This window comes from Larkinella knui (genome assembly GCF_003858645.1).
Lineage (GTDB): Bacteria > Bacteroidota > Bacteroidia > Cytophagales > Spirosomataceae > Larkinella > Larkinella knui.
The window spans coordinates 230,687-346,029 of the sequence record NZ_RQJP01000006.1 but is presented as its reverse complement, the minus strand read 5'-3'; the positions used below and the strand labels follow the sequence as shown (position 1 = coordinate 346,029).

Here is a 115,343-nt window from a genome sequence, read left to right as displayed (position 1 = left end):
AACTGCGCAACCAGCAGGCGCCGTCGATGGTGCAAATTAATGATTTTGGGATTGAAGTCGTGTTTTGAACGTTATTTCACGCGCTCCGGAGCCGGTTTTTAGCGGTGTCTCCTCAGGAAGTTGCCCGTTTTCAGGGCGAAGTCAATTCATAGGTGTTGATAGAACCACCGGTTTTAAGGCTGGTGGTGGTGCGTACCAGAGTCAGCTGACTCTCGGTCAGGGTGCCGATGGTGAATTCGATGGTGCCGTTCGTGCCACTCGGCGGGGGCGTCAATCCTTTCAGAATGAGTCGTTTCTCATCCGATGAAACCTCCCACTGACCCGTAACGCTGCTTCCGTCCACGTCTTTCAGCGTCACACCAGCCGCGCTGCTGAGGTCCAGAACGAAGCCGACATAGCCCGGACGGATATTGGCCGCCCCGCCTTTCGTATAGACCATCGTGCCGCCTTCCCGAACCACATTTGCCGTCCAGATTCGTTGGAGCCGTTCCGACAGCGGGGCTACTTTTTTCTTGCTGCAACCTGCCGACACCAGCAGGAGCATGAGGTATATACTCAATCGTTTCATACTAGCCATGATTATTGCTTCAAAACACGTCGTACGGCTTTCAGACCGCTGGATTCTACGCGCAGGAAATACACGCCCGCAGCTTGCGACCGCATTGGCATTGTAAAGTCGTGTGCCGTGCGGGGTTGATTAAATTCCCATTCCCGGATGGTTCTGCCGGTGGCATCGACCAGCGTAAACGTCGCCCGGGCCGGTTTTACCATGCGTAATCGAACCTCGGCGTTCTGCGAAACCGGGTTGGGCGCTATCTCGAATCCCAAGGCGGTTGGTGTTGGCTCCGTTGCCAGAATCAGATCGATCCGGGTTGGCGCAGAGGTTGCAGAACAGCCATCGCGCGTGACTGTAACCGTATATTGACCGGCGTCCTTAGCGGTATACGTGTTGTTGGTAGCGCCTGCAATGGGCTGGCCGTCTTTGAACCATTGGTAAGTCTGACCGGATGCCGCCGGTGTGGTCAGAACGGTTGATCCGCCGATGGTCAGGCTGCTGGTGGCGGTTGTGATGCTGGCGGTGGGAGCTGGTTTTATGGTGACGGCAAAACCCGCCGATGTTCCGCTACAGCCTTTGCTATCCGTAGCAGAAACACTGTAAACTCCGGTTGTGGTGACGGCCAGCGTGGACGACGTGGCCCCGGAAACGTTGCTGCCTCCCTGTTTCCATTGGTAGCTATACGGAGCGGCTCCTCCGGAGACCGTTGCCGAAAGGGGGGCTGAAGTGCCGGCACACTGGGCATTACTGCCAACAATAGAAACCGGCAGGTTCGTGGTTTCCTTGATTTCGACGGAAGCCGAAACCGTACAACCCTGGCTGTTACTGACTTCAATGGTGTAGATACCGGCTTTGGTAACCGACAAACTGGTATTGGTGCCGACATCGCCGGAGCCGGATTTCCATTTGTAGGTAAACGGCCCGGTACCAGTTCCTTCGGCGGTAATGCCGACCGATCCGCCGGGGCAATACGACGTGCCGTTGGGCGTGTTGATTTTGGCAGAATGTGGACAGAGCGCCACTTTGTGCAGTTCATACGAACCGATCTTCCCAAACAGCAGACTAGTATTGACCAGGGCATAGGCCGGCGGAATCGGTGCGAAACCAAATGGAATAACGCCCATTTTTTGCAACGCATTCGTTTTGCTATCAAGTTTGATAATGTCCTGATCCAAACTGTTTTGTACGACAAAGTAAAAATTGCCGTCGGCATCTTTCGAAAGTTCGGGCATGAGGGGCATGAAAAGCAGGTTTCCCAGCGCTGAATTGGGCAATAAGGAAATACCGGCATCGGTGCCGTCGAACAGGTGGATTCCCAACCAGTCGAACAGATAGAGCTTCGTTCCCACTTTGACGGTCCCGTAAACGGCCCCGGTAAAACTATCCGGCAGTTGACTGTTCTTTACCGCTGCGGTCCCGGTTTCGGTGCCGTCGCTGCGCCAGAGGCTGATTTTCTGCCCATCATTGGCCGTAAAATAGACCGTATTGCCAAGGGTGAAGAAGTTTTCGGGATTGGAATTCGTAGCCTTTTCGGCGATATTTTTGACCAGCACCGTTCCGGCCTCCGTGCCGTTGCTTTTCCAGAGCTCAAGACCGTACGTCCGATCGTCAGCCGCAAAATAGACGGTACCATTATCCGTGGCTACGATGGCCGTATTGATGCGCCCAAATGCTTTCAGTTCAACGGTGCCGGTCGTTGTTCCGTCACTACGCCAGAGTCGTTGCGAATTGGTTGCATCGGAGAAAGGCGCCGTTGCGGTCAGGTAGATATAGTCCGATGTGGTCGTAAAATTGATGATCCCGTTAAAAGCCGGAATCGTTTTCACGAGTTTGGTGCCGGCCGCCGAGCCGTCCGTTTCCCAGATTTCATTGCGGCTGGTCAGAAAGTACAGTTTATTTTTAAACTCGAAAAGCGTCGTAATACCGTTGATGTCGGGATGAACCAGCACCGTTCCGGCTTCGGTGCCGTCGCTTTTCCAGAGCCGGTTGCAGGACGTTTCGCCACACTGCCGCGCTATGAAATACAGGGTGCCTTTGAAGTTATAAAACAGCCGGGGCAAAGACGTGACACCGCCAGCTCCCGTGCGGATGTCTTTTACCAGACGCGTGCCTTCCGGTGTTCCGTCGGTGCGCCAAAGTTCACGGCCCTTCAGGCCGTCGTCGGCCGAAAAATAAAGCACATTGTTAATCAGGGCATACCCGTCGTTAAAATACGGATAAACGTCCTTTACCAATGTCGAGGGTTGTGCCCGGGCCACCGTGATCAGGATAAGCCCGAAGAGAGCTACCAGGTAGAGTTTCTTCATACTGAAAACAGGATTAAAAAACCGGGACGCGTGTCCCGGTTGAATGCACGAAGTATCGGATTTAGACCATCAATTCATCGCCAGATTGGCCTTCCCTTCTTCCACGCCGGTTACTTCAAACTTCACCGCCGGGTTTTTACTCAGCATGTCGATGAGGTCGTCGGTACTACCCGTGTGTTCGATCAGCAGGGTGCCTTCGGTCGTACCGCTTTTCAGGTTCTTTTTGACACCTTTTACCTTCGGGTTTTTCGTGAGCGCCGTAGCCAGGGCTTGCAATTTGGCGTAATTGACGTTCGCCACACTGATCTCGGTGGAGTTCATGGAAGCATCCGGCGAACTGCTGACGCGGGCGGCCGATGCGGTGACTTTGGCCTTACCGGCCTCAACGCCGGCAAATTGCAGATTCATCGTGCACAGACGTTCCATCAGGTACTGGGCCATATTGTCGGACGCATTCCGGATGGCAATTTTGTTGGCAATGGCTTCCGAGACGTCAATACCGCCACCCGCTACGGCATTGGTCGCTAAAATGGAGCCATCTTCGGTGGCAATGGCCCGAATTTCCAACCGGGCCCGGCTGGAAACCATACCGCCCTGCGAATTGGTGCGCTCCGAAACGGTTTGCCCCGTAATAATCATATTGGCGCCCATCTTCAGCCCCAGAGCTGCAATGGCACCAAGGTCGGCGGCCGAATCGGCCATTTGACGCATCTTTCCATACACTTTGGGGTCGACTACCCGAAAACCCGCTTCGACAAAGTGCCGGATCAGCTCGGTTTCGGTGGCCGACTGCTCAATTACCACCGGTTTAAAGACTGCCGACGAAGACGTCTGGCGGCTGGCCGTATTCTCCGGTTTGGTGGGTTCATCCCGCCGACGGCCGAATATTCCCTGAACGACGTCGCGGGTTAGCCCCACATTCGCTTCGCGTTCTTTTAACGCCAGTTCGCGTTCGCGCCGGTTCAGGTCGGTGGTCGTATTATCGCGGGCGGTTCCCGCCGTGGTGGCTTCCGTAACCAGAATGATGATCTTGGGTGATCCGTTGCGCAGCGTCTGGCAGTTCTGGGCCGTATACCGCTTGATTTCTTTGGGTTTCATCGGCTCCGGGATGTCCATATTGTCTTTTTCGTCGGCCAGGATTTCCACAGACTTGATAATGGCTTTCTGCGTAGCATCCTGCACAGCCCGGTTTTGGGTCGTTCCACCCACTTTGACGCCAAACATACTGGCACCGGTGAAACCGGACGAATTGCCTTTCATATTGACATCGCGGCTAAAGAGTACTTCACCGGTCTGAGGATTAAGTACTTTCAGCGTGAAACCCACCGTTGCCTGGTTGCCGCCGACACTGAAACCGGCCACGGAAGTCGAGGTTTTGCCCTCCGAGAAATCGGTGACTTCGCCCGTTATAACCAGTTGCGCACCCAGCATGGCTCCGGCCTGCGGACCAGACCCATTGGTGAACCCATCCTGCGCAAACGCTATTTCACCCGTGGCATCGCCCACATTGCGGTTCATTTCCAGTACCCGAAAGCAATTGGTTTGCTGGATGGCGGAAGTCAGCATGGTCGCCAGTTCATCCCCGAACGTGGCGTTGGCCTGGGAGGATTTCGTGGAGATGTTGAAGCGAGCCACTTTCACCGTTACCCGCTTGTCGCGGGGCAGTCCTTTGCATTTTTCAGCCACCTTTTCAAGCGTGACTTTGGGGTCTTTTTGGGCCTGGAGCGAAAAGGGAATCAGGCTCGTGCCCGTAAGCAGAATCCCACAAATGAAATAGTAAAGATACTTAGTCATAATTTTAAGAAAGAGGGTTGCACAAAGTCAATCGAATGGGGCCGGGTAGTAACTTATTTTCTACTATCTTTCTTCTTCAAATTTGCTTAATTACCGGAGAGGAATTAGTGGTAACTATACGGGCTGGGATAATCTCCTTACGAATGGGCGTTTTTTCCCAACGGCGTATTTTTTGGCCCGTACCCGTACCGGGCATGAATGGCTTCAGCCGATCTTTTCGTATGGCAGTATTTTTTAGCAGACGGTTTACGCAGCTAATTCTGAGCGTTTTTCTTGGTTTTGCCATCCTGCCGAAGCACGCTAGTGCGCAGCGGCCCCGGTATCTTAAACTGCAACCTCATAAGCTGATGTATGCCGACACGGTATACCGGGAAGCAATCGCTAAAAATGACTCGCTGCTGCTGGCCGAAGCCTATTACCTGTACGGAAAGACCTACGAAGCTTCCGGCGATAACCTGACCAGCCAACGCTGGTTTCTAAAATCACTGCGTATTCTTGAACCGCGCGGAGACTCCTTCGATTTAAGCCGTTTATACAATCGGTTATCCAGTTCACAGGAAAATTACGGGGAGATGCTCCGGTATGCCATGCTGGCCATGGCGGTGGCCCGCCGGATTCATTCGGACAAAGCCCTGATGCGGGTCTATGGCAATATGGCCCAGATCCACCGGACCGATTGGTCAGAAAGTGGAAAAAAACCAAACTTACCCAGGCCACGGCCTGATAGTACCCTGTTCTACTTCCGGGAAATTTACCGCCTGGCCTATCAACTGAAAGATCCGGTGGCCATGATCAGTATCAATTCGTCGCTGGGCCATTTTACCTGGGATACTGACCGGAATCCGAAGGCCATTCAGTACCTGAAAACGGCCCTCGACCTTGCGGCCAGAGAGAAAGAAGACGGTGCAAGAATCAACCTGCTGCTGGAAATCGCTTCGATTTATACCACCCTCAAACAACCCGAACAAACCTGGCGCTATCTGAGGCAGGCCCAGCAGCTGCTAAATGAAAACCCTTTCAATGATTATAACGTAAATACCGCTTTTGAAAGGGAATATATGGCGTATTATCGGCTGATTGGCGATTGGAAGCGTGCGTATGAACGCAGTGAGAAATTGCGCGGAATGGAAAACAGCAGCTATATGGCCGACCGCGCCGGGGCCATTGTTCGGCTGAATATGGAGTATAAAAGCGAGAAGCGGGAGGCCCTCCTCAAAACCCAGAAGCAAGAACTGGCGCTGCGAGCGGAGACGCTGGTGGTTCAGCAACGCTTCACCTGGGCGGCATCGGCACTTTTGCTGGTGACGGCGGCCATGAGTCTCATTTTTTTTCGGTTATACCGTAAAAATCGGCGAATCAGCCAGCGGAATGTCGAACTGGTAAAAGAACAGAATCACCGGGTTAAAAATAATCTTCAGGTGGTTTCGAGCCTCCTTAATCTTCAGGCTACCCAGCTTGCGGATGAAACGGCCCGGAAGGCCGTCGAAGAAAGCCAGTTGCGGGTGCGGGCCATGGCCATTCTCCACCGGCGGCTTTATGATGAAGATACGTTGGTGGTGGTTGACGTAGCACCGTTCATTTCAGAGCTGGTCGAGAGCGTTCTGCAAACTTTTGGCTATGCCAGCGTCGAGCCGGCCTACGATCTGGTCCGGCTTGAGTTATCGGCCGATGATGCGCTGCCACTGGGGTTGATTATCAATGAGTTGACTACGAATGCCTGCAAGTACGCTTTTCCGGATCATCCGAATCCCATTTTCCGGATTTCGAGCGAGTGGAAAGGCAACCGATACCGGATATTCGTTGTCGATAATGGCCCCGGTTTACCTGCCTCGCTAGATACCGTAGCTTCGACCGAACAACAGGGCGGTTTTGGGATGCGGCTGATCCAGATGCAGGTCGATCAACTGGATGGAGAGTACCGGTTTCGATCGGAGGGAGGGACCCAATTTGTGATGGAATTTAAAGTTTGAGAACCCGATGGAACCTTTGACTATTCTGATTGTAGAAGATGAAATCATCACGGCTAATGACATCCGGGCGACCGTCGAAAAAGCCGGCCATCGGGTAACGGCCATCGCCCGGAATTTTGAGCAGGCGGTTGCGGCAGTCCGGCGACAGCCGCCGGATCTGGCCCTGATCGATATTCATCTCAAAAAATCAACCGCCGACGGTATTGCCACGGCCAAAGAACTCCTGCTCATTCATTGGATGCCGATTATTTACCTGACCGCTAATTCGGAAATTTCTACCTTTCAACGCGCGAAAGACACGGCTCCGGCGGCTTACCTGCTGAAACCGTTTCATCCGAATGAACTGGTTTTTCAGATTGAATTGACGTACCATAACCGATCCCAGGAACGACAGCAATCGGCGAATCCGGCGGCTTCTGAAACCTTATTTCTGCCCATCAATAAAGGGTACGAAAAAGTCGATAAAAGCAATGTCGTTTACCTGTTGGCCGAAGGAGCCTACGTCAAGATTTTTTTGATCAACGAAGAAAAACCCCACCTTCTGACCATGAATCTGGGGTATCTCGCCCAATATTTCCCCAACCCTAATTTTTACCGGTTGTCGCGATCCCTGCTGATCAACCTAAACCATTTGGAGCGTCTGGAGCGCAATCAGCTCTTTATGCGCAATCAGCCCGCTTCTATTCCCATTCCGGAGAGCAACCGGGGCGATCTGATGAAGCAACTGGCGGTGATCCGCACCCGATAGAAGGCGGGGTAAAAGCTTACCGCCGTCTGCGCTTTTTCCTGGCCGATGAATGCTTGGCCGACGATTTTTTTCGCCTGGACGACTTTTTCCGAACCGACGATTTGCGGGAAGAACTCTTCCGCTTCACGACTTTCCTGGCCACTTTCGCCTTGGCCGGAGCGGCTTCCGTTACGGCCGCTGTTTCGCCCTGTTTGGCCGCCAGCAGGTAAATCAGCGACGCCGTGCCGTCCATCGTCGGCTCATTGGTACTGTAGTCGCCGTAATCATCGTGGTAAACCACCAGATCGCTCTGAAATCCGGCATATTCATCCGGTTCTTTAAGCTCGATGCCGATCAGATTTTTATAAATCCGGCCATACACCGGCCCGTCGACCAAACCACCGTCGATGGGGTAGTTTTTGAGGTGCGTAAAAGCCGAATGCGGATCGGCGGGCGTATCGGCTCCGGCCGGTAAACCGTACACAAAACTTGTCCCCCACGGATTGCAGCCAAACAGCCAGTCGAAACAAGCCTGCTCGAGTTGCAGATACCGGTTATCGCCGGTGAGTTTGCGGTACCAGTAACACTGAATAGCGAACGATGTCGTGAGGTTGTTGCTGCACCAGATAAACGGCACACCCCGGTAAAACGCGTTATTCTGGGCTTTTTGCCAGACTTTCTCAATACCGTCCCGGTAAAATTGGATGATATGTTGCCGGCGGGAATCGACCACGCGCTTGGCAACCTCGAAATGGCCGATATTGATGAACGGATACCATTGATAATGCCGGGCGGTATCGGTTCCCAGCCAGGGCGTTACCGGCTCGATCAAACCGTACGCATAGGCGCTATTGAGGTAGTCAGCGGCTTTGTAGCCTTGGATGCGGGCGGCATTGTATAGTTCAACGGCCGCCAGCTCCATATCATCGACGTAATTATCTTCTTCATAAAAATAGGGCGACCGGCCCGGAGCAGTCTGACAAACCCCCGGTTTTTGCAAGCCGAGCATGTAAGCACTTTGCGCCCGTTGCCATAACTTTTCGGCGTAGTCCTGGTCGCGTCGGTGCAGTACCTGGTAGCCCAGGGCAAACGCGCTGCTGAACTTGCCGGCGGTGGAGGCTACGCCCGTTGCGCGGTTCTTGTATTTGAAAAGCCCCTGCGGTTTTCCGGTTGCAAAATACACCGGCCGCTCATAGCCCTTCCCATACGCAGAATCCTGTTTGGGAATGCGCAATCCGGAATGATCCCGGTCGTCGGCCAACTGGTTGAACATCCAGTCGTCTTTGGGGTGCATTTTGAGCAGCCAGTCGAGGCCCCAGCGCGCTTCGTCCAACACATCGGCCTGGTTATTAGCGCCATCCAGCCCGTTGGCCAGGTGCTGATCGCCGAAGACTTTCGGAAAATCGCGGAAAGCCGCCAGTAAGTGATAGGTGGCATTCGCAGAAGTGGGTACATACTGCAGGTAATCTGAGGCATCGTGCCAGCCGCCCGAAACATCGATGTGCGTACTGTCGGGCATCGGCCCATACATCGTATAGCCATCGTGGGTATGGCAGGAATCTTTTAAGAAGGGATTGTAGCCGCTGCGCTGCTGGCGCATATACCGCAAGCAAAAATCAGCCGCCCCGTTATATACGTCGTCCGCAATTCGAAATTCCGGTGATTGGATGGTACCGGTTTTAAGATAGTAGTTACCCGGTTTGCGGACGGCGGAAAAATCAAGTCGGTGGGTTTGAACGAACGGACCGTAGGCCCCAAAATCTTTCCCGACGGTGTTTTCATAAACCACTTTCCCGGTTCCAGCCTCAACGACCTGGAAGGGTTGCGAAACCGCTTCTTCCGTTTTTCCGGCCCAGATCGCTACTTTCGTGCCCGCCGGTCGATACCCCAGGGAATTGATTCGTATCCAGGCTTGTTCGTCTACGGTGGATTTGAAAGCGAAAATCCAAACAATTAAACCAAGCAGCAAAAATAATTTCCTCATCGAAAGGCAAGTTACAACTTTTACCGTTTGCGGAGGAAAGTCCTGTTAAATGAAATGAACCCATTTCTGACTGTTCGTATCAAAAGTCAGAAATGGGTTCACGATGGATATAGTATAAGGCTAGCGTACGAATCGTATCAATAGCGCCGTTCGAGCATTTCCAGAATACGCAGCCAGGGCATTCCACTGCGTATAAATTGATCCAGAGGGATCTCGGAAAGAAGATTAAACCGTTTTTCCAGACTCTCCTCAATGGGTTGATTCTTTTTTGAAGAATGTTGACGATACAGTTCATCACCCATCATACTGGATAAGAGATAGTAGCTATTGTATTGCATAATATTACTTCACATTTTCGGTGGCACAAAGGTAGACTACAAAAGGCCTTTCTCCAACCCGTTCAAACAGTTTGTTCTCAGCAACCCTCTCCTAATCAGGAGAAAAGCGAGTATTTAACCGACTTGGGGAACAGACATTACCCCGCCTAAATTGGTGGGATATACTTAATAGACGCAACTTAGTTCGAAAAGTCACTTTTCGATTTTATTTTGTTAGTTTGTGGTCAGGCTCCCCCCACCCGAGTAGCTCCGCAAACTGCCGTCATACATGGCATCGGCCGACACCGGCCCCAACGCAAACCGCCCCTTGGAAACGACGCGGACGAGGTAGTAGAAGGCCTTTTCGGTCGATCCGGCCGAAGTGAAAAAATGAATCCGGTCGTCGCGCACGTCAAAATGGTCCGGCGTTGCAGCCCCTTTGATCCAGGGCATTTCACGCGGTTCGGTCAGGCGGGGATTTTCGATTTCAAAACCGGCGGGCAGCATGTCCGTCACCACCACATTGTTGACCGGAATCCCGTTGTCACTGGATAACAAAATCCGGACCACCACCAGATCATTCTGTTTGAACGACGCCATCGGTGCTCCGTCGCGGTTCAGAAATTGCCGGCGAACCCGTAATCCGGCATCTTCCTCGGTGTAACTTCCCGTGGCGCTCAGCCCTTCCGTCTGGGCAAACCAGTAAAGACTGCCGCTGCCCTGAGCCGCCAGATTCAGTTTTCGATTGGCAATACCGGTGGTCAGCGTCAATGTTTTGCCGGTAAACTGCCCCACGGGTTTGCCGTCGGCCGACAGCGTGGCGGTGGCCGTCGAGGTGGCGGCTTTTTTAGCCATCTTGCCCAGCGCCAATACCGCAAAAACCGATTCCTGCGTGTTCAGGTACGAGCTGGTATTCAAGGCCTGCGACAGTTGCCGGGCCAGCGTTGGAATCTGCAAATTGTCCGGGTCGGTTTCCAGCAGCGTGTTCAGCACCAGCGCCAGATTGCGAATGGGCGACGCATAACTGCCGCCCGATTGCCGCTGCGTGGTCGTATTGGTGAATTTTTTGGGCAACAACGCATGGTAACTGCGCGTGTCGCCGGTCAGGTAGAACGTTGCGGCCAGCAAATACCGGCTGTCGGGCGTCAGCGAGTTTTCGTTGGGGCGCAGCGCAGCGGTTTTGTAATAATTCATTGCCGGACGATTGGGCTGGCCGCCCAGCGCCAGGGCGTATAAACCGTACAGGTTCTGCCGACTGACCACTTTACGAACCGAGTTGCCGGTTTCATCACGGACAATTTCATCCTCCAGGGCGGGGCTGCTCGTGCGGACGTTCAGCCGGTCGAGGGCTTTGCTATACACCGACGGACTCACTTCAAAACCGGCGCGCCGGGCTTCGGTCAGGAAATGAACCGCGTAGGCCGACGCCCAGCCGTCTTCCGTTGGCAAACCCGGCCACATGCTGAAACCACCGTCGGCCAGCTGCATCGATTCCACCCGCCGGATGGCTTCCTGAACGGTGTAATTAGGATTCAGATCGCTTTCGCCCGAACGAACGAAATACGTCCCCGGTTTGCCCATCGTTTTGAGCACTTCGGCAAAATACAACTGCGGAAACGCCTTGGAAATGGTCTGCTCCATGCAACCGTACGGATAACCGAGCAGATACGACAATTCCCTGCTCAACTGAATCATCGGCGACCGGCTGACAATCAGCTGGCTGCGAACCGTACCGGGAATGAATTGATTGGTCAGATCGATGGTTTGCGATCGATTGGCCGCCACCGCGCCCGACGTAGCGGTTTTCAGCAACGAAGTCACCGGGCGAACCGTCAGGTCGATGCTTTCGCTAAACGTTTCGTTCAGGCCTTTCACCAAAACCGTCATGTTCCCGGCTCCGATGGCGGTTTTGGCTTTCACGGCAAACGTCGCGCGGGCTTCCTGCCCCGCCCCAATGGTGAGTTGCTGCGTGGTCGCGCCGTTGGCCAGCAAGGCCCCGGTCAGTTTGAGCGAAGCCGTTACGGTAGCCGGTTTTTTGGTGGTATTGCTGATCGTAACGGGCAGGCTCAGTTCGTCGTCCGGGCTTAGAAACCGCGAGGCCCCGGTGCTGATGACCAACGGATCGGCCACTTTCATGTTTTTCGTTGCCGAACCAAAGGCCTTGTCTTTGTAAGCGACCGCCATGACCCGTAAATCGCCCGAAAACTGCGGAATGGCAATGTCGAAACTGGCTTCTCCGCTGCCGTTGGCTTTCAGAACACCGCTCCACAACGCCACCAGTTTAACCCGCCCGTTGCTCAACGGATTGATGCGTTTGCCCAGATTGTAGCCGTCACCGCCGAACGACGAACTGCCGGAAAGGACTAATTCGGGAAACAGAAACGAATATAAATCGTGGCTGTTGACTTCCAGAGCGCGTTTTTGGTAAAAATAGCCGTGAATGTCGGGCGTCTGGAAATTTTTCAGTTGCAGGATTCCCTCATCGACGACGGCCACGGTCAATTCGGCGTTGGGGCTGGTTTTGATCGAAATACGCTGTTTTGTTTTGGAGCGGGATTGGGTCACCGCCGTAATCCCGACCGGTAATTTGGTGTCCGGATCTTCGACCTGAATCGGCGCAAAACCGTGCGCAACCAGCAGCGGCAGATTGGAGCCATCGACGGGGCGAATGAGCGTGGCCGTCACATAAACCGTGGGCAGGTGTTCATCGGTCAACGTAAACGTCAGTTCGGCGGATTTCTGATCGGTTTCCAGAACGTGCGTTTCCAGCACCTTGTTACGTTCCAGCGTCACCAGCAGTTTTCCGGCAAACGGCGTTTTGAACAGCACTTTCGCTTTGTCGCCGACCTGGTATTTCTCCTTGTCGAATTCCATCAAAACCTGCCCTTCCGTGCTGACTTCGAAGGACGAACTCTGGGTCGTACCAAAACCGTAGGCGTAGTAGGAAACCGCCGTGTAAGCCGCAGCTACCTCGCCGGATTTACCCGAACGCCGGATGCGCACCTCGTATTCGCCCGAAACCGTTGGCACGTAGCTGAATCGGGCCCGGCCATCGCTGAAATTTAGATTATTGGTATAAACGACTTTTTCCCGTTTTTTCGACACATACCGTAACTGATCATACTGTTTTTCAATTACCGTCTGGTAATCAAACCGCACCACTTCGGCCTGCGCCGTGGCACCTTTCTGCAAATTCCCGTTGCGGTCCACCGCTACGACTTCGACGGGCAGCGGAGCGTTGGTGCCCACGTACGAATCGGCCAGCCGAATCCCGTAAAACGTTTCCTGCGTAAACACATCGAGTTGCTTCAAGCGATTAACCGGGCGGCTGTTTTCGTCGAAAACCGTCACAAACAATTTGCCTTCCAGCACACCGATGTCGCGGTAACTGGTCGAGATCGGAAACCGCTCGATGGCCTGGCCGCTGGCGTCGGTAACGCCCTGCCGCAGATTTTTCTCAAACGATGTATGGCTCTCGATGGCAAAGGTATAGTCCGGAAACTGTTTGGCCGTAAACGCCCGCTGCTTCAGTTGCAGGTCCATTTCGTAGGTTCGTCCGGTGGCTGGAGGGCCAAACAGATTCGTTGCGGTGGCGGTCATCGTGATGGTTTCGCCGGTTCGGTAGGCATCACGTTCCGTGCGGGCTTCCACCCGGATGCGGTCGGGAATGAACTCCTCGATGCTGATGGTGCGCGACGCCAGCAATACGTCATTGGCGTTGTAAATCTCGGTGACGTAGGTTCCCGTTACGGCCGCCGGATCGATCGGTACGTCGGTGGCCACGGCACCCTGCTCGTTGGTCGTCTGGCGCAGAACCCGGTATTCTTTTCCGTTGGACGACAACACTTTAATCTTCAGCGGTATTTCGCCGACGCTCTCCCAAACCGGGTTTCGAATGATGGTGTTGAAATGAATCGTTTCGCCGGGGCGGTAAATGTTGCGGTCGCCGTACACAAAGGCGTCGAAACCCGTCGGGTTGTCGCGCTTGCCTTCCACCTCGAACCGCGATGTTTCCACTTTGGCATCCTGCAACAGCAGATAGTTGAAATCGTCTTCGGTTTTGGACAGCACCATGGCGATTTTGGAACCGGGATTTTTCTCGGTTATTTTTTCAAAATGCGCCACGCCTTTGCCGTTCGTCTGGACGGCGGCAATGACCTGGTTGTTGCTGCTAATCAGCGTAATGTCCACATTCGCCAGCGGCTCGGCGGTTTTGATGGAGTTGGCAAATACCCAGATTTCGTTGTTGCCCTGTTTGGTAATCAGACCAATATCCGATACCGAAATCAGCTTGGTGGCACTGATGTACGCGTCTTCTTTTGAACGAACCGTGACCAGATAAATGCCGCGGGGCGGATTCGGGGTCGAAGCAGTCTGGTCGGGAAGGGCCAGGTTCAGGGCCGACACCCCTTTGGCTTTGGGCAGATTGGCGGTTTCAACGGTTTTATGAACCAGAAGATCGCTGTAATTTTGCGGTTCGTCTTCGTAATAAACGTGCGTTCCCAGCGGTTTCCATTCGCCGTCGATTTCGCCACTTTCTTCATACCGCCCCGAACGGAGGTAATGGAGGATATTGTTCTCGTAAACCTTCGCAATTTTCACCTCCACCTTCGGCACATTGACGATGTTGACGCCCACATTTTTTGCGCCTTTCGAGGATAGATACACCGCCCGTTTGTTGACGAACGAAATACCGGCGGGCATTTTTCCGAAAAACACGTCTTTCGAAACTGCTTCTTCCAGTTTGGCACCCAAAACGCCCTTCATCTGATCGGTCAGCGTCAGCACGTAAGTTTCGGTTTCATTGAAATTACCGCGGATGATAAACCCGTTTTCGGTCGGTTCGGCGCGGGTTTCGGCTTCCGGCGCAATGGTATAATACGTACTCAGCTGGCTGGCCTGCAATTCCTGCGTTGTGAGGACCCGGATAACGCCTTCGTTATTCTCAAAACCGGTTTTGACGTCCACCACATCCAGTTGGTACTGCGACGGTAAGGCGGTTTTTTGCTCAAACGCTTCTTTGGTGCTAAATGCGGTATTGGGCACTTTCAGTCCCTGGCCGATTTCAATGGTCAGGGGCGTTTCGCTGCGGGAAGCGGGTGCGTTGGCCAGCGTTACGGGAATGGTTTCGTTCAGCGACGTTTGCAGAACCTGCGTCGTCAGCGGTTTACTGGTTTCCGCTTCTATTTTGAGCAAACCGGCCAGTTCGGATCCGCTCACCGGATAATTGAAATTCAGTTTCGCCTTTGCCACGGGCCGCCCGGTTTCGCCACGGGTCCACCAGAATTCGGTGTCGTTTAATTGAAGATACGGCGTATGAAACGCCACGGTTTCGTTATCGAGCGTCAACGACTCGTCTTTCTGCTGGCGAACGAGCGCATTGTTCAGTTCGGCTTTGTACTCCGTGGCCGGTTTGAAAGCCACCGCCGGCGAAAAGACCAGTTCATTGGGGGCCGTCCACTTGAAATTGCCGGCAACGGCGGGTTCAAAAACCACGTATTGCGTGGAGTCCCATTCGTTGAGCCGACTTTCCGGCGCCAGATCTTTACTGAAGGTAAAGACCAGATTTTGATTCCGGGCCACTTCATCTTCAAAGTTTTGATTGATCAGCCGGACCGAATTACTGAGGTGGGAGCAGGTGGTTAGTAGAAACAGGACACTAAGGGCCGTTAACGAACGCAGGTACGTCTTCATGGATTGAATTGTTACGGAGAAGAACGGCGAAAGGTCTTAAAAATAGTTGATATTTTGCAATACGAATGAATAAATGGCGGTTTCTGTCTGGTAATCAACGCCATTGGCCGGATTCCTGGAAACAGGAAGGAGACGGTTAAAACCGATCATACCAGTCAAAATGCTGGTGAATAATCCGCGCCTTGTTCTCTTCAATGTAACTCAGATAGGCCTGAGCGATGGGGGAGAGTTGCTTCTCCTTGTGCCAGATCAGCATCCAGGATGTTTTGAGGGGCAGGCCACTGATGGGAATAATTTTCAGGTCCTTATTCAGTAGCTCATTTTTCAGCCCGATCAAGGGCATGATGGAGTAGCCCAAACCGGCCAGGACGGCCTGTTTAACGGCTTCATTGGAAGTCAACTCCAGCCGTTTGAGCACTTCAAGCTGGTGGTCGGCAATGAATCGTTCCATCGTTGACCGCGTACCCGAACCCGATTCGCGGTAAATGAGCGGGAGTTTTTTTAACAGGTCGGGGTCGGTGCCCTGCTGGCCTGTTTCACTCATCCCATTGCCAACCAGATACAGTTTGTTGGGCATGAGTTCCAGCTGATTAACCTGGAGCTGGTGCGGCAAAATAGAAACCAGCGAAAAATCGACCTCGTTTCTCGTCAAACTGTCGACCACTTTCTGGCGGTTCGTCACATCCATAACCAACTCGATCCCTTCGTGTTGCGCCATAAAACCGGACAAAAAGTAAGGCATGACATATTTTCCCGTGGAGACGACCGACACCTTCAGTTTGCCATATAATAAGCCTTTGTAAGCCAATGTTTTATGATTGAGCACCTGGGCTTCATTCAGTATGTTTTCGGCGGCCTGCGCAATTTCCCGACCAAAATCCGTCAGATAAATCCGTCGGCTGATGATTTCTGTCAGTGGAATATCGAACTGATCCTGAAAATTCTTTAGCTGAATGGATACGGCTGGCTGGGATAAGTGCAATTCATTGGCCGCCCGGGTGATGCTCTGTGTTTGGGCGATTTTAAAAAAGACGTGTAACTGGTGTAAGGTATAGTTCATAAATTTTCCTTATGATTATCATCAAATATATAAACTTTTATTTATAATCTACAGCCTTCATCTTTGCGGCATAGTTTTACATACGTACCACAAATGACGAGAATCACTGTAGCAGAGGGGGACGGAATCGGCCCCGAGATTATGAAGGCCACGCTGGCTATTATTCTGGCGGCTGGAGCCAAAATTGAGCTGGATCACATCGATGTCGGCGAGCAGGTGTATCTGGCGGGAAACATGTCCGGGATTTCAACGGATTCCTGGGACGTTATCCGGCGCAACAAGGTGTTTTTGAAAGCGCCCATTACCACTCCGCAGGGGGGAGGCTACAAAAGTTTAAACGTCACGATCCGGAAAATGCTGGGCCTCTATGCCAATGTCAGACCCTGCATGAGCCTGCATCCCTTTGTCAAAACCAAACACCCGGGCATGGATGTGGTCATCATCCGCGAGAATGAAGAGGACCTGTATGCGGGCATTGAACATCAGCAAACCGACGAAGTGGTTCAGTGTCTCAAACTGATTAGTCGGCCCGGTTGCGAAAAAATCGTACAGTATGCCTTTGCTTACGCCCGGCAGTATGGTCGTCAAAAAGTCACCTGCTTCACCAAAGACAACATCATGAAGCAGACCGATGGGTTATTTCACCGGGTGTTCGACGAGATTGCACCAACCTATCCTGACATTCAGAACGAACACTGGATTGTGGATATTGGAGCCGCCAAGTTGGCCGACACGCCCGAAGCCTTCGACCTGATTGTGATGCCTAATTTATATGGCGATGTCTTATCGGATGTGGCCGCTCAAATTGCCGGGTCGGTGGGCCTGGCGGGTTCGGCCAACATCGGTGAAGAATGCGCCATGTTCGAAGCCATCCACGGTTCGGCTCCCCGCCGTGCCGGGCAGAATGTCGCCAATCCGTCGGGACTGTTGCAGGGCGCCATTATGATGCTCAATCACATCGGTCAGGCTTCGGTGGCCGAGCGGGTGCAGAATGCCTGGCTCAAGACGATCGAAGATGGCATCCATACGTATGACATTTATAAGGAGGGCGTTAGCCAGCAAAAGGTGGGGACGGAGGAATTTGCGCAGGCCGTGATCGACCGGCTTGGCCAGGAGCCCACGACGCTGAAGGCGGTCCACTACACGACTCAAAAAGCCCTGGTGTTACCGCCCTACCAGCGGAAACCCAGTGCTCAAAAAGACCTGATCGGCGTCGATCTGTTCGTACACTGGCCGGGTAGTGACCCCAACACCATTGCCGCATTGGTGGGTCAGCTTGAAACACCGGAAGTAGCGTTAAGCATGATTACGAACCGCGGGATAAAGGTCTGGCCCAATGGCTTCAAAGAAACGTTCTGCACCGATCACTGGCGTTGCCGTTTCCTGACAACGAACGGGAAATTAGGCGATAAGGCGTTGATTGGTAATTTGTTACTCAAGGCGGCAGAGCACCAGATCGACACCATCAAAACCGAAAACCTGTATGCCTTCGACGGAAAACCGGCTTTCTCGATGGTTCAGGGCCAGTAGGAATGACTACAAACCAGCAACCGATTTTGTCTTTTCTACTTTCAATTGTTTAGACCAGTACTCATGAAACTCTCCCTAATGAACGGCCATTACCATTCGGCAGATGCCCTGGATATTCTCACCCAAATGACACACATCAAAGTGTCTTACCAGGAACGCCAGATCAAAACATCCGATAATGAAGAGGATGTCAAATTCCGGGAGAAGCGCATCAAAGAATTGCAGCGCAACCTGGAGGAAGCCCGGCGGTATATTGCCCAGTATGGCCAGCCCGGTTTAAGTATAAAGGCCGAAATCGTCTTGATCGCTCACTAAAACAAATTTGAAACCAATGAAAAAAGCACTCTCATTAAATGGCACCCTGGCCTTGCTTACCTTTTGTGGGTTAGTGGCAGTACGCCTGCTGCCGGGCTTGAGTTCGTCTCGCTTCAGCTATGCAGTGGATGCGAGTATCGTGGTTGTTCTGCTGGCTTTCAGCGATCAGATTATTCAAACCGCTTTATTTTTTGCAATTCAGCTGGGAAAAACGGTACAGCTTCTTTACCAGGCAATGGCGTTCTATACAAATAGGCTCATTCGCTTGTTGCAGAAAGTCGCACATTCTAACGAAAGTACGACCAGTGACGTTTTAAATCCGCTCCTGATAGCGCTGCTGCTAATCGTTGCCGGCTTGCTCTCCCCCAGTGATGGGGTCGATTCAGGACTTCGCCTGTCACCGTATGACCTGCTGGTCAGAGCATCGATCATCTTAGCCGTTAGTGTAGGCTCCTTTTTCGTGTATGTATTTTGGGACTCGAGGAAACAGGATTACACCAGACGTTCCGGATTACAGAAGGAGAATTTATCAAAACCGGACGAAAACCGCTCATCCATTTCCGAACCGATGGAGTAGAAACAGCGGCAACAGACCATCGGCGTTCCACACAATCGGTCTTGTCGGTCCGCAAAAACATAAAGTAGTCACAAGCCGTTCTGCAAACTCACCTTAATCTCAACGGAGTTATGCAAGATCCCCGACACGACGAAGACGGCCATATTCAGAATCTCACGGGCGCCGAAGCCCTGGAAAAGTTAAAAGATCTGGCCGACGGTATTTGTATGTTTACTACGTTTACCGATAGTCGCCCAGCGCCCAGCCGCCCGATGGCTCTGCAAGGCGTAGACGACGATGGAATGCTCTATTTTTTCAGTGCGGCCTCTTCGAATAAAAATCACGAACTGGCAGCCGACCCGGCGGTGCAGCTCTTCTTCTGCAACCAGGGCGCGTCTGAGTACCTCAGTCTGTACGGAACCACCACCATTTCGCGTGACCGGGAAAAGATCGAGGAATACTGGAATCCCTTTGTAAAAACCTGGTTTCAGGGTGGCAAGGACGACCCGGATCTTACGGTAATCCGCGTGCAGCCCGAAAACTGCCGGTATTGGGATACGAAGAATAACCAGGCGGTTTCCTGGATCAAGATTGCCGCTTCGCTGGTGACCGGCAAGACGATGGACGACGGCGTGGAAGGCGAGCTGAAGGTCTGACCTGTTTGCTGCCGTTACTAAAGAGGAACCCCAACAATAAAGCCGACCGCGAATCCGCAGTCGGCTTATACCATTTGGTTTTTAGTTGTGAAGTTAATCGTTCAGTTCAGCGGTTTACATAAACCGCTGAACCTGAATTTCTTAGAAAATATATTTATTCTCCGCGATCATCGCATCGGCAATGCGACGGCGGGTGTCTTTCAGATTCAGCGGTTCGATCTTCGTAAAGCGTTTCAAACCCATCAGCATCACGCGCAGTTCGTCGCCCTCGGCAAACGACGAGATGGCCGCCCGACCGGCGTTGTTGATTTTCTCAACGGCTTCGTGCAGATACACCATCGCCAGGTCTTTCTGCAACGCCAGTGCCGATTCGCCTTTCAGACCAATCAGTTTTTCGACCCGCAGCAAAACCGACTCCGCCACGTAAATTTCGATGACCATATCGGCCAGATTCATCAGGATTTCCTGTTCGTCCGACAGTTTCATCATCAGTTTCTGAACAGCCGAACCAGCTACCATCAGGATGGCTTTTTTCAGATTGCGCAGCACTTTTTTCTCGGCCGCAAACAACACTTCTTCTTCATCGGCACTGAAATCGGGAATCGACATGATTTCTTTCGAAACCGCCATCGCCGGTCCCATCAAATCGAGTTCACCCTTCATTGTCCGTTTCAGAATCATATCGACGGTCAGCATCCGGTTGATTTCGTTCGTGCCTTCAAAAATCCGGTTGATGCGGGCGTCGCGATAGGCGCGGTCCATCGGCGCGTCGGCCGAATAGCCCATGCCGCCGTAAACCTGAACGCCTTCATCGACCACGTAATCCAGCGCTTCCGAGCCGTGCACTTTCATCATGGCGCATTCGATGGCAAACTGCTCCAGCGCTTTCAATTTGGCTTCGGAATCGCCCATGCCGTTTGCTTTCAGGGTTTCGATGAGGTCGTCGATGTTCTGTCCGGCGCGGTAACAGGCCGTTTCGCAGGCATACACCTTCACCGCCATTTCGGCCAATTTATGCTTGATGGCACCAAAGCTGGAAATCAGCGTATTGAACTGCTTGCGCTCGTTGGCATACCGGATGGCGTTGTTGATCACTTCTTTCGAACCACCGACAGCAGCCACGCCCAGTTTAATGCGGCCAATGTTGAGAATATTGACGGCAATCTTAAAACCGTTGCCCCGCGTCGACAGCAGATTTTCGACCGGTACCGGGCAGTCGTTGAAGAAAATCTGGCGCGTGTCGGAGCCTTTGATACCCATTTTATGTTCCGGCTCGTTCATTGTAATACCACCGAAATTCTTTTCGATGATGAACGCGCTCAGGTTTTTATCCTCATCAATTTTGGCAAAAACAATGAACACATCGGCAAAACCGCCGTTTGTAATCCACATTTTCTGACCATTGATGAGGTAATGTTTTCCGTCTTCCGACAATCGGGCTTTCGTCTTGCCCGAATTGGCATCCGAACCCGAATCCGGCTCAGTCAGGCAATAAGCGGCTTTCCATTCGCCGGTCGCCAGTTTAGGCAGGTAGTTCGATTTTTGATCGTCGTTGCCGTAATAGACAATCGGTAACGTTCCGATACCGGTATGGGCCGACAGCGCCACGGAGAACGAATGCCCGGCGCCGGTTACTTCCGTCACCAGCATCGAGGTATTGAAGTTCATGCCAAAACCGCCGTATTCTTCCGGCACCGACGTTCCGAGCAGGCCCAGTTCCCCGGCTTTGTCCATCAAAGAAGCAATCAGATCCGGCGATTTGGCCTGGTCGATTTCATCCAGACGAGTCCAGATTTCGCGTTCCAGAAACTCGCGGCATGTAGCGGCAATTAGTTGTTGTTCTTCCGAAAACTCCTCCGGGATGAACACTTGCGATGCAGCGGTTTCTTTAATCAGAAACTCGCCACCTTTCAGCGATGCTTTATGTTCCGTGGCAATCATGGCGTATGGTCAATAGGTTTTTAGGGCGGTATGCAGGCATACGTTTAGTATACAAATGTAAAAATTGTAAAATTAGTATGCAAGCATACGGGTTTAATTTGATAGCTGGTTTTAGAATGGGAAAGCCACCGCTGCGATGTTTACTAGTTAAACCATTTGGTATCTCAAAGGATAAACAAAATAGTGTTTTTGGTTGTACATATATCATTTAATTGTATCTTTCGTCTGCTATTGAGTACGATTATTGCGTGATTATGAATCAGGAGAATACGTTCAGACAAGCGGTGTTCAAACGCTGCCGGAATTCGTCATTAATCAGACGGCTGTTTGGATTCAGTTTAGGGATTCTGCTTCATTGGGGAGCGGTTCATGCTCAGGGTGTCCCACAAATTGGCAACCGGCTGGAATTTGCCGGTGTCACGATTCTTTTAACCCCGGCAACGCAGCATTTTATTCAACAGGAAGCCGAACTTTTGTACGTCAATCGGGCACTCGTTGCGTCCCGGTTGGAACGAATGAATTTATACTTCCCGATTATCAAGCCGCTTCTGGCCCAGAATTCATTATCCGACGATTTCCTGTTTCTGGCACTTTATGATCCTGGTTCGGTTTCCGATGCTACTTCGCCCGCGTTTTGGGCCTTGGGCGAAACCAGCCTGAATGAACTCCGGACCGATGTTTTTGTGGATGAACGTCGGCATCCCGTACGATCAACCCTGGCCGTTATCACCCGCTTAAAACAGCTTTATAGCCGAAAGCCAAACTGGGTGTCGGTAATTCACCGGTATGACCAGTTGCTGCGCGGAGACACAAACCGGCTGCTGGCGCAGGAACCGGTGGACGGAAAAATGTATGCCTTAAACGATACACATGATGCGCTTCTAATTCGGTTGCTGGCTTCTAAAATTGTCCTGGAAAGGGCTTTATCGGTTTATCATCCTCAGAACCAGCTGGTTTTGTTTCCGTTTGAAGAAACACGGACAAAGAGCCTGAAGCAAATCGCCGATTATTGCCGGGTGAGTGAGGCCAGTGTACTACAGCAGAATACGTGGCTAAAATCGTCCCGGATACCGGACCGTGAAGATTACACCGTTTACATTCCGGCGACGCCCGAACACTACGCCGAGTTGAAACGGCAAACCAGTTTTTTAGAAGAGAGCCAGGCGGTTTCACAGGATGCGGGGTTTCCGGTATTGCAGAAAAGCAAGGCTGAACCGGATGAACGGGGCGGTATTTTCTACCAGATTAACGGTAAAAAAGGCATTCAGGCGCAGTTATTCGACAACCGGATTACGCTGGCTTATGAAGGAAAAGTGAAAGTTGAGAAGTTTCAACGCTACAATGATTTGCGCGCTGACCGGCCAATTGTGGCGGGTGAAATTTATTACCTGCGGAAAAAAAGCAAGCGGGCTAACGTGCCGTTTCATATTGTCAGAAGAGGCCAGTCGCTGTGGGCGATTGCCCAGCAGTACGGAATTAAACTGCAAAAACTGATTGCCTACAATGGCGTGAATCCGGAGCAGCAACCCGCCGTCAATCGAATTTTATGGCTTCAGAAAAAGCGACCGGAAAATCTGCCGGTTGAATACTACCGCCCGCCCGTTCAACCCGTTGTAGCTCCAAAAACCGAACCAGTGCTGGCACTTACCAAACCGGATTCTACGGATAAAAAACCGACCGTGTCGAAGAAGGAACTCGTTGAGAAAGCCGAACGGTTGACCCAATCCGAAAAACCGGTGGCTACTGTTCCGAGCCGAACGACGCTGGCTACCTTAGACAGTATGATTGCGGCACTGAATGAACCCGAAATGCCGCAGCTACGGTCGGGCGCAACCAAAACCATTCAGCCCGTTCGGGTGGTGGAGAAGGCGGTTCCGGCCAGGGTCGCCGAAGACGAGCCGGAAGAGGTGAGCGGTCCGCTGATTATGCACGTCGCTGAAAAAAATGATACCTATGCGACCGTTGCCCGGAAATACAATGTCACGGTTCCGCAACTGTATCTCTGGAATAATCTGTCTGCCCAGAAACCGCTGCGACCGGGCCAGGCCCTGTTAATCGATCAATCGAAATTGCCTACCAAGAAGGGACTCGTGCCGCTTGCGGCCAAACCAACGGCGGTGTTGCCACCCATTGCAAAACCGGTAGTTCCAACAAAAGCGGCAGTTGCCCCTGCCAGTCCAACGGATGAACTCATTCACGTCGTCAAACCCGGCGAGAACATGTACCGGATTGGCTTGCGCTACAAGGTAAAACCGGAGCAGGTTCGGCAATGGAATCAGTTGCCGGATTTGACGGCGGTTGTGGGGGCTAGGCTGATCATCCGAAAAAAATAAAGGGGCCGAAGCCCCTTCCGTATAAATGTTTTTTTAAAGCCGCTCAAAAATCCCGGCGACGCCCTGACCGCCACCGACGCAGGCCGAAACCATGCCGTACTTCTGGTTCTGTCGTTCCATTTCATTCAGCAGTTGCACCGATAACCGGGCACCCGTCGACCCCAGGGCGTGCCCCAAAGCAATGGCTCCACCGTTCGGATTGATCTTGCTGCGATCCAGTCCGAGTTCCTGAATAACCGCCAGCGACTGCGCGGCAAAGGCTTCGTTCAGTTCGATTTGGTCGATGTCGTCCTGCTTCAACCCGGCTTTTTTCAACGCCAGCGGAATGGCATTCACCGGCCCGATGCCCATGATCCGGGGCTCCACACCGGCGGCTGCGTAGGAAACCATCCGGGCTTTGGGCTTCAGTCCCAGTTCGTTGACGAGTTTTTCAGACATAACGATCACAAACGCGGCCCCGTCGGAGGTCTGCGACGAGTTCCCCGCCGTCACCGAGCCACCGGCGGCAAAAACCGGTTTCAGTTTGTTCAGCGCTTCAAAACTGGTATCGGCGCGTGGCCCCTCGTCTTTACCAACGGTCCACTCGCGGGTTTTCTTCTTGCCCGAATCCGCATCGAAATACGTTTCTTTTACGGTAATCGGCACAATTTCGCCGTCGAACTTCCCGGCGGCCTGAGCGGCCAGCGCTTTCTGGTGCGATTCATACGCAAACTGATCCTGTTCTTCGCGACCAATTTTAAACTGCTCGGCCACCTGCTCGGCGGTCAGGCCCATCCCGATGTAATAATCCGGGTGTTTCTGCGCAATTTCAAAGTTCAGGGCGGTTTTCCAGCCCATCACCGGCACCAGCGACATCGACTCGGTTCCGCCGGCAATGATGCAGTCGGCCAGCCCGGCATGGATTTTGGCCGACGCGATGGCGATGGCTTCCAGGCCCGACCCGCAATACCGGTTGATGGTCATGCCCGGCACGCTGTTGGGCAACGACAGCAGGGCAATATACCGGGCAATCTGCATGCCCTGTTCGGCTTCCGGCACGGCATTGCCGACGATCAAATCTTCGACGCGCGCAGGGTCAAAATTCGGAACCTGCGCCAGCAAATGTTTAATGACTTCAGCCGCCAGGTCATCCGGGCGGGTAAGACGTAATCCTCCGCGGGGCGCTTTCCCGACGGCGGTTCTATAGCCAGCTACGATGTATGCATCCATGTTAATGTTGGGTTCGATTATTTTAAATGGAATTTCACTCTTTATATAATTGAACAAATCCGTATGTTAAAATCTTCCCATCGGCAGTTAACAATGGCAATTTTTTCACACGCGCTGTCGCCACAATCAGCTGATCTGCCGGATCATTATGGAATGTGCCAGGCAAGTTGCAGGCATCCACAATAATTGACTGTTCCAATGGTATGATCGTGATACCCGAACGATTGACGGCATTAGCAAGCCAATCGGATACAGATTCTGATAGTTCAATTTTATTTTTCTCTACCAGTTTGGCTACTTCCCAACAAGAGATGACATTAATGAAAATCTCCGACGGAGGTAAACTGTCTAAGTAGTGAAGAGTCGTTGGCTTCAAACGTTCCGGTGCTTGGATCCACCAAATCCAAATGTGAGTGTCTAACAGAATCATTGAGCGGCTTCCCAATCAGAGTTATCGGTTGCAGACCCAAAAGGATCGTCATAGCGAAGCGGTTTTCCCCGAAGCGGGAAACGGTTTTCAAGGGAAGGTACTTCTTCCTGCTCATCTTCTAAAATGATTACCTCCACTTTCTTCCCTTTTTTCAAAGGTAGATTGCGTAAAAGCAGTTCATGATTTTGAGTCAACTCTGTTCGAATCCGTATAGCATTCATTGTCCAAACTGTGTTTACGAGTTGAAAATACCGTCCGATCAAGCCGGGGCGGATTATTGATGTCAAACCGAAATTAAGTACATCGCGTTACGAAGCCGTTCCTCCGGTGTTTTCGGTTGGCATTCAGCATGGTATTGCTCCGTTTCTTCATGCGTCCCCATGTGAAAAGCCGTGCGGTCGAGTTTGGGTGTCATAAGCTAGTTTCTCGGCGGTTTTCCCCCATTCAGTAACCCCTGAATCCGCTCCAGCGTCTTCTTTTCACCGGTTAAGGAAAGAAACGCTTCCCGTTCCAGATCGATCAGGTATTGTTCGGATACGTTTTGCGGAGCACTCAGATCACCGCCACAAATGACGTAGGCCAGTTTTTCGGCGATCTTCTGGTCGTGGTCTGAAATGTAGCGACCCATCCGCATGGCGGTAATCCCGGCTTTGAACAACGCAATACCGGTTTTGCCCTGCACCTTGATGTCCTGGCGCGGTTTGGGTTGCGTATAGCCGTTTTCGGCCAGCTCAATGGCGACCTGCTTGGCTTCGGCAATCAGGCGGCTGCGGTTCAGCACAATCTGGGCCGAGGGCAGCAGGTAATTCATTTCGCGGGCGTCCTGCGCCGACGTCGAGACTTTGGCGGTGGCAATGTTCATGAAAATACTTTGCAGAATGTTCAATTCGGGATCGCCGGTTTGGTAGAGATCGCTGGCGCGGGCGGCCATTTCCTTGGTGCCGCCACCCGCCGGAATCAGGCCGACGCCCACTTCCACCAACCCCATGTACAGCTCGGAATGTGCCACCACGCGGTCGACGTGCAGGTTCAGCTCGCAACCCCCGCCGAGCGCCAGCGAATGCGGAGCACCTACTACCGGAATCGACGAATACCGCGCCCGCATCATCGTCTGCTGGAACTGCGCAATCATGAGGTTGATCTCGTCAAATTCCTGCTCGATGGCAAACATGAACAGCGTCGCCAGATTGGCCCCCGCCGAATAGGCTTCCGACGAGTCGTTGCCGATCACCAGACCGCGGAAATCCTTCTCCGCCAGACTGATGGCCTTGTGAATGCCTTCGATCACCTCGGCACCCATCGTGTTCATTTTGCTGCGGAATTCCAAGTTCAGAATACCGTCGCCGAGATCATAAATGGCCGAACCGGCGTTTTTCCAGACAATAGTATTCGAAAGACTTTCCAGCAAAATAAACTGCTCCGTTCCCGGAATGGCTTTGTAGCTCTTGGTCGGAATGTCATAATACTTCCGGACTCCGTCTTCTACTTTATAGAAACTGTCAAAACCGGCATCGAGCAGATCGTAAACCCACTGCGCCGGTTTGGCGCCCTGCGACTCGATCAGTTCGATTCCCTGGCGAACGCCGATGGCATCCCAGGTTTCGAACAGGCCCAACTGCCAGCCAAAACCGGCGGTGATGGCGGCATCGATGCGGTAGAGTTCGTCGGCGATTTCGGGAATTCGCAGACTGGCATACCGGAACTGGTCAGCGAAGGTTCTGCGGTAAAATTCACCGGCCTTGTCCTGCCCCGCCAGCAAAACCGAAAACCGCTTTTTGAGGTCGTTGATGCTTTTGGTGCCTTCCAGCGTCGCGAATTTGACTTTCTGCGACGGTTTATAGTCAAACGTTTTCGGGTCGAGGGCCAGAATGACCGACTGGCCTTTTTCGTCCTTGATTTTCTTATAAAATCCCTGCCCGGTTTTGTCGCCCAGCCATTTGTTCTCTATCAGTTTCTGCATCACCGCCGGCAACTGGAACGTGTCTTTCGACTCGTCGTTGGTCAGCACGTTCAGCAGGTTACTGGCAACATTCGCGGTGGTGTCCAAACCGACCACGTCCGAGAGCCGGAACGTTCCCGATTTCGGGCGACCGACGACCGGGCCGGTCAGTTTATCGACTTCTTCTACCGTCAGCCCCATGTCTTCGGCCACGCGAATGGTCTGAATCATGGCGTAGATGCCCAGGCGGTTGGCTATAAACGCGGGAGTATCTTTGCACAAAACCGTTGTTTTTCCCAGGTACAAATCGCCGTATTTCATCAGAAAGCGGATGATGGCGGGGTCGGTATCGGGGCCGGGAATGATTTCGAGCAGCCGCAGATACCGGGGCGGATTGAAGAAGTGCGTTCCGCAGAAATGCCGCCGGAAATCCTCGCTCCGGCCTTCGGTCAGCAGATGCATCGGAATCCCGGAGGTGTTGGACGTGATCAGCGTGCCCGGTTTGCGGTATTGCTCGACGCGTTCGTACAGCGATTTTTTGATGTCCAGCCGTTCGACAACGACTTCAATAATCCAGTCGTATTTGCCGATTTTCGACAGGTTATCATCGAAGTTGCCCAGCGTAATCCGTTGGGCGAATTTGGGACTATACAAAGCCGCCGGGCTGGCTTTCAGCAGGTTCTGAAACGCGTCGTTCACAATCCGGTTGCGAACGGCGGGTTTATCGAGCGTCAGGCCTTTGGCTTCTTCGGCGGGCGTCAGGGCATTGGGGGCCATGTCGAGCAGCAGCACCTCCACGCCGATGTTGGCGAAGTGGGCGGCAATGCGGGAGCCCATGATACCGGAGCCGAAAACGGCCACCCGGCGAATGCTGCGGTTTTTAGTAGTCGGGGTTTTACCTTCCGATTGTGGTTTTGCAAGGGTTGCTTCCATAGTTTTTAAATAGGGTCGGGATCTTTACTCTCCTTCACTTCATCAGCAATTCGGCTAATCCGCTTGCTTTCATTTTGGCGTTTTCATCGTCCACCAGGCGGTTGATATCCTTCATCACATCGAAAAAAACCACCAGTTTTTCCAGTGGAATATTCTCCCGGATCAGGTTATTGAACTGGATAACGCCTTCGCGGGCAATCTCGCGTTTATCTTTGCCGATATCCGTCAGCAGAATGCGCACAAACCGTTTGTCGTTCTCGTCGACGACCCGCCGAATCCAGCCGCGTTCTTCCAGACTTTTTAGCATCCTGACGAGGCTGCGTGGTTCCATGCCCAGCAGCGGCCCGATTTTGGTGGCGGGTGTTCCCTGGTCAATGTCGATGTTTAGCAATACATAGCCAATGGCCATCGTCATATCGTAGCGGGCTGCGTAGGCATTGTACATGCGCGAAATGGCGTGCCAACCCGTTTTGATGTGATAATCGACGGTTTTCTCCTTTTTCATCTCAGTTCTCGTTGCTCGTTTGGCCCATGAACTGTAAAGCTACTATATAGCACAGGTATTATGCAAGCATACTATTGAAGAAATAAAGATAAAATAGGGTTAAAGTGGGAAGAGCGATCAGGCGAACAGGCGCTAGTTCACCGTCTTGATCACGGCAATGGTTCCTTTGGCACCGACCGCCCAGCATTGGCCACCCGCGCAGGCGATGGAGTGAAAAGCCGAATCGTCAATTTTGGTCCAGCTTTTTCCGAAATCATCGGTATAGGCTGTTCCCGACGGACCAACGGCAATGAGCCGCTTGCCCGACAATCGACCGACTCCTTCCTTTAAGCCCGGCGGGTCGGTTGGCGCTCCGGCGGTCCAGGTTTTGCCGCCATCGGTGGTTACGGCTACATTCTGCCAGGCACCTTTCTCATTTTTATAGTCGCCACCGACGGCCATTCCGTTTTCGCCCCGATCATCGAACCATAACCCGAAAATTCCGGCCGTTGGCCCGGCCGGAATGGGTGTTTCCGTCACTTCCCACGTTGAAGCCGGTGTTTGTGAGGAATATAGCCGCCCGTTGCCCGTTCCGCCCGAAGCAATCCAGGCCCGCTGGTAATTATACGTTTTCCATTTGTATCCCCGCGTAATCAGGCTGGTTCCGCTGGCGGCAAAAGCGGCCTCGCCCTTAGGCAGGGGCGGCAACTTTTCGGCCGGAACGCGCTTCCAGTTTCGGCCGCCGTTGGTCGTGGTCATCACATACCAGGTTCCGTTGACCGGATCACTGAAAACCATACCTTCCCAGCGGTTCCAGAAGTCCATCGAGTCGAAAAAGACGCCGGGCTGGCTGGTTTGGAAGATCAGTTGCCACTTTTTGCCGCCGTCGCTGGTTCGGTAGAGTCGGGCCTGGCCTTTCTCGGCAGGTCCGGCAGCCATCAGAATGGCTTCTTTGGCACTGAACGCGTGAACATCGCGAAAATCGCAGGTTTCTGCGCCCGGCACCGTTCCGGCGGTCCAGGTTTTGCCGCCGTTGGTCGTGCGGACAAACGTGCCTTTGCTGCCTCCTACCCAGACCACTTTCCGGCTCACGGCACTGACGGCCCGGAAATTGGCGTCGGTGCCGCTGGTCTGGGGTTGCCATTGCGCAACCAAAATCGAGGGAAACAAGAGAAGCAAAAGCAGTTTCATACGGCAAAAGAGCGGTTTGAACAAGGTTAAAATGCAATACAGAATGGTTCTACAAACCAGGGGCGGTAAGGTACTCTATTTTTGTGAACGGCTTTTCGTGAATGGTAACCGGATTGGTGCCGTTTCGCGTATGTTTGTTCTGAATTACTGCTAACAACAACTGATAGAATCACTTATGAAAAAGATTTTCGCCCTTATCGTAACCTTCGGCTGGAGCGTACTGACGTACGGACAAGCGCCGGAAAATGTGGTTTCCGCCAAAATTAACGGGAAAGAGTGGCAAGCCAAAGCCCAGCGGCTTAATCTGCCCTTTACCGGTGTCAAATACCTGGCCATTGCCGGCATGAACGTGAGCCCGGATGTCCAGACCTGGATTCGCTTTCTGTACGTCGATCAGCTAAAACCGGGTACGTATCCAATCATTGCCGAAAATGATAAGGAGATGGAAAAGAAATACAAAGATTCAAACGGCAACGTGGTGTGGGCTTTGGTCGATTATACGGAAGAATCCAAAGGTCTGGGCCATGCTTTTCACGATGGGGAGTCGTGGAAAGGTACGGTGACGATCACCAGCGTAACCGACAACAGCATCGAAGGAACGTTTGAAGCAACCCTGAAAGAAGTGAATTATAAAAAACGGGCGATGGCGACCCTTTCCGGTTTCGGAATCCGGCAAAATCTGGAAGATAAAGCCATCACGGCCGCCGGTGGCGGTATGTTGACCAAGTCGGGTCCGCACGATCATGACAATACCAAACGCACCGAAACCAGTGGCGAAATAACCATCACGGACGGGAAATTTAAAGTGAGCTGGGGGAGCGACTCCGCTAAGAAAGGAAAGTAAGCAGGTATTGATGACTGGCCGCGCCCTCCGGGTTTTTGCAGAAGCACGTTGCTTTCTGCCAGAATCCGGAGGGCGTTTTGTTTGGAGGAAACGGACGTTTTACCTGGTGGATAGATGAGTCAAAACTACATAATGTTATAGAGCCAGCCTTTCACTTGCCGCCCCCGTATCACCTGTAAAACCCTTTATGTAGTACAGCCCTGCTGTTAAAAACCTCTTCCTGGGGATTTACAGTGGCTTTGGAGCCTAATCAGACTCATCAACGTGCGCCCTAAGTGGGTAAGATTGGATCAGGTTAAGTACTGATTAAAATACAATTAATAGGATTAGTCTATTGAACAAACAGGATAAGCGTGACGTTTAAAATATAGTAACAGAACGTGCGTTAGACTAGTGTTTTTGACAATCTCAACAGACAACTTAATGAAACTTTCTTTGAACTTACGGCAGTGTGCCTGGATGGTGGTGGTGGGCGTTGGTTTTTGGATGACCGCCTGTACGAAAGACCCGGAAGTTACTCCTCAGTCGCCCGTTGGCAGTACGCCTTCCAAGGCGGACCAATCGGTGAACAACTGGATTCTGGAAAACATGCGGGAGGTGTATTACTGGAATGATAAAATACCGGCTAATCTGGATACGACGCAGGATCCTGAATCATTTTTTTATTCGCTGCTTTACGATTACACCAACAAAGCAAACCCCGAGCGTGACCGGTTTTCGTGGATTCAGCCAAGCGCCGATGAACTGAAGTCGTCGCTGAGCGGTGAAGAAAAAACTACCGGTCTAGAAGTGCAGTATTTTCTGCGGGCGCAGGGTTCGACGGATGTCATTATCAAGGTGTTGTATGCGTTACCCGGTTCACCGGCGGCAAAAGCGGGCCTGAAACGGGGTGATATTATTACGTCCATCAACGGGCAGAAACTGACCACCGGCAATTACGCTTCGTTAGCCTACGATCCTACCACGTTCAACTATGGACTCGCGAAACTCGAAAACGGCAAAATCGTGGATACCGACGTTGTAAAAACGGTTACTGCCGAAGTTGTTCAGCAAAACCCGGTATTTCTGGATTCGATCTACGCAATTGGCGGGAAAACGGTTGGCTATCTGGTCTATAATCAATTCATTCCCGGCCCCAACGGCAGTGCAACGCCAATTTATGATCAGAAACTGGAGCAGGTTTTCAGCAAGTTCAAAGCACGGGGTGTCAACGAGTTAGTGCTTGATTTGCGCTATAATCCGGGTGGTTATGTGTCGTCGTCGGTCAAGCTGGCGAGCATGATTGCCAAAGGCGTCGACAATACCAAAACGTATTACCGGATGGAATACAACAAAGACGTCATGGCCGAAATTGCGAAGGAGAACCAGACTGACGATTTGATCACGCGTTTCCAGACCAAATCGCAAAACATCGGCGGGAATCTGTCGCGGGTGTTCATTCTGACCACCGAAGGAACGGCATCGGCCAGCGAGCTGATTATTAATGGCTTAAAACCGTTCATGCCGGTCATTACCATTGGGGAAACCACCTATGGCAAGAATGTCGGTTCGATTACGATCTCGGATGAAACGGGCAAAATCAAGTGGGGAATGCAACCGATTGTCTTCAAATCGTTCAACGCCCTGAATCAGTCGGATTATTCGACGGGCTTTACCCCAACCATTGCGAAAACTGAACCGCTTGCCGTCAAGCAACTGGGCGACATCGATGAGCTTTATCTGAACACGGCTTTGTCGCAAATTACCGGAAGCGTAACGGCCCGTATTTCGGCAGAACAGGGAGCGAAATTGCCCGCCATCGGATCAACCGTTGAACGCCGGGCTGGTGGCAGCAACATGTTCATCGAGCGAAAAGCGTTGAATTTCTGACGGTTTGGGCTGGTAATTGATCGTATAAAAGCAAAAAACCGTCAGGAAAGGGCGGTTTTTTGCTTTTCCGGGCTAGTCAAAATACCGCCCCGATGCGATGGGCGGAAAGGAATCGGTTGGCTGATTGAAAAGATAAACGAGGCAGTCGATAAAACCGGTAGCGGTTTCTACCGGCACAATGGTCCGGACGTATTCATCACCTTCGTATTCGTCGAGGGTTGGCAGCAGGGTTTCCGGGACGGAATAGATTTCGCCATGCACGTGGGAGCCCGAACTGGGGTCGTAGACGGCACCGGGGTACGTGCCAAGATCGTATACTAATCCGGGAAAGAAACCCGGGCCAATGAGCCGGGAATTCTGACGCAGAGTATGGGCCATTGGGTGTTTTGACGCACTGAGCAGCGTTCCATAAACAAAAAGATGGGCAGAGAGTGTTGCGGAAGTGGGCATCTGATAGGCGATATTCGGAATGATATTTGTAAATTTAAACCAAAAGTTACCTGGCCGTCGCATCTGAACCAGTATACTCGCCAACCTATGTACGATAAAACCATTGGAACCAAACAAAAAGGGCTGCGAATAAACCTCGACCGACGGATTTACGGCTCTTTTGCCGAAATAGGGGCCGGACAGGAGACGGCAGCCATGTTTTTTAAAGCCGGAGGGGCATCGGGCACCATTGCCAAAACGATGTCGGCCTACGATATGACCTTCAGCGATGCGATTTATGGCCACGAAGAAAGTGGCCGTTACGTGGTCGAATCGCGGCTGATCAAAATGCTCAGCAAAGAATACAGCCTGATGGAAAAACGGCTGGCCGAACAACGCGGAGAGACAACCACGTTTTTTGCTTTTGCCAATACCGTCGTTGCGCTTAATTACCAGAAAACCAATGAGTCGCACGGCTGGATTGGATTACGGTTTCAACTCGAACCGAAAGCTCCGTATAACGACGTCATTATTCACGTCCGGATGCTCGACAACGAAAACGTGTTGCAGCAACAGGCGCTGGGCGTCATCGGCGTCAACCTGATTTATGGCTGTTATTACTACTACAAATCGCCGGAAACGTTGCTGTTGTCGCTCATGGACGATTTGTCGCCGGAGCGGATTGAAATTGACATGATTCGGTTCGACGGACCGGATTTTGCGAGTGTCGATAACCGGCTGATGAGTTTGTATCTGGTTCGGAACGGTTTCACCAATGCGGCCTTATTTGGCCCGGATGGCAAGGTTTTGCAACCTTCGGAAGCGCTCTATAAGCGCCATATTGTGCTGTTGCGCGGGCGATTGCGGCCCGTGACGAACGTTCACCTCGACATGCTGAGCAATGGCCTGAAACAGTTTCTGGAAGAACCGGAAATTGACCCGAGCCGCGTGGTTACGGTCGCTGAATTAACCCTTCATAATCTGGCGGCCAACGTCGATCACGGCATCGATGAAAAAGACTTCCTCGACCGGGTCGATATTTTGTGTTCGCTCGGGCAAACGGTAATGATTTCGAGCTTTCTGGAATATTATCGCCTGGTGGCGTATTTGTCGCGTTTGACCCGCCTGAAAATCGGCCTGATTCTGGGCATTCCAAATCTGGAATATATTTTTGAAGAACAGCATTACAAAAACCTGCCGGGCGGTATTCTGGAGTCATTTGCCACGCTGTTCAGCCGGAAAGTCAAGCTGTTCGTCTATCCGACGCTACTTTCCGACGGCGTAATTTACCGGTGTCAGGATTTTCAGTTGCCGCCTAATTTGCAGCCGTTGTATCAGTATCTCATCGCGAACGACAAAATTGAGGACATTACCGATTACAACGAAGAAAACCTGCATATTTCGACAGATCGTGTGTTGCAAATGGTAAAAGCCGGAGAAGAAGGGTGGGAAACGATGGTTCCCGAAGGTGTTGCCAAGATTATCAAGGACAATTGCCTGTTTGGCTTTCCGTGCGAAGTGGAATTTGAACCGGTGGCTGAACCGGCCACTACCGGAACGTCTCCTCAATAAGCCGTACTTGTTTCATTTCATGGAAAACAGGAACCTTTCACGGTTCCTGTTTTTGTTGGCATGGATACGGGTCGAAAACTGCGCACAGCTGCAATTTACAGCTGCCAAGCTACGATTATTTTGTTATATTCTTGTATGTGCAATAATGTGGCCTTGAATACGAATCGAAATAGTTCTATTTTGCCGTTCTTTAAGCATAACCCTGTTCGGAATGAACCACCTTCAACCCGCCGATTACGCGGTGTTCCTGCTTTACTTTATTATCGTGTCCGGCTACGGCTACTGGATTTACCGCCGTCGAAAATCAGCTGAAACCAACACCAAAGATTTTTTTCTGGCCGAAGGCTCGCTGACGTGGTGGGCCATTGGCGCTTCGCTGATTGCGTCCAATATCTCCGCCGAGCATTTTATCGGTATGGCCGGATCGGGCTTCGCGATGGGGCTGGCCATTTCATCGTACGAGTGGTTTGCGGCTGCCGTATTGATCGTCGTGGCGGTTTATTTCATTCCGATTTACCTGAAAAATCGCATTTACACCATGCCGCAGTTTCTGGCGCAGCGGTATAACGACACGGTAAGTACGATTCTGGCCATTTTCTGGCTGGTCGTCTACGTGCTGGTCAATCTGACGTCAATTCTGTATCTGGGGGCCATTGCCATCGAGTCGCTGGCCGGAATTTCGTTTACCACCTGCACCATTGGGCTGGCTCTTTTTGCCATTTTTATTACGCTGGGCGGCATGAAAGTCATCGGCTATACGGATGTAATTCAGGTGGTTGTCCTGATCACCGGGGGATTGGTCGTCACCTATCTGGCGTTGCAACTGGTGGCGGATAAAGTAGGCGTTCCGGGTGTCTGGAACGGTTTGCTGTCGCTCCGTACGCACGCTGATTCGCACTTCCACATGTATTTTCCCGAGGGACATCCGCATTATAGCGTATTGCCCGGTATGGCTTTGGTCACGGGCGGTATGTGGGTGAATAATCTGTCGTACTGGGGTTGTAATCAGTACATTGTCCAGCGGGCGCTGGGTGCCGACCTGAAAACCGCCCGCAGCGGGATTCTCTTCGCGGCTTTTCTGAAACTGCTGATTCCGCTGATTGTGGTCATTCCCGGTATTGCCGCTTACGTCTTGTACCAGAACGGCACATTTCAGGAAGCCATGACGGGCAGCAACGGCGCCGTTCGGCCCGATAACGCCTATCCGGTTTTGATGAATCTGCTGCCGACGGGCATGAAAGGACTGGCTTTTGCCGCTTTGACGGCCGCCGTGGTGGCGTCGCTGGCGGGGAAATGCAACAGTATCTCGACGATTTTTACGCTCGATATTTACAAGAAATTCTTCGACAAAGACGCGTCAGAACAAAAGCTGGTGCGGGTGGGCCGGTATGCGGTGGTGGTCGCGTTCATTATTGCGATTATCATTGCGCCCATGCTGCGGTCGTTCGATCAGGTGTATCAATACATTCAGGAATATACCAACTTCGTTTCGCCGGGGGTATTTGCCATTTTCCTGCTGGGCTTCTTCTGGAAACGGACCACAACCCGAGCGGCCTTGACTGCAGCCATTCTAAGCATTCCGCTGTCGGTGCTGCTCAAATTCTGGGCGGAGGTTATGGGTTTGTTTGGAGTTGAGGCCGCTGATATTCCATTTCTACACCGCACCATGTGGGTTTTTTGCCTCGACGTAGCCCTCATGGTGGTGGTTACGCTGACGGACCCCGCCAGTCACCACAACGAAAAAGGCCTGGAAATCGATCAGAAGATGTTCAAGGTAACACCGTCGTTCATCGCCGGTTCGGCGATCATCCTGACGATTCTGGCGGTTTTGTACACGAATTTCTGGTAAAAAGGCGTAATCTGGTAGTGATTGTAATCCAGCCCACGGTTTTAACCGTGGGACCGCTCCGTTGTCGCTCGCGTGTCGCGAGTAATTTCTATCCAAAGAGCCTCCGGCCCGTCCATTTGCTTTCCGAAACGATACTTATCGGCTTGAAAACCTTCCTCGGGCCGGAGGCCCTTTGAATACAAATCACTCGCGACACGCGAGCGACAACGGAAGACAACGGAATAACGGAAGCGCAATTGTACCAATAGCATTTCACGGTATAATTAAAACCATTCTGCTAAAATTATAATCAAACTTTAATCATATAAGCAGCGTTTTTCCGTAGATTTCAAAAAAATCTCGACGATGAAAACGCTGTACTTTTTATTGCTGGCGTGGCCCGTGGGAGTATGGGCCCAGACCGAAACCTTAAAACCCATTGAAACGGCTACTTATTCCGTACCCGTTTACACCCGGTATGGCTACCAGCCCCATTATTCCTCACAGTATGTATACGACGGCATTGAAGTCCGCCGACCGACGGATTTAGGCCAGTATATTCTGGCTTCCGGCGATCCGAACGCCATCGCTGAATACCGGCAGTTTAAGAGTGGGCGCGATTTTGGCACCAGCCTGATGGTCGTCGGTGGTGTTACGTCGTTAGTGGGCATGATCATCACGGCCAGTCCAAAAGAAACACAAAGCCAAAGCGGTATTCCCAAAGGAGCCACCTATTACAACGGCGCCTGGTACGGCAACGGAATGGTCTACTACGGAAATCCGACCACGGAGACAAAAAAAGAAGTCCGGAAAGGCGGTGTTGTGACCATGACGACCGGTCTGAGCGTCTTCCTGATCGGTTCGCTACTCCGCATGCCGGGTTTGCATTTTCGCCGTTCCATTCAGTATTATAACAAATCACTCCGGTCAAAAGACGTTTCCATTCGTCTCGAACCGCATTGGGATTCCACCCACGCCGGGGCTGGTTTGGTGGCGCGGTTTTGACACTGAGCGATTGATCCAGTTTTTTTTGACGCTTTCCCCGTTCTCTCAGCATTTCTCTGTATTTTTGCACCCAATTTTTAAGAATTGTTTCACTTAACTAGTTGGTACAAAAATGAAAATTGCAGTAGTAGGTGCAACCGGCCTCGTCGGTGGCGAAATCCTGAAAGTGCTCGAAGAGCGTAACTTCCCGGTAACGGAACTGATTCCTGTCGCGTCAGAACGCTCGGTGGGTAAACAGATTACGTTCAAGGGTAAACAGGTTACGATCGTGAGCTTTGAGGATGCCATCGCGGCAAAACCGGCTATTGCGATTTTTTCGGCCGGCGGGGGCACGTCGCTCAAACTGGCTCCCCAATTTGCTGAAGCCGGTATTACGGTTGTCGATAATTCATCAGCCTGGCGGATGGACCCGACCAAAAAACTGGTGGTTCCGGAAATCAACGCCCACACGCTCACGCCGGAAGACAAAATTATTGCCAACCCCAACTGCTCGACCATCCAGATGGTGGTGGTGCTGAATCCGCTGCACAAGCGCTATGGCGTGAAACGCGTCGTCGTGTCGACCTACCAATCGGTTACCGGAACCGGTAAAGCCGCCGTCGATCAGTTGTATGCCGAACGTTCGGGCGATTATTCGAATCCGAAAGTCTATCCGCACCCCATCGACCTCAATGTATTGCCGCACATCGACGTTTTTCTGGACAACGGTTACACGAAAGAGGAGATGAAGATGGTGAACGAAACCAAGAAAATCATGGGTGACGACACGATTCAGGTGACCGCGACCACCGTACGGATTCCGACGATTGGTGGCCATTCTGAAGCCGTGAATATTGAATTTGAAAACGACTTTGAAGTAAGCGATGTCGTTAAAATCCTGGAAGAATCGGAAGGCGTTATTATCCAGGACGACCCCAAAAATGCGATCTACCCGATGCCGTTGACGGCGCATGGAAAAGACGAAGTATTTGTTGGCCGGATTCGTCGCGACGAAAGCCAGGAAAATACGCTCAATCTCTGGATCGTTGCGGACAACCTGCGGAAAGGCGCAGCCACCAATGCCGTTCAGATTGCAGAATATTTAGCCGAAAACAATTTGGTCTAACATCCTGTTATATAAATACAAGCCTGTCGGCCTTAGGCTGACAGGCTTTTTTGTTTATAGCCCCATCTACTTATAAATACACGGACAATTCGATTTGTTTTGGATTGATTCCGGGACTTCCTCTTCAAAATCTTCCTAGGAAACCGTTCCAACTGGTGTATCCGGTGAAATGGTCGTGCAAGAAAAATTAGCGCTATAAGCAGGATTTATTAAAAAGATACAATTTATTACTCACGCGGTATGAAGACTTTTTCGGTTCGTATTTTGATGATTTGCGCTAGCGGCCTTGTGTTCGGAACCAGCTATGCGCAACAGCCTGCGCCCGTTTCCAATTCCATGGTACAGGCTATTGGCCTGGAACCGGATACGACAAAGCCCGCGGCCCCGACGCGCCCGGACACGACCCAATACAATACCGCCGACCGGCTCGATACGGTGCAGACCGCATCACCGCAATCCGTTGCTCAACCGGCTGTTCCCACTCCGAGTATGCCAACACCGACGCCAGCCGGGGTTACCGGAACACCGGCTGGCCGTCGGGCCAATACCGGCGGATCGGAGCCGGTGGTTGGGTCCGGAAAAATCAGCGGGAAACTGGTGGCTCCGCAAGGCGGCAAAAACCAGCCCGTCGAATTTGCCAGCATCGGTTTGTTTCGCTCGCGGGATTCGAGTTCGGTGACGGGCGCGCTGACGGATGAAAAAGGCTTTTTTCAAATCCTCAATCTCGCGCCGGATGCCTATTATCTCCTGATTCAAAGCCTGGGCTTTGCGGCCAAACGGCTGCCACGAATTGTAATCAGTATGGATAAACCGATTGTCGATCTGGGCAATATTTTGATGACGGAAACCGCCAAGCAACTTCAGGAAGTGACGGTGCAGGGGCAAAAGCAGGCGTATGAATATTCCCTCGACCGCAAAATTGTGAACGTCGATCAGTTGCCCATCGCGCAGGGTGGTTCGGCCATCGATATTTTGCAAAACGTGCCTTCGGTAACGGTGGATGTGGATGGTACGCTGAGTTTGCGGGGCAGCAGCAACGTCATTGTGCTGGTCGATGGAAAACCGTCGGGATTGACCGGCCTCGACCGGCAGGCGGTTCTCGATCAGATTCCGGCCAGCAGCATCGAACGGATCGAAATGATCACTAATCCGTCGTCGCGTTTCGACGCCGATGGAGCCGCCGGGATTATCAATATTATTCTGAAAAAAGAACGGGGACCCGGTTTTAATGGCAACGTTCAGGTAAACGTCGGAACGCGGGATAAGTACAACGCGTCGATCAACCTGAACTCGCGGTTTAAGAAACTCAATCTCTTCAGCAGTTATAATTTTCGGGCCAACCGGCGGTTTCAGTACCGCATTTCGGAACGCCAGAACTTTTTCGAAGACTCGACCAGCTTTCTGGCGCAGCGCAACGACGCCATTCGGCGGAGTGTAAATAACAACCTCCGCTTTGGATTTGACTATGCCGTATCGCCCCGCGACAACATTACGGCTTCGGTTCTATATCGTCCGCAATACAGCCGCGATTCGGAAGTGGAAAACTTCAACACGCTGAATGCCAACCGGCTTTCGCTGGGACAAACCGTTCGCACAACGGAAGAAACCGAACCGGAGCGGGGATTGGATTATGCGTTTGGCTACCGCCGGACGTTCGATAAACAGGGTCGTGAGCTTTCGTTCGACGCCACGATGTCGAATAACACGAGTACGGAATACCAGAATTTCAGCAACACGACGACTTTGCCCGAGAATTTGCTGACGCCCAATTTTCTGATTGGCCAGCAGCGCGCTGATAACGGTCGCGAAAACCGGGTGGCCGTGTTGCAACTGGATTTTGTAGAACCGATGAAAGGAAAGAGAAAACTCGAAACCGGACTGAAACACACCTACCGGCGACTGGCTTCGAACTACACGTTTGAGAACTTGCTGAACGAAACCTGGACCGTAAATACCGCCATCAGCAACAACTTTATTTATGACGAGCGAACTAGTGCCGCTTACGTCAATTTCGGGAATGAAATTCGCAAGGTCAGTTACCAGGTCGGTTTGCGGACCGAATATACCAACATCACCACCGACCAGCGGACTACCAATGTGCAAAGTCAGCGCGATTATATTTATCTGTTTCCCAGCGTTTTCCTGAATTATAATGCCAGTGAATCCCAGAAAATGCAAATCAATTACAGCCGGAGAATCAACCGGCCTTCGACCTGGTCGCTAAACCCATTCATCGATTTGTCGGATCCGCTGAACATTCGGTTTGGGAATCCGAATCTGAGGCCCGAACTGATCAATTCGTTTGAATTGAGCCACTTGCTGTACGGTAAAAATACCACACTGACGTCTTCGCTCTTTTTCCGCCAGACCAACAACGAAATCACCAATTACCGGACACTGCGTCCCGACGGTATTACGGAACAAACGTCCCTGAACCTGAACCGTTCGCAGAATTATGGACTGGAACTGGTTTTGACTCAGGAATTAACGAAATGGTGGAAAGTGAACGGTAATTTCTCGTTTTTTCAGCGCAATATTCAGGCAAGTGCCGACATTCCGGGCGTTTTAACCCGAACTAACCGCAGCTGGACCGCCCGGGTAACGTCGAATATGAACCCGAAAAAGGGAACCGATATGCAGGTTGCCCTTAATTACCGGTCGCCGTTCATCGTGGCGCAGGGAACCATTAAAGGGTTTTTCAATGTCGATGTTGGTGTGAAACAAAACGTGTTGAAAGGCCGGGGCACGGTTAGCCTGCGCGTGAGTGACATCTTCAATACGCTCCAGTTCCGGAACGAGAGTTTTGGCCCCAACTTTGTTTCCACCAGTCGCAACAAACGCGAAAGCCGGATCGGATTCATCGGATTTAGCTACCGGCTGAGTCGGCAGGTGGTTCGGGAAAAAGACCGCGATCAGGAGCGGGAACGCGACGAGACACCGACGGAAAATGAATTCTAATGCACCTATGGGACTTTAATCCGTGTTTTTTGTTAAATTTTGCCGGGCAACCACTTTATCTAACCCGGAAAACACGGCCTAAAGTCCGTAGGTACAGACGATGCGACTCCTTCTCCTGTTTTTATTGGCTACAAATTACGCTTTCGCAACCGCCGACAGTATGGCAATTACCGGAAAAGCGTTTGTCAGACACATTCAAATTCTGGCTTCGGATGCGTTCGAAGGGCGGAAACCGTTTACGGATGGTGAGAAGAAAACCGTCGCTTACCTGAAAACCGAGTTTCAGAAAGCCGGTTTGCAACCCGGCAACGGGAAAAGTTATTTTCAGGATGTTCCGATGGTGAACATTGCCTCAACCCCGGCGGGCCCGTTGATTCTGAAAGGCAAAAACGGCACGGTTTCACTCACGAATCTGACGGATTATGTGGCAACGACACCCCAGGTGGAGAATCAGGTAAAAATCACCGATTCGGAACTGGTGTTTGCGGGCTACGGCATTGTGGCACCCGAATACAACTGGAACGATTATGCGGGCCTGGACGTGAAAGGCAAAACCGTCGTGGTGATGGTGAACGATCCGGGGCTGGTCGATAGCACCTTGTTCAAGGGAAATACCATGACTTACTACGGGCGCTGGACCTACAAATACGAGGAGGCCGCCCGGCAGGGAGCCGCTGGCGTTTTGATCGTTCACGAATCCAAAGCCGCCAGTTACGGCTGGTCGGTCATTCGCAGCAGCTTCTCGAAATCAAAATTGTATCTGCAAGCCGCCGACAACAACAAATCGCGGGTACCCGTAGAAGGCTGGATTACGCTGGATGCGGCTAAAAGTCTTTTCAAGCTCGCGGGCGTGTCGCCGGAGTTGTTCCGGGAAGCGGGCATTCGGGGCTTCAAGCCGGTTAAACTAGGGGTTACTACGTCGCTGGTGATCAATAACAAAATTACGAAATCGACCTCGCAGAATGTGCTGGCGTTGCTCCCGGGAACTGACCGTAAGAACGAATACATCATTTATACCTCGCACTGGGATCATTTGGGCAAGGGGGAAGCCATCAAAGGCGATTCGATCTACAACGGCGCGTCCGACAATGCATCCGGCACGGCGGCCTTGCTGGAACTGGCCGAGACGTTTGCCAAATTGAAAAAGAAGCCGTCGCGCTCCATTCTGTTTCTGGCCGTGACGGCGGAGGAGCAGGGTTTGCTGGGATCGGAATACTACGCGACGCACCCGGTTTTTCCGTTGGACAAAACCGTTGCCAACATCAACATGGACGCGTTCATTCCGGTGGGCCGAACGAAAGATGTCGTCCTGGTTGGCAGAGGGCAATCCGATCTGGAGGACTACGCGGAGGCTGCGGCCGCCAAACAGGGAAGGGCTATCCGGGGCGATTTCAATCCGTCGGCGGGAAGCTATTTCCGGTCCGATCACTTCAATTTTGCGAAAGTAGGCGTTCCGGCCCTGTACCTCAAAACCGGTGTAAACTCCGTCAAAAACGGCGAAGCCTGGGGAAAAGCGCAACTGGAAGAACACAATCTAAACCGCTACCACGCTCCGTCGGACGAGTATTCGGCCTCGTGGGATTTGTCAGGAATTATCGAAGACATGAATCTATTGTTTGCAGTCGGCTACCGCCTGAGCAACGAATCGACATGGCCCGGCTGGAAAACCGGCTCGGAGTTTAAAGCGGTTCGGGATAAGGCTATGAAGAAAAAATAAACGGAATAAGCCCTGCATGACCCGCTAGGTCTGCTGCAGGGCTTTTCGTCAACTTACAGGTAGGTACAGAATGTTTCGATAGATTATTGTTTAATTAACAGATCGGTATAAAGCCGGGTATCTAAACGCCGGTTACGAGTAATTTTTTTACAAAGCGACGCAAGGTGTCGTGACTGACCGGCTTGGAAATCTGATTGTTGACGTGTTCCAGAACCCGGTAATAGTTGCCAGGATACATCAGAAAGCCCTGCTTCACCTGCTCTACATCATCCCGGCGCGACAGACTTAATTTCGGTTTCAGTCCGCGACCCGGTTTGTCTATCAAAGCTTTAATCCCGCCTTTATTCCAGCGATTCATCCAGTTATAAATGCTGCGACGGTCGACATCAAACATTTCGGTAAGTTCATTTACCTGCATTCCCAGAAAACTATAGAGAATGCACTGACAACGGCGTTTGAGTATACTGTTTTCAGTCGAACTGATGATATAACGCAGTTCATTCATTTCTTCAGCAGACAGATTTTTAATCGCTCTCATGACTTTTAATTTTACGTTTAAAAAAGAGATAATTTGTTCATTTGTATTAGTAAACCAGGCACTATTGAAGACTGGATTAAGGAACGAAATTAATCTCTACTTAAATTTGGTGAGTGTCTAATACTACTAAAATACACTGATAAACAGTAGGTTAAAAGTAACTGTTAGCTGTTATTGGAAAGATTATATAATTAGAGAGATGGAAATACTTATACTTATTTAGAATGATTTAAGAAGAGACAGGGATTCAGTAGTAAGTTTTTAAAAATATTTAGTTATGCTAAAATAAGTACTAAAGTGGCCGTGTTTTTCAGAAAAATATACAATTTTCGAAAAAGGATATGCTCACTTTCCTGAGTCGCTGGCGTTTTAAAAGTGATCAAAATTTGAAACTAGTTTTGCAGGAGTATGGCATACCGAAAACTAACAAATAGGAAAGTTACAAAAAATAGTTGGCCTTTTTCAAGACAAAGGGGGGGCAGCCGCATTGTCCTCTTATACAGGCATTTAGCGTGGTTTTAGTAAGATTAGCGGTATAAAACCGATAGCCGTTTGATGAAACGTGAACGTGTCTTCCCTCCATTTATCTACTCATTTTACCTCTCGTCCAATATGTTGTAATATAAGGTACTGGGTTTTGCATAGTGATGAAGAGGACTCCTATCTTTGACTTTTTCACGCTAAACCAACAACTACTATGAAAACGCTTATTCTTTTTACACTGCTGATTATCAGCGCTTCACTGGCTTTTGGACAATGCGACAAAGAGGTTAAGCTAACTACTACAAAGACGGAGTATCTCAATGCCACGGGGGCCGTAGAACGAACGGTAGATGAGACAATGCACCGTTGAAATCGGCAAATCGGGGATTGTGATTATACCGGGCAATGTCGATCAAAAAATGACGGGCCCGATTGAGTCGGCCACCTGCGCCTGGAGCGAACCCTATAAAGAAGGAAAAACCGTGTTAAAAGCGCTCATTAGTGAGCCCGCCGGTGGGCAAATGCACGCAACCGTGACCGTTGAAGGCAAAGGTGGAAAAGTAACCTTGCTGATGGAAGTGGCAGAAATGCCGGATCGAAAAATCCGGGTTAGTGCTGATTCATTCGCGGAAAAGAAGTAGACCTTTGGCACCAAAGAGAACGGCATTCCGTTCGATATAATCGCTTTGGAAATCTAAAACGCCCGCCAATCCGGATACCGGCTGACGGGCGTTTTTATAGTTCAAAAGGAGCGGTTTTAAGTAAACTTACGCCTTAAAAATAGCGTCCATTTTCTCCCGGATGGTTAGCAGGCGGTTTCGGTCTCCGCCGTTTACTTCCGCCGATGCCCAGCCGGAATAACCGATTTTGACGAGGGCTTTGTTCACCTCCGGCCAGTTGCAATCGCCCTCCAGAAATTCAACGTCGAAGCCTTTCCACAACCCTTCGTCCTGCTGCTTTTTCAGGCTGAACTCTTTGACGTCCAGTTTCAGAATCCGCTTGCCGAGGGTTTCGATCCAGTGCGTCGGCCAGCCATAGCGCAGGATGTTGCCCACGTCGAAATACCAACCCACCAGTGGATGTTTAAAGTCATCGACAAACCGGGCGGCTTCCAGCGGACTGATCAGAAAACCGTTCCAGACGTTTTCGAAGGCAATCTTGACGCCGGTTTTTTCGGCCATCGGCAGCAGTTTTTTTATTTCCTCGCGCGAACGCTTGTACGCATCTTCGTAACTAATATCGGCTTTCACCACGCCCGGCACCAGCAAAACCGTTGTGCCGCCGTATTGCTTCGTGTCCCGCAGCGATTTCTCCATCGCTTTCACGCACACTTCCCGGGTTTTCGGGTCCGGGTCCGACAGGGGCGATTTCCAGTGGGCCGAGTTGACGGTTCCCGGTAATTCCAGACCGGTTTTATCGCGGGCGTCCAGTACCTCTTTCATGTCGAGGTCATTGGGCGTGTCCAGTTCCACGCCGTCGAACCCCAGGTCTTTCAGCAGCTTGAATTTATCGAGGATCGACAGGTCTTCTTTCACCATGCCCCATTTCAGGCTTTTCTTCACCATCGGCGTTTGAGGGGCCGGGTTGGCGACGGGATTCACGAACGGAGCGGAAACCGGTGTCTTAACGGTGGGAATGGATTCAATAGCTGCAAAACCGCCCACGGCGGCCAGCGAGCCGTTTTTCAGAAATTCTCTACGGTGCATGGTGATCAGGAAAAGGAGGTAATACCGGGTCTTGCTACTTCCACAATGGGCGGAGTCATGTCGAAACTATACGTATCCGGGCCCAGTTTTTCGGTGGAGTTCATGGCTTCATCCCAGGTGATCCGTCGTCCGGTATACGCAGCCATGCGCCCCATGATGCCCAGGAGGGTACTGTTGGCCATGTATTCGCCCTGGTTGATGGGCTCTCCTTTCCGAATGGCGGCAAACAGTTCGTCGTGTTCCGTCTGGTACATGTCGTTGGCGACCCCCGAATATTTCCACTTTTTCCGCCCGGTAATTTCGTGCACATTCCGCGACACGTTGGCCACCGCCCGGCCTTTCGTTCCCAACGCTTCGCACATATAGCTGCCTTCGCAGTTGACTTGCTGACGACTGAAATGGAACCCTTTGGCGCCGTCCTCGTATTCGTAGGTGAGGGCAAAGTGGTCGTAAATATTGCCGTAAATCGGTTCGGTCCGGACCTGCCGGCCCCCGGTTCCGGCCACGGAGATGGGCCGTTTGTCACCATAGGCCCACGACATCATGTCGACGCTGTGAATGGCCTGTTCAACCAGGTGGTCGCCCGACAGCCAGGTGTAATAATACCAGTTCCGGAAAACGTATTCGGCATCGGTCCAGCCCGGTTTGCGCGGAAATGACCATACGGTGCCGGTATTGTAGGTGTTGTAAACGGTCATCACGTCACCAATGGCACCGTCCAGAATTTTGGCAAACGTTGCCCGCTTGGGTTCATGAAACCGCCAGCAGAAGCCCGACAGGAGCGAAATTTTCTTTTCTTTGGCAATTTTAGCCGCTTCCAGCACCTTGCGGACGCCGGGCGCATCGACCGCCATCGGTTTTTCGCAGAAAACATGCTTGCCAGCCTGCACGGTTGCCATCAGGTGTTCGGGCCGAAAATGGGGTGGCGTCGCCAGAATGACCACATCGACCCCGGACTCCAGCACTTTTTTGTAGGCGTCGAATCCCACGAATTTATGTTCTTCATCGACTTTGACTTTGTCGCCGTGGATTTTCGTCAGATTCGCCAGCGAGTCATCCAGGCGGTCTTTAAAAATATCACCAACGGCGTGCAGTACCACGTTGGGGTCGGCTTTCAGCGCCTGAGCGGCCGCTCCGGAACCCCGACCCCCGCAGCCGATCAGGCCCACTTTGAGGGTGTCGCTGTTGGTACCGGCAAACGAACGCTGGGGGTGTAAAATGGTAATGGTGGGCAAAACGCTGCTGGCCAATGCCACGCCGGTCATTTTCAGAACGTCTCGACGGGAAGTACTCATGATAAAGGGTGGTTTAGGATCGTAGGCTGAAAATCGGTGAAGATTTCTCCTGAAAGATACCAGTCAAACCGGGAAAGTCAAAATCTGCTTCCGCCGTTGCAGATCAACGATTATCGCCCCTAAATCTCCTAAAGGGGATTTAGGGCTATTTTGTCAGTGTAATCAAAATTATCAGACGTACATTCTGAATAGAAATAGGCGAAATAATAAATCGAAAAATCCGACGCTTTGTTCATTCGATGAAGAAGAAGTAGAAGCGTCCAGAGCGCAGCTTATTCAGGAACCAAACTTTATTATTCATCAACTTATGATTGCAGCAAAAGGATACGCGGCTCAGGATGCCCACACACCGCTGGCCCCGTTTCAATTCGAACGGCGGGAGGTTAAACCGCACGATGTTCAGTTCGACATTCTCTACTGTGGCGTCTGCCACTCGGATTTGCACCAGATTCGCAACGAATGGGGCGGGTCGATTTTTCCGATGGTGCCGGGCCACGAAATTGTGGGACGCGTGACGAAGGTCGGCTCCGAGGTCACCAAATTCAAGGCGGGCGATCTGGCCGGCGTCGGTTGTATGGTCGATTCGTGCCGCCAGTGCGAGAATTGCCGGGAAGGGCTGGAGCAATATTGCCTGGTCGGGAATTCGCAGACCTACAACGGCCGGGAACAGGACGGCGTAACGCCCACGTACGGCGGGTATTCCAACGTGATTGTGGTACACGAGGATTTCGTGCTGCACGTTCCCGAATCGCTGGATTTGGCCGCTGTGGCTCCGCTGCTGTGCGCCGGTATTACGACCTACTCGCCCCTGCGGCACTGGAAAGTGGGTCAGGGACACAAGGTCGCCGTGCTGGGACTGGGCGGTTTGGGCCACATGGCCGTCAAATTTGCCGTGGCGTTTGGGTCCGAAGTGACCATGCTCAGTACGTCGCCCGCTAAAGAAGCGGATGCCCGACGGCTGGGTGCCCACAAGTTTGTATTAACCAGCGATCCGGCGCAGGTCAAAGCGGTAAAGGGTTCGTTCGATTTCATCATCGACACGGTTTCGGCCCCGCACGATTACAACCTGTATCTGTCGCTGCTGAAGACCAATGGTGTTCACATCTGCGTGGGTGCGCCCCCGACACCGGCCGAAATTATGGGCTTCAGCCTGATTGGTGGCCGCAAAAGCATTGCCGGTTCGGGCATCGGCGGTATTCCCGAAACCCAGGAAATGCTGGATTTCTGCGCCGAGCATAACATTGTTTCGGACATCGAACTGATTTCGATCAAAGACATCCAATCCGCCTACGACCGGATGCTGAAAGGCGACGTTCGCTACCGGTTTGTGATTGATCTGAAGACGTTGTAAGGAAAACCGCCCGTTGATTTGTGGGGTTGGCGGGCGGTTTTTGCATTCACAAAGCCCCTAAAACAAGACAGCCTGTAAGTACGTGACTTACAGGCTGCTGTATAGTGCCGGAGACTCGAATAGGCTTAATTTCCACAATCTGCTCAGGTCCTAAAAAATGTCCAAAAAGTGGTTTAATTTAATCAGAATAATCATTTTTATTGCATGCAAAAATTAGCTTCGATTAAGTGCAATTAAAATAAATGAAGCTATTCCGTACACCGGTTATCTTTGGTGTACGGAATAACCCCTTTGGTGTATGCCCCGCACAGCCATGTCAAAGAAAAGATACTCAACCTGGATCTGCTCAACCGTTTCAAACAGCACCTGAGTAGTATTCCGGTCTCGTCATCCACCCAGCATTACTATTTCGGACGAATCAAACGCATGGTTACCCTGGCGCTCCATGACGAACTGCTCGAGAAAGATCCCTTTCTGAGATTTGAAATGCCTCCCGAAAAGCCAAGCTTTCTGATCAGCAGATTGCCGCCCTAGCTGACTATAAGTCCCGGTTGAATCAGGGTCAAGAGAAAATTAAAAAAGGTTTGGCAGTTGATTCATTAACGGTGGGTAGGTCATAAGGCTCAAATCATCTGATGGACAAATAGCGGTACTTGTTCATCGACTAATAATTTTGAGTAAAGACCCTTTTTTTACTTTGTCATCGGGCCGCATACTGTTGACTACACCCAATTCCTCCAGGCGGCTCGCTGGCATACCCAGTGCACCCATCGTCTCACGAAAAGTACCATCACGTGGAACCGCCCGAACCAGTACGCGTTCAGGCTTCCGGTTGATTTTTTCCTGATCCGTGAGCGTCCGAAAGTTTTCGGCCACCGGGCGGAATGAGCGGTATGCACTTTCAAAATCTCCCGCAGTAGACAGGCCATGCAACGCATAAATGGCTTTGTTGTATTCAATAAGCCAGGTGCCGATCTGAAGCGCTGTTTTGGGGTCTTGTTGTTGCTGCGCCTGTCCGGGCTGTTGTTGCGTTTGTTGCTGTGAAATGAGCACGTAAGCCTGATTACCGTGAATGGTTGTTCGTTTGCTTTCGATCACCTTCAGGTTTAATTCTTGCACCAGCGCCTGCGAGGCTTCATCGAGCGAACTGCCTTTGGCCAACATCAGGATCATGGCCGACTTCCCATCTTTTGCCATCATTTGAAATTGAGCCGGTGAATTCTGGTACTGCCATCCTTTAGGTACCGGGAACTGGAAACGCAGTTCCGGATGGTAAAATACTTCATTTTCGACAAATCCCTGACGAGGATCTTCACCATACAGAATCCCGTCGATCATCCTGAGGTATCGATCGCGCTCGACCAGATAGTTGGATTTGTTCTGGGTCTGATAAGCTGTGGCCATCTGGTTCACTTTAGTATTCCGATTGGCGGGATCGGGGTGGGTCGACAGAAAATCGGGGACTGCCTGGCCTGAATTGTCGGAAATACGCTTAATGGTTCCGAAAAAGTTGGCCATCTGATGGGCATCATAGCCAATTTTACTCGAATACTCAACGCCAATTTTATCTGATTCTGACTCGTGATCACGGCTGTATTTAAGCATGAAAAGGCCCAGGCCCTGCTGAAGTGCTTCCAGGTTCTGACCGAGTTGTGGTACCAGAATTGCTCCGCCAATCATCCCGAGCGTACCCAGCATCTGGCTCGTTTGCTGGCGGGCGGAATGGCGGGCGGTAATGTGACCAATCTCGTGGCCCAACACCCCGGCAAACTCGGCCTCGTTATTAAAATGGGCCATAATCCCTCGTGTGAAATAGACATATCCGCCCGGCACTGCAAAGGCGTTTACCACCGGAGAATCAACAATATAGAATTGATAGGGCAGGTCTGGCCGATGCGATATTTTGGCCATTGCTTTCCCTTTCTGGTTGATAAAATCAGTTAGTTTTTTATCATCGTACAAGCCCATGGAGGAAACAACCGCTGGGTGTGATTCTTTGCCAATGGCTAGCTCCTGCTCCGTTGACATTAAGGAAAGCTCCCGCTTACCGGTAACCGGATTCCTTGAGCAGGCCAAAAGTCCGACTAGTGAACAACCCAGTAACAGACGCAAAAATGGGGTGGAAATCGTCATGGTGAGATGGTTTCAAACGTTTTAAGTGAACCTGTTATAAAAATCACGCTACAACAGAAACAGTGTCTAGTGTAAACCAGCTACAACCCCCGTTTTGTTTACGAGGAGTTCAATATTCCCACCGCCCAAATCAGGAATGATAGGAGAGTTAGCAGCACCTTTTATTCATTTTATTTCGTGTCGGCGTGTAAAACAAACTTAGATACTGTAGAAGATTTGGACGAAAATGTTTTTTCATATGAGAAAGATGTACTAATCAATATTGAAGAAAATAGAACCTCTGACAATTATGACGTTTGTACATTAATTATTAGACAATTAGATGCAAAAAACACTACACCGACACAGAGGACAAAGTAGAAATGATCCTAGTACATGACCCACTGGCCTGCAAGTATTCTCACTCAGTTTTTAGAATATGGTATGAAGGCAAAATAGTTGAGGCCACAAATTATAGTAGCACAATTGGTAAGGGTAATAGTACTTTTTCAAAAATTAGACAAAAGATCAGGCAAGAATTAAAATTGATGATTATACCTAGACAGGTATTTTTAAATGAGTAAGGCTTAAATATAAACCTGATTCCGTACATCAATCTATACACGGGTAAAAACAAAAAACCCGTAATCTTTCGATTACGGGTCTAATGCTGTGCCGAAGGCGAGACTCGAACTCGCATGAACTTACGTTCACACGCCCCTGAAACGTGCGTGTCTACCAGTTTCACCACTTCGGCATACAGTCCCCAGGAATTGGGATTGCAAAGATGCAGGGTTTTGCTTTTTTATGCAAGCTACTTCCGTAGATTTTTTTACGGTTTCGGCATTTTTTAGGTTTCAGACGGCTTTATCACCCGGTTTTGCCCACCACCTATAGCTCCACCGACTCATACAACGACGGAATGTAGACATTCTGAAAACCGGCGCTCTGGAGCTTCTGCCGGAAAACCACCTGCCGGTCGTATTCGCCGTGGACCAGAAACACCTGCTTCACCTGCCCCGCATTCTGGCACGACAGGAAGTCGAGCATCTCCTGGTAATCGCCGTGGGCACTGAACGAATCCATCACCTCCACGTCGGCCTTTACCTGAAAGGTTTCGCCGAAGATCTTCACCTGCGAATCGCCCCGTTTCAAGGCCCCGCCCAGCGTTTCCGGGCCGCAATAGCCCACAATCAGAATCGTGCAGCGCGAATCTTCGACGTTGTTTTTGATGTGGTGCTTGATGCGCCCGGCTTCGGCCATGCCCGACGACGAAATGATGATGCAGGGTTCGTCACGGGTGTTGATGGCTTTCGATTCTTCCACATCCGACACGTAATGCAGGTTCGGGAAGGCAAACGCATCGCCGTCTTTTTCGATGTACGCCAGAATTTCGGGGTTGAAACATTCCTCGTGCGCTTTCATCAGGTGCGTCGCTTTCACGGCCATCGGACTGTCGATGTAGACCGGTAACCGCGGCAATTCTCCGCTGTTGGCGAGTTGGTCGAGCGCATACACCAGTTCCTGCGTCCGGTCGACGGCGAAAGCCGGAATAATGAGTTTTCCCGCGCGAACCACGCAGGTTTCGTGCACAATTCGCAGCAAATGGGCGCGCATATCCGTTTCCGGCTCGTGGAGCTTGTCGCCGTAGGTCGATTCGCAAAGAATGTAATCGGCCTGCGGGAATGCCTCCGGCATTTTGAGTATCTTGTCGTGCGGTCGGCCAATGTCGCCACTGAAAAAGACGCGTTTTTCAACCGGTTCGCCGGTTGGGCCGGTTTCGTGGACCGTCAGGCTAATGGCCGCGCTGCCGAGCAAATGGGCGGTATCGGTCAATACCACGCTGACTTCATCGCGGTTGATCCAGAACGTTTGGCCGTAATCGATAGGTTTCAGGAGCTCGAGGGCGCGTTCCACGTCGGCGGCTTCATACAGAATTTCGAGCAGGCCCCGGTTCTGTTTCTGTCGCCGTTTGTTGATGCGTTCCAGGTCTTTTTCCTGAATGTGCGCGCTGTCGAGCAGCATCAGCTGGCAGAGGTCGGCGGTGGCGGGTGTGCAGTAAATTGGCCCAGTAAACCCCTGACGAACCAAACGCGGTATCAGCCCGCAATGGTCGATGTGGGCGTGCGACAGGATGAGATAATCGACTTCGGAGGCTTTAAACCGGAAATCCTGATTCAGATCATCGGTGTTGATGCCCTGAAACAAACCGCAGTCGAGCAGAATGCGCGTACCGCGTTGGGTGGTAATCAGGTGTTTACTGCCGGTAACGGTGCGGGCGGCACCAAAAAACTGAATTTTCATCGGAAAGTATGGGTGAAAGAGTGGAAGAATGAAAGAGCGAAACCGCACCTGCGAAACAAGAACGGTGAACGCATTTCATTGCCGGGATTGACTGCTAAACAACGGGCTATTTTATACAACTAATTTTTACGGTGCCGGGCTAAGGCATTGCATATTGGAAAAATTACTTCATATCACCAAAAAACTCTGGAAACGGCGCGGGGTGAAAGCCCTGATTGCCTTCGTGCTGCTGTTCCTGGGGTTGAATCTGGCTGTCCCGTTAAAGGTCCGTCCGCGGTATTCGACCGTCATTACGGCCGCCGACGGAACCATTCTCCACGCCTTTCTGAGTGACGACGACAAGTGGCGGCTGGCTACAGAACTGGACGAAATCACGCCGGTGTTGCGCAAAACGATTCTGCACAAGGAGGATAAATACTTTTATTACCACCCCGGTTTTAACCCCGTGGCGATGGCGTGGGCGGCCGTTCGCAACCTGACAACGGGCCGCCGGACCTCGGGCGCTTCGACGATTACGATGCAGGTTGTCCGGCTTTTGGAACCCCGAAACCGGACGTATGCCAGCAAACTTATCGAGCTGTTCCGGGCCATGCAACTGGAACTGTTTTATTCCAAAGACGAGATTCTGCAACTGTATCTGAACCTGATTCCGTACGGCGGGAACGTGGAAGGCATCAAATCGGCGTCGATGTTGTATTTCGGAAAACCGCCCCAGTTGCTGAGTCTGGCCGAAATTACGACGCTGACGATCATTCCAAACCGGCCCTCGACCTTGCGGCTCGGCCTGACCAATCCGTTGATCGTTCAGGAGCGAAACCGCTGGCTAAACCGCTTCCGAAAAACCGGTCTGTTTACCTCCGAAGCCATTACCGACGCCTTGGCCGAACCGTTGGACGCCCATCGCCGGGCCCTGCCGAAACTGGCCCCGCATCTGTCGTTGCGGTTGAAGAAAAGCCACCCCAATCAGCCGGTTATTCACACGCTGCTGCGCCCCAACCGGCAGGCTCAGGCCGAGCAACTGGTGGCCAGTTACGTGGGTCGGGTGCGGGCTATGAACATTCACAACGCAGCGGTTCTGGTGATCAATAACCAGACGATGGCGGTGGAAGCGTACGTGGGTTCAGCCGATTTTTTGAACGGCTACGACGGCGGGCAGGTGGATGGCGTTCGGGCGGTGCGGTCGCCGGGCAGCACCTTGAAACCGCTGCTGTATGCCGTGGCTTTCGACAAAGGTCTGATGACGCCCAAAACCGTTCTGAATGATGTGCCGACGAGCTTTTCCGGCTACGAACCCGAGAATTACGACCGGCAATTCTACGGCCCGATCACGGTAGAATCGGCGCTGGCCAATTCGCTGAACGTTCCGGCGGTGAAGACCTTGCAGCAAGTCAGCACGCCGACGTTTCTGGGTTATCTGAAAAAGGCCGGTTTTGAAACCATCAAAAAACAGTCGAAAGGGCTGGGTTTGTCGGTTATTCTGGGCGGTTGTGGCGTCACGCTCGAAGAACTGACGAGGCTCTTTGCGGCTTTTGCCAATGGCGGGCAAGTCGGTCATTTTGCCTTTGTTGCCCCCGATCAGGAGGACCGCCCGGCAAAAAAAAGCCGTCTTATTTCCGAAGAAGCCGCCTTTCTCATTACGAATACGCTCACCCAAATTACCCGCCCCGATTTGCCGAACAATTTCGACAACAGCTACCATTTGCCGCGCATTGCCTGGAAAACCGGCACGTCCTACGGTCGGCGGGATGCGTGGAGCATCGGCTACAACAAGCGGTATACGGTGGGCGTTTGGGTCGGCAATTTTTCGGGCGAAGGCGTTCCGGAGCTGAGTGGCGCCAACATTGCCACGCCGTTGCTCTTCAGTATTTTCAATTCGATCGATTACAACTCGACCAGCGGCTGGTTTCGGATGCCGAAAAGCCTGTCGATGCGGCAGGTCTGTTCGGAAACGGGCGACGTGCCGGGTGAATTCTGCGCGCACAAACTGGTCGATTACGCCATCCCGGGCGTTTCACCCTACCACCGTTGCCAGCACCAGAAAGCCGTGTGGACCAACCCAACCGGCACGCTGTCGTACTGTGCGCATTGTTTACCCGAAGCAACCGGTCCGGAATCCGGGAATGCCGTTCAGCGGTTTTACCCGAACCTGGCACCGGAGCTGATTGCCTTTTACGACAGCCGCCGGATTCCGTACCCGAAAATACCGCCCCACAACCCGGCCTGCACGCGGGTGTTTGCGCAACAGGGGCCGCAAATTGTGAGTCCGAATGACGGCAGCGAGTATTTTATCAACCCACACCAGCCGCAGCAGTTGCAGTTGAGCTGTCAGGCCGACAATGAAGTGAAGCAGGTGTATTGGTATCTGAACGATAAACTTTACCGGAAAGCTGCCCCGACGGAGGGCGTTTTCTTCAGTCCGCAAGCCGGTCCGCTGAAAATTTCCTGCGCCGACGACAAAGGGCGCAACACCGACATCCGGATTTCGATCAGGGCGGAGTAGGTATTCAGACAAGAGAGATTGGACAAGAGAGTAGAGACGTACAACTTATGACTTTTTTAGTCTTTACTCCCTTGTCTCATTTCTATCTTCTCTATGATGAACTCCAATCGTCGTGATTTTTTACAAAAACTTTCAAAGGGCATTGGCGCATCGGCGCTAGCTTCGCCTTTCGCCAGTTATGCCGCCAATCTGGCTCAGCAGGACCAGTTTGCCCACATCAATTCCCTGGTTTCGCAGCTGGGCGAACCGCTGCAACAGGGTCGTAAACTGGGCATGGCGCTGGTTGGTTTAGGCGGGTATGCCAAGAATCAACTGGCTCCGGCCCTGCAGCAGACGCAGCATGTCCGGCTGGCCGGTATCGTAACCGGAACCCCCGCCAAGGCCGACGAATGGATGGCCAAGTACAACATTCCGAAAGCGAACGTGTATGACTACAAAACGTTTGACCGCATCATCGACAACAAAGACATTGATATCGTGTATGTCGTTCTGCCGAATTCGATGCACGCGGAATACGTCATTCGGGCGGCTAAAGCCGGGAAGCACGTTATCTGCGAAAAACCGATGGCAACCACGGTGAAGGATTGTCAGGAGATGATCGATGCCTGCAAGAAGGCAAACCGCCAGCTCGCGATTGGCTACCGGCTTCATTATGAGCCCTTCACGCAGGAAATGATGCGGTTAGGCCGGGAAAAAGTATTCGGTAATCTGAAGTTTCTGGAAGCCAGCGACGGATTCAAAGCCGGTGACCCCACCCAGTGGCGGCTCAAAAAAGCCATGGCGGGCGGTGGTCCGATGATGGACGTGGGCATTTACGCCATTCAGGGCGTTCGGCTGGTAACGGGCCTGGAACCGCTTTCGGTAACGGCGCAGTTCGCTCCCAAAACCGATCCGCAGAAATTCAAGGACGTGGAAGAGGGAATGTACTGGCAGTTCGAATTTCCGAACGGGATCACCTCTACGTCGACCACGAGCTACGCTGCGGGCGTCGAGCGGTTGTATGCGTCGGCCGAAAACGGCTGGTTCGAGCTGCGCCCCGCGTTTGGCTACGGCCCGCTGAAAGGCATGACGAGCAAAGGCCCGATCGACAAACCGGTGGTGAACCATCAGGCAATGCACATGGACGGTATTTGCAAGGATTTGATCGACGGCAAACAGCTGCCGAAACACATCACGGGCGAAGAAGGTATTCAGGATATGAAAATTATCACCGCCACCTACCAGGCCGCCGAAACCGGGCGTCGAATCAAGATTAGTTAAGGAAGAGTTATTTCACAGAGTTTATCAGAGGAAATCAGAGGTTATCCGGGTATTTTTTGAAAAACTTTTGCTCTGGTAACCTCTGATTTCCTCTGATAAACTCTGTGAAATAATCACTTTTTCCGACCCATTGCGTATTTAATCCCGCCCAGGATGTGCGTCAGGAACTGCGGGTCGCTGTAAGATTCGTCGGTGTGGCCCGCGCCGGTGTAGAACGACCGTCCGCCGTCGAATTCGCGGTACCAGATAAACGGGTGATTATCACCATTTTTGCCGCCTTCGTAGGTTTTCTCATCCAGTTTTCCCAGGACTTTGATGCCCGGCACGATGCTTTTGTAGTTGTACCACTCATCGTAGCGTTTCCAGCGGTCGGGCAGGGCTTTGGTCGAAAGATGTTTCTTGTCTACGATCTCGATCTCGGCGTTCTGCTGTTTCGGGTGACTCAGGAAGTAGGCACCAACCAGTTGGTTATACCACGGCCATTCGTATTCTGTATCGGCAGCTGCGTGAATCCCGACAAAACCGCCCCCTTTTTTGATATACTGCTCAAAAGCCGCCTGTTGCTCGCTATTCAAAATGTCGCCGGTTGTGCTCAGAAAGACGACCGCTTTGTATTTTTTCAGATTATCGGGCGTAAAAAGAGCCGCATTTTCGGTCGTGTCGACGCTGAAACCGTTTTCCTGCCCTAATTTTACAATGCTCATCTTACCCACTTCGATGGACTTATGCCGGAAGCCGGCGGTCTTCGAAAAAACCAGAATGGCATCTTTGGCATTCACCGTTGTGGCCGCAACACCGGTTACCAGACAAAGAATGCTCAGGAACTTTACAATCGTTTTCATAAACAGGTTTAAGAAGTACAGTGTCAAAAGTATCGGTTTTGTTGTAGTTTACTGTATATTCCATCAATTTCTTTCCCTGCTATGAAAGTACGCCCTGCGGTGCTCCTGATTGAGAATAACCATTTGCTGTTGATGCACTATCGCTACGGCGAAACGGACGTGTATGCCCTGCCCGGCGGCAATCCCGACAAGGGCGAAACCCTGGATCTGACCGTGATGCGGGAGTTGCAGGAAGAACTGGGCATCGATGTGGAAGTTGGGCCGATTGCCTTTGTCGGCGAAGTGATTTTGCCCGAAACCGCCGAATCCGGCGCGAAAGAAGACGTGTTGCACGTCGTATTTCTGGCTCAACTGATTGGCGGTATTCCAAAACTGAATCCGGAGGAAACCACCGCGCTGTCGGTCGGCTGGAAGCCGGTCCACGAACTCGACGGCTTGAATTTGTACCCAAATGTGGGCCGGCAGATTCAGCGCTGGCTCACGTCGCAGGTCAATCTGGAATACATCGGCAAGATTGACCAGACGTTTTTTTGACGCGGTACTGGTCATCGCCAATTTCTGGTTTTCCAGGGTTTTATCCCGTAAAAGAAGAGCTTTGGGAAGTAACCCCGGAGGGTTTTCTATCAATAGGGAAAGACACACGCTTCCTAGGTCATCAGGCCCCGGAGGGGCGTTCTCAACGGTGAGCAGATACCCAGGGTGCTCCTGCCGGGGCTTGTATCGAGTTTTACCTGCTTGTCTATTGGCAGAAAACCCCTCCAGAATGGGAACGAACTCCCTAAAACCTAGAAACCAACTTGACAGGAAGTGGGAAGCGAACAGGCCGGATTTGAAAAGTTCAGCATCGGCCCAGCGCATCAGGGCCGGGTTTTCGTTACGGATTTAGGGGCAATCAAAACCCCGGCAACCATCCCGGCGGCACTCGCCAGCAGGCCGTAAATCATGGCCGAATACTCCGTGTTGATCGCCAGGCAGATAAACCAGACCACAATGCCCCCAATCATCGACAGGATACACCCGATTGTATTGGCCGGTTTCCAGTATAAACCGGCCGTCAGCGGTACGAACAGGGACACCAGACTGAAAGCGGATGATTCCCCGACCAGCTCAAAGATGTTGACGTCGCGGGCGGCTGTCATCCAGACGCAGATGAGCGTAATGACCACAATCGCCAGCCGGATGGTGAGCAGCAGGGTTCTGTCGCTGATGTCGGGTCGGAAAAACCGGTAAATATTTTCCCCGAAAATCGTTGCCGGTGCCAGAATAGCCCCACTGGATACACTCAGAATGGCCGACAGCAAGGCTCCGAAAAACAGAATCTGCAAGGGCATGCTGCCTTGGCGCAACACCATATTCGGAATCAGCATCTGGTTGTCCTGGTTCAAATCCGGGTACAATTGTTTGCCCGCCAACCCGATGAACAGGGGCAATAGGGCGATGGTAATGTAGAAAAACGACGCCAGATAGGAAGCCCGCACGGTCGTTCGCTCGTTTTTGGCCGACATCACACGCTGAAAAATGTCCTGCTGCGGAATGGAGCCTAAACCGATGGTCATCCAGGCGGCAATCCAGCTGACGCCGTCTTTTACAGTTGCCTGCGGGAAGAAGCGAAAAAATCCGGGTTTGGTTTTCTGAATCATACTGCCAATGCCATCGGTCTGGTTATAGAGGATAACGGCAATGAAAATCAAGGCGATGACGATGATGATGTTGTGGACAAAATCCGTAATGGAAAGCGACCACATGCCCCCCATCATCGTGTAAATCATAACGATGGTTGCACTCGAGACAATGCACCAAAAAACCGGCAGTCCGGTTACCAGATTGAGCACAATCCCGATGGCGATGAACTGGGCGGCAATCCAGCTGAAGTAGGAGGGAATGACCAGAATCGCGGAAATGAACTCTGCCGAACGGCCAAACCGGATGCTGAAATAATCGGAAAACGTGGTGATTCCCAGGCGGTATAGCGGGCGGGCGTAGAAAGCTCCCACCAGAAACAGACACAGCGCCGATCCGAAAGGCTCCTCGATAATCGCCAGCACTCCGCCGTCGACAAACGTGGCCGGAGCGCCCATGATCGTTTCGGAGCCAAACCAGGTGGCAAATGTGGCCGAAGCCGCCAGCGCCAGCGGTAACCGCCGACCCGCCAGCACAAAATCCTGGCTGCTGCTTACTTTTCGGGCGGCCCAAGCACCAATGACCAGGTTGGAGAGAAGGTAGAGAGCAATGAAGATGAGAAGCATCCGAATCGACAGACTTTTACGGCTGTTAAACTACTAAAAGCTTTGTAAAGCTGCGCTAAAATACGCATTCCGCCCGCTCTTCCGACGGCCGGTTACCGTGTTTGTTTCGGCATGATGCCCGTATTGTGTGTTATCCAACGTGAAAGGAGCGATCCGGGAATGGGTAAAGCTGGTTGCCGGAACAAAGCCAGGAGGGCTAAAAACAAAAAAGCCGATGCAGGGCACCGGCTTTTCCGAACGGATTTACGGTTTACAGCCGAATCGTCGACGGTAGATATTTCGCAATCAAATCTTCGTAATACGGTTTTAATTCCGAAACCACCGGCGTTACCGGGCTTTTTGAATACAAATCGTACGGGTTGAACTTGTCCACCCATTTGAACATCGCCCGGTCGTGATCGTCCAGCAGGTGATCGTACGCTTTCTCGCGGTGTTGCGCATAGAACGAGTGGTAGCGGATCATATACAACGCCGGTTCGGGCAGGTGATCCTTCGTAATGTGGTACAGGTATTCGTCGTGGCCCCACGACATGGTGACGTTTTTCAGGCCGCAGTTCGGTTCGTAGATACCGTATTTCGTATTGAAATCTTTGTTGCTGGAATCCGGATTGGCCGCAAAATATTCGGGATAAACGATTTTGTCGGAATGCGCACAGCCCACCGGGAACGTGTCACCAACCACGGCCCACTGGGGTTCACCAAACAGACAGAGCACCTTGCCCATGTCGTGCAGAAAACCGGTCAGCACAAACCAGTCGGGGTGGCCATCGGCGCGGATGGCTTCGGCGGTTTGTAGCAAATGTTGCAATTGATCCAGTTCAATATCCGGATCAGAATCATCGACAAGGGTATTCAGAAACTCCATCGCGCCCCAAACCGGGATTTCTTTTTTATCGAATTTGAGGAATTCAGCCCGCTTTTCCTGCACAAAATCGTACGTCTGGTATGTATGGTTCAGACGATAAAACTCCCGAACGGTGTCGCGGGCGGGGTCGTCATAATTGCGGTATTCTTCCTTCGCTTTATGTTCCGGTTCGGGATAGCGGACCAGCAGATCATCTTCCCATTGTTCAAGGCTGGCGAGGGGGTTGCGTTCGGTGTCGGTGAATGCCATAGTAAGGTAGCTGTTAGTGAGCCAATTATAGGGTCGTAAAGATAATGATTCCGTCAACTATTTCAAGCCTGAAATGGCCAGTTAATTCGTCAGATTGTGCAACGCCCACACATCGACAGCGAGTGCCGCGCTCGACTTCAGCACGTTCAGGATGTCGGCAAAAGGCCGGTGGTTGTCCGCCAGATTCGAGAACAGAACGATCAGCGTCCGTTTTTCCGGAATGCGAACGACGCAGTTGCTAAACCCGCATGTGCTGCCGGAATGAAACAACTCCCGTACATCGCCGTTTGTTCGGGTAAAAAACCACCCTAAACCATAAAAACCGTCTGTCTGGCCTTCAATGCGGTGATGAACGCGGCTGAGTTGGGCGGGCAAATCAACCAGTTTTCCGGTTGTCAGGGCGTCGTTCCACTTTTTGTAATCCGTTAAGGAGGTATAAACGCAGCCGTCGCCCTTGGTTCCGCTTGTCACGCTCTGGTCCGAAAACCGGATTTTCCCGTCTTTGCCCCGCGCGTAGCCCATCGCCCGGTTTGGAATCGTCCTTCTGGGTTCATAGAGCGTGGTCTGGTTCATGCCGAGTGGTTTAAAAATGGTGGCCGTTATGAATTCCAGATACGGTTTTCCCGAAACCCGCTCTACCACCTGGGCCAGCAAACAGAAGGCCGAATTGCTGTACCGAAACCGGCTCCCCGGTTCAAAGTAGGTCGAATCCTGGGCTTTTAGCAGATTTACTACGTCGTTATCAAAAATCTGGTCTTTCTGCGTGGGTGACAGTACTGATTCGTAATCCAGAATGCCGGACGTGTGCGTCAGCAGATGGCGCAGCTTGACGGTTTTACCCACATGTTGATTAAATTCCGGAAAGAACTTCAGCAGATTATCGTCTACGGATAGCTTTTTCTGTTTTTCCAGCAACAAAATGCACATCGCCGTAAACTGCTTGGAAACCGATGCCATCCGAGAGTTGGTTTCCGGCGAAATGGGCGTCTTCGTCTCCAGGTTAGCCACGCCAAAGCCCCGGTTATAGACGGTTTTGCCATTGATCACCACCAGCAATGCACCGCCGGGCTGGTCGGCCGGAAAGTTGCGGTGCATCACCGAATCGAGAGCCGTTTCGATTTTCTGCGCCGAAACCGTTTGGAGAGAAAGCAGCATATAACACCAGAAAGCGCGGTTTTTCATTCCGGCAATCTACGAAAAATAGGAACGCGGCCGGGTCGCCGATGCGATTTGACAGATTGAACGAATTTTCACGGATAAAATTAGTTAATCCGTCAAATCCTTTCAATCTGCGTTCCTGTCAAAAGCCCAGACCCGATCGGGTGTCACACAGAAATTCAGGGCAATATCGCCTTCGAAAACATCATCGATCCTGGCAACCGGATCGAACAGCGACAGGCCGATTTTCAGACAATCCGGGCGGCATTGCGTCAGAAACCGGTCGTAAAAACCGCCCCCGTAGCCGACGCGGTTGCCGGTTTGGTCGAAAGCGAGGAGTGGAACGAGAACGAAGTCGAATGATGAACGATGAACGATGAACGATGAATGGGGTGGAGGTTCCGGGATGTTGTACCGGCTTTTGGTAAAGGCAGTTTCGGGCGTTATTTCGTAGTTTTCCAGCGTTCCGGAAATCAGATCCGTGACGGGCGCGGCTACCCGAACCGCTGGGAAATCCTGCCAGAGCCGCCGGATGATGAGCCACGTATCGACTTCTTTCTGGTTTTCAATGGGCAGAAAGGTACTGATAACGGAAACCGGCCTGGATCGCAGAAACGTAAAAAACTGATTCGAAATGGCTTCACAGCGGTTTTGCCATTCGGCTTCGGACAACGACCGGCGTTTTTGGCGGAACTCGGAACGCAGTTCGGCTTTGGTCATCGCTTAGAAGTTGTTAACGTTAAAACGGAAAGCCTTGGAAGGGCGGGATGTTAATAGAAATTCTGTCGCCCACTTCCCCGGAGTTCCGGAAGAGCGGCCTAAACGTGTTTTTAGAACGCTCCTTCGGAGCTGATGAGAACGGCAGCCTGTGCCTGACTAGTAACAGGAAAGGCCCCGGCCTTCACCCAGATGGTTTTTTAGTCTTTCAACACCAGCATCCGGCTGTCCAGCGGGTCGAAAATGCCCAGTAATTTCTGAATAAACTGCGGGTCGTTGAGCTGAAAATTCAGGTAATTTTCGGTGCGTTCCTGAATACCGCCGTTCGGAAAGAGTTTGTTTTTCAGGGTCATCAACTGATTGAGAACCGTTTCGTAGTTTTTCTCTTCGGTTTTCTTCAGTCGTTTTTCCAGATGATCGATCGTATGCATCAACCGGGTTTTTTCGGCCAGAACGGCCCCTTCCAGCGACTTGTCGACTTGAACCGATTTGTGCAGAATCTCGGCGAAACATTGTTCCAGACAGGCTTTCTGCTCGGAAAGGTCGAGCGAGTTTTCGGAAATCCGTTCAATGTAAGACCGGCGCAGTTTTACCTCATCCCAAAACAGTTCTTCGGGCGACACGCCCAGTTTTTCCATCTTTCGGGCACTGGCGGGGTTGACGTACAGCGCAAAATTCCGGGGCATCAACAGCGGAAACGGAATCTTGAAATGATCGAAAATACCTTTCAGTTGCAGCCAGTACGGCACTTCGGAAGGTCCGCCAATGTAGGCCAGATTGGGCAGAATAACTTCCTGATAAACCGGGCGCAGCACCACGTTCGGACTAAACCGCTCCGGATGTTCATCGACCAGCGCCTGAATTTCTTCTTTTGAAAACCGCAGGTCGGTGTTCAAAACTTCAAAAGAATCCTCGCCATCCGTAACGATCCGTTCGCGCAGTTGGTCGTCCAGATAAAAAAGGTTGATTTCCCGGGGCGTTATCTGCGTTTTGTAACCCAGTGCTTCCAGTTGCCGGGTGGTTTTGGTGACAATGTCGTAGGTTGGGCGGTTCAGCAGTTCGTCTTTGATGATCGGCGCAAACAGGCGTTTCAAGTCCGCATCATCTGCATCGAGGCAAATCAGTCCTTCTTTGCCCAGCAATTCGTTGACGTACCAGCGAACGGCGTCGGACAATTTCGCGTGTTTCAGGTAAGCGTCTTCAAACAGAAACAGCTTTTCCGGCATTTCGTCGAAAATCGCTTTCAGTTCCTGCGGATTCATCCGCCCGACGGCTCCGCGCTGCTCGGTTTCCCAGGTATAACTTTTGCCAAAGAGCGTAAAATGGTTGATTTCCGCAAAATCATGGTCTTCGGCGGCCAGCCAGTAAATCGGCACAAAGCGGTATTGCGGATACGTTTCGTTCAGCTTTTTAGCCAGATTCACCGTCGTAATCCACTTGTAGAGCACGTAAAGCGGACCGGTGAAAATGTTCAGCTGGTGGCCCGTCGTAACGGTAAATGTATTCGGCTGAGCGAGAATCGAGAAGTCCGGTTTATTGGGAATATGCTGGTACTGCCGTTCCAGAACTTCCACCAGTGTCTGGCGTTTGGTGTCGTCGAAGGCCCGGTTTTTGAATTGTTCTTCAAACGCTTCCAGGCTTGGAAAACGGTTATAATAGGGTTGGAGAGCTTCTTTTTGGGAAATATAGTCGAGGAACAGATTCGAAAACTGGCCGGTGGCCGTTAGTGGCAGGTACTGACAGTCCATGAAAATGGGATTTTTGTCAGTCAACACAGAATTGGTTATCAAGGTTCGGACGAGTTAGCAGGATTACACGAATGGCAACGTAGCAATTCGCCGGCAGAATGCGGCATCGGCTTTCTACCAGCGTTCAATAGTCATGCCAGCCCGGTTTTGGGAATCTGGTTCCAGAGGTTATTTCGGGTCGTGTGAATTTCGGCCAACGCCCGGGTTCCGCCCAGCGTAACGGTAAAAAAACGCTTCCGCCGACCCCCGCGCTCGGCCGTGGCTCCGCCCATTTGCGATTTGAGGTACCCTTTTTCTTCGAGCCGTTGCAGCGTCGCGTGAATGGCGCTCAGGCTGACGGTGCGACCGGTTTGCTTCTCGATTTCTTCCAGAATCGTCACCCCATAGGCCTGGCCGTTGAGCATGGCAACCGTTAACAGAACCAGTTCTTCAAATTCGCCTAAGTACGGACGATTCATATTTGTTTAGGTTTTGTAAAACAAATATAATCCGTTTCTTTTATTTCAAAAAACCGTTCTCTAAATCATCCGGTTTTGGCGCAAAATGACCGAAATTTGTTTCCTCAGAGCGGCCGAATCTTGATATTCCGGTACCAAACCGTGCTGCCCCAGTCCTGCAAACCGATCTTACCGGACAATTGCCCTTTGCTGATGGGCGCCGTATTCAGCTTGCTTTCGGCAATTCGCTTTTTCCAGTCGGTGCTGTCAACGTGGTGTTCCTGAATAAGATAGCCGTTCATATACACCGACAGCACATTTCCTTTCAGCTTGAAATGGATCTGGTTCCATTCGCCCACGGCTTTCGGTTCACGGATGCGGGCGTTGGCCACGCTGAAGAAATCACCCACGCGGTGTTTGTTCTCCGGTGCCCCTTCGTAGATGGCATTGTCGAGCACCTGAAGTTCCAGGCCGGTATTGTAAATCTCCTTGTATTCCGGCGATTCGGTGACGAAAAAGAAAATACCGCTGTTCGTAAACCGCTCGACTTTAAAATCCGCCTTGAATTCGAAATCGCCTTTGAACGTCTGGTCGGTGGCCAGGTCGCCCCCGTTTTTGGCTTTGTTTCCGGCGCGTTCCGGCACGTTCAGTTTGAGTGCACCATTTTCGATAATCCAGGCCGAGCCGACGCCTTTTTTGCCGTACGTATGCCAGCCGCTAACGTCTTTTCCGTTGAAAAGCAGTTTCCAGCCCTCTTTCTTTTCCTGAGGGGTTAACGTATTGGGAACCTGTGCAAAAAGTTGACTAATGAAAAGTAAAAGCAGTACGGTTAATGACGTTTTTCTCATGAAGGTTTGAAGGAGAGAAAGGAGCAGAGACAAGAGAAGAAAGACCCGGTTTTTTAGGTCTCTAGTCCTTGTCTCTACTCTTTATTCTAATAAAAAATTACATCGCCCAGCCCTGGCGGTATTCGCGTTTCAGGTACTGGTTCAGTTCCGGGGCGTTGGTAAACGCCATGCTGTTGGTATCCCAGTTCAGTTTTGTGCCTTGTTTGTAAAGGGCTACGATTCCCAGCAACATGGTTTCGCACAGCGGACCGGCATATTCAAACGGAGAAACCGCCTTGCCGTTGCCTTTGCAGGCTTCGGCCCAGTTGCGTTCGTGACTCATGCCGACGCGCGGAATGGTTTGCGCCGGTTTTTTGTAGGAATCCATTTTTTCCTGGGGCAAAAGACGCGGTTTTGAGCCGTAGGTTTCGTGGAAAAGTTTTCCCTTCGTACCAATGTACAAAACGCCACCGCCTTTCGGAACGGGACCATCGCCGAATTCGAGCGGTTTTGGCGGCAGAATTCCGCCGTCGTACCAGGTCATCGTGAGGGGATGTTTCTTGTCTTTTGTTTCAAATTCGAACGTAACCAGCGACGCCATCGGGTAGCTTTGCTTGTTAAACGGCGTCGATGACGCTTCGACGGTAATCGGTGGATTGAGTCCGAGCGCCCAGAACGGGTGATCGACCAGGTGAGCCCCCATGTCGCCCAGCGCCCCGGCCCCGTAATCGACCCAGCCGCGCCATTTGAAGGGCGTGTAGGCCGGATTGTAAGGCCGGTGCGGAGCCGGGCCCAAAAACAACTCCCAATCCAGCGTCGACGGCACATCCACCACTTCTTTCGGTACCTCCATGCCCTGCGGCCAGATGGGACGGTTGGTCCAGACGTGGACTTCCTGCACTTTGCCAATAGCACCGTCGGCGATCCACTCGTTGATCAGGCGGGCGTCGTCGTTGGAGTGCCCCTGGTTTCCCATTTGGGTAACTACCTTCGGGTTTTCTTTCGCCATCCGGGCCAGTTCCCGGGATTCCCATACCGTAACGGTCAGCGGTTTCTGAACATAGACATGCTTGCCGAGTTTCATGGCGGCCGATGCGATAATGCCGTGCAGGTGATCGGGTGTGGCCACCACGATGCCGTCGATGTCCTTCTGGGCTTCCAGCATCTTGCGGTAATCCTTATACCGTTTGGCGTTCGGATACTTTTCAAAAACCGGACCGGCGTATTTCTCATCGACATCGCAGAGCGCGACAATGTTTTCGGTGGGAGCGAGCGCATTCAGATTGCTTTTTCCCATACCGCCGATCCCGACCCCGGCGACATTCAGTTTATCAGACGGGGCAATAAACCCCTTACCCCCCAGCACATGCCGGGGCAGAATGGTTACGCCCGCCAGAGCCAGCGACGAGGCTTTGACAAAACCGCGTCGGCTAACCGGCTGATCTCCTTTGTTTTTCAGATTGCTCATCCGTGAAATAGTATGTTTAGTAAGGGATGGAATACGATTCTATCAAAAGTACAAAATAGCTGTTTCTATCGTGCTATTAAATCGTATTTTCATACTATTTCAAATGAGAAGGGGTTCCTGGCAGAGACAGCGATTTTTGAAAACTATCCAACGGCTGCGGTTTATTCAGATCATTTATGGCCCGGCATTATAAGGCCGTACCCCGAAACAAGCAAACAGAGGATCATCGTAGTTGAGGCTCAGCTTAACCAGACGCTCGGCAATCTGTAAGCCCCGATTGGCCACGTTAACGAAATAAACCAGCGCCGTTTTCTGATCCGCCGAACCAATGACGTACCCACTGGCGGCCGGGCTTTTTGCCCATTGACAAAATAAATCACCTTGGCCCGTGTGTTGTATGGCTATACCCAAACCCCAGAACACGCGCCCCGGCTGACAAATATCGGTTTGTACTTGCGAACCTAGCATCAATTTCGGAGTTGGTCCCGGTTTTAGCAGGGTTGCTACAAGAAACCGGGCGTAATCGTCGGCGGTGGTTCGGAGCGTATGGGCAACGTTGGCCGGTTCCGGCTCGTCCGGCACCCAGTTACCGGTTTGGTCGTACGACCGGGTGTACCGACTCGAATCGGCCGGATGGTAAACGTAACTTGTATTTTTCATACCCAGCGGCTTCAATACCGTTCGCTGCATGAAGGCTTCGATGGGTTCTTTCACCAGGTATTCCACCACCGTTTGTAGCAGATAAAACCCTTCTCCCGAATAACTATATCGGGTTCCTGGGGCAAACAGGGTTGTGAGCGGTTTGCCTTCCGCGCGCCAGTTGGGCAGGCCGCTGGTGTGATTTAGTACCATACGAGCCGTAATCAACCGGATCCGTTCATCAGCCAGTGGACTTTTGAGAAAATAGTCCTCTAAATAAGTCTGGGGAACATAACGGACCAAGGCAGAGTCAAGAGCAATCGTACGCTCTTCGCAAAGTTTGAGAACGGCATACGCAAACAGCGGTTTGCCTAAAGAGGCTGCACGAAAAATAGTCGTTGCTGCTACGGGTTCCTGCGTGATTGTATTCTTTATTCCCAATCCGGTGCTCCAGGTAACGGTGCCGTTCTCAATCAGGGCAATGGATAGCCCCGGAATCCCGGCACTATCCAGCATCGCGGGAAGTGCTTTGCCGACGGGTTGGCGGGATTGGGCCTGCACGGGTAACTCGGTTAAAAGAACCCATAGGAACGTTAGCAGGCCCGGAAGAAAGCGAGGTGTTTGGCAAAAGGACATCGGATAAATTTTAGTTGTGGAAACGACCCAACGATAATCAATTCAAACTACGCTCGCCCAACTGCTCAGAAGCCGCATCGGTTTCGGCTTCATAATCCAGAATGTCACCCGGTGTACATTGAAGCGCCTGACAAAGTGCGTCCAGCGTACTGAAACGGATGGCCTTGGCTTTACCGGTTTTCAGAATGGAGAGGTTCGCGAGCGTCAGATCGACTTTTTCCGCCAGTTCTGTCAGTGACATTTTTCGTTTCGCCATCATGACGTCAAGATTCACAATAATTGCCATGCGGTCACACAGTTAGTTCGTTTTCGGTCTGTAGGTCAATTCCCCGGCGGTACACCTGCGCCAGCGCCAGCAAAATCAAGCCCAGCAGCCAGGGGCTATCCAGGTTGATGTCTACGCTCAGATGGTTCTGATAGTCGAGCCGGATTTGTTGAAAATAAGGTCTTGTCTGGCTCCAGAGCGCCATTTTAAGCAAAAGCTCAATCCCCGTCTGGCCCAGAAAGAGCAAGCCCATGGTGTTGATCCGCCGGGCATTGTCGGGGTGAAAAGGCGATTGGGTCTGCACCGTGCGGAAAATTTTCCGAAGCAGTGAAAACGTCCAAACGGCAGTTCCCAGACCGACCAGTCCCAGGGTAATAATGAGAATTCCGGGTGTCGAGCGGACCGGCACCTGGAGTTGCCCGGTCTCTTTCTGGGGCTTCAAGAAAACTTGCGGTTCGCCCGAAGAAGGGCGCATTTTGGTGCTTGCCGGTCCCCAGGCCACCGGAACGGAAACGTAGTTTGGTGGTTCCTGGCCCATGAAAAAGTCTCCTTTTTTAATAGAAAAATTCCCGGTTTGGGCACCAAGGAACTTCAGGCTACACATCAGCGTAAAGACAACCAGAACGACCAGAACGAAATAATAAAAGACGGTAACCAACCATTTCACAGTTGGGAATACCCAGGCAGGCGATTGATTTTTCATGTCTATCAGGTAGAAGTTTGATAGAGCAAAGGAATGTATATTTATCGAAAAACAATAAATAAATTGTCTTTATCGGTAAATATTTATTGATAAGCGGTTAGATAACGCCTACTTGTGGAATTGGGTAGTTCAGACTATCGACCGGTTTACTGCAATTTCTTCGGATTAATCCGCCGGATTACCTCCCGCTTGTTGAAGACGATGCGCCAGATGACAAACGGCAAAGCCGCCTTGTCGGTGCAGGTTTTACAGATGATGTCATCCGTTGCAACGGGCGAATTGTAGACGAACAGCGTGTCGTTCAGTTTCTGGACGTTGTCGATCTGGTCCATTTTATTCTGGGCATTGTAGACATAAGCACCCAGCAAATCCCGCTCTTTGGGGTCCAGAGCCGGGTTTTTCACATCCTTTGCCCTTAGCAAATCAATCGTAATGGCGTATTGTTTCTCCAGCCGCCGAATGGCCGGTATGCCTTCCAGCGTACAAAGCGTCGAATCGCCGGCGTTTTTGGTCAGTTCATTCGTCAGGGCTTTTCGGGCCGTCAGCACGAGGGCTTTTCCCCACTCGTCAACGGTGGTGGTTAGCTGAACATTGGTGACCCGCTTAATTTTATGATCATTCATTTCCTGCACCAGCTCCTTCGTATTCTGATTGCGGTCGGGTGAACAGGAGACGGATAAAACGAGAACGCATAAGGGGCCAATGAAAACGGAAAAAGGCGAAAAAATGCGGTTCATAGCCAGGAACTTAGTGAAGTGAATTCTTGTCATCTATCTGGATAACGTTGGGATTGGCGGTTTCGTTGACAAATGTACAATTGAACCGTTGACTGACCGAATTTTCGTAGATTTGTATCAAAGTTCGTCCCTAAAGTCGTCCGCGACCCCGGCCCTGAAGGGGACTTCTGCATCTGGATTATTCTGCGTCCAAGTCTCCTTCAGGGGAACGGGGCAAATTAGGCATAAAGTTTCTGAACAATGATTGATCAATTAGAATCCATAAAAGAACGGTTTGAGGAGGTTTCTCAGCAAATCATGATGCCGGAAATCGTTTCGGATCAGAAGAAATACACGAAGCTGAGCAAGGAATATAAAGATCTTGAAAAAATTGTCAAGCAGTATCAGGTGTATAAAAAACTGCTCAATGATATCGACGGTGCCAAGGATCTGCTCGCAACCGAGCGCGACGAAGATTTGCGCGAAATGGCCAAAGCCGAACTCGACGAACTGGTGCCGCAGCGGGAACCGATGGAAGACGCGTTGAAAGAAATGCTGATTCCGAAAGATCCCAACGACAGCAAAAACGTCATTCTGGAAATCCGGGCCGGAACCGGGGGCGACGAAGCCTCGATTTTCGCTGGCGACCTGTTCCGCATGTACCAGCGGTTGTGCGACCGGATGGGCTGGCGGATGTCGCTGATGGACTTTACGGAAGGAACCTCGGGCGGTTACAAAGAAATTATCTGCCAGGTCGAAGGCGAAGATGTGTACGGAAAACTGAAATTCGAATCGGGCGTTCACCGCGTGCAGCGCGTTCCGGCCACCGAATCGCAGGGACGGATTCACACGTCTGCCTCCAGCGTGGCGGTATTGCCCGAAGCGGAAGAGGTTGACGTTCAGATCAATATGAACGATATTCGGAAAGATACCTTCTGTTCGTCGGGCGCGGGTGGCCAGTCGGTCAATACGACGTATTCGGCGGTTCGGCTGACGCACATTCCGTCCGGTTTGGTCGTGCAGTGTCAGGACGAACGTTCGCAGATCAAGAATACTGAAAAAGCGCTGACGGTATTGCGGTCGCGTCTGTACGAAATTGAACTGCAAAAGCACAACGACGAAATCAGCTCACAGCGCAAGTCGATGGTGGGCAGTGGTGACCGTTCCGACAAAATCCGGACCTACAATTACCCCCAAAGCCGCGTGACCGACCACCGCATCGGTCTGACGGTGTATAACCTGCCGACGGTGATGGACGGCGACATCGACAACTTCATCGAACAACTCCGCATGGCCGAAAACGCCGAACGGATGAAAGAAGCCGCGATGGTCTAAGCATCCGCGGACTTGAGCGGCAGCGGCCGTCCGACCGTGGATACTTAGACTTTCTGCGTAGCTTTCAGCCGATCGCGGAGCTGAAACAATTCGTCCCGCAGCCGGGCCGCTTCCATGAAATCGAGTTCTTTGGCGGCTTTTTCCATTTTATTCTGCGTTTCCCTGATGACTTGCTCCAGGTCATTCTTACCCATGTATTGCACCACGGGATCGGCGGCAATCCGGAATTCGTCGGGTTCAACGTAGTATTGCTTGGCTTCGGGGCGCGAATCGGCAATGCTGGTCTGGCCCATGATGGCGTCGTGAGACCGCAGAATGGTCATCGGCGTAATACCATGTTTCGCATTGTATTCCATCTGAATTTCCCGCCGTCGGTTGGTTTCGCTGATGGCTTTTTCCATTGAACCGGTAATTCGGTCGGCATACATCAGCACCCGCCCGTTGGAATTCCGGGCGGCCCGGCCAATGGTTTGAATCAGGGAACGAATATCGCGCAGGAACCCTTCTTTGTCGGCATCCATGATGGCTACCAGCGACACTTCCGGCAAATCGAGTCCTTCGCGCAGCAGGTTGACACCCACCAGCACATCGAAAACCCCCAGCCGCAATTCCCGCAGAATCTCGACGCGATCCAGCGTTTTTACCTCCGAGTGAATGTAGCGGCCTTTCACGCCAACGCGCTCCAGGTATTTACTCAACTCTTCGGCCATCCGTTTGGTCAGGGTTGTCACCAGCACCCGTTCTTTGCGCTTGACTCGGATGTCGATTTCTTCCAGCAAATCATCGATCTGGTTCAGACTGGGCCGTACTTCAATGGCCGGATCGAGCAAGCCCGTCGGACGAATCAACTGCTCGACGACCACGCCCTCGCTCCGGCGCAATTCGTAGTCGGAAGGCGTTGCGCTGACAAAAACCGTTTGCCCGGCCAGTTGCTCAAATTCCTGGAACGTAAGCGGACGGTTGTCCATCGCCGAAGGCAACCGAAAACCGTAGTCCACCAGGGCTTCTTTCCGGGAGCGGTCACCGCCCCACATCGCCCGGATTTGCGGCATGGTCACGTGGCTTTCATCCACGATCGTTAGAAAATCGTCCGGAAAATAATCGAGCAAACAGAACGGTCGCTGGCCGGGTTGCCGACGGTCGAAATACCGCGAGTAGTTTTCGATACCGGAACAATAGCCCAGTTCGCGCATCATTTCAATATCGAACTCGGTACGCTCCTTGATCCGCTCGGCTTCCATGTTGCGGAATTCCGATTGGAAATAGCGAATCTGCGCCACCAGATCATTCTGAATTTCGCCGATGGCCATGTTCAGCGTATCGCGCCCCGTCACGAAAAGGTTGGCGGGGAAAATGGCAATCATCCGGTCGTCGGCGATCTTCTTGCCCGAAGCCGGATCGATGCGCTGAATGGCTTCAATTTCGTCGCCGAAGAAGACAATGCGGTAGGCAAAATCGGCATAACCGGGAAAAATATCGACGGTATCGCCCTTGACGCGGAAGGAACCCCGGGTGAATTCGACCTCGGAACGGCTATACAGAATTTCGACCAGTTTGAAGAGGAACTGATTGCGGCTGATGGTTTCGCCCACGCCCAGCCGCACGATGCTTTTCTGGTATTCGGTGGGATTACCGGCACCGTAAATACACGACACCGAAGCGATGACGACAATATCCCGCCGACCACTCATCAGCGCCGAAACCGTGGCCAGCCGCAGCTTGTCGATCTCTTCGTTGATAGCCAGATCTTTTTCAATGTAGGTGTTGGTCGTTGCAATGAACGCTTCCGGCTGGTAGTAGTCGTAATACGAAATGAAATATTGAACGGCATTTTCGGGAAAGAACTGCTTGAACTCGCCGTAGAGCTGGGCCGCCAGCGTTTTGTTGTGGCTCAACACAAGCGTCGGGCGGTTGAGCTGGGCGATAACGTTGGCTACGGTAAACGTTTTGCCTGATCCGGTAACCCCCAGTAACACCTGCGAAGGTTCGCCTTCCTGAAGGCCTTTTACCAGCTTTTCAATGGCCTGAGGCTGGTCGCCAGTCGGTTTAAATTCTGAAGTCAGCTTGAAATTCATAACAAGCCAAGTTACGAAATAATAGAAATTGAAACAAGGACGAGTTCAAAGATAACCGCTCCCGGCTAAGATTCTTAGCGTAGGAACCGGTAGGTGTTTTTCCTGAACAACTCGCCCATCAACCCGTTATCCTACTATTCACTCAACGGTATTTCGTATGAAAAGCAACCTGAAAAACGGAAGCCGGCGATTAATTGCCGGTTTTGGTATCGTACTGACAGTCTTTAGTTTAAGCTGTAATTCAAAAACAGAAAACACCCAAACCAGCACCGATTCCACGGCCGCTGCCAGTGACACGAGCATCATGGGTATCCAGGGCGACACAACCACCAATACGCTGGACGCACCGCAAGCAGCTCAGAGTGATACTGGCCAGACGCTTCCGGAAATGCGGGCGAAGAAGAAGGACTGAAAAATTACCGCTGGCTGGGCGTAACCCGTATTTCGCCCAGCCAGCGGTAGCGGTTTTCGAAACCGGCGGGATCGTCGAGTTGAACGAGCAGGACCGAAGGCGTACTGACCAGGTCGGTGGTATCGTATTCCAGTTGGAGGCCGATAAAAGCCAGGTAGTCGTTCAGAAGCGTTTCCAGTGGTTCGTTGCCGAAAATACAACGGCTATAATACCAGTCGAGTGATTCGCCGGCCACCTCTTCCGTGACGGCCCGGTAGTCGTCGAGCGTGTAGCCGATGAACGGTTTTCCGAATCGTTCCCACATAATCCGCATAACGTCGTCGAGCGAACGGGTGTGGTTCCATTTCCGGCGGATGTGCAAATCCAGCATCAGGGCGACGGTGGCCCCTTTGTGATAGACGGATACCTTGCGATTCGGCACGCCTTTGTCGTAGCCATCCAGCCACAAATCCCACGACGCTTCCGTAAGTGACTGAAACGCACGTCCGTTGGGTTCAAAATGCCGTTTTAGCAACACCTGAAACTCTTTAAAATAGGCCGCATCGTTAAAAACGTTTGCCCGACGGAGGATCAAATCCCCGTAATACGTCGTGACGCCCTCGGCCACAAAGCAGGTGGTGAAGTAATTTTCCCGGGTAAAATCATAGGGCAAAAGCTCCGTTGGCCGTATGCGAATGACATTCCAGGCGTGAAATAATTCGTGTGACGAAACGCCCAGCAAATCCGTATACAACCCTTCACCTTCGTCGTTGGGCCCCAGCACCAGCATCGTGGAGTTGCGGTGTTCGACGCCGTGGTAGAAAGCCGTTGGCAAAATCAGCGTCAGAAAATGGTAGTCCTTCTCCGGAAATTCACCAAAAAGCCGGATCTGTGTTTCGGAAAACCGGCTGAAATCGTGCCGGAGTCGCTCCACATCGGGTTTGATGTTGCCGTTGATCCAGATGTGAAATCGCGTTTCATCGACTTCATACTGAATGTGTTGCAAATCGGGCGAGGCAATCAGCGGGCAATCGACCAGTTCGTAAAAATCGGACGCATGCAAGGTATTGGGGGCGGTTTGCGCCATGCCGCAGGCGATTTGCCAATCGTCCGGAATGGCCAGTTCAAGCGTACAGGGTTCCCGCAAACGATCATCGGCATACAGGCATAAATTGACCGGATTGATGTACAAAAGCCGGTCGTCGGCAAAGCTCGTTCCGGCGTTGATGACATTGCTGTAATAGGTATACCGAGCGACGAGTGCTGAAACGCCTTCGGTTTGCACCCGCCAGCGGTCTTTGGTGAGTTTCTGAAAAGCGAGCGGTTTGCCAGCGTTGTCGAAAATTTCAAACCGCTGGATGTTTTTGGCGAAATTCTGTAGTTCATACCGACCGGGACGCCAGGCCGGAAGTTGTAACTCGACAGTAGAAGCCGAAAGATCCGTCAGCAGAAAATCAATCTCAAGAAGCCGGGACGACGGATTGGTTGAAGAAATACGATAGTGCATACCTGCGAATATAAACCCATAATACCGTTAAGCGTTCATCGATCCGACCTAAATTTCCTGATCAATCTGTCCAGTTTAGTACAGATCCCTGTCCGTTTGTGGACAGGACTGCTCATCTTTTGTCGTTAAAATACGCCTTATTTTAACGTAATCGCCAGTTTTGTTCGTTGGTCTGGTATTTGCTATGCAAATGAGTAAGATAAACTTTACCAGAAAAAGAGAGTAACGACAAGGTACCAGATGAAAGGCACTCAGTTAGGTGAATTCGAAGAGTTGGTGTTGCTCACCATTGCGCTCCTTTATGATGACGCCTACAGCGTTGCGGTGGTCGAGACGCTGGGCCAGCGCCTGGAGCGGCCCATGAGCCTGGGAGCGGTTCACCGTACGATGCAGCGACTTGAAGAAAAAGGGCTCGTCAACTCCCGGTTTGGCGAATCGACCGCCGAGCGGGGTGGCCGGCGGAAACGGCTCTTTACCGTAACCGCAGTCGGTGAGCAGGCTTTGCAGGAAGCGCGACGGATTCGCAATGAACTCTGGGACGGAATTCCCAAAACCGCTTTTGGTCATCTGTCATGAAGCCTAAACAGAGGGCGCAACCACCGCGTTGGGCCGAGCGGTTTCTGGAACGGATCATTGCGCCCCATCTGCGGGAAGAAACGCTGGGCGACCTGGACGAGTTGTTCCACAAACGCGGTCATCGGTACGGGTATTCGAAAGCCCGGTTGCTGTACCTGGTGGATGGTTTGCTGCTGCTGCATCCCCGGCTCTGGCGCAGAAATTCCACAGATTTACGATTCCATACGTCAAAACCAGCCCCAATTGCCATGCTAGGTAACTATTTTAAGGTGGCCATTCGAAAACTCAACCGCCACCGATCCTACACCCTGATCAATGTCCTGAGTCTGGGCCTCGGAATTGCCTGCGCCATTCTGATCTTTACGCTCATCAAATACCACCTGAGTTTTGACACCTTTCACGCGAATCGGGACCGGATCTACCGGATTCATACCGAATTTCACGGCGACAAGGTTCGCTATAATACGGGCGTTCCCAACCCGCTGGGCGAAGCGTTCCGGAAGGGTTATTCGGTTGCCGAAAAAGTGGGCCGGGTCGCCTTTCTGCCCAAAAGAGTGGTTGCGGTATCGCCGGAGAAAAAATTTGAAGAAAACATTGCCTTTGCCGACCCGGATTTTCTCAACATGGTCAATTTTCCGTTGGTGCAGGGGAATCCGCAAACCGTGTTGAAGGATCGCAACACGGCGGTGATTACGGACCGGATCGCTAAAAAATATTTCGGGACCGACGACCCCATCGGCAAGCTCCTCCAGGTCGATGATTCCCTGCACGTCCGAATCACGGGCATTCTCCGGGACCTTCCGCCCAACACGGATTTTCGCTCGGAAGTCTATATTCCCTTCGACAATTTGAAAGACCACACGCCCTGGATGGTGGAAAAAGACTGGTGGTTTAGTGTTAGCGACGACATGCAATGCTTTATCCGGTTAAAACCGGGCGTATCTGCGGCTTCCGTTGATAACCACGTACTTTCGGCCATTTCCAGTAAATACTATAACAAAGATATGGCGAAGTACTTTCGGTTTAAGCTTCAGCCCCTGTCCGATGTCCATTTTAATCCCAAGCTGAAGGGACACACGGAAAAGAAAAACCTTTGGGCCTTTGCCCTGATCGGTCTTTTTCTGATCATGACCACCTGCGTCAATTTCGTCAATCTGGCTACGGCTCAGGCACTTGGCCGTTCCAAAGAGATTGGGGTCCGGAAAGTACTGGGCAGCGAGCGGGGAATGCTCTTCTGGCAGTTTATGGCCGAAACGACCGTCATTGTCGGGCTGGCCACGGGAGTTGCCTTCGGGCTGGCCTGCCTGGCCTTACCGCTTGTCAATCAGCTGTTCGAAATAGAACTTTCGCTCAATCTGGTGAAAGATCCTTACCTGCTCACGTTTCTGCCCGCTATTCTGCTGGTTGTCGTCTTCTTTTCCGGTTCGTATCCCGGCTTGATTCTGGCCCGCTTCCAGCCGGTGCTGGCCCTGAAAGGGCGGCTTTCTCAACACCAGCCGGGCGGTTTTTCTCTCCGGAAAAGTCTGGTGGTGACGCAGTTTGCGATTTCTCAACTGCTCATTATCGGTACACTGGTCATTGCCAATCAGTTGCGGTATTCTCAACAGGCCAATATGGGTTTCCGGAAAGATGCGGTTGTGGTTTTGCCGGTGCCCGACAACAAAAAGTCAAAAATCAATACACTGACTGCACAGTTCTCGGAATTGGCAGGGGTAGAAAACGTCACATTTTTCGATACCGCACCGGCGTCGGAAGACGTGGGCAGCACGGGCATCTGGTTTGGCTCGCGCACGGAAGCCGAAACGTTCTCCATTTCGATTAAAGCGGGCGATAACCGCTATGCGTCGACGTTTGGCATACCGATTGTGGCCGGGCGCGACCTGAATCCGTCGGATACTATCCGGGAGTATCTCGTCAATGAAACCGCCGTAAAAGCCCTCCGACTGGCTTCCAATCGGGCGGTTATTGGCAAAACCGCTATCATCAACGGTCGAAAAGGAACCATCGTCGGCGTTATGAAGGATTTCCATTACCGGTCGTTTCATACCGGTATCGAGCCGCTTTGCATCACCACCCGCAGTGAGAATTACAGCCAATGCGGAGTAAAAGTAAATCTGGCCAACCTGGGCCCGACCCTGGCCGGTCTTGAAAAAAGCTGGTCGTCGATGTATCCGTCTTCTATTTTTACGTATCAATTTCTGGATGAAGAAATCGACCGGTTCTACAAGCTCGACAACATGATTCTCTGGCTGATCCAAGCCTTTGCCGCCATTGCCATCGTCATTGGCTGTCTGGGTTTGTACGGTCTGGTATCGTTTATGATCGCGCAGAAAACCAAGGAAATCGGCGTTCGTAAGGTGCTGGGTGCCAGCGTTCCCGGTATTTTGTGGTTGTTCGGCAAAGAGTTTTTCCGCCTGCTGGTTATTGCCTTTGTGCTGGCCGCTCCGCTGGCGTGGTGGGTGATGAATGGCTGGCTGAATGACTTTGTGTACCGGATCGAGATTGGGGCCGGTATTTTTGCCGTAGCGATTTTAATTACGCTGGGCATTGCGGTCGTGACCGTCGGCTACCGATCGCTGAAAGCCGCGTTGGCGAACCCGGTAAAATCCCTGCGGTCGGACTAAGCTACGTTGCTGTTTATGAAAACGCTAAATATGGAAGGCGATCTTGTTTCGTTCATAAACATTCTCTACCTTTGCAGACTCATTTGAAAAATAGGCATCCAAGATATAGTTAAGTCATGAAAAGAACGTTTCAACCTTCGAACCGTAAACGCCGGAACAAACACGGCTTCCGCGAGCGCATGGCATCTGCCAATGGCCGCCGAGTACTGGCCGCCCGTCGTGCAAAAGGACGTCATAAACTGACGGTTTCGGACGAGAAAAAAGGCGATCGGTTTAAGATTTAAGTAGTGTTTATAGTTTAGGATTTACAGTTTAGGGTTCAACGCAGCAACCTGAACTATAAACCTTAAACCCTAAACGGGCTATGAAGCAAACGTTCACCAAATCCGAACGGCTTTGCAGTAAAAAAACCATCGGACAGTTATTTCAAAAAGGTAGTGCGACCACACGGACGTTCTACCTTTTTCCATTTCGACTCCTCTACATGAACGATCCCGAACGGAGCACTCCCGCCGGGACCGATCCCCTGCCTGCCATCCTGATTTCGGTCTCCAGCCGAAACTTCAAAAAAGCCGTCGACCGCAACCTCATCCGCCGTCGCGTTCGCGAAGCCTATCGCTTAAATAAGTCGATCTTATTCGGAACGACGGAAAAACCGAAGCAACCTCCGGCTTATATCGTATTTTTATATACCGCCCGCGAGAAAATTTCGTTTGAAGAGATAGAAAAAAGTATGAAATTAGCTTTAGCTCGGGTATAAACTAGTTCGCGGAGTTGAGCGGAGGAAAAAGGAGAGAAGCGGAGGAAGAGAAATAAAAACTCTGCTTAACTCTTTTTTCCTCCGCTCAACTCCGCGAAACAACTTCTTTGATAACATGTTTACGCGCAAACGTCTGACCGTCGCCCTGGGAGCGACCCTTCTGGCAGGAAGCCTTGGTTTTTTTTCGTTCCGCAACGACGACCGGTTTTTTGAAATCGCCCGTAACCTGGACATTTACGCGACGCTGTTTAAAGAACTGAATCTGTATTACGTCGATGAACTGAACCCCAACCGGATGGTGAAAAACAGCATCGACGCCATGCTGAAATCGCTCGACCCGTATACCAACTTCTTTGCCGAAGACGAAATTGAGGATTACATGACGATGACCACCGGACGCTACAACGGCATTGGGGCACTCATCGGTTCGCGCCAGGGCCGCAGCATTGTCATGATGATTTACGAAGGCACACCCGCCGAAAAATCCGGGTTGCAGATTGGCGATGAAATTATTAAGGTCGACGGCGTGGACATTAAAACCCGGCGTGAACTGGATTCCGATAAACTGCTCCGGGGGCAGACCAATACGGCGGTCAAGCTGACGGTGAAACGCTTCGGGGCCAAAGATCCCATCGATTTGAACGTGACGCGCGATGTCGTAAAAATGACCAATGTGCCGTATTACGGCATGATTACGAACGAAGTCGGTTACATCGACCTGAAGGATTTTACCGGAACGGCCTCGCGCGAGGTGCGGAATGCGTTCGTCGAACTGAAAGGCAAAGGCATGAAAAAACTGGTGCTGGACGTTCGCGAAAATCCGGGCGGTTTATTGAACATGGCCATCGACATTGCCAACATCTGGTTGCCGCGGGAATCGGAAATTGTGACGACGAAGGGGAAAGTAACCGAATGGAACAAAACCTACACGGCCCTCAACCCGCCCCTGGATCTGGAAATCCCGATTGTGGTGTTGACCAACAGCCGGAGTGCGTCGGCCGCCGAAATCGTTTCGGGCGTTATTCAGGATTATGACCGTGGCGTTCTGGTGGGGCAATTGACCTACGGAAAAGGCCTCGTGCAAACCACCCGCGAGCTTTCGTACAATACCAAACTGAAAATTACCACGGCTAAATACTACATTCCGAGCGGACGCTGCATCCAGGCCATCGACTACAGCCACCGCAACCCGGACGGCAGCGTGGGCAAAATACCGGATTCGCTGAAAACGGCCTTTAAAACCAAAGCCGGTCGCCCGGTTTACGACGGCGGTGGCGTTACACCGGACGTGCCGGTGGAGGCCAGTACACCCGCGCCGATTGCGATCAGCCTGACCAACAAGGGATTGATTTTCGATTACGCCATCAAATACCGCCATGACCACCCGACGATCAAGCCCGCCCGCGAGTTTCGCCTGACGGATGCTGAATACCAGGATTTTATCTCGTGGCTGAAAGACAAGGAATACGATTACACCACGCAGGTTGAAAAAGAACTCGGAACGCTGGAAGCATCGGCCAAGAAAGAAAAATCGTTTGATCAGATCCAAGACCAGCTGAAGGCGCTGCGAACAAAGCTCTCGCACAGCAAGGATGTTGATCTGGTGACATTCAAAGGCGAACTCAAAACGCTGCTCGAACAGGAAATCGTGGGGCATTATTACCTGCAAAAAGGCATGAAAGAAGCTTCATTCGCCACCGATCCGGAAGTCAAAGCCGCCCTCGACCTGTTCAAAGATATGAACCGCTACCAGGCCATTTTGAAAGGAAAACCGTAAATTTTTAATGATGAATGATGGATGATGAATGGGCTGACGCGTGATTTATGCGTCAGCCCATTCATCATCCATCATTCATCATTCATTTTCATGTCTCTCATTCTCTCCCTTGATACCTCCACAACCGTTTGTTCGGTGGCGCTGCACCGCGACGGTGCGGTTTTGGCCTGTTTTGAATTGTTTACTGAAAAATCGTCGTCGGGTATGCTGACAACCTTGATTCGGAACGTGGTTCATGACAGCGGACACCAGCTTTCGGATTTGGATGCAGTTGCTGTGGCCAAAGGGCCGGGCTCATATACCGGTTTGCGGATTGGCGTTTCGACGGCGAAAGGCCTGTGTTTTGCGCTCGATAAACCGCTGTTGGCCATCAATACGCTCGAGGCCATGGCGTGGCAGCTGAGCGGTTTTTATCCCGCATCGTATGCGCTTTGCCCGCTGCTCGACGCCCGCCGGATGGAAGTGTATTGCGCGGTGTATGATGCAGATGTCCTTGAAATTCGGCCCACGTCGGCGCAAATTATTGACGACCAGTCTTTTGCGGATCTGTTGACACAGCAACCCGTTGTGTTTTTCGGCAATGGCGCGGCCAAATGCCGGGCGGTATTGGCGCACCAGCCGAATGCGGTTTTTCCCGAGCAAGTCATTCATCCTTCGGCCCGAACGGTGGGCCAACTGGCGGCTATCGCGTATCAGGAAAGCCGGTTTGAAAATGTCGCGGATTTTGAACCCTATTATCTAAAGGATTTTGTGGGAACCAAGCCGAAGAAGTTGGTTGTTTAGCGGGTATGTACTTACGGACTTTAGTCTGTATACTTGATTATGGAAACAGAACTGATTGTTAATCGCGTGGCCAAAAGTGGCCTGGTGTCCCTGGATCTGGAAGACTATTATCACCCCGGCGAACGAGTTGTCTACGACTTGAAAGACAATCTGTTTATGGGTTTGATTCTCAGGGAAAAAGATTTTCGCGAGTTTCTGAAAACCCACAACTGGAGCCAGTATGAGGGAAAAAACGTGGCCGTTACCTGTTCGGAAGACGCCATTGTTCCGACCTGGGCCTACATGCTGCTGACGATTCATCTGGAACCCTACGCCCACACGGTGGTGTTCGGCACGCTGCAGGATCTGGAAGAAAAACTCTACTTCGACGCCATCGCCCGCATCAACATCGAAGACTACCGCGACAGCCGCGTGGTGGTGAAAGGATGCAGCAAGGTTTCGGTGCCGACGGCGGCTTACGTCGAGATCACGCGCCGGCTGCGGCCCGTTGCCCAGAGCATTATGTTCGGCGAACCGTGCAGCACCGTGCCGCTCTACAAGCGCCCAAAATAAGAATGAGTTTACGGTTTCCAGTATACGGTTTTCGGTGGCTGACGCACGAAGCTAACGCGTCAGCCACCGAAAACCGTATACTCATTCCTACTGATTATAAATAAACTCCTCCTTCCGCCCATCCGTGTAAACTTGCCGGGCGGGGTAGCCGTCGGGCCGGTACTCATACGTCCATTGCTCATCTGAGCTAATTCCAGAAACTAGATTAACCGACGTCTGACGAACAATGTTATTCGCACTCATATACCAGCTAATCTCCGAATTCAACCGGGCCGTACGGTAGGGGTTGGGAGCGTTATCATATTCATAAGTTGTAGTACTATTGGGCCGGTCGGTATTCGAAACATTGGTGTACAGATCTTCCCTTGTCACGTTTCCCCGGTTATCATAGTAGAGCAACGTATAGGACGCCAGTTTTCCATTGCTCGTGTAAATGTTTTTTCTCTTTATCTGCTTCCCGTATTCATATTCGAACGTTGTGGTGGAGCGATACTCGGTTTTGTTATCGATCTGGATCGAATAATTGTCTCGTTTACGGAGGGTTGTATCGGGATTGAAAACCGTATCATCGTAGGAATAGATTTTCAGGGGCTGTCCCGATTGAATGCTGCTCGACCAGGGCGGATTGGTAAAATGCTGTTCCACGCGAAGCGTATTTCCGCCTGTCCATCGATAAACCTGTTTGCTGTCCACCGCGCCGTTTGTATTTTCCGAAATGATCTCGCGGAGCAGGTTGTTCTCGTCGTAGTTGTAGTGGGTGGACCGAAACGAAGCCGGACTCGCCGGACTTCCGTAGTAATCCGTTCGAATCAAACGAAAGGAGGAGCCTCTGGCCAGAATGGCCTCTTCGCTCTTTCGGTTGCAGGCCATAACCAGCATCAGCAGCAACAAAAAGTAAAAAGTCTTCATACGGGTTCAGGTAAAATGCAGATACTGAAAGGATTCCGTCGGATGACGAAGCGTTGGAATCACCTGCAAATTTCTCAAACCAGCCGAAAACTCATCCGGTGCCACCGGCACGGCCCGAATTCCTGAATCGCCCGTCGGTGAAACGGCGTCGGATAGCCGACATTTCGTTCCCAGCCGTAGTGCGGAAAGTCAATCGCCAGTTTTTCCATCAACTCATCCCGGTAGGTTTTCGCCAGCACCGACGCGGCTGCAATGGACAGAAACTTCGTATCGCCTTTGACAATACAGGTGTGCGGAATCATCGGGTAATTGATAAACCGGTTGCCGTCGATCAGCAAATGATCCGGTTTTACACCATCAGCCCGATTCATTACCACATCCAGTGCCTGGTGCATCGCCAGAAAGCTGGCTTTCAGGATGTTGATGCGGTCAATCTCTTCGTTCGAGACTTCGGCCACCGCCCAGGCCAGGGCGTCACGCTGCAATTCGTCTCGCAGTTGTTCCCGTTGAGATCGACTGAGCTGTTTGGAATCGGTCAGGATCGGGTGCGTATAGTTTTTGGGTAAAATAACCGCTGCCGCCACCACCGGCCCGGCCAGACAACCGCGCCCGACTTCGTCTAGTCCCGCTTCGGTGTAGTTTTCGTTGTAATGAGATCGTAGCATACCAGCCAAGAGAGGATAGACAAGAGAAGTGAGATGAATAAACAGACATTGCATCTTTGCACGCTTGTCTCATAGCTTTACTTTTCAATCCTCAAGAATATTTCCAAAAATCGTATTTTTCAGGCATAACGTCAGCAGCAGAAACACAATGGCCCAGTACAGGTAGACGCGGTAAAAATCCTTGACATCCTTGTAAATAACGGTTTTGACGGGCGTTTTTTCCAACCGATCAATTTCATTGAAAACCGTCTGCAGGCGGGTTGCGTCGCCCGCGCGGAAAAAACTTCCGCTGCCGATGTTGGCGATAGTAGTCAAAATTCCTTCATCCACCGTAACCGTTGCAAGGTTGCTGGGAACACTTTGTGTTGGTGGGCGTCCGATAGCCACGGTATAAATTCGGATGTTGAACGCTTTAGCCAGCCGTGCCACCGTAACCGGATCGAGATTGCCGGCCGTATTGTCGCCGTCACTGAGCAAAATAGCCACTTTACTTTTTACTTTTGATTCGCGCATCCGATTGATACATACCGCCAGCGCACTGCCGATGGCCGTGCCGGAGGTCTTGATCATGCTGGCGTCCAGATCGTTCAAATACCCGTTCAGCAGGTCGTGGTCGGTTGTTAGCGGGCAAAGCGAATAGGCTTCTCCGGCGAAAATAACCAGCCCGATCCGGTCATTATGGCGGCTTTTGACAAAACTGCGGGCCACGCGTTTAGCCGCTTCCAGGCGATTGGGTTTGAGGTCCGTTTCAGCCATGGACGACGAAATATCGATAGCCAGCATGAGATCGATGCCTTCGGCCACCCGTTCCGTTTCTTCGCGGATCAGTTGGGGCCGGGCCAGCGCCATCAAGATGAGCGTGGTGGCGATAAAGAAACTCAGTGGCAGCAAATACCGCAAACTACCGAGTAGCGAAGGCTGAAGTTCGGTCTGATTGAGGGCCACATTCAGCCGTTGTTGCGACTGGCCGGCTAGCAGGGTCCGCAATCCAAACAAAAGCAGAATGGCGGGAATGGCATACAAATAGATCGGTTGCGCCCAGACAAACTGGCGCAGTTGCGAGATTGTAAACCACTGATACGAAAACCATTCCATATTAAGTCGTTCTAAGGGGATCTGCCTGAGTTACGTCCTGCAACTGGACGCTGCTCCGGCGGTAGGCACTGTCGGCTACTTCGTTTAAAATACGGAGCGACTGCTGGGTTTGGTCGGAATATACGCTTCCATAAATGACCCCGTCGATTTCTTTCAGCGCGTCGGCCAGTCGATTATCCTGCACGGATTCGACAATTTCGCGGGTTGTCAGTGACGTAAACGGTTTGCGTTCCAACTGCTCCATGTACTTCTTCCAGATTACCACCGCTCGTCCGGCATCTTCATGGGCGGTTTCGGGACCAATACCGCGTGTCAGGCGATTGAACGACCGTTGAAAATCCAGGTACTGCCGGTACAGCTGATAGCGCCGGATGCGCGTGCGGATACTGCGTCCGAAGAATAGAAAAAGAATCCCTGCCAGCAAACACAATCCCACTAAAATAGTCATTAACAGCGGATAATTCATCTGTTGCTGAAGCGCAACTACAGCCATATCGGTCGAAAGTCGAAGCGTGTCGGGCCGCTGAGTCTGAATGCGTTCCCGGAGCTGGATCGTATCGACATTGGAAAAGACAACGGTGCTATCGGTGGGCGTACGCAGCAGAAAAACCGGTACGCGCAGGGTCTGCGTCGGACGGGTTTCGAAGGATACGAGCGTATAAACCGAACTGTCCAGACTGCCTCTGGCATCGGTTTTCGTCGAGAAGATCGAAATATCACGCACCAGAAAGGGCGAAAAATGCCGGGCGGTATCCGGGAATAAAACATCGATCCGGGGCCGGTGCCGAATGCTCAGCGAATACTGGAACGGTTTGCCAATTTCAATGGTATCAGTCAGAAAAACTCCTTTAGGGGGCTGGGCGTAAGTGGTGTTGAGGAAAAATAAATAATGAATTACGAATAGCGAATTCCGAATAACGAGCCATCGGCTAAAATCCGTTCTACGCTGTTGAATCCGTTTTATCGTGCGACGCGGCCGCGTTCCTATCATCATGTTCATCGGGCTTTTCGAACACGGAACAACTCGATCAGTTGCGGAACGTAATCCGCCTGCGAATCGAGGGCCACGTAATTGGCGTTATACTGTTTGCAAAACCGCTCCAGTTGCTGCTGGCTTTGCCGGAACGTCTGCTTGATGCCGTTACGGAAACTGGACGACGAGGTGTTGACCCAAACCGTTCGGCGGCTTTCCGTATCGTAAACCGGAATAATTCCCAGCCGTGGCAGATTGGTTTCCCGTTGGTCGTACATGTGAATGACCACCAGATCGTGCTTCCGGGCGAGGGCTTTCAGGTTGTGTTCGTAGCCGGAATCGATAAAATCCGAAACCAGAAAAACCACACTCCGGCGTTTGAGTACGTTGAGCGTGAACAGCAGCGCATCGGCCAGATTGGTGCGTACGGACTCCGGTTTTAGTTTGAATAAATTGACAATCAACTGATAACCGTGTTTCATGCTGTTCGACGGCTTGAGGTATTTTTCCTTTTGATCCGAAAAACAGTACATTCCGACGTGACTGGCTTCTTTGATGGCCGACAGCGCCAGAACGCCACAAACTTCACGGGTGGTATCGAGTTTAGAGCGGGTGGTCGTGCCAATTTCCTGGGAAGCACTGACGTCCACGAGGAAAAAAACCGTCTGATCTTTTTCTTCGCGGAAAATTTTAACGAAGGTTCCGTGGCCTTTCGAGGATACGTTCCAGTCGATTGCCCGCACGTCGTCGCCATACTGGTAGGTGCGTAAGTCGCTGAATTCCAGACCAGAACCTTTGAAAATGGACCGGAAATTACCGCGCATCTGCGAGTTGACGGCTTTCCGGATCCGAATTTCGAACTGATATAACCTTGCCAAAAACTCGTGCATCGGATCTTTTTGGCTAAACGCGGCTGAAAATCCGGTTAAAAATGGTTCAGCGACGAATAGCAGCGTGTTATACGAACAGGATTCCCGACATTTGTACTCAGATGCCAGTTTTGACAAAAATAACGAAAATGAACGCGCAACTGTGCTGCCAATTCCGACAATGGGCGCTGTTAGTAGTATTTAGTTTTTTGCAGGCCTGCCAGACGCCGGCGGAGAAACCACCCGAAAACCTGATTCCGGAAGCAAAAATGGCGCAGATCTTAACCGAAATCCACCTGGCCGAAGCGCGGGTTACAAAAATGAACCGGGCTTCGCAGGACAGCAACACCCTGATTTATAAGCATCTTGAGAAGCAGATCTTTCAGAAATATAAAGTAGATACGGCAGCTTATTCGCAGAGTTACAAGTATTATTCGTCGGACCCCGAGCAATTAGCGGGGATTTATAAAAAGGTAACGGAAGAGTTGGAACGGCGTAAAAAGCCGGTGGACACGACTACCACGAGCAAAAGCCGACTCCCGGCCCGACTCAAAAATTTGAAGAAATGATTGCCATCATTGGAGCAGGAATATCGGGCCTGACGCTGGCGTATGAACTCCAGCAACGCCAAATTCCGTGTTTATTGTTTGACCGCAGTGATGAACCCGGCGGGCTCATGCAGTCCCGGCGCGAGGGAGACTATCTGATCGAACTCGGACCGAATTCGCTGCTGGGCGACGCGGCTTTGCTGACCTGGCTCGATCAATTGGGCCTGACGCCGGAAATTCGCTTTGCCAGGGCGGTTAGCAAAGCGCGGTATATTTTTCGCAACGGAGCCTACCGAAAACTGCCCACGGGTCCGCTGTCGCTGCTAGTCACGTCTTTTTTCAGCTGGCAAACCAAGAAAGCCATCTGGCAGGAACGTTCCAATCACACGGTTTCGCCCCCCGGCGAAACGTTGAGCGCCTTTTTTCGCCGACGGTTTTCGCAGGAAGTGGTGGAGTATGCCCTGGCACCGTTTGTGGCCGGTGTGTATGCCGGAGATCCCGATCAGCTGCTGGTTTCGGAAACCTATCCGGTGTTGCTGGAATACGAAAAAACGTATGGTTCGGTACTGAAAGGCTTCATTAAAAATGCGGGTTCGGCCGGGCGACGGCAGTCGTTCAGCTTTCGGAACGGGCTGCAAACGGTGCCTAAAGCACTGGCGGCTCAGGTAAAAACCGTTAAATTGACTGATGCCGTAAACCGCCTGACCAAAACAGAAACCGGCTGGCTGCTCGACGCTCAGAGTGGGACGTATTCTGCCGACGCCGTGGTGCTGGCTTGCGATACCAATGCTTCGGCGGCCTTGCTTGAAGCAACCTGGCCAACTTTGGCAACGCTGCTGCGTCAGATCGATTATCCGCCCATGACGGCCGTTCATTCGGCTTATAAACGGGCCGATGTAAAACACCCGCTCAACGGCTTTGGCGGTTTAAATCCGCGCAGCGAAAAGCAATTTGTGGCCGGACACATCTGGAGTAGTTCGGTATTTGACGGACGCTGTCCGGCGGATGAAGTGTTGTTTACGAGTTTGGTGGGTGGTCGGCAAGGGGCTGAAAATACCCGGCAACCGGACGAAACCATTCGCCAGCGGGTACATCAGGAACTGGTTCAGGCGTTTGACATTCAGGCTAAAAAGCCGGTGCGGCAGTGGCTCAAGCGTTGGGACCGCGCAATTCCGCAATACGATGCCCGGATTGTGCCGGTCAGAGAGCAGATTCCGGCGCTGGAGTCGGACGCGTTATACGTATGTGCGAACTGGTACGAGGGAGCCAGCTTGTCCGATTGCATCCGGAAAGCCCAGGAACTGGCCGTTAGGCTATCGGAATCGAAAACCGCTGAATGATAGCCGGTTTTAACAAATTTTAAGGCGATTAATACATGAAACCGGTATTTTTCCTGTTAATTTAAAAGTAGCGTACTCTAACCCGATTCAACTCTTGAAAGAATGCTTAGTGGTCATTCCGACCTACAACGAAATCGAAAATATTGAAGTCATCATTCGGAAGGTTTTGAGTTTATCTACTCCTTTCGATGTGCTGATCGTCGATGACGGCTCACCGGATGGCACGGCCTTACGGGTGAAAGAATTGCAGTATGAATACGGGGCCGACGGGTTGCCGTGGCGGCTGCATATGATGGAGCGCAAAGGAAAATTAGGCTTAGGGACGGCCTATATTGCTGGTTTTCAATGGGCGTTGGCCGAGGGCTATCGGTATATTTGCGAAATGGATGCCGATTTCTCGCACAATCCTGACGATCTGGTGCGGCTCTACCAGGCTTGTGTCAATTCTGGCAACGACGTGGCTATTGGTTCCCGCTACATTACGGGCGTAAACGTCGTAAACTGGCCGATGGGTCGGGTTCTGATGTCCTATTTTGCCGGAATTTACGTTCGTTTTATTACCGGTATGTCGGTAATGGACCCTACGGCTGGATTTATCTGCTATAGCCGGGAAGTGCTGAAAACCATTCTGCAAAATAATATTCGGTTTGTCGGGTATGCTTTCCAGATCGAAATGAAGTTTCTGGCCTGGAAATACGGCTACCGAATTGCGGAAGTGCCCATTATTTTCACCGATCGAACCAAAGGCGTCTCCAAAATGTCGAGCGGAATATTTAAAGAAGCAGTATTTGGTGTGCTTCAGATGAAAATTGCCAGCTTTTTCCGGCGTTATATACCGCCCCGAAAACAACCGGAACCGATTCCGGCCAAATCGGAAACTTCGGAAGCGGTGTAGGTTCAGCCTACACCGCTTTTTAGTGACTTCCCCTTCCAGACTCACCAAAAATCAATACTCCTCCCGCGTTGTATTATTCAGTGCTCAGGTAGCCATTTTCTACGGCCTCTCCGTTAGCCTGGTTTTGCCAAAAAACGCTCATACAGTCCTGAATCAAATTTTTTCCACTCAAATAATCGCTCGTCTAACCTGATTTTTCAGTGGGCGACAAAAATATAATTGTATTATATAAAGAATCTTTGAATTTTTCAAATAATTGAGCTTCTTGAGTAAACGGTTTGAACACGAATAAAACTTAGTTCTTTTTATTATGGACAAAATATTATTTGGTGTTGATAAATACAATTGCAATAAGATACAGAAATTAAAATTGCACTGAAAATCAAGGCTTTAAATGGGTGTAAATTAATTTCATCTTTTAATAGTTACTTTGTTGAACAATAACAAAAAAGGTTTTTCACCGTAAACAAATAAAAAGATGAACACCACACTGAAAGCTTCGTTGATGGCCCTTGGAATGGGCTTTATTATGATTTGTGTAGTTGATGCCGTTACGCCCCAATCACTTCTGAAAGCGCTGGTTGGCCAATCGGGTCCAAAAGCCAACGTAACAGTCGTTGTAAATAGAGTTGATGACCAGCCGATTACCGTTCGGTTGTCAAAATTAAACGGCGAAGTAATTGCCAGCAAACAACTGGGAGAAGGAAACACGGTTCATTTCGGTTTGAAAGATGCCGTAAACGGTACATACCGGGTCGAAGTTTCTAACGCGACCACTAAAAAGGTAAAAGACGTCGTTCTGTCTGCCCAAAAGGCGGTTTAATACGAAACGGATTAAAAATCCGTTCTCTTTAGTGCTAACTTCAACAGTTTTGGTAACTTGTTGGAGTTAGCATTTTTTATGTCTGTACATTTACGATATCTGTGGGTTGTGTTGTTCGGAGGAATGGTTTTCAGCGCCCATGCCCAAAAACCGCTTTATAACCAGCAACAGCGAACGGCGCTCAACCGGCTTAGCCAAAGTTTGCAACAGACCAATCGTGCATCCTACCGTCGCGCCGTCGAAATGGCTCAAAAGCGGTTGATTCCCCTGCGTCAGGAACGATCGGACGGAACGATTTTGATTCTTCATGATAGTGACGAACGCGGTAATCTGCTGTTTAATGCAACAACCAGTGCCACACGCGCGGGCAATACGACGCGCACCTCTTCGCTTTATACCGGCGGCTCTCTCGGCCTCAACCTGTCTGGAAGTAGTCCGGCCGTGCGCGATAAACTGGCCATCTGGGACGGCGGAAAAGTGCGGCCAACGCACGTCGAACTAACCGGTCGGGTTACGCAAATCGATAGTGTTCAGGCTATTAGCACCCATCCAACGCACGTTGCCGGAATTATGATCGGACAGGGAGTTAACGACCGGGCGCGGGGGATGGCTTTTGGCGCCAATCTGAAAGCGTACGATTTCGACAATGACAACGCCGAAGTGGCTGCGGCTGCGGCTGATCTGCTGCTTTCCAATCATTCCTACAACATTCAGGCTGGCTGGATTTTTAATTCGGAACGGGCCGGCGACATCAAATGGGAGTGGTGGGGCGATACAACCATCAGTGCTTCAGAAGATTATAAATTCGGAATTTATAACAATGGTGCCCGTGACTGGGACCGCATTACCGTGGCCGCTCCTTATTATCTGCCGGTAAAATCGGCGGGGAATACGCACGGGCAGAATGGGCCGGGGGCCGGCGTTTCGTATTGGCTCAGCAACACGAAGGTCATGAGCAAAACCGCCCGCAACAATCAGAATGGCTACGACCAGATTTCGACGGACTGCAATGCCAAGAATATTCTGTCGGTAGGGGCCATCAGCGGTATTCCGACCGAATACGCGCAACCTTCAGATGTTCGGCTGGCGAGCTTCAGTTCCTGGGGCCCAACCGACGACGGGCGCATTAAGCCGGATATAGTCGGCGTCGGCGTCAGTGTGCTGTCGGCGGGGTCGGCCAATGACAATGCCTACGCAACCCTGTCGGGCACATCGATGGCGGCTCCCAACGTTTCCGGCTCACTGCTTTTGTTGCAGGAATACTATGCCCAGTTGCACAACGGACAACTCATGCGCGCATCGACCTTGAAAGGACTGGCCTTGCATACCGCTGAGGAGGCCGGTGATTCGCCCGGTCCCGATTACCGGTTTGGCTGGGGGCTGCTCAACGTCGAAAAAGCCGCCCGAGTCATTAGCAATACCGACAAAAGTCACGTTCTGGAAGAGCGAACGCTGAATCAGGGCGAAAAACAAACCGTACAGCTAGTCGCATCGGGGCGCGGACCTATGGTCGTCACGATTTGCTGGACCGATCCCGAAAGCGTTTCGCTGGGCGCTTCGGCTGCCAATCTGAATAACCGGACTCCCCGTCTGGTCAATGATCTGGATATTCGACTGGCCGACGGTTCACAAACCTGGCAGCCCTGGGTGCTCGACCCGGCTAATCCGGCTAATCCAGCCACAAAAGGGGATAATATCCGGGATAATGTCGAGCAGATTCTGCTTACGGACGCCATTCCCGGAAAAACCTATACCCTAACCATTTCGCACAAAAAAACGCTGTCGACCGGAAAGCAAAATTTCGGTTTGCTGGTCAGTGGCGTTGGTGGAAAAACCTACTGCGCGTCGGCGGCCACTACACCCGGCCCGGCCAGCATCGACCGCGTTCGCTTTGGAACCATCGACCAGACCGGCGCTGCGGGTTGTCAGCCGTATTCCGATTTTACGAGTGTAATTACAAACGTTTCGATTGGTCAGAAAATACCGCTGGAAGTGACGGTTGGCAGTTGCGGAGAAAACCGGCCAACGATCACCAAAGCCTTCATTGACTGGAACTTAGACGGCGATTTTGACGATGCGGACGAACTGGTGGCTACCTCGGGTGCGTTGACTCCGTCGGCACCTTTCTCGACAACCTTGACCACACCAGACAGCCTGGCCGATGGGCAATCGACGCGCCTGCGGATTGTTACCGTCGAAACGGGCGATGCCGGAGCCGTGCAGGCTTGCGGGAGCTACGCAAATGGCGAAACGCAGGATTATCTCGTGCGGTTTGTTCGTCCCCAGAACGACGTCGGTATTCGGGCGATTGTGTCGCCCCAGAACGGTTTTTGCAATCAATCCGACATTCAGGTAGCGGTGACGGTCCGGAATTACGGTTCGGCCGAACAGCGAAATATTCCGGTTACCGTCCAGATTCTGGCGCCTTTTGGGTCTGCCATCGCCAATCTGCGCGATACACTTAAAGTAACGCTGGGACCTTCGCAGGAAGCGCAGCTGGTGCTGCGGGGCCAGGCCGAATTTAAAACCGCCACGGCGTATCGCTTTACGGTTCAAACCCGGTTGGCAGCAGATCAGGATCCGTCAAACGACGAACGGATTACGATTCTGACTACTTCGGCGGCCAGTACCGATCAGGGAAGTTTCTCGGTTTCCGCCTGTGACAATAGCGCCGTATCGCTGCGCAATACCGGTAGTGGAACCGCTTTCTGGTATGATGCCCCGACCGGTGGTACGCTGATTGGCGCAGGGAATCAGGCCACGGCGCTCAGCCGGCCGGCCAGTGGTATTTATTATGCCGCCTTGAATCAGTTTGCCGGAACCGTCGGGCCAGCCACTAAACAGGCTTTTGGTGGCGGAACCTATTCGGGTAATTTTGGGCCGCAGCCTTTGATTTCCACCCAGGTACCGCTCGTTCTGGAAAGCGCGCGGCTGTATATCGGTAGCGCGGGCCGGATCACTTTTTCCGTACAGAAACCGGATGGAACGCTCGTTTCCAGCGTCACGCTCGATGTTACTCCGACTCGCAATCCCAATACGCCCGTTGGAACACCCCCGGCGGGCCAGCAATCGGACGACCCCACAGATCCGGGTGCCGACTACCTGTTAAATCTGTCGATCCCCGAAGCGGGGGAGTATGCGATTGGCATTGCCTACGAAGATGGTGCGACCATTTTTCGAAGCAACGTCGGCGTAACCGGTTTTCCGTTCCGTATTCCCGGTGTCATGAGTTTGAACGGAGCGTTATTTAACGGGGATACACTGAAAGATGCCTATTATTACCTCTATAATTTGCGGGTAAAAGCAACCGGTTGTCCATCTTCGGCGCGGGTCGCCGTCACGGCAAAGCCGGGTTCTGAGGTGGTGGCGGTTGTGACGGCGGATGGCGCAACGGACATCTGCCGGGGTAGTTCGGTGGTGTTGCGGGCCAAAGATGTAGCGGGTTATGCATATCAATGGTTTTTGAATGGGCAGGCGGTTTCGGCGGCTACGTCGGCCACGCTGTCGGTGGCTGCGGCTGGGTCTTATAGCGTTCGGGTGTCGGGCGAATGTCCACCGGCGATGTCGGCGGCTGTGGTGGTTACCGTTAAAGACGTACAGGCACCGACCATTACCCGCAGCGGTTATACCCTGACGTCTAACGCACCGACGGGCAACCAATGGTTTTTGAACGGCGTTCCCATCGCCGGAGCTACCCAGCAATCGTGTACGGTCCGGCAATCGGGGCGGTATTCGGTTCGCGCGAATGCCAACGGCTGCGGGGAACTGGTTTCGCAGGAAACAACGATTGATGTTATTACAGCGGTAAATCCGCCCAGTAGTGCGGGATCAAGTCTTCGGATTTCTCCTAATCCGGCTTCAAAACAGGTGACGATCCAGTTTGTCCCCGAATCGATAAAAAGCCAGACCTACCGGTTTACGCTGGTTGATGTTCGCGGAATAGCCCTGCGTTCGGCGGTATTGAGCCGGTCGGCAACCGATTTTTCCGGCACTATCGACGTATCGACCTTGCCGTCGGGCTTGTTTTTTGTTCTTATTCAGGATGAAAAAGGGCAGACGGTTCGGCGTAGTAAATTGCTGAAAGAATAAGTACTTTTAGTTTCCATCTCACCTTTCAAACGTACGGTTATGAATCAGAACTTTTCGCGTCGAACCTTCATGAACTACGGTCTGACGGCGGCTGCGAGCCTGGCTATTCCGGGCGTATTTCCTCAAACGGCCACCGCGCACGGCTTTGCACCGGAAGACAGTCTGTTAGTCATTGGACCCATGAAAGGGTATTCACCGCAAATTGGTACGCTGGTATCGATGCTCAACTACAACCGGGACACGATCATCCGTTCTGTGAAAAGCCTGACGATGGCCCAACTCGACTTCTTGTTCGATCCCCACGCCAACACCATCGGCGGTTTGCTGCTGCACCTGGCGGCTGTCGATTATTTTTACCAGATCAACACGTTTGAAGGGCGGCAGGAACTGAATGAAGAGGAAAAAAAGGAGTGGGGAGCCGCGATGGAGCTGGGCGATGCCGGACGTCAGGAAATCAAAGGTCACGACGTGCCGTATTACCTCGAAAAGCTGTCGGCAGTGCGGGAAAAGACGTTAACACTGCTGAAAACTAAAAATGATAAATGGCTGCTGGCCCTCGATCCGATCTGGTCAAAAGAGCAGCCCGTCAACACTTATTGGAAGTGGTTTCACGTCTGTGAACATGAATCAAACCACCGGGGCCAGATTTCCTTTCTGAAAAGCCGCCTGCCCGGCGCGAAACCGGCCAAGGATTGAGTTTGCTGATTGGCAATCCGCAGCAGATTAGATTGTTTTTAAGCTTTGCCTTCCTGAAACATCCCGATCGATTTGGCAATGCGCTGTTGCCGGGTCTGAGCGGTTTTGGCGTCTTCGATGGACAGGATGTGGCGTCGTTTGTTGCTATACGACAGGCTATCAAAAAACCACTTTGCATCGGTATTTGCCTCCAGAGCCTCGACAAAATCCGCCGGAAGGGTAACTTCGCGGGGTTCAGTATCGAGTTCCAGGTCAACTTCGATGGTATCCCCGGCGGCCACACCCGCGCCCGCCCGGTTTTCGGCACTGACGCCCAGCATAAATTTGCCGCCCATGACGGCCACACTACTTCGATACGTATACCCGTTGATGGTCACCCGAACCGCGGGTTTCTTGCTGGTTCCCAGACTGGCCACGACTTCCGGCGGTACTTCAACGCCGGTGGCGGTTTTTCCGTGGCTTAGGAGGGTGGTTTGGAATTTCATATGGGAGCGAGGCTTTTAGTTTTATAATTGTTGATTATCAATTTAAAATAAAGAAAGTTGAGGTTGTAAAGAGTCATTCATTGGATAGAAAATACCGATAATAACAAACGGGTTTGGCGCACGTCTCATATGCCATTCTTTTGTAGTCCCTAAAAAAAGGTATATATCACGATTATTGATAAAAGTCTCGTTATATTTTTCTCTTACTTTTTGTAAGGCGGCTTGTTCATCTCCATCCGCCCTATGTAAACAATTCCAATATAATTGACCAATCTCCCAATCCTCAATCATTAATCTGCTAATTTTTCCAGCTTCATCACAAAATTTATAAAAAAACTTGTAAGGTATCTTGCGTATCAAACTACGACGATCTTGGTCACCTGTAAACAGATTCAATTGCTTCATTTGTTCTAACCATTCTGTTTTCCAGTTGCGATCGTCTTGTTCTATATCAAAACTAATAATTCGAGCCGGTTTGAAAGTAGCAAGAGATTTATTAGAAGGCTCTTTTGATAGTTGAATAAGCCGAGTCATATTTTTATGCACATCTTGTAAGCAGAAGACTTTTCGCCTAATCCAGTTCTTTTCAGTGCCTATCTTCTCTCCAACTATCATGTCAGATAAGTCGGGATGTACAGGTGAATGGCTTTCTGGGCGAAAGTCTTGCCTACGCGGTTTCTGCAATTCCAGTTCTATCCAATGGTATTTATGAGCATCAGACTTTAGCAAAAATTTAAGAGGCACAGGATAAATACGTATCCAACTGCCATCCTCTAGAATACCGGCAGTACATACCAATTCGTCGTAGCTTCGTGATGGTAAAGGATATGTTGTTACCGTGATAAGAACTTTCGTTTTCATCAAGCTTTCTAAATATGGTTCAATTCATATTTCCAGTCATTGTGATTAACGACTGCTTCTGCAACCTTACTTCTGTGGCATTGGCAATAAGAAGCTTCAAAGCAAGTCAAGGCAACTCGATGATATTTTAATACTAAATCAAGAATGCAATCGATATTGTGCTGTTGAAAAAACAAATAATTTGTTTTGTAATCGTCAAAAAGTGTGTCGTAATCAGTTTGGTCTTGTAAATGTTTTCGTTTATCACTTGGAATACCCAATTCAGGCAGATGTATATATATTATACCTAATGCGTTACAAACCTTAACTAAGTCACTTTTAGAGAAACCAAATTTTTGACTTATTGCGTTACGACGAACATCACATAGCACTTTAACATCGTTAATAATAAGCTTATTAAAATAACTTTCAAGTGAGATTCCTTCGTATCCAATGGTGAAAAGCGACACATTGGTTTTTTGAGGTTTATGATTTTGGACAGCCTCATATTGTTGAGCTGAAAGCATTTTCTCAGCTTTTAAACTATTAATTGCCCAGAATGGATATTCAAGATACGTTTTGTAAATAAGCTCATCAGTACTAAGCTCTTTAAGAGTGTATTTTAGATAACGTATAATTTCAATATCGTTTTTCGTGAGTTCGTTCAAATGCAATTTATGACTTGTTAAATTCCATTGATTGTCTGTATTTTCAACAAATCCACGCAATTGCAATGCCCCTAAGTCCCAAACGGCCTGATAGGAGTAACAACCATATTTATAAGGTATGAAATCGTAAACTGGCTTTTTCTGTAGCCTAGACAACAAAAAGAGAGTTTTTTGAAGGGCAATTTTATTTAATTGTCCGCCAAATTGTTCCAATAAAGCTAGAATTACCTTCCGACGATAGTACATTTTTTTTTACAAATAAAGCAAATTTAAGACGTGAAACATATAACCATCTATAGTGCCTCACTCCAGCGCAATCTTTGCCTGAATAACCGGGTGTTCGCCCAGCCCGACCCGCGACAGGGGCGCGTTGCGTCGCCAGGTGCCGCCGTTGATGCGTTCCCAGTAGGTGGCCGTCCGTAGCTCCCGGGAAAACGCCAGGTATTGCCCGAAACATTCGCGCACATTCTTCTGACCATCCGGCATTTTGAATGACGTCGCGAATTTATAGCGGGCTTCCTCGGTCGGGAGCCATTCCATCGCAATGAACAGACCCTCCTTCGGAAACGCAATCTGGTAGCGCGACAGATCGACCTCGCACCAGGTATTGCCCCGCCGGGCGGCCGTCACCACGCTCTGCGGTAGCCGGTCCTCGCCCGGTTCGCCATCGGTGTTGGCATAAACCCGCACCCGAAACGGCGCCGACGGAACGCCCCCCCGCGCAATCAGATACGACACCCGCTGCAAATACCCCCGAATGCCGTTGGTATTGCGGACGTACAAGGCAAACTCGATGTTCCGGCCCGAGCAATTGCCCCAGACAATCGGTGCCCGTTTCCGAATGGCTCCCACCGTTGCCAGACGCGGTTTTTGACCCCGGACCACAATTTCGGTCAGCACATTCGGTTTGGAACGCAGCCGGAAAACCGTGGTATCGGCCAGGCCCGCTAGTGGCAGAAGCAGACTCTCAAACCCGACGCAGCTAATCAGAAGCGTATCGATTCCCGGCGGAAACCGCGCCGAAAACCGTCCCTGCGCATCGGCGTAGGTCCCGAACCGGTGCTGGGGCTCGCTAATCAGCGCGTAGGAAACCGGCTGGCTCGTGTCGTCGATCCGTACCTGCCCGGCTACAGTCGTTTGAGCAAGCACGGATGCGGAGCGAAATAATAAAACAAAGGCAATCAGAAACCGGCTATAGGGAATAGTAGTCATGGAAAACCGTCAACAATTCGGTAGTTTTGTAAGTCGGGTTAGTGATAAGGTGCGCCATCGCTGCGTTGAACCGGAATCCGAATCGCATTCTCAATTCTTCCTTTTATGGAATTAAAGCACGTACCGCTCGAAAAGATTCACGAACAACTTGGGGCAAAAATGGTGCCGTTTGCCGGATTTCTGATGCCGGTGCGGTATTCGTCCGACATAGAAGAGCACCAGACCGTCCGCAATGGCGTCGGTATTTTCGATGTTTCGCACATGGGTGAATTCATTTTGAAAGGTGAAAAAGCCATTGACTTAATTCAGAAAGTGTCGGCCAATGATGCCTCGCTGCTCTACGACGGCAAGGTGCAATACAGCTACCTGCCCAACAGCGAGGGTGGCGTGGTCGACGATCTGCTCATTTATCAGATCAGCAATATAGAATATATGCTGGTTGTCAACGCATCGAACATCGAAAAAGACTGGAACTGGATTCAGAGCCAGAATGAGTTCGGGAGCGGCCTGGAAATGGTCAACATCTCGGATGGAACCTGTCTGTTTGCCGTTCAGGGGCCATTGGCGGCCCAGGCGCTGCAACCACTGACGGATGTTTTGCTGGATTCGATGTCGTATTATACGTTCGAAAAAACGGATTTTGCGGGTTTTCCGAACGTAATTGTCTCGGCCACGGGCTATACCGGCGCGGGCGGTTTTGAAATTTATGTCGCCAACGAGCAGGCCGAAGCCGTCTGGAAGGCGATCATGAAAGCCGGAGAACCCTTCGGAATTAAACCCATTGGGTTGGGCGCGCGCGATACGCTGCGGCTCGAAATGGGCTACTGTCTCTACGGCAACGACGTCGACGACACGGTTTCACCGCTGGAAGCCGGTTTGGGCTGGGTGACGAAATTTACCAAGCCGTTCATTAATTCCGAAAGCCTGGAAAACCAGAAAAAGGAAGGTCTGAAACGGAAACTGGTCGGTTTTGAACTCGTCGACCGGGGCATTCCGCGGAGCCACTATGAACTCTGCGACGCCGACGGCAACCGCATCGGTGAAGTAACGTCCGGTACGCAGTCGCCAACGCTCAGCAAAGGCATTGGCATGGGGTACGTTCCGACCGAATACAGCAAACCGGGTTCCGAAATTTATGTTAAAGTCCGCGACCGGCTGTTGAAGGCGCAAGTTGTGAAGTTACCTTTTGTAAAAAAATAAACTGGATAGGAGCACTGGTTGGGCCGATTAAACGGATTTGTACGGATAAAAATCAGTTAAAATTCGGTCAATCCGCCCAATCAGCGTTCCTGTACCTCCTAGCATGAAAACAATTGACGTCTGCCTGACTCCTGATTTACTCCATCTGCACACCGATTCACTCGAAAATTCCATTGTTGTCGTTGCCGACGTATTTCGGGCGACGTCGTGTATGGTCACCGCTTTCGCCCACGGTGTCAACAGCATTACGCCGGTGGCAACGGTCGAGGAGTGCAGCCAGTTGCAGGGCCGGGGCTATCTGGCCGCAGCCGAACGAAATGCCAAAAAAGTCGATGGGTTTGATCTCGACAACTCGCCGTTCAGCTACATGGACGAACGGCTGATTGGCGCCGACATCGCCATGACGACCACCAATGGCACCTACGCCATCACGCGTTCGCGCAATGCGGTGAAAGTGCTGGTGGGATCGTTTCTGAATCTGGAAGCCGTCGTACGGTTTTTGCAGGGCGAACGCTACGATGTTCTGATTTTGTGTGCGGGCTGGAAAGGGCGGGTCAATCTGGAAGATACGTTGTTTGCCGGTGCGCTCATTGAGCGGTTGAAAGATGAATATATGGTTCCGGAAGACAGCGGGCTGATGGCCTGGCGCATGTATATGCAGGCGAAAGCCGATTTGCCGGCTTTTCTGGCCCCTTCCTCACACGTCCGGCGGCTCCACCGGCTGAGCATTCACAAAGATATTATCTACTGTTTGCAGCATGATCTTTACGATGTCATCCCGGTGTTGCGGGGGAGCGCGTTGGTGAGTATGGAGATGTAGTTAATCAAAAAAGCCGGAATGCAACTCGTTTAAAAGTGCATTCCGGCTTTTTATTCACCGTATTGTTTCAACCGGATTAAGCTTCCATAGCGACGTGTTGCTCCGTCTGCAAATAATCGACAACGCCCTGAAAAGTCGTTAATTTTGAATAATCTTCGTCGGGAATCCGGATGCCAAACTCCTGCTCCAACTGCATAATCAAATCAACAGTGTCCAGACTATCCAGACCCAGATCGCGCGTAAAGTGAACGTCAGGATGAATGGCCGATTCCTTAACTCCAAAGTTTTTGAGAATGTTGGTTACGCGATCTTTCATAGTCGTAAACTGTTTTCAGGTTGTCAAATGGTGCAGATGAGTATCTGCTCGTGTGTGAGAGCGGCTGTTCTGTCAATAACCACACGTAAAGAACCGTCTGTTTTATTTTTTAGTTTGCCAGACAACCAACTTTTCGTTTTCGGTTACAACAAATTTTCTCCCAATAATCGTTTATACTCTAAATGATTGAGTAATAGCTGATACTGGTAATTCAACCGGGCCAATTCCGCTTCTTCAACGCCCGTTTCGGCACTTTGCAACTCAACGGGGGTGATGACGCCCGATCGCAACCGGATCTGCGCAATTTCCAGCGCCTTCCGGGCCTGTAACACCTGCGTTTCCAGATTCTGCAACCGCTGCTGGTTACTCCGAATGTCGGCGTTCAACTGTTCCAGACTCTGCCGCAACTGGGCGTTGGCATTCTCGACCGCATACCGGCTGGCGTCCAGATTCAGACGGGCCGCCTGGTTTTGCAGTGAGTATCGTTTACCGGAATAAATCGGTACGGTCAGATTTACCCCGGCGGCAACGTTAAACTTCAGCGTACCAATTTCTGGCAAATAGCCGTTTCGGTATCCCGCCGAACCACTAAAGCTCAGGTTGGGGCGACCGCTGCGGTCGTTAGCCAGCAAATCGGTTTGAGCCACCCGAACCCGGTCTTGCGCTAGTTGTACTTCTTTATTCGATGATTGCGCCGTTTGCAGGCTTCCTTCCAGTGTGAATGGCTGAACCTGTGCCTCAAATTGAGCGGCAGCAGGACTGATGGCCGGGTTTGGATCACCGGTCAGATACGTCAATAACGCACGTTGGCGCTCCAGATTGTTTTGCAGATCAATTTTTCGATTTTGGGCGGTTTTCAACCGGACTTGCTGCGTCAGTAAATCATACTGCAATGCTTCGCCATTCTGTAAGCGGTTGGCAAAAATCTGAATATTTCCCTGCGCCACTTTGATAACCGAGTCCTGAACGACCATACTTTTTTGCAGAAAACCGATACCGTAATAAGCCGCAGCCACCTGATAGCCGAGGTTTTGCCGGGTCAGTTCAAGGTTTCGGCGCAACAGCTGCACCTGATCAACGGCCTGTTTAATGCTGGCGTCTGTCCGGCCAAAATCATACAGCGTCTGCCCAAGGCCAATGTTGGCGTTGATGTTATGATTGGGTTGAAACTGGATGGTCTGATCTTTCCCGTTGACGGGCAACGTGGCTTTCGCTACGGGTGTAACGTATTGATACGTTCCGTTGCCGGTAATGTTGGGTTGGTAAGCTGAACGGGCGATATCTACGTGCACTTCGCCCGCCCGGAGTTGCTGCTCCTGCTCTTTCAGACGCGGAAAGTTCGTATTGGCCTGATTGATAAGCCCCCGCAAGTCGTCAGGAATGGACTGCGCTCCTGCGGTGACCGTCGTCAGGGTGAGTAGTAAAAAGAGACTAAATGGTTTCATTCGATTGGTCTGTGGAATTGTGGATAAAATCCAGCCGTGATTGATAACTTCGTCTGGTCGATCGGTCAGTGAGCGGCATCGGCTGCGGCTTTGGCGGCTGCCGGGTCCATTTTTTTGTTCTGCATCAGAAATAACAGCGGTAAGGTCACCACGAAAAACAGTCCGGCGAGCCGGAAGGTATCGAGATACGAAATCATCAGGGCCTGTTTGGAAATAATGGCATCCATGTTCCGATAAGCACCCGTTACCGAATCGAGCGCGTTCACGCCCCGCGACGCGAGGCTCTGCGCCATCGCATTGAGCCGGTCGGTCGTCAGCAAATCGTCAGCTTGAAGATTCGAGACCAGGTCATTGCGGTGAACGGCACTGCGCTGGGCGATATACGTATTGGTGATTGCGACGCCAAAAGCCCCGCCCAATTGCCTGACCATGTTGGTGAAAGCAATACCGGTCGGAAGTTCGGACGGCTTCAGCGTCGAAATGGACTGATTGATCAGCGGGGCATTGATCATCGCCAGACCAACCCCGCGCACCAGTAACGCCCACGTAAAATCGCGCTCACCAGCGTCGGCGTTGAGGTTCGACATCATGTAGCAGAACAGAATGAAGGCCAGATAGCCGAGAATGGCAAAAATCCGCGGAGAAACACCAGCCGCCATCGACCGCCCGACCACCGGAAACATGACCAGCGCCACCGCTCCGCCCGGAATCAATATATTCCCGGTTTTGGTGGCCGTGTAGCCAACGATGCGCTGGGCAAACAGCGGGAAGAGCAGAATGGACGTGAACAGGCCGTAGCCGATAATAAATACCAGAATGGAACCAATGGCGAGATTGCGATTTCGTCCGACCACCCGCAGATCCATCACCGGACCCTTTGTTTTCAGTTCCCACCAGAGAAACAGCGGAATGGAAATGGCGGCCGTAATGGTCAGGTACAGAATCGCGTGGTCGTCGAACCAGTCGTCGGCTTCGCCCCGTTCCAGCACGTATTGCAGGCTGCCGACACCCACAGCCAGCAACAGAATACCGATCTGATCAATATGAATCTTGTTGCGGTCAATATTAAACTCGTAGGGTTGCTTTTCGACAAACGTCGTGCACAGAAAAACCGCCAGAATACCGATTGGAACGTTGATGAAAAACATCCAGCTCCAGTGGTAATTGTCAATGATGTAACCGCCCAGCGTGGGTCCGAGCGTTGGTCCCATCACAATGCCCATCCCGAAAAGTGCCGAGGCAATGGCGCGTTGATTGGGCGGAAACGCATCGTACATGATGCCCTGGGACGTGGATAGCAACGCTCCCCCGCCAATTCCCTGCAGAAACCGGAAGGCCACCAGCATCCACAGATTATCGGCAATACCGCACAAATAGGAGGCAGCGGTAAAGAGAATAATGGAGCCAATGTAATAGGTTTTCCGGCCGAAATAACTCTGCAAAAAACCGGTCATCGGGATAATGATCACGTTGGCAATGGCGTAGGCCGTGACGACCCACGAAATATCTTCGATCGTAACGCCCAGATTTCCGGCCATTTGGGTCAGACCGACGTTCACAATCGAGGTGTCGATCAGCTCCAGAATAGCCGCCGATACGGTTGTGATGACGACGATCCATCGTTTAAATCCTGCTGCTGCTGCCATAATTTACTGAACTTTCACGGCTACGTCGGTACTCAAACCCGCGCGCAGCAAGCCTTTGTATTTCGCCGGATTTTCGATTTCAATTTTCACCGGTACGCGTTGTGTAACTTTTACGAAGTTGCCGGATGCATTATCCGCCGGCAGAAGCGCAAACTTGGCCCCCGTCGCTTCCGAGAGCGAAACCACCTTGCCTTTTACGTCCAGATCCGGATAGGCGTCGATTTTTACGTCCACCGGCTGACCAACGCGCATGTGTTCCAGTTGGGTTTCTTTAAAATTGGCGACTACCCAGAACGTCGAGTCATTCACGATCGTGAACAGGTTCTGACCGGGTTGTACGTATTGGCCGACCACGACGTTTTTCTTACCAATTTTTCCGGCAATCGGAGCGGTAATTTTGGCATAGCCCAGCCGGAGTTTGGCGTTGTCGATGGCGGCCTGTTTCACTTTGAGCAGGGCCTGTGCTTTCAGAATATTGGCCTGCGCTTTCGCAATGTTGGCCTGCGCCACGCCTTCCGAGGTTTTCGCCAGACCAACCTGCTGCACATTGGCTTCGAATTGCCGGGCCTGAACTTCGGAGTTGTTGCGGGAGTCTTCCAGTTGCTTTTGCGTCAGCGACTGGCCTTTGTAGAGATTTTCGTCACGTTTGAGGTCGTTGGCGGCTTTCGATACGCGCAACGATTGTACATCCGCGTTCGATTGCGTCACTTTCAGATTTTGCTGCACATTGCGGTAACTGGCCTGGGCGTTTTGCAGATCAGCCCGTGCCGTTTGAATGTCGGCCAGCGTTTGCTGATAATCGGCTTCGGCCTGTTGCAGCGCCACCTCGTATTCCTGCGGATCGACGGTGATCAATTCCTGGCCTCGTTTAACGGCGGCATAATCTTCGATGGAGACCTGCTGCACATACCCGGCTACGCGCGCCAAAACCGGTGCTGTACTGCCTTCAATCTGCGCATTATCCGTCGTTTCGTAGTGCTGATTATAGCGATAGGATTGAAAACCGTAGAAAGCAGCCGCTACCACAATGACCAGCACAATCAGACGCGGAAGGTACTTTTTTACAGGTGTGGTTTGTTCTGTTGCCATTTTTAGAAAAAATTTAACAAATTTTGTTTTAGTAAACTTGGTTGACTAATTTTGCACAAAAGTAGAACGAGTTAACGGATTAGTCAACTTAATTGACTACTTTCTTTCTGCTTTAATAGTATTTTAATACACCAAAATCTGGTTCATCGGTCGGCTGGTTTGGATAACACATGAGTATCACATTGTGGAAATTTGTAACTTGACGGCTCTGTAACGATTAAAATGATCATGAATACCGAAGTGGTAGCGGTTAAACAGCCGTTTGATTTTCAGTTATTTTATGCGATCCGTGAACGGTCGTTGGGCCGGGTCATGTCGAAATTGAAGCGGTTTTTGGGTCGTCATGCCGAACAGCGGCTCTCTGAACTCGGCTTTACGAATTTCAAGGCGAGTTACATTGCTTTTCTGGGCAATCTGGAAGAGCACGGCACTACGAACAATGAACTGGCCAAACGAGCGGGTGTAACCAAACAGGCGATGAGCAAAGTCGTCAAACTGCTCGAAGACGACGGTTATATTTATACGGTTAAAAATGAGCGGGATTCCCGCTCAAGCCAGATTTTTATCAACGAACGCGGCAAGCAGCTTTTGGTGGCGGTTCATACCTGCATGGAGGAGCTTCGGGCGAAATTTCACGCCATTGCCGGTTATGAGCAGGTTGAACAGATGATCGATACCATGGTTTTGCTGGTGCGGGAAATCGAAAAAGATACCGGCCCTTTGTCGGGTTCACCCTGTATACCTTGATTTCTAACTACCCAAAATTCGCCCCAACTGCTCAATCGGTTGGGGTGTTTTTTTGTTTACGTATAAAAACCAGCGTGCTATGAACGTTACATCGGTCAATCCCTACACCCAGAAAAAGATTAAAACCTACCCGGCTTTGAGTGCGCAGTCTCTCGACCGGAAAATCAAACAGGCCGATCGCGCTTTTACAGACTGGTCGGCCCTGTCGCTGGAGGAACGTCTGGCGTATTTCCGAAAAGTGGCCGCTTACCTACGCAGCGAAAAGCAGCGTTACGCCGAATTGATGACCGCCGAAATGGGCAAAACGCTCAAGGAATCCGCTGCCGAAATTGAGAAATGTGCCGTAGGTTGTGATTACTACCTCGCACATGCACCGAAATTTCTGGCCGATCGGGCGATTGAAACGGAAGCCAAAAAGAGTTTTATTTCCTATCAGCCGCTGGGCGTCGTGCTGGCCGTTATGCCCTGGAATTTCCCGTTCTGGCAGGTGTTCCGGTTTGCCATTCCGTCGTTGCTGGCCGGCAATGTCGGTTTGCTCAAACATGCCGCCAACGTCAGCGGTTGTTCGCTGGCCATTGAAGAAATCTTCCGCGCCTGTGACTTTCCGACCGGTGCTTTTCAGTCCCTGCTCATCGAATCAAAAACCGTTGAAACCGTTCTGAAAGACCCACGCGTCAAAGCCGTCACGTTGACCGGTAGCGAAAGAGCCGGGGCGTCGGTGGCCGGTATTGCCGGAAGCCAGATCAAGAAATCGGTTCTGGAACTGGGCGGTAGTGACGCCCTGATTGTGCTGGCCGATGCTGATCTGGAAAAAGCCGCTGAAGTAGCCGCCCAATCGCGGATGCAGAACGCCGGACAAAGCTGCATTGCCGCCAAGCGGTTTATTGTCGAAAAGTCGGTTAAAAAAGAATTTACTGAGCGGGTTTTACATCATATTCAGGCCATTCAGCAGGGCGACCCGACGCTGGAAACGACGACGATGGGGCCGGTGGCGCGAATTGATCTGGCCGAAACCATTGAACGCCAATGCGCAGAAACGGTTCGGCAGGGAGCCCGTATTCTGTCGGGCGGCAACCGGGCGGGTTGCAATGTTCAACCGATTTTGCTCGATAAAGTAAAACCGGGTATGACAGCATTCGACGAAGAAACCTTCGGCCCGCTGGCGGTCGTGATCGAAGCCAAAGACGAACAGGATGCGGTCAAACTCGCCAACCAATCCAACTACGGCTTGGGTTCGGCACTCTGGACGCAGGATCTGGATCGGGCCGACCGACTGGCGCGGCAAATTCAGGCGGGTTCGGTGTTTGTCAATTCACTGATGCGCTCCGATGCGCGCGTGCCCTTTGGCGGGGTGAAGCTGTCGGGTTTCGGACGGGAGTTGTCGGAGGTTGGCATGAAGGAATTCCTGAATATCAAAACCGTCTGGATCGAATAACGTACCACGGCCGGACGGCCGTGGGTGCTAAACGGCTACTTCCACAACCGTGCCGCGGTCGGAGTAGATCCGGAAGTGGCCGCCCAGTTCTTCGGCCCGTTTCTTCATGTTTTGTAGTCCGTAGTGATGCTCAAGCGATTCGTCCTGATGCCACGATAAGCCGTTGCCATTATCGCTGACACTCAGGTGAAAAGCACCATCGGGTTTGGCTTGGAGCAGAACCGTCACTTCCGTAGCCTGGGCGTGTTTAACAACGTTGTGTAAGGCTTCCTGCATAATCCGAAACATGTTCAGTGCCTGCACGGACGTCAGCGGCTGAGCGAGTTGGCCCTCCGTTTGAATCGTAATCCGGAGCGGGTCCATTTGCTGGAAATACCGGTTGACGTAGTGGTTGATCCGCTCCTCAAATTCGTCCAGCGTAAAACTCTCCTGATGGATGGCCCAGATGGTATCGCGGAGCATTTTGATGGCTTCGCGGGTGTAATCGACAACCGACCGGAGCTGCGAGGATAACTGGTGCGTGTTGGCCACCGCCTGCTTCTCGGCTTGGCGCCCGATTTGCTGTAAGCTGTTGACAATGAAAGATAACTGAGCCCCGACGTTATCGTGCAGATCGCGGGCAATCCGCTCTTTTTCCTGCAACGAATCATTTTTGAGCTGTAATCCCTGCACGTGCGCTTCGTAGGCCAGCCGTTGTTGCAGGGTTCGCTCTTCGCTGAGTCGCTCGTTGTGGTCACGAATGAGTTTGTACCGATACGCCAACCCAAACGTCAGAATCATCACTTCAAACAAAGCGGCTAGCGCAAAATTTTCGTAGCTCTCCAGAAAAGCGTAGGTTGGAAATAGCTCGAGATTGCAAAGAATAATCAGGAAGTTGAGCGTATAAAACGGACTGACGGCCACCAGATAGAGCCAGGCTTCCTGCACACGATACCGCCGGATCAGGTTGATCACGATAAACGCCCAGATCAACGGCATAGGAAGCCAGTAAAAAACAATGAAAATCCGCATCACGATCAGTTCAACTACGGGCGGCACGTAGGTGATCCATTCGATCAGTAAGGAAGTCAGGCAGAACACGCCCCCGATCAGAGCCACGGTTGCCACGCGATGCCACAAGCGGCTGGGCGTATTTTCCAGTGACAGAAAGGATCGGACAAACAGCAGCTGGAAGAAAAAGAGCAGCAGTGGAAACACGAAATAAATATTTCGGTTGGGCATCCGAAACTGACTTTCGAAGAAGAACTGGTACAAAAAACCGTCATTGATGAAAAAATAACCCGCCAGACCGATTACACACAAAATGTACTTGGCGTAAATGCGGTCGATGGTGGTCAGGTAAAAGAAGAAACTAATGACGATAACGAACAGGAATACGGCAAAAATACCGCCCCAGAAGGCGTAATCGCTTAAAATAAAAGTGTCGAGTGTACTTTGCGGCCGGATGGTGATGGGAACCACCTGCACCCCGCGGCTTTTAAGCGCCCGAACATAGCAGGTTACTTCCGCACCGGCGGGCAAGGAAAACGGAAACCAATAATTCCGGTGGTAAACCCCTTTTCGCGTGACCGGCGTTTTCCAGCCGTACACGGGCGAGCGATGGAGCAGTTTTTGCCCGTCGGTGATGAACAGTTGCAGATCGTCGAAAGCCCAGAAATCAATTTCGCAGAACAGGGCCTGAAGTTGACCGGACGTATTTTTGAGTCGGAAGCGCAACCAGACCGGGTAGGCGTGTTGACTGCCGCTGGTGTAGCCAAAATTGGGAATGGGTGACAAACTGGGTTGGAAAGCCGCGGCCAGCTCCGGGCGCAAAATCTGATCGATGGTCAGGCGATGGGCGGTATCCTGAACAAACCAGAGGTCATGATCGAGAAAATGGGTTTGGTTACCAGACGAAATGGATATAGCAGGTTGATCTGCCCGGGCCAGAACCGGAGACAGAAGCCACAAAAACGCAATAAGCCGGTAAAGAGAAGCCATACCGTCGGGAAGGTTCGGACCCAAATATACTGAAAAACCGGCTTGGTTGAGAGGGAGTTAGCTATTTTTGTTATACGGTTACTACACCGTATAAGTCGAACTCGTGGGCTTCTGTGATGCGGACGTTGGCGAAATCACCCTGCCGGACATACTGACCCGCCGGAACCAGCACTTCATTGTCGACTTCGGGCGAATCAAATTCCGTTCGGCCGATGAAAAAACCGCCTTCTTTCCGGTCGAACAGCACCTTGTACGTATGGCCGAGCTTTTCCTGATTCAGCTCCGATGAAATGCCCTGCTGAAGATCCATGATGGCGTCGGCGCGTTCCTGCTTGATGTCGGCCGGAATGTCGTCGGGCATCGTGTACGAGTGCGTATTGTCTTCGTGGGAATACGTAAAGGCTCCCAGCCGGTCGAAACGCATCTTTTCCACAAACGCATACGTTTCGTCAAACATCGCTTCCGTTTCGCCGGGATGTCCGACAATGAGCGTGGTCCGGAGCGCAATACCGGGTACTTTCTCGCGAATGGTTTCGATCAGGGCTTCGGTTTTCTCGCGGGTAATGCCCCGGCGCATGGTTTTGAGCAGTTCCGTCGAGCCGGTTTGCAGCGGCATATCCAGATAATTGCAAACATTCGACCGCTCGCGCATTACATCGAGCACGTTTATCGGAAAACCGGACGGATAGGCATATTGCAACCGAATCCAGTCGATGCCTTCAACGTCGGCCAGGCGGTTGATGAGGTCGGCCAGCGTGCGTTTTTTGTAAATATCCAGCCCGTAATAGGTCAAATCCTGGGCAATCAGAATCAGTTCTTTCGTGCCGCGCCGGGCCAGCGACTGTGCTTCCTTGATCAACTCTTCTGCCGGACGCGAAACGTGATGGCCACGCATGAGCGGAATGGCGCAGAACGAACACGGACGGTCGCAGCCTTCCGCAATTTTCAGGTACGCGTAATGAGCGGGGGTTGTCAAAAGCCGCTCGCCCACGAGCTCGTGTTTGTAATCGGCTTTCAGTGTTTTGAGCAATCGCGGCAATTCGTTGGTCCCAAACCACGCATCGACAGTCGGCATTTCAATTTCCAGTTCATCTTTGTAGCGATGTGACAAACAGCCGGTTACGTATACTTTGTCGACCACGCCGGCCTCTTTGGCATCCACATACCGCAGAATGGTGTTGATCGATTCTTCCTTGGCATTATCGATAAAACCGCAGGTATTGATAACCACAATGTTGGCGTCGTCTTTCTTGGATTCGTGCGACACGTTGTAGCCATTGCCCTTCAATTGGGTAAACAGAACTTCCGAATCCACCAGGTTTTTGGAACAGCCCAGCGTAACAATATTGATTTTATTCGTGCGTAATCCTTTTGTTTTCAAAATAGTAGAATGCTAAGTACCCGGAGCGGTGGCCGTTTTGGCACAACACCGGTATTTTGGGCAAAGTTCGGAAAAGTACAATTCAGGAGAAAGTTATGGGGCAACAATCCACGGAATTTTATGGGAAATGCGCTGGGTGGGAACGGTTTTGAAATAATCGTCGATGGCAAAATCCAGGTAGCTCTTGTTATGATTGAGGTAAACCCGGCGTCCGTCTTTCAATTTAAAAATGAAATACTGGTAACCAGCAACCATTTTGCCGGAATTAAGACCGGGCGCATGTTTTTCGACCTCATCCACGTCGGCGGCCGTTAAGCGAACCGTTTCCTGGCTGGTCGCTATTTCCAGGCTTTTATCGGTCGGGTCGAGCGTAATGGTTTTCCCTTTCGTGATGAGCCAATATTGCCATTCAAGCCGAAAAAGGAGAACGCACCACCACAAGGCGTAAACTGAGCTAGCCAGAAAACATAATCTAATAAACCAGTGCCAGGAGACGGCTGCAGCGGAAATCTGGAAGAATACGGCAGCGTAGAGAAAAAATAGATTGATCAGGGTAAAAAAGAGTAAAAAGAAAAAATTGAAGCTGACAAAATACTCCCAGTCCTCAATTTCGTAGGTAACGACAATCACCAGTGGGGATTCGTCACCGATGGTTTGGGCGGAGTAGCGGAGCAACTTGTAGATGACCCAGCCGAAGGGGGCCAGAACCGATACCGTGATCAGAAAAACATTCATGACGGTTAAAATACCGCCTGATACGAAATGTCAAACGTGATTGTTGACCGGCGGTTTTTCGCCACCGTCACCGGAAAAATGTTGTTTTGGCCGTCGGACTGATTGGCGTACAAACCTTTTTCCTCCTGCACCAATACGGAGTAAGTGCCCGTTGGCAGACTGACGCAAAACGTGCCGTCTTTGCCCGATTTTACTTTCTTGACGAGTCGGGTGTTGATTTTGGTATAAAACCCGTCGTCGGTGGCTTCCGTCTGGTCGATTTTCGTCAGTTCGTAAACTAAAACCTCCCGAACGACGGGCTGGCCTTTGGGCATCGGGCGGTCGGGGCCGGGCATGTGGTTGCCGGATTTGAAAAGAACCGTGCCGCAAATGCCCTGAAACGATTTGCTGGTTTGAGTGGGTTTGCAGGCGGAGAGAAGGGCGAACGCCATTAAAAGTAGATACGGTGTTAATGGTGTGGAATTGTGATTGTTACGCATATTTTTCTTCGACATACATCAAGAAGTTCTCCGCAATTTCAACTACCTGTTCAATTTCATACGTGGGGAAATCGCCCTCCAGATCATAATCCGCAATTTGACGTCGTTCGAATAATACACTGAAGTCATTGCTAAAACGCTGAGGGAGTTCACCTGTTTTTATGTAATGAAGCGAAAACATGTCACGGGCACCAGAATGGCGTTTCGTCACAATATTCTTCTCATATAAAAGCCCTCGCACAACCCAGAAAAAGCAATAATAAGCAGGCGTAATAGCGCCTACTGGTAGGTCAGTCGATAGTGCATTTTTCGCAATACTCAGATAATCGTGCGCTTTACGCAAGTATTGTTTCAAATCCTCGCTCATAAATGCATTTTCCGTCTCGTTTAACCTCTCTGAAAAAAATGCGGTTTGAGGTGAGGAATTGACCAAGAGAAACGACAACAGCCGATATGGTAATGGAAGTTTCGAGATAAAATGCGTTTCGATCGGCAGCTGTAGTCGTCACTTCTTTGAAGGGAGACACATTTTCTTCGTCTAATAAGACTAAATAATCAACATCAGACTCTTCGTGAAAATCACCCCGCGCATAGGACCCAAACAGCAAAATTTTGGCAAGTCGATCACCGTAGTGCCGCTTCATGATGTCGGTTACTTCACGATGAACGGTTTCCAGATCGGTCACAATGGCCATACCATTAGATTTTCTTAAAAAACGAATCCACGAACTCCATCTTGTGGAACGTCTGCAAATCTTCGATTTTTTCACCCACACCAATGTACTTCACCGGAATCTTGAACTGATCCGAAATACCGATTACTACCCCGCCTTTGGCCGTACCGTCTAATTTGGTGATGGCCAGAGCCGTCACATCCGTCGCCTTGGTAAACTCCGTGGCCTGAATAAACGCATTCTGCCCCGTTGACCCGTCGAGCACCAGCAACACTTCGTGGGGTGCTTCGGGCAGGAATTTCTGCACCACCCGCTTGATTTTCGACAACTCGTTCATCAAATTCACTTTCGTGTGCAGACGCCCCGCCGTGTCGATAATCACCACATCGGCGTTCATATCCACGGCTTTTTTGACCGCATCGAAAGCCACCGCCGACGGATCGGTATTCATCCCGTGTTCGATCACGGGAACGCCAACGCGTTGTCCCCACAGTTTCAACTGGGTAACGGCCGCAGCCCGGAAGGTGTCGCCCGCGCCCAGCACCACTTTATAGCCTCGCTTGTGGAACTGAGCCGCCAGTTTGCCGATGGTCGTGGTTTTGCCCACGCCGTTGACACCAACGACCATGATCACATACGGTTTTTTATCGACCGGTAACGAAAAGTCATCATCGACATCGTCGGATTTGTTTTCGGCCAGCAGCGCGGCAATCTCTTCCCGGAGAATGTTGTCCAGCTCGCTGGTGTTCACGTATTTATCCCGAGCGACGCGGTCTTCAATACGCCGGATAATTTTTACGGTGGTGCCCACGCCCACGTCCGACGTAATCAATACTTCCTCCAGTTCATCCAGAACCTCCTCATCGACGGTCGATTTTCCGACAACGGCGCGGTTGAGCTTCGAGAAAAAACTTTCTTTGGACTTCTCCAGCCCTTTATCGAGTGATTCTTTTTTTTCCTTCGAGAAAAAATCAAACAGACCCATTTCGTAAATGTTAGAACTTTGATGGCAGACCACAGACGATGAGGGATACGTATAACCGCATCGTGTCTGTTTTGTCGAACAAAGATACAAACAAAAAAGTCCCACAGAGGGGACTTTCGATGTACCATACAACCGGAAAAACTAGCCTTTCAAGGCGGCTTGTACTTCTTCCAGCGGGACCATTTCTTCTCTGAAGGTGTACGCGCCGGTTTTCGGCGACTTCACGGCTTTGATAATTTTCGCGAAGTTCTTACCGCCACCTTCCTTCTTCAGGGTTGCAACAACTTTCTTTGCCATCTTGGATCGTCGGGAGGAAGCCCGAGGTTACAATTATTTAATTTCTTTGTGTACGGTTACGCGTTTCAAGTTCGGATTGTACTTTTTCAGTTCGATCCGGCTCGGCGTATTCTTACGGTTTTTGGTGGTAATGTAACGTGAGGTACCCGGCACATTCGTGTCCTTCTGCTCCGTACACTCCAAAATAACCTGAATTCTATTGCCTTTCTTAGCCATTGCTGTAAATATTTTCTCAAACAGGAACGCAAAGGTAAGATAAAGTCTTAAAAACCACAACGGTTGGTAGCGAAATAATTGTTGAATCGGTACGTGTCAGCCGCCGTAAACGGAAAACCGCATACCGCAAATTTCTTTTTGATTTTTGACCGTCTGCTGTCGACCTTTGCATACCATGACCACTCAAACCATCCAATACGAATACGAACCCGGCCTGTTTCAGGCATCCGAGCCTAACAAGTATACGCTCGATGACCTCGGTTCCGGCGAGATGATTCTGAACATGGGGCCACAGCACCCGTCGACGCACGGCGTTCTGCGGATGGAAATCGTTACCGATGGCGAGGTAATCGTGGATGTGGTGCCGCATCTGGGGTATCTGCACCGCTGTTTCGAGAAACACGCTGAGTCCCTGCCGTATAACCAGACCTTGCCGTTTGTCGACCGGCTGGATTATATGGCCGCCATGAACAGCGAACACGTATTTTGCATGGGCGTCGAGCGAATGCTGGGCATTGATAAGGAATTGCTAAGCAGTGTCAACGGGCGTCGGATCGAATATATCCGGGTTTTGGTGGCCGAATTAAACCGGCTGGCGTCGCACTTTGTCGCCATTGGCACCTACGCGCTGGACATTGGTGCCTATACACCATTTCTATGGATGATGCGCGACCGCGAGCACCTCCAGCGGTTGCTGGAATGGGTGAGCGGAGCGCGAATGCTTTATAATTACATCTGGATTGGCGGGTTATACTACGACCTGCCGGTTGGTTTCGAAGAACGCTGTCAGGAGTTTCTGACGTACCTGAAACCCAAGCTGATCGAATTGCAGCAACTGGTGATCGAGAACAAGATTTTCGTGAAACGGACGGCCAATGTGGGCGTTCTGCCCTTACCGGTTGCCATCAATTACGGGTGTTCAGGACCGGTTTTGCGGGCGTCGGGTTTGCGGTATGATTTGCGCCGGGTCGATGGCTATTCCGTTTACCCCGAACTTGACTTCGCTATTCCAATTGGCGAAGGAACGGTGGGAACGCTGGGCGATTGTTGGGATCGGACCAACGTGCGGGTTTTAGAATGCTGGGAATCGGTGA

At 51.5% G+C, this 115,343-nt stretch carries 99 protein-coding genes and 1 tRNA gene (2 of these 100 running past the window's edge); 42 read left to right on the top strand and 58 right to left on the bottom strand.

Annotated features, from left to right (window positions below; all coding sequences use genetic code 11):
* Window positions 1-68: the final stretch of a hypothetical protein gene (locus EHT87_RS27405; protein ID WP_124909968.1), read on the top strand. The gene continues 229 nt to the left of window position 1, outside the view; 68 of the gene's 297 nt are visible here — the last part of the coding sequence; its start codon lies off the left edge, out of view; its stop codon occupies window positions 66-68.
* 62 nt (window positions 69-130) lie between these two features.
* Here the strand turns inward: EHT87_RS27405 and EHT87_RS27400 are convergent, their stop codons facing one another.
* From EHT87_RS27400 to EHT87_RS27390, 3 genes are all read right to left on the bottom strand, one after another.
* On the bottom strand, window positions 131-568 hold the full coding sequence (locus EHT87_RS27400; RefSeq protein WP_124909967.1) for a hypothetical protein: 438 nt from the start codon (window positions 566-568) through the stop codon (window positions 131-133).
* An 11-nt stretch (window positions 569-579) separates the two neighbouring features.
* Window positions 580-2,862, bottom strand: a complete 2,283-nt coding sequence (locus tag EHT87_RS27395) for an ELWxxDGT repeat protein (protein ID WP_124909966.1) — start codon at window positions 2,860-2,862, stop codon at window positions 580-582.
* Between the two features lie 69 nt (window positions 2,863-2,931).
* A complete protein-coding gene (locus EHT87_RS27390) occupies window positions 2,932-4,656 on the bottom strand; it encodes a CsgG/HfaB family protein (RefSeq protein ID WP_124909965.1) in 1,725 nt (574 codons plus the stop codon).
* A gap of 221 nt (window positions 4,657-4,877) precedes the next feature.
* On the opposite strand from EHT87_RS27390, the gene EHT87_RS27385 reads away from it, so the two are divergent.
* On the top strand, window positions 4,878-6,626 hold the full coding sequence (locus tag EHT87_RS27385) for a sensor histidine kinase (RefSeq protein ID WP_185716364.1): 1,749 nt from the start codon (window positions 4,878-4,880) through the stop codon (window positions 6,624-6,626).
* 7 nt (window positions 6,627-6,633) lie between these two features.
* Window positions 6,634-7,374: a response regulator gene (locus tag EHT87_RS27380; RefSeq protein WP_124909963.1), complete on the top strand. Its 741-nt coding sequence runs from the start codon at window positions 6,634-6,636 to the stop codon at window positions 7,372-7,374.
* Window positions 7,375-7,390: 16 nt separating this feature from the next.
* Here the strand turns inward: EHT87_RS27380 and EHT87_RS27375 are convergent, their stop codons facing one another.
* The 3 genes from EHT87_RS27375 to EHT87_RS27365 form a co-directional block, all read right to left on the bottom strand.
* Window positions 7,391-9,337: a glycoside hydrolase family 9 protein gene (locus tag EHT87_RS27375; protein WP_124909962.1), complete on the bottom strand. Its 1,947-nt coding sequence runs from the start codon at window positions 9,335-9,337 to the stop codon at window positions 7,391-7,393.
* Window positions 9,338-9,888: 551 nt separating this feature from the next.
* On the bottom strand, window positions 9,889-15,348 hold the full coding sequence (locus EHT87_RS27370; RefSeq protein WP_124909961.1) for an alpha-2-macroglobulin family protein: 5,460 nt from the start codon (window positions 15,346-15,348) through the stop codon (window positions 9,889-9,891).
* A 136-nt stretch (window positions 15,349-15,484) separates the two neighbouring features.
* Entirely contained in the window at window positions 15,485-16,408 is a 924-nt protein-coding gene (locus EHT87_RS27365; RefSeq protein WP_124909960.1) for a LysR family transcriptional regulator, read from the bottom strand.
* 93 nt (window positions 16,409-16,501) lie between these two features.
* Between EHT87_RS27365 and EHT87_RS27360 the strand changes: the two genes are divergently transcribed.
* The 4 genes from EHT87_RS27360 (at window position 16,502) to EHT87_RS27345 (ending at window position 19,465) form a co-directional block, all read left to right on the top strand.
* Window positions 16,502-17,938: an NADP-dependent isocitrate dehydrogenase gene (locus tag EHT87_RS27360; protein WP_124909959.1), complete on the top strand. Its 1,437-nt coding sequence runs from the start codon at window positions 16,502-16,504 to the stop codon at window positions 17,936-17,938.
* 63 nt (window positions 17,939-18,001) lie between these two features.
* Window positions 18,002-18,253: a hypothetical protein gene (locus tag EHT87_RS27355; RefSeq protein ID WP_124909958.1), complete on the top strand. Its 252-nt coding sequence runs from the start codon at window positions 18,002-18,004 to the stop codon at window positions 18,251-18,253.
* Between the two features lie 16 nt (window positions 18,254-18,269).
* Window positions 18,270-18,830 carry a hypothetical protein gene (locus EHT87_RS27350; RefSeq protein WP_124909957.1) on the top strand — a complete coding sequence of 187 codons (561 nt, stop codon included), beginning with the start codon at window positions 18,270-18,272 and terminating at the stop codon, window positions 18,828-18,830.
* A gap of 110 nt (window positions 18,831-18,940) precedes the next feature.
* Entirely contained in the window at window positions 18,941-19,465 is a 525-nt protein-coding gene (locus tag EHT87_RS27345) for a pyridoxamine 5'-phosphate oxidase family protein (RefSeq protein WP_124909956.1), read from the top strand.
* A gap of 141 nt (window positions 19,466-19,606) precedes the next feature.
* Here EHT87_RS27345 and EHT87_RS27340 read toward each other — a convergent pair whose 3' ends face one another.
* Window positions 19,607-21,406 (bottom strand): acyl-CoA dehydrogenase FadE, encoded by a 1,800-nt coding sequence (locus EHT87_RS27340; RefSeq protein ID WP_124909955.1) that lies wholly within the window; start codon window positions 21,404-21,406, stop codon window positions 19,607-19,609.
* Between the two features lie 254 nt (window positions 21,407-21,660).
* On the opposite strand from EHT87_RS27340, the gene EHT87_RS27335 reads away from it, so the two are divergent.
* A complete protein-coding gene (locus EHT87_RS27335; RefSeq protein WP_124909954.1) occupies window positions 21,661-23,739 on the top strand; it encodes a LysM peptidoglycan-binding domain-containing protein in 2,079 nt (692 codons plus the stop codon).
* 33 nt (window positions 23,740-23,772) lie between these two features.
* Here EHT87_RS27335 and EHT87_RS27330 read toward each other — a convergent pair whose 3' ends face one another.
* The 7 genes from EHT87_RS27330 to EHT87_RS27300 all read right to left on the bottom strand — a co-directional run bounded on the left by EHT87_RS27330 (window position 23,773) and on the right by EHT87_RS27300 (window position 29,925).
* Complete coding sequence (locus tag EHT87_RS27330) at window positions 23,773-24,948, bottom strand: acetyl-CoA C-acyltransferase (RefSeq protein ID WP_124909953.1); 1,176 nt, start codon at window positions 24,946-24,948, stop codon at window positions 23,773-23,775.
* 34 nt (window positions 24,949-24,982) lie between these two features.
* Window positions 24,983-25,378, bottom strand: coding sequence for a type II toxin-antitoxin system VapC family toxin (locus EHT87_RS27325; protein WP_124909952.1), 396 nt, complete (start codon window positions 25,376-25,378; stop codon window positions 24,983-24,985).
* Complete coding sequence (locus EHT87_RS27320) at window positions 25,375-25,599, bottom strand: hypothetical protein (RefSeq protein ID WP_124909951.1); 225 nt, start codon at window positions 25,597-25,599, stop codon at window positions 25,375-25,377. The genes EHT87_RS27325 and EHT87_RS27320 overlap by 4 nt, the downstream gene beginning before the upstream one ends.
* Window positions 25,600-25,661: 62 nt before the next feature.
* Window positions 25,662-25,793 (bottom strand): hypothetical protein, encoded by a 132-nt coding sequence (locus EHT87_RS31780; RefSeq protein WP_262707764.1) that lies wholly within the window; start codon window positions 25,791-25,793, stop codon window positions 25,662-25,664.
* Between the two features lie 3 nt (window positions 25,794-25,796).
* On the bottom strand, window positions 25,797-28,250 hold the full coding sequence (locus EHT87_RS27310) for a 3-hydroxyacyl-CoA dehydrogenase/enoyl-CoA hydratase family protein (RefSeq protein ID WP_124909950.1): 2,454 nt from the start codon (window positions 28,248-28,250) through the stop codon (window positions 25,797-25,799).
* A gap of 34 nt (window positions 28,251-28,284) precedes the next feature.
* Window positions 28,285-28,755: a MarR family winged helix-turn-helix transcriptional regulator gene (locus tag EHT87_RS27305; RefSeq protein WP_124909949.1), complete on the bottom strand. Its 471-nt coding sequence runs from the start codon at window positions 28,753-28,755 to the stop codon at window positions 28,285-28,287.
* Between the two features lie 132 nt (window positions 28,756-28,887).
* Complete coding sequence (locus EHT87_RS27300) at window positions 28,888-29,925, bottom strand: YCF48-related protein (RefSeq protein ID WP_124909948.1); 1,038 nt, start codon at window positions 29,923-29,925, stop codon at window positions 28,888-28,890.
* Between the two features lie 175 nt (window positions 29,926-30,100).
* On the opposite strand from EHT87_RS27300, the gene EHT87_RS27295 reads away from it, so the two are divergent.
* Both EHT87_RS27295 and EHT87_RS27290 read left to right on the top strand, forming a co-directional pair.
* Window positions 30,101-30,769 carry a hypothetical protein gene (locus EHT87_RS27295; RefSeq protein WP_124909947.1) on the top strand — a complete coding sequence of 223 codons (669 nt, stop codon included), beginning with the start codon at window positions 30,101-30,103 and terminating at the stop codon, window positions 30,767-30,769.
* Between the two features lie 423 nt (window positions 30,770-31,192).
* The gene (locus EHT87_RS27290) at window positions 31,193-32,638 is read left to right on the top strand and encodes a S41 family peptidase (protein ID WP_124909946.1); all 1,446 of its coding nucleotides are present in this window, start codon (window positions 31,193-31,195) and stop codon (window positions 32,636-32,638) included.
* A gap of 72 nt (window positions 32,639-32,710) precedes the next feature.
* Here the strand turns inward: EHT87_RS27290 and EHT87_RS27285 are convergent, their stop codons facing one another.
* Window positions 32,711-33,088, bottom strand: a complete 378-nt coding sequence (locus EHT87_RS27285; RefSeq protein ID WP_124909945.1) for a gamma-glutamylcyclotransferase family protein — start codon at window positions 33,086-33,088, stop codon at window positions 32,711-32,713.
* Window positions 33,089-33,175: 87 nt separating this feature from the next.
* Here EHT87_RS27285 and EHT87_RS27280 point away from each other — a divergent pair, with 87 nt between their 5' ends.
* The 6 genes from EHT87_RS27280 (at window position 33,176) to EHT87_RS27255 (ending at window position 43,252) form a co-directional block, all read left to right on the top strand.
* A complete protein-coding gene (locus tag EHT87_RS27280; RefSeq protein ID WP_124909944.1) occupies window positions 33,176-34,639 on the top strand; it encodes a TonB-dependent receptor in 1,464 nt (487 codons plus the stop codon).
* Window positions 34,640-34,850: 211 nt separating this feature from the next.
* Window positions 34,851-36,488, top strand: coding sequence for a sodium/sugar symporter (locus tag EHT87_RS27275; protein ID WP_124909943.1), 1,638 nt, complete (start codon window positions 34,851-34,853; stop codon window positions 36,486-36,488).
* Window positions 36,489-36,833: 345 nt separating this feature from the next.
* Window positions 36,834-37,472, top strand: coding sequence for a hypothetical protein (locus tag EHT87_RS27270; RefSeq protein ID WP_124909942.1), 639 nt, complete (start codon window positions 36,834-36,836; stop codon window positions 37,470-37,472).
* A 112-nt stretch (window positions 37,473-37,584) separates the two neighbouring features.
* Entirely contained in the window at window positions 37,585-38,577 is a 993-nt protein-coding gene (locus EHT87_RS27265) for an aspartate-semialdehyde dehydrogenase (protein ID WP_124909941.1), read from the top strand.
* Window positions 38,578-38,817: 240 nt separating this feature from the next.
* Complete coding sequence (locus tag EHT87_RS27260; protein WP_124909940.1) at window positions 38,818-41,535, top strand: TonB-dependent receptor; 2,718 nt, start codon at window positions 38,818-38,820, stop codon at window positions 41,533-41,535.
* Window positions 41,536-41,695: 160 nt separating this feature from the next.
* Window positions 41,696-43,252 carry a M28 family metallopeptidase gene (locus EHT87_RS27255; protein WP_229321394.1) on the top strand — a complete coding sequence of 519 codons (1,557 nt, stop codon included), beginning with the start codon at window positions 41,696-41,698 and terminating at the stop codon, window positions 43,250-43,252.
* 121 nt (window positions 43,253-43,373) lie between these two features.
* On the opposite strand, the gene EHT87_RS27250 is transcribed toward EHT87_RS27255, so the two are convergent.
* Window positions 43,374-43,790 carry a helix-turn-helix domain-containing protein gene (locus EHT87_RS27250; RefSeq protein ID WP_124909938.1) on the bottom strand — a complete coding sequence of 139 codons (417 nt, stop codon included), beginning with the start codon at window positions 43,788-43,790 and terminating at the stop codon, window positions 43,374-43,376.
* 833 nt (window positions 43,791-44,623) lie between these two features.
* Between EHT87_RS27250 and EHT87_RS27245 the strand changes: the two genes are divergently transcribed.
* Entirely contained in the window at window positions 44,624-44,914 is a 291-nt protein-coding gene (locus EHT87_RS27245) for a hypothetical protein (protein ID WP_124909937.1), read from the top strand.
* A 126-nt stretch (window positions 44,915-45,040) separates the two neighbouring features.
* Here the strand turns inward: EHT87_RS27245 and EHT87_RS27240 are convergent, their stop codons facing one another.
* Together EHT87_RS27240 and EHT87_RS27235 are read right to left on the bottom strand one after the other, a co-directional pair.
* Window positions 45,041-45,979: a sugar phosphate isomerase/epimerase family protein gene (locus EHT87_RS27240; RefSeq protein WP_124909936.1), complete on the bottom strand. Its 939-nt coding sequence runs from the start codon at window positions 45,977-45,979 to the stop codon at window positions 45,041-45,043.
* 5 nt (window positions 45,980-45,984) lie between these two features.
* Entirely contained in the window at window positions 45,985-47,274 is a 1,290-nt protein-coding gene (locus EHT87_RS27235; RefSeq protein ID WP_229321392.1) for a Gfo/Idh/MocA family protein, read from the bottom strand.
* 307 nt (window positions 47,275-47,581) lie between these two features.
* Between EHT87_RS27235 and EHT87_RS27230 the strand changes: the two genes are divergently transcribed.
* Entirely contained in the window at window positions 47,582-48,625 is a 1,044-nt protein-coding gene (locus EHT87_RS27230) for an NAD(P)-dependent alcohol dehydrogenase (RefSeq protein ID WP_124909935.1), read from the top strand.
* A gap of 273 nt (window positions 48,626-48,898) precedes the next feature.
* Window positions 48,899-49,159 (top strand): phage integrase SAM-like domain-containing protein, encoded by a 261-nt coding sequence (locus EHT87_RS31890; protein WP_185716362.1) that lies wholly within the window; start codon window positions 48,899-48,901, stop codon window positions 49,157-49,159.
* A 123-nt stretch (window positions 49,160-49,282) separates the two neighbouring features.
* On the opposite strand, the gene EHT87_RS27225 is transcribed toward EHT87_RS31890, so the two are convergent.
* The 3 genes from EHT87_RS27225 to EHT87_RS27215 form a co-directional block, all read right to left on the bottom strand.
* A complete protein-coding gene (locus EHT87_RS27225) occupies window positions 49,283-50,758 on the bottom strand; it encodes a M48 family metalloprotease (RefSeq protein ID WP_124909934.1) in 1,476 nt (491 codons plus the stop codon).
* A 652-nt stretch (window positions 50,759-51,410) separates the two neighbouring features.
* Window positions 51,411-51,494 (bottom strand) — tRNA-Leu (locus EHT87_RS27220).
* A gap of 134 nt (window positions 51,495-51,628) precedes the next feature.
* A complete protein-coding gene (locus tag EHT87_RS27215; protein ID WP_124909933.1) occupies window positions 51,629-53,041 on the bottom strand; it encodes an MBL fold metallo-hydrolase RNA specificity domain-containing protein in 1,413 nt (470 codons plus the stop codon).
* A gap of 154 nt (window positions 53,042-53,195) precedes the next feature.
* Here EHT87_RS27215 and pbpC point away from each other — a divergent pair, with 154 nt between their 5' ends.
* Window positions 53,196-55,541 (top strand): penicillin-binding protein 1C, encoded by a 2,346-nt coding sequence (gene pbpC / locus EHT87_RS27210; RefSeq protein ID WP_229321390.1) that lies wholly within the window; start codon window positions 53,196-53,198, stop codon window positions 55,539-55,541.
* Between the two features lie 93 nt (window positions 55,542-55,634).
* The gene (locus EHT87_RS27205) at window positions 55,635-56,801 is read left to right on the top strand and encodes a Gfo/Idh/MocA family protein (RefSeq protein WP_124909931.1); all 1,167 of its coding nucleotides are present in this window, start codon (window positions 55,635-55,637) and stop codon (window positions 56,799-56,801) included.
* A 113-nt stretch (window positions 56,802-56,914) separates the two neighbouring features.
* Here the strand turns inward: EHT87_RS27205 and EHT87_RS27200 are convergent, their stop codons facing one another.
* Entirely contained in the window at window positions 56,915-57,643 is a 729-nt protein-coding gene (locus tag EHT87_RS27200) for a ThuA domain-containing protein (protein ID WP_124909930.1), read from the bottom strand.
* Between the two features lie 81 nt (window positions 57,644-57,724).
* Here EHT87_RS27200 and EHT87_RS27195 point away from each other — a divergent pair, with 81 nt between their 5' ends.
* Window positions 57,725-58,177 carry an NUDIX domain-containing protein gene (locus EHT87_RS27195; protein WP_124909929.1) on the top strand — a complete coding sequence of 151 codons (453 nt, stop codon included), beginning with the start codon at window positions 57,725-57,727 and terminating at the stop codon, window positions 58,175-58,177.
* Window positions 58,178-58,500: 323 nt separating this feature from the next.
* On the opposite strand, the gene EHT87_RS27190 is transcribed toward EHT87_RS27195, so the two are convergent.
* From EHT87_RS27190 to EHT87_RS27135, 12 genes are all read right to left on the bottom strand, one after another.
* Window positions 58,501-59,889 (bottom strand): high affinity choline transporter 1, encoded by a 1,389-nt coding sequence (locus EHT87_RS27190; protein ID WP_124909928.1) that lies wholly within the window; start codon window positions 59,887-59,889, stop codon window positions 58,501-58,503.
* Window positions 59,890-60,139: 250 nt separating this feature from the next.
* Window positions 60,140-61,003: an inositol oxygenase family protein gene (locus tag EHT87_RS27185; protein WP_124909927.1), complete on the bottom strand. Its 864-nt coding sequence runs from the start codon at window positions 61,001-61,003 to the stop codon at window positions 60,140-60,142.
* Between the two features lie 81 nt (window positions 61,004-61,084).
* A complete protein-coding gene (locus EHT87_RS27180) occupies window positions 61,085-62,185 on the bottom strand; it encodes a serine hydrolase domain-containing protein (protein WP_124909926.1) in 1,101 nt (366 codons plus the stop codon).
* A gap of 102 nt (window positions 62,186-62,287) precedes the next feature.
* Window positions 62,288-62,881, bottom strand: a complete 594-nt coding sequence (locus EHT87_RS27175; RefSeq protein ID WP_124909925.1) for a 5-formyltetrahydrofolate cyclo-ligase — start codon at window positions 62,879-62,881, stop codon at window positions 62,288-62,290.
* A gap of 197 nt (window positions 62,882-63,078) precedes the next feature.
* On the bottom strand, window positions 63,079-64,626 hold the full coding sequence (gene bshC, locus EHT87_RS27170; protein WP_124909924.1) for a bacillithiol biosynthesis cysteine-adding enzyme BshC: 1,548 nt from the start codon (window positions 64,624-64,626) through the stop codon (window positions 63,079-63,081).
* Between the two features lie 131 nt (window positions 64,627-64,757).
* A complete protein-coding gene (locus EHT87_RS27165) occupies window positions 64,758-65,084 on the bottom strand; it encodes a PadR family transcriptional regulator (protein ID WP_124909923.1) in 327 nt (108 codons plus the stop codon).
* A gap of 104 nt (window positions 65,085-65,188) precedes the next feature.
* Complete coding sequence (locus tag EHT87_RS27160; protein WP_124909922.1) at window positions 65,189-65,911, bottom strand: 3-keto-disaccharide hydrolase; 723 nt, start codon at window positions 65,909-65,911, stop codon at window positions 65,189-65,191.
* A gap of 97 nt (window positions 65,912-66,008) precedes the next feature.
* Window positions 66,009-67,358 (bottom strand): Gfo/Idh/MocA family protein, encoded by a 1,350-nt coding sequence (locus EHT87_RS27155; RefSeq protein ID WP_124909921.1) that lies wholly within the window; start codon window positions 67,356-67,358, stop codon window positions 66,009-66,011.
* A gap of 174 nt (window positions 67,359-67,532) precedes the next feature.
* Window positions 67,533-68,558 (bottom strand): serine hydrolase domain-containing protein, encoded by a 1,026-nt coding sequence (locus EHT87_RS27150; protein ID WP_185716361.1) that lies wholly within the window; start codon window positions 68,556-68,558, stop codon window positions 67,533-67,535.
* Window positions 68,559-68,670: 112 nt separating this feature from the next.
* Window positions 68,671-68,919: a helix-turn-helix domain-containing protein gene (locus tag EHT87_RS27145; protein ID WP_124909919.1), complete on the bottom strand. Its 249-nt coding sequence runs from the start codon at window positions 68,917-68,919 to the stop codon at window positions 68,671-68,673.
* Window positions 68,920-68,923: 4 nt separating this feature from the next.
* Window positions 68,924-69,601, bottom strand: a complete 678-nt coding sequence (locus EHT87_RS27140) for a DUF2975 domain-containing protein (protein WP_124909918.1) — start codon at window positions 69,599-69,601, stop codon at window positions 68,924-68,926.
* Window positions 69,602-69,747: 146 nt separating this feature from the next.
* A complete protein-coding gene (locus tag EHT87_RS27135; RefSeq protein ID WP_124909917.1) occupies window positions 69,748-70,338 on the bottom strand; it encodes a hypothetical protein in 591 nt (196 codons plus the stop codon).
* Window positions 70,339-70,578: 240 nt separating this feature from the next.
* Here EHT87_RS27135 and prfA point away from each other — a divergent pair, with 240 nt between their 5' ends.
* Window positions 70,579-71,652, top strand: a complete 1,074-nt coding sequence (prfA, locus tag EHT87_RS27130; RefSeq protein ID WP_124909916.1) for a peptide chain release factor 1 — start codon at window positions 70,579-70,581, stop codon at window positions 71,650-71,652.
* A 44-nt stretch (window positions 71,653-71,696) separates the two neighbouring features.
* Here the strand turns inward: prfA and uvrB are convergent, their stop codons facing one another.
* On the bottom strand, window positions 71,697-73,727 hold the full coding sequence (gene uvrB / locus EHT87_RS27125) for an excinuclease ABC subunit UvrB (protein ID WP_124909915.1): 2,031 nt from the start codon (window positions 73,725-73,727) through the stop codon (window positions 71,697-71,699).
* Between the two features lie 157 nt (window positions 73,728-73,884).
* On the opposite strand from uvrB, the gene EHT87_RS27120 reads away from it, so the two are divergent.
* The gene (locus tag EHT87_RS27120; protein ID WP_124909914.1) at window positions 73,885-74,139 is read left to right on the top strand and encodes a hypothetical protein; all 255 of its coding nucleotides are present in this window, start codon (window positions 73,885-73,887) and stop codon (window positions 74,137-74,139) included.
* Window positions 74,140-74,143: 4 nt separating this feature from the next.
* On the opposite strand, the gene EHT87_RS27115 is transcribed toward EHT87_RS27120, so the two are convergent.
* Complete coding sequence (locus tag EHT87_RS27115) at window positions 74,144-75,625, bottom strand: M61 family metallopeptidase (protein ID WP_124909913.1); 1,482 nt, start codon at window positions 75,623-75,625, stop codon at window positions 74,144-74,146.
* Between the two features lie 240 nt (window positions 75,626-75,865).
* Between EHT87_RS27115 and EHT87_RS27110 the strand changes: the two genes are divergently transcribed.
* The 7 genes from EHT87_RS27110 (at window position 75,866) to EHT87_RS27080 (ending at window position 82,697) form a co-directional block, all read left to right on the top strand.
* On the top strand, window positions 75,866-76,201 hold the full coding sequence (locus tag EHT87_RS27110; RefSeq protein ID WP_124909912.1) for a PadR family transcriptional regulator: 336 nt from the start codon (window positions 75,866-75,868) through the stop codon (window positions 76,199-76,201).
* On the top strand, window positions 76,198-78,825 hold the full coding sequence (locus EHT87_RS27105) for an ABC transporter permease (RefSeq protein WP_185716360.1): 2,628 nt from the start codon (window positions 76,198-76,200) through the stop codon (window positions 78,823-78,825). Before EHT87_RS27110 ends, EHT87_RS27105 begins: the two co-directional genes overlap by 4 nt.
* Before the next feature lie 116 nt (window positions 78,826-78,941).
* Entirely contained in the window at window positions 78,942-79,109 is a 168-nt protein-coding gene (gene rpmH / locus EHT87_RS27100) for a 50S ribosomal protein L34 (protein ID WP_111628991.1), read from the top strand.
* Window positions 79,110-79,189: 80 nt separating this feature from the next.
* A complete protein-coding gene (locus EHT87_RS27095) occupies window positions 79,190-79,585 on the top strand; it encodes a ribonuclease P protein component (RefSeq protein ID WP_124909911.1) in 396 nt (131 codons plus the stop codon).
* Between the two features lie 115 nt (window positions 79,586-79,700).
* Window positions 79,701-81,362 (top strand): S41 family peptidase, encoded by a 1,662-nt coding sequence (locus EHT87_RS27090; protein ID WP_124909910.1) that lies wholly within the window; start codon window positions 79,701-79,703, stop codon window positions 81,360-81,362.
* 90 nt (window positions 81,363-81,452) lie between these two features.
* Window positions 81,453-82,145, top strand: coding sequence for a tRNA (adenosine(37)-N6)-threonylcarbamoyltransferase complex dimerization subunit type 1 TsaB (tsaB, locus tag EHT87_RS27085; protein WP_124909909.1), 693 nt, complete (start codon window positions 81,453-81,455; stop codon window positions 82,143-82,145).
* A gap of 39 nt (window positions 82,146-82,184) precedes the next feature.
* Window positions 82,185-82,697 carry a DUF2480 family protein gene (locus tag EHT87_RS27080; RefSeq protein WP_124909908.1) on the top strand — a complete coding sequence of 171 codons (513 nt, stop codon included), beginning with the start codon at window positions 82,185-82,187 and terminating at the stop codon, window positions 82,695-82,697.
* Between the two features lie 87 nt (window positions 82,698-82,784).
* Here the strand turns inward: EHT87_RS27080 and EHT87_RS27075 are convergent, their stop codons facing one another.
* From EHT87_RS27075 to EHT87_RS27055, 5 genes are all read right to left on the bottom strand, one after another.
* Entirely contained in the window at window positions 82,785-83,606 is an 822-nt protein-coding gene (locus tag EHT87_RS27075; RefSeq protein ID WP_124909907.1) for a hypothetical protein, read from the bottom strand.
* Between the two features lie 74 nt (window positions 83,607-83,680).
* Window positions 83,681-84,271, bottom strand: coding sequence for a ribonuclease HII (gene rnhB / locus EHT87_RS27070; RefSeq protein ID WP_124909906.1), 591 nt, complete (start codon window positions 84,269-84,271; stop codon window positions 83,681-83,683).
* Between the two features lie 84 nt (window positions 84,272-84,355).
* Entirely contained in the window at window positions 84,356-85,366 is a 1,011-nt protein-coding gene (locus tag EHT87_RS27065) for a vWA domain-containing protein (RefSeq protein ID WP_124909905.1), read from the bottom strand.
* A gap of 1 nt (window position 85,367) precedes the next feature.
* The gene (locus EHT87_RS27060) at window positions 85,368-86,360 is read right to left on the bottom strand and encodes a hypothetical protein (RefSeq protein ID WP_124909904.1); all 993 of its coding nucleotides are present in this window, start codon (window positions 86,358-86,360) and stop codon (window positions 85,368-85,370) included.
* A 2-nt stretch (window positions 86,361-86,362) separates the two neighbouring features.
* Window positions 86,363-87,229: a DUF58 domain-containing protein gene (locus tag EHT87_RS27055; RefSeq protein ID WP_124909903.1), complete on the bottom strand. Its 867-nt coding sequence runs from the start codon at window positions 87,227-87,229 to the stop codon at window positions 86,363-86,365.
* A 128-nt stretch (window positions 87,230-87,357) separates the two neighbouring features.
* Between EHT87_RS27055 and EHT87_RS27050 the strand changes: the two genes are divergently transcribed.
* The 6 genes from EHT87_RS27050 (at window position 87,358) to EHT87_RS27025 (ending at window position 95,599) form a co-directional block, all read left to right on the top strand.
* Window positions 87,358-87,777: a DUF4296 domain-containing protein gene (locus EHT87_RS27050; RefSeq protein WP_124909902.1), complete on the top strand. Its 420-nt coding sequence runs from the start codon at window positions 87,358-87,360 to the stop codon at window positions 87,775-87,777.
* Window positions 87,774-89,096 (top strand): protoporphyrinogen oxidase, encoded by a 1,323-nt coding sequence (gene hemG, locus EHT87_RS27045; protein ID WP_124909901.1) that lies wholly within the window; start codon window positions 87,774-87,776, stop codon window positions 89,094-89,096. The genes EHT87_RS27050 and hemG overlap by 4 nt, the downstream gene beginning before the upstream one ends.
* Window positions 89,097-89,190: 94 nt before the next feature.
* Window positions 89,191-89,991: a polyprenol monophosphomannose synthase gene (locus EHT87_RS27040; protein WP_124909900.1), complete on the top strand. Its 801-nt coding sequence runs from the start codon at window positions 89,191-89,193 to the stop codon at window positions 89,989-89,991.
* Between the two features lie 478 nt (window positions 89,992-90,469).
* Entirely contained in the window at window positions 90,470-90,814 is a 345-nt protein-coding gene (locus tag EHT87_RS27035) for a T9SS type A sorting domain-containing protein (RefSeq protein ID WP_124909899.1), read from the top strand.
* Between the two features lie 78 nt (window positions 90,815-90,892).
* Complete coding sequence (locus EHT87_RS27030; RefSeq protein ID WP_229321388.1) at window positions 90,893-94,903, top strand: S8 family serine peptidase; 4,011 nt, start codon at window positions 90,893-90,895, stop codon at window positions 94,901-94,903.
* Window positions 94,904-94,942: 39 nt separating this feature from the next.
* Window positions 94,943-95,599: a DinB family protein gene (locus tag EHT87_RS27025; protein WP_221622081.1), complete on the top strand. Its 657-nt coding sequence runs from the start codon at window positions 94,943-94,945 to the stop codon at window positions 95,597-95,599.
* A 38-nt stretch (window positions 95,600-95,637) separates the two neighbouring features.
* On the opposite strand, the gene EHT87_RS27020 is transcribed toward EHT87_RS27025, so the two are convergent.
* From EHT87_RS27020 to EHT87_RS27005, 4 genes are read right to left on the bottom strand one after another with little or no spacing between them, the layout of a single operon-like run.
* Window positions 95,638-96,084, bottom strand: a complete 447-nt coding sequence (locus tag EHT87_RS27020) for a YdeI/OmpD-associated family protein (protein ID WP_124909898.1) — start codon at window positions 96,082-96,084, stop codon at window positions 95,638-95,640.
* 42 nt (window positions 96,085-96,126) lie between these two features.
* Window positions 96,127-96,945: a DUF8757 domain-containing protein gene (locus EHT87_RS27015; protein ID WP_124909897.1), complete on the bottom strand. Its 819-nt coding sequence runs from the start codon at window positions 96,943-96,945 to the stop codon at window positions 96,127-96,129.
* A gap of 8 nt (window positions 96,946-96,953) precedes the next feature.
* A complete protein-coding gene (locus EHT87_RS27010) occupies window positions 96,954-97,838 on the bottom strand; it encodes a DUF488 domain-containing protein (RefSeq protein WP_124909896.1) in 885 nt (294 codons plus the stop codon).
* Window positions 97,839-97,895: 57 nt separating this feature from the next.
* Entirely contained in the window at window positions 97,896-98,804 is a 909-nt protein-coding gene (locus EHT87_RS27005) for a carboxypeptidase-like regulatory domain-containing protein (protein ID WP_124909895.1), read from the bottom strand.
* Between the two features lie 105 nt (window positions 98,805-98,909).
* Here EHT87_RS27005 and gcvT point away from each other — a divergent pair, with 105 nt between their 5' ends.
* The gene (gene gcvT / locus EHT87_RS27000) at window positions 98,910-100,004 is read left to right on the top strand and encodes a glycine cleavage system aminomethyltransferase GcvT (protein WP_124909894.1); all 1,095 of its coding nucleotides are present in this window, start codon (window positions 98,910-98,912) and stop codon (window positions 100,002-100,004) included.
* Window positions 100,005-100,107: 103 nt separating this feature from the next.
* Window positions 100,108-100,824 (top strand): 2-phosphosulfolactate phosphatase, encoded by a 717-nt coding sequence (locus EHT87_RS26995; protein WP_124909893.1) that lies wholly within the window; start codon window positions 100,108-100,110, stop codon window positions 100,822-100,824.
* A 76-nt stretch (window positions 100,825-100,900) separates the two neighbouring features.
* Here the strand turns inward: EHT87_RS26995 and acpP are convergent, their stop codons facing one another.
* The 4 genes from acpP to EHT87_RS26975 all read right to left on the bottom strand — a co-directional run bounded on the left by acpP (window position 100,901) and on the right by EHT87_RS26975 (window position 105,320).
* Entirely contained in the window at window positions 100,901-101,140 is a 240-nt protein-coding gene (gene acpP / locus EHT87_RS26990) for an acyl carrier protein (protein WP_124909892.1), read from the bottom strand.
* Window positions 101,141-101,283: 143 nt separating this feature from the next.
* On the bottom strand, window positions 101,284-102,585 hold the full coding sequence (locus EHT87_RS26985; protein WP_124909891.1) for a TolC family protein: 1,302 nt from the start codon (window positions 102,583-102,585) through the stop codon (window positions 101,284-101,286).
* A gap of 65 nt (window positions 102,586-102,650) precedes the next feature.
* Entirely contained in the window at window positions 102,651-104,231 is a 1,581-nt protein-coding gene (locus tag EHT87_RS26980) for a DHA2 family efflux MFS transporter permease subunit (protein WP_124909890.1), read from the bottom strand.
* A gap of 3 nt (window positions 104,232-104,234) precedes the next feature.
* Window positions 104,235-105,320 carry an HlyD family secretion protein gene (locus EHT87_RS26975; RefSeq protein WP_124909889.1) on the bottom strand — a complete coding sequence of 362 codons (1,086 nt, stop codon included), beginning with the start codon at window positions 105,318-105,320 and terminating at the stop codon, window positions 104,235-104,237.
* A gap of 228 nt (window positions 105,321-105,548) precedes the next feature.
* On the opposite strand from EHT87_RS26975, the gene EHT87_RS26970 reads away from it, so the two are divergent.
* Entirely contained in the window at window positions 105,549-106,067 is a 519-nt protein-coding gene (locus EHT87_RS26970; protein ID WP_229321386.1) for a MarR family winged helix-turn-helix transcriptional regulator, read from the top strand.
* A 79-nt stretch (window positions 106,068-106,146) separates the two neighbouring features.
* A complete protein-coding gene (locus EHT87_RS26965; RefSeq protein ID WP_124909887.1) occupies window positions 106,147-107,502 on the top strand; it encodes an NAD-dependent succinate-semialdehyde dehydrogenase in 1,356 nt (451 codons plus the stop codon).
* Window positions 107,503-107,529: 27 nt separating this feature from the next.
* On the opposite strand, the gene EHT87_RS26960 is transcribed toward EHT87_RS26965, so the two are convergent.
* From EHT87_RS26960 to rpmG, 9 genes are all read right to left on the bottom strand, one after another.
* Window positions 107,530-109,482: a sensor histidine kinase gene (locus tag EHT87_RS26960; RefSeq protein WP_124909886.1), complete on the bottom strand. Its 1,953-nt coding sequence runs from the start codon at window positions 109,480-109,482 to the stop codon at window positions 107,530-107,532.
* Between the two features lie 70 nt (window positions 109,483-109,552).
* Window positions 109,553-110,863 (bottom strand): 30S ribosomal protein S12 methylthiotransferase RimO, encoded by a 1,311-nt coding sequence (gene rimO / locus EHT87_RS26955; RefSeq protein ID WP_124909885.1) that lies wholly within the window; start codon window positions 110,861-110,863, stop codon window positions 109,553-109,555.
* A 93-nt stretch (window positions 110,864-110,956) separates the two neighbouring features.
* The gene (locus tag EHT87_RS26950) at window positions 110,957-111,598 is read right to left on the bottom strand and encodes a PH domain-containing protein (RefSeq protein ID WP_124909884.1); all 642 of its coding nucleotides are present in this window, start codon (window positions 111,596-111,598) and stop codon (window positions 110,957-110,959) included.
* Between the two features lie 5 nt (window positions 111,599-111,603).
* The gene (locus tag EHT87_RS26945; protein WP_229321384.1) at window positions 111,604-112,029 is read right to left on the bottom strand and encodes a hypothetical protein; all 426 of its coding nucleotides are present in this window, start codon (window positions 112,027-112,029) and stop codon (window positions 111,604-111,606) included.
* Between the two features lie 40 nt (window positions 112,030-112,069).
* Window positions 112,070-112,444 carry a HEPN domain-containing protein gene (locus EHT87_RS26940; RefSeq protein ID WP_124909882.1) on the bottom strand — a complete coding sequence of 125 codons (375 nt, stop codon included), beginning with the start codon at window positions 112,442-112,444 and terminating at the stop codon, window positions 112,070-112,072.
* Entirely contained in the window at window positions 112,413-112,772 is a 360-nt protein-coding gene (locus tag EHT87_RS26935; protein WP_124909881.1) for a nucleotidyltransferase domain-containing protein, read from the bottom strand. Before EHT87_RS26935 ends, EHT87_RS26940 begins: the two co-directional genes overlap by 32 nt.
* A 4-nt stretch (window positions 112,773-112,776) precedes the next feature.
* Complete coding sequence (gene ftsY / locus EHT87_RS26930) at window positions 112,777-113,736, bottom strand: signal recognition particle-docking protein FtsY (protein ID WP_124909880.1); 960 nt, start codon at window positions 113,734-113,736, stop codon at window positions 112,777-112,779.
* Window positions 113,737-113,877: 141 nt separating this feature from the next.
* A complete protein-coding gene (locus tag EHT87_RS26925; RefSeq protein WP_111626371.1) occupies window positions 113,878-114,033 on the bottom strand; it encodes a DUF4295 domain-containing protein in 156 nt (51 codons plus the stop codon).
* Window positions 114,034-114,066: 33 nt separating this feature from the next.
* A complete protein-coding gene (rpmG, locus tag EHT87_RS26920) occupies window positions 114,067-114,249 on the bottom strand; it encodes a 50S ribosomal protein L33 (protein WP_038121932.1) in 183 nt (60 codons plus the stop codon).
* Window positions 114,250-114,424: 175 nt separating this feature from the next.
* On the opposite strand from rpmG, the gene EHT87_RS26915 reads away from it, so the two are divergent.
* On the top strand, window positions 114,425-115,343 hold the 5' portion of the coding sequence (locus EHT87_RS26915; protein WP_124909879.1) for an NADH-quinone oxidoreductase subunit D. It continues 317 nt past the right edge of the window; the window shows 919 of its 1,236 coding nt (coding positions 1-919); the start codon lies at window positions 114,425-114,427; its stop codon lies off the right edge, out of view.

What these genes read in the sequence shown, in the direction of transcription:
- EHT87_RS27400 (WP_124909967.1), bottom strand. Translation starts at nt 568, where the DNA reads ATGAAACGATTGAGTATATACCTCATGCTCCTGCTGGTGTCGGCAGGT.
- EHT87_RS27395 (WP_124909966.1), bottom strand. Translation starts at nt 2,862, where the DNA reads ATGAAGAAACTCTACCTGGTAGCTCTCTTCGGGCTTATCCTGATCACG.
- EHT87_RS27390 (WP_124909965.1), bottom strand. Translation starts at nt 4,656, where the DNA reads ATGACTAAGTATCTTTACTATTTCATTTGTGGGATTCTGCTTACGGGC.
- EHT87_RS27385 (WP_185716364.1), top strand. Translation starts at nt 4,878, where the DNA reads ATGGCAGTATTTTTTAGCAGACGGTTTACGCAGCTAATTCTGAGCGTT.
- EHT87_RS27380 (WP_124909963.1), top strand. Translation starts at nt 6,634, where the DNA reads ATGGAACCTTTGACTATTCTGATTGTAGAAGATGAAATCATCACGGCT.
- EHT87_RS27375 (WP_124909962.1), bottom strand. Translation starts at nt 9,337, where the DNA reads ATGAGGAAATTATTTTTGCTGCTTGGTTTAATTGTTTGGATTTTCGCT.
- EHT87_RS27370 (WP_124909961.1), bottom strand. Translation starts at nt 15,348, where the DNA reads ATGAAGACGTACCTGCGTTCGTTAACGGCCCTTAGTGTCCTGTTTCTA.
- EHT87_RS27365 (WP_124909960.1), bottom strand. Translation starts at nt 16,408, where the DNA reads ATGAACTATACCTTACACCAGTTACACGTCTTTTTTAAAATCGCCCAA.
- EHT87_RS27360 (WP_124909959.1), top strand. Translation starts at nt 16,502, where the DNA reads ATGACGAGAATCACTGTAGCAGAGGGGGACGGAATCGGCCCCGAGATT.
- EHT87_RS27355 (WP_124909958.1), top strand. Translation starts at nt 18,002, where the DNA reads ATGAAACTCTCCCTAATGAACGGCCATTACCATTCGGCAGATGCCCTG.
- EHT87_RS27350 (WP_124909957.1), top strand. Translation starts at nt 18,270, where the DNA reads ATGAAAAAAGCACTCTCATTAAATGGCACCCTGGCCTTGCTTACCTTT.
- EHT87_RS27345 (WP_124909956.1), top strand. Translation starts at nt 18,941, where the DNA reads ATGCAAGATCCCCGACACGACGAAGACGGCCATATTCAGAATCTCACG.
- EHT87_RS27340 (WP_124909955.1), bottom strand. Translation starts at nt 21,406, where the DNA reads ATGATTGCCACGGAACATAAAGCATCGCTGAAAGGTGGCGAGTTTCTG.
- EHT87_RS27335 (WP_124909954.1), top strand. Translation starts at nt 21,661, where the DNA reads ATGAATCAGGAGAATACGTTCAGACAAGCGGTGTTCAAACGCTGCCGG.
- EHT87_RS27330 (WP_124909953.1), bottom strand. Translation starts at nt 24,948, where the DNA reads ATGGATGCATACATCGTAGCTGGCTATAGAACCGCCGTCGGGAAAGCG.
- EHT87_RS27325 (WP_124909952.1), bottom strand. Translation starts at nt 25,378, where the DNA reads ATGATTCTGTTAGACACTCACATTTGGATTTGGTGGATCCAAGCACCG.
- EHT87_RS27320 (WP_124909951.1), bottom strand. Translation starts at nt 25,599, where the DNA reads ATGAATGCTATACGGATTCGAACAGAGTTGACTCAAAATCATGAACTG.
- EHT87_RS31780 (WP_262707764.1), bottom strand. Translation starts at nt 25,793, where the DNA reads ATGACACCCAAACTCGACCGCACGGCTTTTCACATGGGGACGCATGAA.
- EHT87_RS27310 (WP_124909950.1), bottom strand. Translation starts at nt 28,250, where the DNA reads ATGGAAGCAACCCTTGCAAAACCACAATCGGAAGGTAAAACCCCGACT.
- EHT87_RS27305 (WP_124909949.1), bottom strand. Translation starts at nt 28,755, where the DNA reads ATGAAAAAGGAGAAAACCGTCGATTATCACATCAAAACGGGTTGGCAC.
- EHT87_RS27300 (WP_124909948.1), bottom strand. Translation starts at nt 29,925, where the DNA reads ATGAAACTGCTTTTGCTTCTCTTGTTTCCCTCGATTTTGGTTGCGCAA.
- EHT87_RS27295 (WP_124909947.1), top strand. Translation starts at nt 30,101, where the DNA reads ATGAAAAAGATTTTCGCCCTTATCGTAACCTTCGGCTGGAGCGTACTG.
- EHT87_RS27290 (WP_124909946.1), top strand. Translation starts at nt 31,193, where the DNA reads ATGAAACTTTCTTTGAACTTACGGCAGTGTGCCTGGATGGTGGTGGTG.
- EHT87_RS27285 (WP_124909945.1), bottom strand. Translation starts at nt 33,088, where the DNA reads ATGCCCACTTCCGCAACACTCTCTGCCCATCTTTTTGTTTATGGAACG.
- EHT87_RS27280 (WP_124909944.1), top strand. Translation starts at nt 33,176, where the DNA reads ATGTACGATAAAACCATTGGAACCAAACAAAAAGGGCTGCGAATAAAC.
- EHT87_RS27275 (WP_124909943.1), top strand. Translation starts at nt 34,851, where the DNA reads ATGAACCACCTTCAACCCGCCGATTACGCGGTGTTCCTGCTTTACTTT.
- EHT87_RS27270 (WP_124909942.1), top strand. Translation starts at nt 36,834, where the DNA reads ATGAAAACGCTGTACTTTTTATTGCTGGCGTGGCCCGTGGGAGTATGG.
- EHT87_RS27265 (WP_124909941.1), top strand. Translation starts at nt 37,585, where the DNA reads ATGAAAATTGCAGTAGTAGGTGCAACCGGCCTCGTCGGTGGCGAAATC.
- EHT87_RS27260 (WP_124909940.1), top strand. Translation starts at nt 38,818, where the DNA reads ATGAAGACTTTTTCGGTTCGTATTTTGATGATTTGCGCTAGCGGCCTT.
- EHT87_RS27255 (WP_229321394.1), top strand. Translation starts at nt 41,696, where the DNA reads ATGGCAATTACCGGAAAAGCGTTTGTCAGACACATTCAAATTCTGGCT.
- EHT87_RS27250 (WP_124909938.1), bottom strand. Translation starts at nt 43,790, where the DNA reads ATGAGAGCGATTAAAAATCTGTCTGCTGAAGAAATGAATGAACTGCGT.
- EHT87_RS27245 (WP_124909937.1), top strand. Translation starts at nt 44,624, where the DNA reads ATGAGACAATGCACCGTTGAAATCGGCAAATCGGGGATTGTGATTATA.
- EHT87_RS27240 (WP_124909936.1), bottom strand. Translation starts at nt 45,979, where the DNA reads ATGCACCGTAGAGAATTTCTGAAAAACGGCTCGCTGGCCGCCGTGGGC.
- EHT87_RS27235 (WP_229321392.1), bottom strand. Translation starts at nt 47,274, where the DNA reads ATGAGTACTTCCCGTCGAGACGTTCTGAAAATGACCGGCGTGGCATTG.
- EHT87_RS27230 (WP_124909935.1), top strand. Translation starts at nt 47,582, where the DNA reads ATGATTGCAGCAAAAGGATACGCGGCTCAGGATGCCCACACACCGCTG.
- EHT87_RS27225 (WP_124909934.1), bottom strand. Translation starts at nt 50,758, where the DNA reads ATGACGATTTCCACCCCATTTTTGCGTCTGTTACTGGGTTGTTCACTA.
- EHT87_RS27215 (WP_124909933.1), bottom strand. Translation starts at nt 53,041, where the DNA reads ATGAAAATTCAGTTTTTTGGTGCCGCCCGCACCGTTACCGGCAGTAAA.
- EHT87_RS27205 (WP_124909931.1), top strand. Translation starts at nt 55,635, where the DNA reads ATGATGAACTCCAATCGTCGTGATTTTTTACAAAAACTTTCAAAGGGC.
- EHT87_RS27200 (WP_124909930.1), bottom strand. Translation starts at nt 57,643, where the DNA reads ATGAAAACGATTGTAAAGTTCCTGAGCATTCTTTGTCTGGTAACCGGT.
- EHT87_RS27195 (WP_124909929.1), top strand. Translation starts at nt 57,725, where the DNA reads ATGAAAGTACGCCCTGCGGTGCTCCTGATTGAGAATAACCATTTGCTG.
- EHT87_RS27190 (WP_124909928.1), bottom strand. Translation starts at nt 59,889, where the DNA reads ATGCTTCTCATCTTCATTGCTCTCTACCTTCTCTCCAACCTGGTCATT.
- EHT87_RS27185 (WP_124909927.1), bottom strand. Translation starts at nt 61,003, where the DNA reads ATGGCATTCACCGACACCGAACGCAACCCCCTCGCCAGCCTTGAACAA.
- EHT87_RS27180 (WP_124909926.1), bottom strand. Translation starts at nt 62,185, where the DNA reads ATGAAAAACCGCGCTTTCTGGTGTTATATGCTGCTTTCTCTCCAAACG.
- EHT87_RS27175 (WP_124909925.1), bottom strand. Translation starts at nt 62,881, where the DNA reads ATGACCAAAGCCGAACTGCGTTCCGAGTTCCGCCAAAAACGCCGGTCG.
- bshC (WP_124909924.1), bottom strand. Translation starts at nt 64,626, where the DNA reads ATGGACTGTCAGTACCTGCCACTAACGGCCACCGGCCAGTTTTCGAAT.
- EHT87_RS27165 (WP_124909923.1), bottom strand. Translation starts at nt 65,084, where the DNA reads ATGAATCGTCCGTACTTAGGCGAATTTGAAGAACTGGTTCTGTTAACG.
- EHT87_RS27160 (WP_124909922.1), bottom strand. Translation starts at nt 65,911, where the DNA reads ATGAGAAAAACGTCATTAACCGTACTGCTTTTACTTTTCATTAGTCAA.
- EHT87_RS27155 (WP_124909921.1), bottom strand. Translation starts at nt 67,358, where the DNA reads ATGAGCAATCTGAAAAACAAAGGAGATCAGCCGGTTAGCCGACGCGGT.
- EHT87_RS27145 (WP_124909919.1), bottom strand. Translation starts at nt 68,919, where the DNA reads ATGGCAATTATTGTGAATCTTGACGTCATGATGGCGAAACGAAAAATG.
- EHT87_RS27140 (WP_124909918.1), bottom strand. Translation starts at nt 69,601, where the DNA reads ATGAAAAATCAATCGCCTGCCTGGGTATTCCCAACTGTGAAATGGTTG.
- EHT87_RS27135 (WP_124909917.1), bottom strand. Translation starts at nt 70,338, where the DNA reads ATGAACCGCATTTTTTCGCCTTTTTCCGTTTTCATTGGCCCCTTATGC.
- prfA (WP_124909916.1), top strand. Translation starts at nt 70,579, where the DNA reads ATGATTGATCAATTAGAATCCATAAAAGAACGGTTTGAGGAGGTTTCT.
- uvrB (WP_124909915.1), bottom strand. Translation starts at nt 73,727, where the DNA reads ATGAATTTCAAGCTGACTTCAGAATTTAAACCGACTGGCGACCAGCCT.
- EHT87_RS27120 (WP_124909914.1), top strand. Translation starts at nt 73,885, where the DNA reads ATGAAAAGCAACCTGAAAAACGGAAGCCGGCGATTAATTGCCGGTTTT.
- EHT87_RS27115 (WP_124909913.1), bottom strand. Translation starts at nt 75,625, where the DNA reads ATGCACTATCGTATTTCTTCAACCAATCCGTCGTCCCGGCTTCTTGAG.
- EHT87_RS27110 (WP_124909912.1), top strand. Translation starts at nt 75,866, where the DNA reads ATGAAAGGCACTCAGTTAGGTGAATTCGAAGAGTTGGTGTTGCTCACC.
- EHT87_RS27105 (WP_185716360.1), top strand. Translation starts at nt 76,198, where the DNA reads ATGAAGCCTAAACAGAGGGCGCAACCACCGCGTTGGGCCGAGCGGTTT.
- rpmH (WP_111628991.1), top strand. Translation starts at nt 78,942, where the DNA reads ATGAAAAGAACGTTTCAACCTTCGAACCGTAAACGCCGGAACAAACAC.
- EHT87_RS27095 (WP_124909911.1), top strand. Translation starts at nt 79,190, where the DNA reads ATGAAGCAAACGTTCACCAAATCCGAACGGCTTTGCAGTAAAAAAACC.
- EHT87_RS27090 (WP_124909910.1), top strand. Translation starts at nt 79,701, where the DNA reads ATGTTTACGCGCAAACGTCTGACCGTCGCCCTGGGAGCGACCCTTCTG.
- tsaB (WP_124909909.1), top strand. Translation starts at nt 81,453, where the DNA reads ATGTCTCTCATTCTCTCCCTTGATACCTCCACAACCGTTTGTTCGGTG.
- EHT87_RS27080 (WP_124909908.1), top strand. Translation starts at nt 82,185, where the DNA reads ATGGAAACAGAACTGATTGTTAATCGCGTGGCCAAAAGTGGCCTGGTG.
- EHT87_RS27075 (WP_124909907.1), bottom strand. Translation starts at nt 83,606, where the DNA reads ATGAAGACTTTTTACTTTTTGTTGCTGCTGATGCTGGTTATGGCCTGC.
- rnhB (WP_124909906.1), bottom strand. Translation starts at nt 84,271, where the DNA reads ATGCTACGATCTCATTACAACGAAAACTACACCGAAGCGGGACTAGAC.
- EHT87_RS27065 (WP_124909905.1), bottom strand. Translation starts at nt 85,366, where the DNA reads ATGGAATGGTTTTCGTATCAGTGGTTTACAATCTCGCAACTGCGCCAG.
- EHT87_RS27060 (WP_124909904.1), bottom strand. Translation starts at nt 86,360, where the DNA reads ATGATGATAGGAACGCGGCCGCGTCGCACGATAAAACGGATTCAACAG.
- EHT87_RS27055 (WP_124909903.1), bottom strand. Translation starts at nt 87,229, where the DNA reads ATGCACGAGTTTTTGGCAAGGTTATATCAGTTCGAAATTCGGATCCGG.
- EHT87_RS27050 (WP_124909902.1), top strand. Translation starts at nt 87,358, where the DNA reads ATGAACGCGCAACTGTGCTGCCAATTCCGACAATGGGCGCTGTTAGTA.
- hemG (WP_124909901.1), top strand. Translation starts at nt 87,774, where the DNA reads ATGATTGCCATCATTGGAGCAGGAATATCGGGCCTGACGCTGGCGTAT.
- EHT87_RS27035 (WP_124909899.1), top strand. Translation starts at nt 90,470, where the DNA reads ATGAACACCACACTGAAAGCTTCGTTGATGGCCCTTGGAATGGGCTTT.
- EHT87_RS27030 (WP_229321388.1), top strand. Translation starts at nt 90,893, where the DNA reads ATGTCTGTACATTTACGATATCTGTGGGTTGTGTTGTTCGGAGGAATG.
- EHT87_RS27025 (WP_221622081.1), top strand. Translation starts at nt 94,943, where the DNA reads ATGAATCAGAACTTTTCGCGTCGAACCTTCATGAACTACGGTCTGACG.
- EHT87_RS27020 (WP_124909898.1), bottom strand. Translation starts at nt 96,084, where the DNA reads ATGAAATTCCAAACCACCCTCCTAAGCCACGGAAAAACCGCCACCGGC.
- EHT87_RS27015 (WP_124909897.1), bottom strand. Translation starts at nt 96,945, where the DNA reads ATGAAAACGAAAGTTCTTATCACGGTAACAACATATCCTTTACCATCA.
- EHT87_RS27010 (WP_124909896.1), bottom strand. Translation starts at nt 97,838, where the DNA reads ATGTACTATCGTCGGAAGGTAATTCTAGCTTTATTGGAACAATTTGGC.
- EHT87_RS27005 (WP_124909895.1), bottom strand. Translation starts at nt 98,804, where the DNA reads ATGACTACTATTCCCTATAGCCGGTTTCTGATTGCCTTTGTTTTATTA.
- gcvT (WP_124909894.1), top strand. Translation starts at nt 98,910, where the DNA reads ATGGAATTAAAGCACGTACCGCTCGAAAAGATTCACGAACAACTTGGG.
- EHT87_RS26995 (WP_124909893.1), top strand. Translation starts at nt 100,108, where the DNA reads ATGAAAACAATTGACGTCTGCCTGACTCCTGATTTACTCCATCTGCAC.
- acpP (WP_124909892.1), bottom strand. Translation starts at nt 101,140, where the DNA reads ATGAAAGATCGCGTAACCAACATTCTCAAAAACTTTGGAGTTAAGGAA.
- EHT87_RS26985 (WP_124909891.1), bottom strand. Translation starts at nt 102,585, where the DNA reads ATGAAACCATTTAGTCTCTTTTTACTACTCACCCTGACGACGGTCACC.
- EHT87_RS26980 (WP_124909890.1), bottom strand. Translation starts at nt 104,231, where the DNA reads ATGGCAGCAGCAGCAGGATTTAAACGATGGATCGTCGTCATCACAACC.
- EHT87_RS26975 (WP_124909889.1), bottom strand. Translation starts at nt 105,320, where the DNA reads ATGGCAACAGAACAAACCACACCTGTAAAAAAGTACCTTCCGCGTCTG.
- EHT87_RS26970 (WP_229321386.1), top strand. Translation starts at nt 105,549, where the DNA reads ATGAATACCGAAGTGGTAGCGGTTAAACAGCCGTTTGATTTTCAGTTA.
- EHT87_RS26965 (WP_124909887.1), top strand. Translation starts at nt 106,147, where the DNA reads ATGAACGTTACATCGGTCAATCCCTACACCCAGAAAAAGATTAAAACC.
- EHT87_RS26960 (WP_124909886.1), bottom strand. Translation starts at nt 109,482, where the DNA reads ATGGCTTCTCTTTACCGGCTTATTGCGTTTTTGTGGCTTCTGTCTCCG.
- EHT87_RS26950 (WP_124909884.1), bottom strand. Translation starts at nt 111,598, where the DNA reads ATGAATGTTTTTCTGATCACGGTATCGGTTCTGGCCCCCTTCGGCTGG.
- EHT87_RS26945 (WP_229321384.1), bottom strand. Translation starts at nt 112,029, where the DNA reads ATGGCGTTCGCCCTTCTCTCCGCCTGCAAACCCACTCAAACCAGCAAA.
- EHT87_RS26940 (WP_124909882.1), bottom strand. Translation starts at nt 112,444, where the DNA reads ATGAGCGAGGATTTGAAACAATACTTGCGTAAAGCGCACGATTATCTG.
- EHT87_RS26935 (WP_124909881.1), bottom strand. Translation starts at nt 112,772, where the DNA reads ATGGCCATTGTGACCGATCTGGAAACCGTTCATCGTGAAGTAACCGAC.
- ftsY (WP_124909880.1), bottom strand. Translation starts at nt 113,736, where the DNA reads ATGGGTCTGTTTGATTTTTTCTCGAAGGAAAAAAAAGAATCACTCGAT.
- EHT87_RS26925 (WP_111626371.1), bottom strand. Translation starts at nt 114,033, where the DNA reads ATGGCAAAGAAAGTTGTTGCAACCCTGAAGAAGGAAGGTGGCGGTAAG.
- rpmG (WP_038121932.1), bottom strand. Translation starts at nt 114,249, where the DNA reads ATGGCTAAGAAAGGCAATAGAATTCAGGTTATTTTGGAGTGTACGGAG.